Consider the following 115,343-nt stretch of genomic DNA (forward strand, 5'->3'; position numbering starts at 1 on the left):
TGCTTCTTGTCGTACTGGTCCGCCACTCCACCGTCCGACCAGAGCAGGGACGAGTTGTGGACGGTCTCACCGTCGTCGCTCTCGGTGATGACGCCCGACACGAGGGGGGCGTCGTAGCCACGGGAGATCGCGTCGAAGACGTACTGGCCGGTGGCGTCGCGGGTGGGATCACGGTCGCTGCCTCCCTCGGGCCAGACGATCATGTCGAGGGAGCGCTGGTCCTCCGGCAGCCGTGCGAGCTGGGCCTGCAGGTCGCTCATCGCGAGGACCTGGGCGTTGGTCAGGTCGCCGTACTGCCGGTCGGCGAAGTAGCCGGCGTCGCCGTCGCCCTGGACGGCGGCGATGGTGGCGGTGCCCGAGGAGTGCGTCGGCCAGTGCGGCACCGCGAGGGCGGCGACCACGACCGTGGCAGCGGCGAGCACGCGGGTCGAACCCCGGACGGTCGTCTGCAGGGCGAGCTGGATCAGTGCGGCGACGATCGCCACCATGAGGAACGACAGCCCCGAGATGCCGAGCCAGGCGACGAGACCGGCGAACGGGCTCTCGGACTGGCTGAGGGCCACGCGACCCCAGGCGAAGCCGCCGTAGGGCCAGTTGCCGGCGACGAACTCACGGAGCGTCCAGAGCCCCCCGACGACGACGGGCAGGAGGACCGTCCGGCCCAGGGTGCCGGGCCAGATGAGCGGGACCCAGCGGTACGCGAGGGTGATGAGCATCGCCCCGGCGGCGAAGAAGAGCGCCTCGAGGGTCGACAACGCGGCCCAGGGCACGACACCGAGGAAGAGCGTCGCCCACGAGATGTGGATCAGGTAGAAGGACAGGCCCGCCACGAGGCCGACCAGGAAGGAACCGCCGAGCGACCGGCCCCGGAGGGCCACCAGCACGAACCCGATGCCGACGAAGGTCAGCGGCCAGACGTCGCCGTCCGGGAAGCCGCCGTCGAGGACGGCGCCGGCACCGAGGGCGACGATCAGGGCGAGCCAGAGGGGCAGTCGGACGTCGGTCGCTCGGGAAGACACCCCGCGATTCTAGGTGGCGGCGTCTGGGAGGCCGGTCGTCCTCGGCGGACGTCCGGCCTCGTCGGGGAGGAGGGTCAGGGGCCGACCGCGGTGTAGGCCACGATGCCGCGACGGACGGCGTCGAGCGCCTGCCGGGCCGTCGGACCGACCGGCAGGTCCCCCACGACCGACAGCTGGTCGAGCAGGTCGATCGTCTGCTTCGTCCAGCGGACGAAGTCGCCGGCGGCGAGGTCGGCGTCGTCGAGCACCGAATCGAGTGCGGCACCGCGGGCCCAACGGTGCATCGCGAGGGCGAGACCCGGTGCCGGGGGCTGGCTGCCCGGAAGGTGGTGCTCGTGCTCGAGGTCGTCGAGTTCCGCCCAGAGCAGCTGCGTGGCGTCGAGCGCGGCACGGAACTCGCCGCGAGGCAGGAATCGCTCGGAGAGCTGGCCTTCGTCCCGACGGGGCTCGTACACGAGGGTGGCCGCCATGGCCGCCATGGACGGCACGTCGAGCATGTTCCACACACCGAGGCGCAGGCTCTCGGCCACGAGCAGGTCGCGATCGCCGTAGATGCGCCGCAACGTGCGACCGGTCGGGGCGACGGTGACCTCGACGTCCCGCGGGACGCGACCCGCCCCTCCTGCGTTCGTGCCCGTGGGGACGAGGTAGCCGCGGTCGAGCAACACGTCGGTGACCCGGTCGAAGACCTTGGCGACGGCGCCGGTCCGACTGCGGATCTGCGCCGACAGTTGGTCGGTCTGCTTCTTCAGCTTGAACCAGCGCTCGGACCAGCGGGCGTGCTGTTCGCGCTCCGGACAGGCATGGCAGGGGTGCGTCCGCACCTGCCGACGCAGTTCGCCGATGCGACGCTGACGCTTGTCGCGCTCGGCCCGCGACTGCGAGTCGGCCCGGGCCGCCCCCTGCTTCTCGAGGTCGCCGACCTCGCGACGCAGCATCGTGTACTCGCCGAAGTCACCCAGGTGGCACGCCATCGACGCGGCGTAGCCGTCGAGTGACTGCTGCTGCGATCGCACCTTGCGGGCCAGGTCGACGACCGAGCGGTCGGCCTGGAACTGTGCGAACGACGTCTCGAGCACCTCGCGGGTGCGGGATCGCCCGAACTGCTCGATGAGGTTGACGGCCATGTTGTACGTCGGCCGGAAGCTGCTGTTCATCGGGTAGGTGCGCCGCGAGGCCAACGAGGCGACGGCCTGCGGGTCGAGACCCTGCTGCCACTGGATGAGCGAGTGGCCCTCGACGTCGATGCCCCGGCGACCGGCACGACCGGTCAACTGGGTGTACTCGCCGGGCGTGATGGGCACCCGAGCCTCGCCGTTGAACTTCTCGAGCTTCTCGAGCACGACCGTGCGGGCCGGCATGTTGATGCCGAGCGCCAGCGTCTCGGTCGCGAACACGACCTTGACGAGCTTCTTCTGGAAGAGCTCTTCGACGACTTCCTTGAAGGCCGGCAACAGGCCGGCGTGGTGGGCCGCCACACCTCGCTCGAGCCCGTCGAGCCACCGCCAGTAGCCGAGGACCGCGAGGTCTTCGTCGCGCAGGGTGCGACAACGGGCCTCGACGATCTCGCGGATCTCACGACGCTGGTCGGCGGTCGTGAGACGGATGCCCGACCTCAGCACCTGGGACACGGCCTGGTCGCAGCCGACCCGGCTGAAGACGAAGAAGATGGCGGGGAGCAGGTTCTGGTCGTCGAGCATCTCGACGATCTTCCAGCGGTCGAGGCGACCGGGACCGCCCTGCGTCGGAGGTACGACGTGGCCCCGGGGGCCGGTCCGACCCACCGAGTGGCCGTCTCGACGACCACCGCTCCGCCCGCCGCGTCGACCGAGCGAGGTCGCGCGCAGGAGCTCGGGGTTGACCCGGTTCGTCGCGGCCTGCCCCGAGGAGTCGAAGAGGTCCAGGAACTTGCCCCCGACCAGGACGTGTTGGTCGAGGGGCACGGGACGGTCCTCGGAGACGATGACCTCGGTGCTCCCCCGGACCGTCTGGAGCCAGTCGCCGAATTCTTCGGCGTTCGACACCGTGGCGCTCAACGAGATGAGCCGCACGTCGAGCGGCAGGTGAATGATGACTTCTTCCCAGACCGCGCCGCGGAACCGGTCGGCCAGGAAGTGGACCTCGTCGAGGACGACGTACCGCAGGTCGGTCAGCATCTCGGACCCGGCGTAGATCATGTTGCGGAGCACCTCGGTCGTCATCACGACGATGCGCGCCCGGGAGTTCACGTTCGTGTCACCGGTGAGCAGCCCGACCTCGGACGCTCCGTACTCGGCCACGAGTTCTTGGAACTTCTGGTTGCTCAGTGCCTTCATGGGTGCGGTGTAGAACACCTTGGCCCGCGGGTCCTGCATGGCGAGGTGGATCGCGTACTCGGCCACCAGGGTCTTGCCGGCGCCGGTCGGTGCCGCGACGAGGACGCTGTCGCCCGCTTCGAGGGCGGCGCACGCGGCGAGCTGGAACGGGTCAAGGGCGAAGCCGAGACGGGACCGGAAGGCCTGGAGCTTGGGGGTCTTGTCTCGCGTCTTCGCCGCGGCGAAGCGTTCCGCGGGACTGAGGTCGGGGCTCACCGGGTCACCCCGCCGCGAGTTCGGCGTCGAGCGCGGCTGCCCGCTTCGCGACCCGGCGGTCGTGCAGCCAGGCGACGCCGGCGGCGAGGAAGAACAGCACGATCATGGGGATGGCCAGGAGGAACATCGAGAAGATGTCGGCCGACGGGGTCGCGATCGCGGTGAACAGGACGATGACGAGGATGGCCACCCGCCAGCCCTTGACGATGGCGGCGGCCGAGACGACGCCCACGAAGTTCAACAGCACCAGGAACACCGGCATGACGAAGGCGATGCCCACGGCGAGCACCAGCTTGAGGACGAAGTCGTAGTAGACCTTCGACTCGATGATCGTCGCGTCCTGGGTGTCGACGAAGCCGGTCATGACCTCGACGATGTGGGGCAGCACGTACCATCCCGCCAGGCAGCCGCCCAGGAAGAGCGGGATGGCGGTGCCGATGAAGCCGACGGCGTAGAGCTTCTCTTTGCGCACGAGGGCGGGAACGATGAAGGCCCAGACCTGGTACAGCCAGACGGGACTCGAGATGACGACGCCGACGGTGACCGCGATCTGGAGCTTGAGGTCGAAGGCGCCCGTGATGTTCGAGTAGTTGAGGGTGGTCTCACCCGTGCGTGCCGCCGCGATCGCCTCGACCGGCGACCTCAGGGCGTCGAGGACGAAGGGCGCGAGGAACCAACCGGCGACAGCAGCCAGGATGAGGGCCAGGGCGGAGATGAAGAGTCGCTTGCGCAACTCGAGCAGGTGTTGCCCGAGGGACATCTTGCCGTCACGGCCTCGGCTGCGGCCCGTGCCCCTCCCCTGGGTGCTGTCGCCACGAGTCGTCGTCGTGGCCACGCGTCAGGACTTCGGCGGGACGTCGCGGTTCGGCGACGGGTACGAGTCGTCGACGCGTCGTGCGGTCGGACCGTCGGTGTACCGGGCGGACGAGTCGTCCGGACGACGGACGGGACGGTCGTCGAGGTCGTCGTCGACGGCCGACTCCTTCTTGTCGCTGTTGACCTCGTTCTTGAAGATGCGCATCGACTGGGCGATGCTCTTCGCGAGGGCCGGGAGCTTCGGCGCACCGAAGAGCAACAGGACGATCGCCAGGATGATGATCAGGTGCCAGCCTGAGAGCGCGTTTCCGAACATGATGGGGTCTCCTTGCGGGGCAGGGTGACGTCCACTCTACCGTGCGGCCTCGTCTGCGGCAGGCACGGCGCAGGCGATGCACAGGGCGTGCCGCAGCCGGACGTTCAGGGAGTGACGGACGGGTCGACGTCGTAACGCTCGATCGCCCGACGCGCCCAGTCGGCGACGGCAGAGCGCGCCGACTCCGGCCCGACGACCTCGGGGTGACCCGGGAGTCCCGCCACGAGCCGACAGAGCGTGCCGAGTCGGTTGACGCGCAACCGGAGGCGCACGCGGTCGTGCGGGAGGGGTTCGGGTTCGTCGGGACCGTAGTCCGCGAGGAGCGGCGCCGCGGCGGCGTCGAGGTCGAGCACCACGACCAGGTCGTCCGGAGACCCCTCGAACAGCGTCTCGGGCAGGGTGACGTCGTCGGCCCGGTGAGCGATCGGAGTCGCGGTGAGCGCCGGGGAGGCGATCCGGTCGAGTCGGAACGTCCGGGGCGCCTCGCGCAGGTGGTCCCAGGCCCTGAGATACCAGTCGGCGTCGACCGACTCGACCCGCAGCGGGTCCACCCGCCGTCGTTCCGCGACCCCCCGGGTGCCGCGATAGTCGAACTCGAGCTGGACGCCCGCCTCGACCGCCCGGCCGACGAGCCCCAGGACCTCGTTCGTCTCGGACTGGTCGACGGCCACCTGGCTCGGTTCGCTGGACGCCCCACGCGACAGCTTGCTCATCAGTGTGGCGATGGCCGCGCGGTCCGCGTTCTCGGGCAGCGACGAGAGGTACTGCAGGCCCGCGATGAGGGCGGCCGCTTCGCGAGCGGAGAACCGTGGCGAGTCGTCGATGGCGACGAGGTTGGTCAGCACGATGACGTCGTTCTGCTCGAAGTCGTCCCACGCGATGTCGAAGAGGTCGCCGTGCTGGTACTGCGTCGTCTCGCCAGGGACGCCCGAGACGGCGATCAGCTCGACCGCACGCCGGATCTCGCCCACGCTCACGCCGAAGTGCGCGGCCGCCTCGGCCACGCTGACTCGCTCGTGGTCCATGAGCCACGGGACGAGCGACAGCAGGAAGGCGAGCTTGTCGGCCGCGTGGAGGGCACCGCGGGGCTCAGCCACGGGCACCCCCGTCGACCGGGCCGGTGGTGTGGGCGGCGAGCACGGCCTCGAGGCGGGTGCGCACCAGGGCACGGAGTCCGTCGGGTTCGACGACGGTGACCTCGGGACCGAAGGAGGCCAGCTCGTCGGCGAGCAGGTTGTCGTCGGTCCAGTGGACGAGGAGCGTGTCGGGATCGAGACGGGTCGTGCCACGGCGCTTGCCGAGTCGGGTCTCGGCGTCGGACAGGGGCTCGACGCGGACGGTCGCGGTGCGATCGCGCCAGACCTGCTCGAGGTCGGCCAGCGCGCGCTCGGCCGTGGCGTCGTCGGGTCTCGTGTACGGGGTGGTGGTCAGCTGGACGGGGCCGACGACACGGGACAGGAGGAAGGTCTTGAGCGCCCCCGTGCCGACCTCGACCGCCGACACCAGCCACCGGCCCTGGTGCTGGACCAGGGCTGCCGGGGCGACCTCGCGCCGGCGGGCGGACTCGTCACCGGGCTTCAGGTAGTCGAACCGGACGACGACGCCCCGGTCGAGCGCCGTCCGCAGTGGCTCGAAGGCCGCGTCGCGGGAACGGAGCCGAGGGGCGTACTCGAGCTCGGGCACGCTCGCCGCGCCGCCGAGCGAGCGCAACTTGAGGAGTGCCCGTCGGGACTCGTGGGAGAGCGACCCCTCGCGCCACACCATCGCCGCCAAGGTGAGGAGGGCGGTCTCCTCGGACGAGAACGAGATGTCCTCGGGCAGTTCGTACGCGCCCCGCGGGATGCGATAGCGGAGGGCCTGGTTGTTGCCTGCCGCCGCGGGATCGTCGATCGTCTCGAGGGGGACGCCCAGTTCGCGGATGTCGTCCTTGTCCCGCTCGAACTGCCGCTCGAGCGCGGCGTTGTCACCCGAGCGCGAGTACCTCTGGCGGTACCCCTGGACGGTCGACAGGATCTCGGTCTTGCTCAACCCGGAGTCCGTCGCGAGCAGGGCCAACACGAGGCTGAACAGTCGCTCTTCGACGGGGACGCGGGGGGTGCGGGCAGTGGGCACGGCGACCGGCTCAGCAGGGCCGGGTCATCGGATCGCCCCGAGCACGTCGAACACGTACACGTAGGCGGAGCCACCGCTGTCGGACGTCGCGGGGAGCACGACCATGACCTGCGAGCCGACCTGCTGGCCCACCAGGGCCGACCGGATGTCGTCGGGGATCTGCTCGTCGCCGAGGTCGACCGGCGTCGCCGAGCCGCCGTTGGTCCAGGTCGACCCCGCGACCGTGGACGGCTGGCTCCAGGTGACGGCCGTGAACTGCACCACGGCGGAGTCGTCGGCGGTCAACGTCGGACCGTGCCCCTTGCGGACGAGGTGCACGACCTCGTCGGTGGGGGCGTCACCCGCGGGGATCGTGATGCCGGGTGCACCGTCGGGGGCGGTGACCACCGCGGGCAGGCCGTCCGCGCCGAGCTGGAGGGCCCCGTCGGCCTTCGCGAGGAACGCCCGCTTGACGTCGACGACGGCGACGTAGGCGGCGTCGGGATCGTCGTTCGGGGTCGTCGCGGCGCCGTTGATCGATGCCGAGAGGTCGCTGGCCTTGACGGCGACCGCGACGCGCGAACCCACCGTGGAGCACTCCAACGCGTCGACGAGCGGGGCGAGCGTCTGCCCGCCCACCGTCAACGGGACGTTCGTCGAGCCGTCGTAGCCGCTGTCCTCGAGTTCCTGGCCCGTGCTGCCGTCGAACAGGGTGTAGTCGATGACGACCGGGGTGCCGTCGACGAGTCGTTGACCGTCGCCCTCGATGAGCGTCGAGACTTCGGTCTTCTTGGTCACGATCGGCGTCGGCACGTCGACGTCGGGCTTCGTGCCGAAGTCGCCGGTCGCGGTGACGACCGAGGCGGCGTCACCCGTGGGAGGGCAGCCGGCGGAGCCGGGGCCGGCCGTGCTCGAGCAGGCCGTCATCGAGGCGAGCAGGCCGACCGTCACGACGAGGGCGGGGATCTTGCGCACGGGGACTCATTTCGTGGAGGCGACCGGGGGGTCGGGTGGGGCGACCGGTCGGGTCGTTCGGATGCGGGGACAGCTTAGCGGGGGTGGTCGGAGCCCTCGACGATGCTCAGGCCGGGGTGGAACCGGTCGACGTGCCGTCGGCGCCGGCTCCGTCGGTGGTGCCGTCGACGGCCTCGGTCGCCGCGATCGCGGCCTCGGCCGCCGTCCGGGCCTGGCGTGCCGTCTTGCGCAGCTTCTTGTCGCTGGCCGACCGCTCGCCGAGTGCGCCGGGCGTCCAGGCCTCGACGTCGGCATCGCTGTAGTCGGACTTGGAGGGGCGTCGTTTGAGCTGCGGGAGCACCGCTCCCGGTGCCAGCCGGCGGGCGGTGAGGAGGAAGCCGGTGTGCCCGATCATGCGGTGGTCGGGGCGGACGGCGAGGCCCTCGACGTGCCAGCCGCGGACGAGCGTCTCGGACGCGTCGGGCTCGGTGAAGGCCTCGGAGGCGCGCAGGGCCTCGGCCGTGCGCGAGAGCTGTGTCGCGGTGGCGACGTAGCAGATCACCAGACCGCCCGGCTTGAGGGCGTCGGCCGTGACGTCGACGTTCTCCCACGGCGCGAGCATGTCGAGCACGACCCGGTCGACCGTCCCGTCGGGCATCGCCGCGGGCAACTCGTCGGCCAGGTCGCCGACCGTGACCGTCCAGTTCTCGGGCTCGGCACCGAAGAAGCTCGCGACGTTGCCCTCGGCGACGTCGGCGAACTCCTGTCGGCGCTCGAAGGACGCCAGGCGACCCTCGGGGCCGACGGCCCGCAGCAGCCAGAGCGACAGCGCACCCGAACCCACGCCCGCCTCGACGACCGTCGCGCCGGGGAAGATGTCGGCGAACGCCACGATCTGGGCGGCGTCCTTCGGGTAGACGATGGCCGCGCCCCGGGGCATGGACATCACGAAGTCGCTCAGCAGCGGACGGAGGGCGAGGTACTCGTCGCCCGTCGTGCTGGGGACGACGGACCCGTCGGGCAACCCGACGACGTCGTCGTGCGCGATCATGCCGCGGTGCGTGTGGAACACGGCGCCCGGGGTCAGCACGATGGTGTTCATCTTGCCCTTGGGGCCCGTGAGCTGGACCTTGTCGCCTTCGACGAAGGGGCCGGACTGGCGGCGGAACGCGGTCATGCGAGGGTGCTGCTTTCGATCGGGTCGCACCCCGAGGGGTGCAGGAGGCGCGGCGTGCGCACCGGGGTCAGGAGTCGGAGGTCGCCCGGTCGCGGACGGCACGGCCGGCCCGGTGCAACGCGCGGAGGTCGTCGACCGTGGTGCCGACGAGGGTGTCGCGGCGGATGTAGGGGCCGTCGTCGGCGAGCGGTGCGTGGTGCTCGACGCCGATCGCGACGGTGCCGGCGGCGACGGCCGAGGCCAGGCCGGGCGTGCTGTCCTCGATGGCGATGCAGTCGGCGGGGTCGACGCCCAGCAGGGCGGCGCCCCGGAGGTAGGCCTCGGGGTGCGGCTTGGCGTGCTCGACGTCGTCGCCGGCGACGATCGCGTCGAAGGCCTCGAACTCGATGGCGTCGACCATGAACTGGGCCATGCGGCGGATGGACATGGTGACCAGGGCGGTCGGGACGCCTTCTCGGCGGAGCTCGGCGAGGAGTTCCTTCGCCCCGGGACGCCACGGGATCTCGACCGCGGCGCGCTCGAGGACCGCGGTGGTCAGGCGGTCGATGATCTCGTCCTCGGTCAGGTCGACCCCGTGGGACTGCAGGACCCGGGCGGACTGCCACAGGCCGCTCCCGATCATGGCGTCGCCGTCCTCGCGGCTCCAGGTGCCGCCGAACGACTCGACCAGTTCGACCTGGCAGAGGAACCAGTACGGTTCGGTGTCGACGAGGGTTCCGTCCATGTCCCACAGGACGGCGGCAGGCAGGGTTTCGGTCACGGCGGACGAGTCTACCGGGCCTGGTCGACGTGGCCTCCCGGCCCGCGCCTCCTGGTGGCGGTCACGGTCTATCGTGGAGGGTCAAGCGCCGGACGCCCTTCCGGCACGGTGAGGACTCAGGTTGACGAACACGTCGGATTTCGCTGCGGGACGCCTGCTGGTGGTCGCCTTCGAGGGCTGGAACGACGCCGGCGAGGCCGCCAGCGGCGTCGCGCGCAGCCTGGTCGAGACCCTCTCGCTCGAACCGGTGGCCGAACTCGACGGCGAACGGTACATCGACTACCAGTTCAACCGCCCGCAGGTGGGGCTCGACGACGACGGGGTGCGAACCCTCGTGTGGCCGCGCATCCAGCTGCACGCGGCCGCCGACGCCGCGACGGTCCTCCCCCGCGACCCGTCGTCGCCCACCACCGAGGTGCTCGTGCTGCTCGGTGCCGAACCGTCGCGGAGCTGGCGCGGTTTCGCCGCCGAGATCGTCGACCTGATCGACGTGCACGACGTCACGGGCGTGGTGTTCCTCGGAGCCATGCTCGCCGACGTCCCCCACACGCGGCCCATCTCGGTCTTCGTCAGCAGCGAGAACGAGGCCGTCCGCGACGAGTACACCCTCGAGCGCAGCACCTACGAGGGGCCGGTGGGCATCTTGTCGGTCCTCGCCGACGCCGTCGAGGCCGCGGGCGTGCCGACCCTGTCGATCTGGGCCTCCGTCCCCCACTACGTCCACAACGCCCCGTCGCCCAAGGCGACGCTCGCGCTCATCGAGAAGCTCGACGAGCTCTCGGGCGTGACGATCCCCCGCGGCGAGCTCGCCGCCGAGTCGACGGCCTGGGAGTCCGGCATCGACGCCCTCGCCGCCGACGACGAGGACATGGCGGGTTACATCGAGCAGCTCGAGCAGGCCCGCGACACGGTGGACAGCCCCGAGGCGAGCGGTGAGGCCATCGCGCAGGAGTTCGAACGGTACCTCCGTCGGCGCGACGGCAAGGGCGGAGACGGACGACCGGACGACCCGCGGTACCCCCCGGTCCCTTGACCGGTCCGCCGGTGCCCGTCAGGAGGGGCGGGGTGGGGCCCGGTACGACGGCCCCGGTCAGGTGGCGGGCCCGCCCGGGACCGCGACGCCGTTCTCGTAGGCGAACACCACGGCCGCCGTCCGGTCGCGGAGGCCGAGCTTGCCGAGCACGTTGGAGACGTGCGTCTTGACCGTGGCCTCGCCCAGGAACAGCCGGCGGGCGATCTCGGCGTTGGAGGCCCCCGAGGCCAACCGGTCGAGCACCTCGCGTTCGCGTTCGGTGAGGGTCGCCAGTGCGGGGCTGGGGACGACGACGCGCGTCGTCGCGGGGTCGCCCACGGCGCGTTCGACCACGGCACGGGTGAGTTGGGGCGAGAGCAGGGCGTCTCCGCGGTGGACGACGGCGATCGCGTCGATCAGGTCCTCGGGCGTGGCCGTCTTGAGCAGGAAGCCGCTCGCCCCCGCCTGCAGGGCCCGGAAGACGTAGTCGTCCCGGCCGAAGGTCGTCAGGACGAGGACCGCCGGGCCGCCCCCGGGTGACTGCGCGAGGATGCGACGCGTGGCCTCGAGCCCGTCGAGGACGGGCATCTCGATGTCCATGACGACGACGTCGGGGCGGAGCCGCCGGACGAGGTCGACGGCCTCGAGCCCGTCGCAGGCCTCGCCGACGACGCGGACGTCGGGTGCGGTGTCGAGGATGATGCGGAAACCCGTGCGGACGAGGTCCTGGTCGTCGACGAGCAGGACGGAGACGGGGGCGGTCGTGTCGGTCATGGTCTCTCGGTGGGGTCGGCGGCGGTGACGTGGTCGAGGGGGCGGGCGTCGGTGCAGGCGTTCACGGGCAGGACCGCGCACACCCGGTAGCCCCCGCGCGGGCGGGGGCCGAGCTGGAGCTCGCCCCCGTGCAGGTCGACCCTCTCGCGCATGCCCCGCTGGCCCAGTCCGGGGCCGGTCACCGTCGATCCCTGCGGGATTCCCGCGCCGGGATAGGGCGTGGGGCCGGGACGACCGTCGTCGACGACCTCGACCTCGATCGTCCGGTCGCCGTAGCGGAGGTGCACCTCGGCGAGGGAGGCGTTGCCGTGCTTGAGGGTGTTGGTCAGGGCCTCCTGGGTGATGCGGTACAGGGTGACCCCGATGCTCTCGGGGACGTCGCGGGCGTCGCCGTGCACCGAGAACCGGACCTCGAGGCCCAGGGCTCGCGTGTCGGCCATCAGTTCGGGCAGGGCGCCGAGGCCCGAGGGGCCGGACCCGGCCTCGCCGTCTCGCGACCGCAGGACGGACAGCAGGCGGTCGAGCTCGTCGATGGTCGTCCGCGCCGTGCCCTCGACGGCCGAGAGGGCGCCTCGTGCGATGTCGGGCCGGTCGAGCGTCCGCCGGGCGGCGCCCGCCTGGATGCCGATGACGGCGACGTGGTGGGCGACCACGTCGTGCAGCTCACGGGCGAGGCGGGTGCGTTCTTCGTTGATGGCCCGATCGGCGACGAGCTCGTGGGCGGCGCGAAGCTCGACCCCCGTGCGTTCGAGGGCGTGGAGCCGGGTGGCCGACACGCGGGCCGCCCGGCCGAACGCGATGGCCGTGACGAGGACGATGCCGTTCGACACGAGCGTGTAGGCGATCGTGGCGAGGGTCACGGGGTCGGGTGCCTCGGCGTCGGACACGTAGACGGAGTGCAGCCACACGCCGAGCCAGACGAACATGACCGCGGTCACGACGACGCTGACGACGAGCGCACGGCCGCGCCGGGCGGCCCAGGCGTTCGCGGTGAAGATGACCACGAACTCGACGATCGACGGGGTGAGGGTGTCGGGGTAGCCCCTCAGTTGGGCGGCCAGGAACACGGCCGACACGACGACGAGGACGGCCACGGGACGCTGCCGTCGGAAGGCGAGCGGGGCGCAGAGGCCCAGGAGCCACAGCACGCTCTCGAGGGTCGAGGGCGAACCCGCCCCGTCGGCGTCCTCGACGATGACGGCGCTGAGCCAGAGCGTGACGAGGCCGAGCGCCGCGGTGAGGGCGGTGATCCAGAGGTCGACGCGGGTGTCGCGTCGGGTGAGCGGCCGGCGGGCGTCGCCCGGCGTCGCGGCCGGGGTCGGGGCGGTCGTCGACGTCTCCACGCCGACCATCGTAGGGCAGACGGGCGTGCTGATTGAGGAAGACTCATGCATGCGCATGGAGAACGGGATGGACGACCCGTTTCGTCCGGGTGTCGGGGCGGACCGATCGCCTCGGCGCCCTCGGCGCCGTTCAGGCGCGCAGGTCGATGCCCAACAGCGCCTGCACGGCGTCGACGTCGACCTCGGACGGGGCCGTTCCTCGGGCCACGACGGCGTCGACGGCGTCGAGGGCCGAGGGCGTGTCGAGGTCGTCCGCCAGCGACGAGCGCAGGCCGACGACCAACGGGGTGGGGGCCGGGACCGGCACCGCGCCTCCTGCTCTCGTGGCGGCCCAGGCGAGCCAGCGCTCGAGCCGTCGTTCGGCGGTGACGAGGTCGGCGTCGAACCACTCCCAGTCGGAGCGGTAGTGGTGCGCCAGGAGGGCGAGCCGGACGGCGCGGGGGTCGCGGCCCGCGGCGACGAGCTCGCTGACCTTCACGAGGTTGCCGAGCGACTTGCTCATCTTCTCGCCCTGGTAGCCGACCATCCCGGTGTGCGTGTGGTGGACGGCGTAGGGGCGGCCGGTGAGGGCCGTGCCGTGCGCCGTGCTCATCTCGTGGTGCGGGAACACCAGGTCGCTCCCGCCGCCGTTGACGGTGACGGGCACGTCGAGGTGCTGCTGGGCGATGACGGTGCACTCGATGTGCCAACCGGGTCGGCCGGCGCCCACGGTGGTGGGCCACGACGGCTCGTCGTCGCGGGCCGCGCGCCAGAGCAGCGGGTCGAGGGGGTCGCGCTTGCCGGCGCGATCGGGGTCGCCGCCGCGCTCGGCGAAGAACCGGGCCATCGTCTCGGCGTCGTAGTGACTCTCGAGCCCCAGGTGCCAGTCGGTGTCGCGTTCGGCGGCCCGGACGTCGAAGTACAGGTCGTCGCCGGCGGTCGAGGCATCGGTGGGCACGGGGTACGCGAGACCCCGGTCGAGGAGGCGCGCCACGGCGTCGGCGACGTCGGTCACCACCTCGGTCACCGCGACGTAGTGCGTCGGCGGCACCACGGCCAGGTGCTGCATGTCGCTGCGGAAGAGGTCGGTCTGGCCGTCCGCGAGCTCTCGCCAGTCGACGCCGGTGGCCGTCGCCCGCTCGAGCAGCGGGTCGTCGACGTCGGTCGTGTTCTGCGCGTAGACCACCTCGACCCCGGCGTCGCGCCAGACGCGCAGCAGGGTGTCGAAGGCCAGGTAGGTCGACGCGTGACCCAGGTGGGTGGCGTCGTACGGCGTGATGCCGCACACGTAGAGACCGGCCCGCGACCCGTCGACCTCGGTCGGGTGCACCGTGCCGGTCGACGTGTCGTGGAGCGCCGGGAGGTCTCCCAGGCCCGGGAGGCGCGGGACGTCGGGTTCTGCCCAGGACCTCATGCGGCCACCACGCCCGTGCCGAGCAGGACGAGCAGGACGACGCCGAGCACGATGCGGTAGGCCACGAACGGGGCGAAGCTGCGGCGCGAGATGTAGTTCATGAAGAACGCGATGACGACGAAGCCGACGACGAACGCGACGACCGTGGCGGCCAGGGTCTCGCCCAGCGAGTAGGGCCCGGGGTCGCTGAAGCTCTGGACGAGTTCGTAGAGACCGCTGCCGAAGACGGCGGGCACGGCGAGCAGGAACGAGAACCGGGCGGCGGCGGGGCGCGTGTAGCCGAGTGCGAGTGCCGTGGTCGTCGTGGCACCCGACCGCGAGACGCCGGGGAAGAGCGCCAGCACCTGGGCGACGCCGACGGCGATGCCGTGGCCGTAGCGCATGTCCTCGAAGCGCTCGGTCTTCTTGCCGAGACGATCGGCCAGTCCGAGAAGGACGCCGAACACGATCAGGACGATCGCCACGATCCAGAGCGAGCGGAACACCGTGCGGATGTACTCCTGCGCGACGTACCCCACGAGCACGATCGGGACGGTGCCGATGATGACGAGCCAGCCCATGCGGACGTCGGGGTCGGTGCGGGGGATCTTGCCGGTCACGCCCGCGAACCAGCGCGAGACGATGCGGGTGATGTCGCGCCGGAAGTAGATGACGACCGCGAGCTCGGTGCCGAGCTGCGTGATCGCCGTGAAGGTGGCGCCCGGGTCGAACTCGGCCACCGCCCCGGGATCGCTGAAGAACAGGCCGACGAGCCGCAGGTGGGCGCTCGACGAGACGGGGAGGAACTCCGTGAGGCCCTGGACGAGGCCGAGCAGGAGTGCCTGGAGGAGATGCTCCACGCGGGTGACCCTTCTGGTGCGGGGGTTGCTAGTACGTCGACAACAAGTCCCGCAGGACGCGACTGCCAAAGGATAGTGCGTCGAGCGGGACCCGTTCGTCGACGCCGTGGAACATGGCCGGGAAGTCCATGCCCTCGTCGAGCCGGAGCGGGGCGAAGCCGTACCCGGCGATGCCGAGCAGGCTGAGGGCCTTGTTGTCGGTGCCGCCCGAGAGCAGGTAGGGCAGGACGGGTGCCCCCGGGTCGTGCCGGTCGAGGGTGGCGGTGATGGCGTCCACCAGGGGCCCCGAGAAGGGCGTCTCGAGCCCTATGTCGGTGTGCATCGTCTCGATCTCGACGTCGTCGCCGATCAGGGCCTGGACCTCGGCGAGCACCGCCGCCTCCTGCCCCGGCATGCACCGGATGTCGACCAGGGCCTCGGCCGTGTCGGGCACGACGTTGTGCTTGTAGCCCGCCGTCAGCATCGTGGGGTTGGTCGTCGTGCGCAGCGAGCCGCGGATGAAGCCCTTGGCGGTGCCGGTGCGCAGGACCAGTTCGTCGGGTGCGACCTCGTGCACGTCGACGTCGAGGATGCGGGCCACCTCGCCCAGCAGGGCGGTCGTCGTGTCCGTCAGCACGATCGGCCACTGCTGGCGGCCGAGGACGGCCACCGCCTCGGCCAGGCGCGTCACGGCGTTCGCCTCGATCATCTGCGAGCCGTGGCCGGCGGTGCCCCGAGCCCTGAGCTTGATCCAGATCAGGGCCTTCTCGCCCGTCTGCAGCAGGTACGAGCGTCGACCGTCGATGAAGGTCGAGTAGCCACCGACCTCGCTGATCGCCTCGGTGGCGCCGTCGAACAACCCGGGGTGTTCCTTCACCAGGAAGTGCGAGCCGAGGACTCCCCCGGCCTCCTCGTCGGCGAGGAAGCCCAGCACGAGGTCGCGGGCCGGTCGTTCGCCCGCCCGCAGGATGTCGCCGACGGCCGTCAGCATCATGGCGTCCATGTTCTTCATGTCGACGGCGCCGCGCCCCCAGAGCATGCCGTCGCGGACGACGCCGCCGAACGGGTCGACCGACCAGTTCGCGGGGTCGGCGGGCACGACGTCGAGGTGGCCGTGCACCACCAGTCCGGGCTTCGCCGGCTCGGCACCCTCGACCCGGGCGATCACGCTGACCCGGCCGGGTTCGGACTCGAACAGCTGCGGCTCGAGGCCGAGGTCGCGGAGGGCCGCCTCGACGTACTCGGCGGCTTCCGCCTCGCCGTTCGACCGCCCACCGCCGTAGTTCGACGTGTCGAACCGGATGAGGTCGCGGGCGATGCGGGCCGTCTCGTCGAGCTCGGGCTCGGTCGGGCCGGTGCTCGTGGGGGTCGTCGTCATGCGCCCCACGCTACCTGCCGCGCCGCTCACGCCGACGGACGTGGCCGTGGTCACGAGGGCCCTCCGAGCCGTGCTAATCTTTCGTGTCGGCTTCGGTCGGCACCATCCAGTCCGGGTGGCGGAAATGGCAGACGCGCTAGCTTGAGGTGCTAGTGCCCGTATAGGGCGTGGGGGTTCAAGTCCCCCCTCGGACACTCGAAACAGTCTCTCTCGAGAGGCGTTTCGCCAGATCTGTGTTGAGACAGATGCTTGTTCGCAAGCGACGGAAGGCCCGCACACCCCGGTGTGCGGGCCTTCCTTGGTTCTCCGGCCTTCGTCGGTCGTCAGACCGCGCTGCCGGGGTTGCCGCTGGCGACGATCGAGCCGTTGATGCCCTGCGGGAAGAACCCGCCCTTGTCGATCTGGTTCGGCGTCAGGTACACGACGTTGAGCACGCGCTCGGCGGTCCGTCCGTAGACGATGGCGTTGGCGTCGGTCGGCACGAGGTTCTGGACGCCACCGAGGGTCAGGCCCTGGTCGTCGTCCGTCGACCCGTCGAGGGAGTCGCGGGCGTCCGAGATCTTCGTCGCGGGCACCTGCAGTCCCTTGGCGTTCAGCGTGGTGCGGATGATGCCCGCGTGGTACGCCTCGACCGCGAGGATGCCGGCGGCCGCGCCGAGGTAGGTCTTGTTGTAGATCAGGGGCGCGGCGCCCTTGTAGGCGGTCACGCCGACGTCCTCGAAGATGAACGCCCCGAGCAGGAAGTTCTCCTCCGAGGCGAACGGGTCGAAGATCTGGCCCGGTGTGATGACCCCCGCCGCGAGGGCCGCCGCCGTGAAGCTGCTCTGCAGGTCGATCGCCGGTCGCGACACCTTCGCGCCGCCGAGTGCCGACCGCAAGAAGGAGACGTGCGCCTTCTCGTCCGCCGCGATCTCCTGCGCGATGCGCTTGACGATCGTGGTCTTGAACGGCACGGGTGCGCCGCCGACGACGCCGCCCTGGGGGTCGATGCCCGTGATCTGGTCGGCGGGCAGCCCCGAGCCGGTGACGGCCCGGAGGTAGAACTCCGCCTCGAGGTACTCGAGGTTGAGTGCGAAGTTGAGGATCGTCGCATCACTGATCACCTCGTCGGAGGGCGACACGGCGGCCGCGGACTGGGCGGGCAGCGTCGCGGCGACCGCGGCGAGCCCCGTGCCGAGGCCGGTGACGCCGGCGGCGGCGAGCAGCCGTCGTCGATCGATCGGGGTCTCGGCGCTCCGGGAGATGGCACTGCTGATGAAGCGTGTGTCGAACATCGTCGTTCCTTCGGGTGTGTTCGTGCAGCGAGGTGTGCCGTCGGTGCGCGCTCCCAGATGACGGCACCGGCGACGTCGGGGTCGGGTGACCCGTTCGGGGGACAAGCTAGCCCCCTCGCCTCCCGTCCGGTAGCCCCCGCCTCCCCTGGTCGTCCCCGGCGCCCGTAGGGTCGGGTCATGTCGCTCTCGATGGCCGCCACGCGTGCTCTTCTGCGCCTCCGGCTCCGCCTCCGCCCCCGCTCGACCGAGTCCGAGGACTCGCTCGTCCGCTCGGTCGCCCGTCAGGGCTCCGCCGCGCCGGTCACGCGAGCGGTGCACCGCGTCGCGACCGTCGAGGAGGCGCGGGTCGGTGGTGAGCGCGTCGTCACGCTCCGTCCGCGTCGAGCCCCGAGCGGCGTCCACGTGGTCTACCTGCACGGCGGTGCCTACGTGCACCCCGTCCTGGCCACGCACTGGAACCTGCTCGCGGGTCTCGTCCGCGCCTCCGGGGCCGTCGTCACGGTGCCCCTCTACGGTCTCGCCCCGGCCCACGACGTGGACGACGCGCTGCCGCTGCTGGACGCCGTCCTCGCGGACGTGCGCCGCGCCTCCCCGTCCCGCGTCGTCGTGGCCGGCGACTCGGCGGGCGGGGCGCTCGCCCTCGTCGCGGCCATGCGGGGACGCGACGCCGGCCGACCGGCACCCGACGCGCTCGTGCTCTTCTCGCCGTGGGTGGACGCCCTGCTCGACTCCCCCGCGATCGACGAGGTCGCACCGCTCGACCCGATGCTCGCCCGCGACGGTCTCGTCGCCGCGGGTCGGTGGTGGGCCGGCGACCGTGATCCGGCCGACCCCGTCGTCAGCCCGGTGCGCGGCGACCTCTCGGGTCTCCCGCCCGTGTTCGCCTACGCCGGCGATCGCGACCTGCTGACGCCCGACGTGAAGCGGCTGGCCGCGGGCGTGACCGCGGCGGGTGGACGCGTCGAGCTGCGGCTGTACCGCGGTGCCTTCCACGACTTCGTCGGCGCGCCCTGGACCCCGGAGGCGCGGAGGGCGCTCCGACACGCCGCCTCGGTGATCCGTGGGGACGCGTCGATCGCGGGCCGGACCGCGCCGCCCCGCGCGTAGGCTCGCAGTCGGCGCGGGCGTCGGTGCCCCGCCTCCACGACGAGAGGTGCCACACATGGAGTACGCACGACTGGGCACGAGCGGCCTGACCGTCTCGGCGGTGACCCTGGGGTGCATGAGCTACGGCGTGCCCGACCGCGGGACGCACGAGTGGAGCCTGCCCGAGGACGAGAGCCGCCCGTTCATCTCGCGGGCGCTCGAGCTCGGCATCACGACCTTCGACACCGCCGACGTCTACTCGGACGGCACCAGCGAGGAGATCGTCGGACGGGCACTGCGGGACTTCGCGACCCGCGAGGAGGTCGTCCTGGCGACCAAGGTGCACGGCCGGATGCGTCCCGGTCCGAACGGGGCCGGGCTCAGCCGGGGGCACGTCATGAGCGCGATCGACGACAGCCTGCGCCGGCTCGGCACCGACTACGTCGACCTGTACCAGATCCACCGCTTCGACCCCGAGGTGCCCGTGGAGGAGACGATGGAGGCGCTCCACGACGTCGTCAAGGCCGGCAAGGCCCGCTACATCGGCGCCTCGAGCATGTGGGCCTGGCAGTTCGCCTCGATGCAGCACGCGGCCGACCTCGGGGGCTGGACGCGTTTCGTCTCGATGCAGGACCAGTACAGCCTGATCCAACGCGAGGAAGAACGCGAGATGCTCCCCTATTGCCTGGACCAGGGGGTCGGCGTGCTGCCCTGGTCGCCCCTGGCCCGCGGGAAGCTGACCCGGGACTGGGACGCCACCACGGCCCGGACCGAGACCGACCGCTTCGGTCAGACGCTCTACAAGCAGCGCGAGGACGGTGACCGCCTCGTGGCACAGGCCGTCGCCGACGTCGCGGAGGCGCGGGGCGTGCCTCGCGCACAGGTCGCGTTGGCCTGGGTGCGGCAGCAGGACGCGGTCACGTCCCCCATCGTCGGCGCCACGAAGATGCAGCACCTCGACGACGCCGTGGCCTCGGTCGACCTGTGGCTCACCGACGACGAGCTCGACGCGCTGGAGTCGCCCTACGTGACCCGCGAGAACGAGGGGTTCTGACGACACGGTCCCGCCCGGTCGACCGGCACCACGTCGGTCTAGGGTGAGCCGCACGGGCGGCGACGACGCCGACCGACCTCGACGAAGGGCAGCACCCATGGGCAGCGACGCCAACCACCACGAGCACGACCGGCCGAGCACCGGCGGACCCACCTCGGGCGAGGACGGCTCGTACGTCGACGACGACCTCGACGGCGGCGCCCGCACGCGCGGGCCGCACGACGGCGAGGCCGACGGCACCTACACCGAAGAGGCCGGCACGAGCGAGGGCGACGGGTCGTACGTCGACGCGCAGGTCCCGGACGAGCCGGCCGCCGACGGCGGTCCCCACGACGGCGAACCGGACGGGTCGTTCACGCAGAGCGACCTCGACGGCGGTCGCTGACCCCACCGGCCGACGCGTGGCCGTGCCCGGCCCGGCCCCCGAGGGGTGCCGGGCCGTTCGGCGTGTGGCGTTCCGGCAGGCTGCCCCGGGGGTACGGTCGTCTGAGGGAGGAACACATACATGACCAAGCGAATCGTAATTCTCGGCGGCGGTTCCGCCGGGCTCACCACTGCACTCGAACTGCAGAAGCGACACCCACCCCAGGCGGCGAGCATCACCCTCGTCGACCAGGCCCCGTACTTCACCTACCAGCCGTTCTTGCCCGAGGTCGCCGGTGGCCACATCGCCGCGCGCGACGTCACCGTGCCGCTGCGCAAGACGCTCAAGCGCACGAAGGTCGTCGAGGCGTCGGTCACCGGGCTCGACAGCGAGGCCAAGAAGGTCACCGTCACGAGTGCGGACGGCGAGTCCAGCGACATCGCCTACGACCAGTTGGTCGTCGCCCTCGGCGCCGTCACCCGGACCTTCCCGACCCCGGGCCTGGCCGAGAACGGCGTGGGCTTCAAGAGCGTCGAAGAGGCTCAGTACGTCCGTGACCGCATCCTCGGCAACATCGCCGAGGCGGCGAGCGTCAAGGACCCGGCCGTCCGCCGCAAGCTCCTCACCGTCGTCTTCGTCGGTGGCGGCTACACCGGCGTCGAGGCCCTCGCCGAACTGTCCGACGCCGCGAACTCCGCCGTCGACACGTTCCCGAACCTGTCGCGCGACGAACTGCGCTTCGTGCTCGTCGAGGCCCTGGACCGCGTCGCCCCCGAGGTCGGTCCCGAGCTCTCGAAGTGGACCCTGGGCCAGTTGCGCGGTCGAGGCATCGACATCCGCCTCAAGACGACGATGCCCTCGTGCGTCGACGGCGACGTCGTGCTGAGCGACGGCGAGACCATCCCCGCCGGCACGATCGTCTGGACGGCCGGCGTCAAGCCGAACCCGGTGCTGGGCGACATGGGCCTCCCCCTCGGCCCGAAGGGGCACGTGAACGTCAGCGCGACCCTGCAGGTCCAGACCGAGGACGGCCAGAAGCTCGACGGCGTCTGGGCCCTCGGCGACGGCGCGCAGGTCCCCGACCTGCTGGCCGAGAAGCAGCCGGCGTACTACCCGCCGAACGCGCAGAACGCCGTGCGCCAGGCGGTCACCGTGGCCGACAACGTCATCGCGACCCTGTCGGGCGAGCCCGTCAAGGAGTACCGCCACGAGTCGCTCGGCACCGTGGCGAGCTACGGCATCGGCAAGGGCGCGGCCAGCATGTTCGGCCTCCAGCTGAAGAACGTGCCGGCCTGGATGGCCCACCGCGGCTACCACCTGTACGCGATGCCGACGCTGAACCGGAAGTTCCGCATCCTGTCGGGATGGGTGACGAACTTCGTCGGCGGCCGCGACACGACCCCGCTGGTGGGTCTCGGCGACCCGCGCGCGGGATTCCTCAAGGTGACGCCGAAGGTCGACGCGAAGAAGTAGTCGCGACCGACCTCGAGAAGGAGGCGCGTCCCGGGTGACCGGGGCGCGCCTCCTTCGTCGTCGGTGCGGTGGAACGGCCCGGGGCCCGGCTCAGGCCGTGGTGAGGCGCCGCACGGCCTCGCGCACGATCTCGCGTTGCAGGGCGGGGTCGAGCACCACGCCCGGATGCGCCTCGCCGAGACCGGGCAGGTTCTGCCAGGCGCAGGCGAGCGACATGACGAGGGCGAAGATGTCGTCGCTGCTCCAGGACACCGTCACGGCGGGGTCGCCGCGAAGGCGGTCGAGCTGCGACAGGGCGGCGTCCTGGACCGAGCGCAGGGTGGGCACCGAGGCCTCCCAGTCGTGCTCGCCCTCGAGCCGGGCCCAGGCGAGCAGCCGGTTGTGGTCGGGGTGGGCCTGCATGTGGTCGAAGACGGCGAGGGCGAACTCCTCGACGCTCGCGGCCGGGCGGGACGCGGCCTCGCCCATGGTCTCGAAGGTGCCGTTCAGGACGGTCGTGAAGAGCGACCTCTTGTCACCGAAGTTCGCGTAGAGGCGCTCCTTGCTGCAGCCGGCCTCGGCTGCGATGCGGTCGACGCGCGCCCCGGCCAACCCGTGTCGCGAGAACTCGGCGGTCGCGGCCTCGAGGATGGCTCGACGGGTCTCGGCGGCACCGGTTCGCATCGGATCACCGTAGCCGACTTATGAACCAACCAACTAGTAGGTAGGGTAGTTCGTCGTCCCCCAGAGAAACAGGTACCGCAGTGACCACCGTCGCCCCCGCCCCCACCGAGACGCGTTCGTCGCGCCGTTGGTGGGTGCTCGTCATCGTCGCCCTCGCGCAACTCGTCGTCGTCCTCGACGGCACCATCGTCAACATCGCCCTGCCCGACGCCCAGGCCGACCTCGGCCTCAGCGACGAGAACCGCCAGTGGGTCGTGACGGCCTACGCGCTCGCCTTCGGCGCGCTGCTGCTGCTCGGCGGTCGGATCGCCGACTTCTGGGGCCGCAAGCGCACCTTCATCGTCGGGATGGTCGGCTTCGGAGCCGCCTCCGCGTTCGGCGGGCTCGTGCAGACCGGTGGTGAGCTGATCCTCGCCCGCGGCCTGCAGGGCGTGTTCGCGGCCCTGCTCGCCCCCGCGGCCCTGGCCGTGCTCACCACCACCTTCGCGTCGGGTCGCGACCGGAACACCGCCTTCGCCGTCTTCGGCGCCATCTCGGGCGCCGGCGCGGCCGTCGGGCTCGTGCTCGGCGGCGTGCTGACCGAGTTCGTCAGCTGGCGCTGGTGCCTGCTCGTCAACGTGCCGATCGTGCTCGTCGCCATCGTCGCCGCCGCCTTCGTCGTGAGCGAGAGCCGGGCCGAGGGGCGGAACCGCCTCGACGTCGTCGGCACGATCGTCGTCGCGGCCGGCCTCGCCAGCCTCGTCTACGGCTTCACCCGGGCCGAGGACGGCTGGGACTCGGCCGTCGTCATCGGCTTCATCGCCCTGGGGGCCGGTCTGCTCGCCCTGTTCGTCGTCGTCGAGCGACGGAGCGACCACCCGCTGCTGCCGATGCGCGTGCTCGCCGACCGCGTCCGTGGCGGAGCATTCCTGGTGCAGTTGATCGTCGGGAGCGTCATGATCGGCGCCCTGCTCTACCTGACCTTCCACCTGCAGATCGTTCTGGGCTTCGGCCCGCTCGAGGCGGGGCTCGCCAGCCTGCCGATGACGCTGGTCATCATGGTCTGCGCCCCCCTGCTGACGAAGGCGCTGCCGATCGTCGGCCCTCGCCCGATGATGATCGTCGGGCCGCTCGTCGCGGGGGCAGGGCTGCTCTGGCTCGCCACGCAGATCACGGCCGACGGCTCGTACGCCGTCCAGGTGCTGCCGGCCCTGCTCGTCATGGGCGTCGGCCTCGCCGGCGTCTTCGTGCCCATGCAGAACCTGGCGCTCAGCCGGGTCGCCCCGCACGACGCCGGTGCCGCCAGCGCGACCTCGAACGCCATGATGCAGATCGGCGGATCGATCGGTCTCGCCGTCTTCACGAACCTCTACGCCGGGGCCGTCGCGTCCTCGACGTCGACGGTGGGCGGGCCGCTCGGCCCGCTGGTCGACGGCTACTCGGTGGCCTTCCTCGCCGCCGCGGTCGCCATGCTGCTCGCCGCGCCGATCTCGTTCTTCCTCATCCGCGGCCGCAAGGAGGACCTGCTGCCCACCGAGGCGCCCGTGCACCTCGGCTGATCAGGCCGGGGTCGGCGTGCCGGTGGCGGTCCGGGGCAGGCGGATCGCCGCCCCGGCCGCCACGGCCAGCAGGACGGCCGCGACGCCGAACGCCGCGGGGTACGAGACCGTGTCGACGAGCAGGCCCGCGACGAGCGGCCCGGCGATCGCCCCCACGTCCGAGCACATCGAGAAGATCGCGACGGGACGACCACCGCGGGCGCCCGCGGCGTCGCCGACGAGTGCCGCGGGCGCGGTGCCCATGAACGCCGTCGCCACGCCGTAGACGCAGAGCAGGGCGCCGAGGGTCCAGACGTCCGGGGCGAGGGACACCGCGAACAGGGTCACGGCCGCCACCGCGAACGCGCCGATCACGGCCGGTCGACGGCCGACCGTGTCGACGAAGCGCGCAGCCGGTGCCAGCGCGAGGGTCTGGGCCACCGCCGACACGGCGAAGAGCAACCCCGTCCAGGCCGTCGGTCCGCGCAGGACCTCCACCACCAGGACGGGGACGAGGGCGCTGCGCACCCCCAGCGACGACCAACCTTGTGCGAAGTTGGCCACGCACGCGGTCCGGAACCGCACGTCGCGCAGCACGACCCCGAGGGGCACCGGAGGCGCGGTGACGGTCGTCGAGGAGTGCTGCGGGGCCCGGCGCAGGAGCACGACGCCGACCAGGCCGGCCACGGCGAGCGTGCCCGCGTAGAAGAAGAACGGCGCCGTCAACGAGATGGTCGCGAGCAGCCCGCCGAGGGCAGGACCCGCCATGCCGCCGACGAGGAACCCGCCCTGGTAGAAGCCGACGGCCCGGGCCCGGAGCGACGGGTCGGTCGCGCCGAGCAGCAACGTCATCGCCGCGATGCTGAACATGGCCGAGCCGATGCCACCCGCCCCCCGGAGCAGGAGGAGCTGCGGATAGGTCTGGGCGAGCCCGGCGAGTCCGCTCGACAGCGCCACGATGCCGATGCCCACCGAGAGCACGACCCGCTCGCCCATCAGGTCGATGAGTCGACCCACGAACGGGCTCGCCACGAGGCGCATGAGGGCGAAGGCCGAGAGGACGGCACCCACCAGGGCGTGGTCGACGCCGAAGCTGCGGGCGTAGACCGGCAGGACCGGGACGACCACCCCGAAGCCGACCATGACGAAGAAGGCGATCACGCCGAGGACGTAGACGTCGCGGGTGAGACGGGGGCGGTCGACGTCGGTGACGTGGCTGCGGAACGGGAGCACCGACACAGGCTACGGGGCGCGGAGTGTGACCTCGTGTGTCGGCGAGGACGACAGCACGGGCCCGGGTCGTGATGATGGCCTCATGACTCGACGAATCCGGTTCAACGCCTTCGACATGAACTGCGTGGGGCACCAGTCCCCCGGTCTCTGGCGGCACCCCGACGACCGCTCGGCCGACTACACGAAGCTGAGCTACTGGACCTCCCTCGCGCGCCTCCTCGAGAAGGGCGTCTTCGACGGGCTCTTCATCGCCGACGTGCTCGGCACGTACGACGTCTACGGCGGCAACCACGACGCGGCGTTGCGCAACGGCACCCAGACCCCGGTCGGCGACCCGGTGCTGCTCGTCTCGGCCATGGCCGCCGCGACCGAGCACCTGGGCTTCGGCATCACCGCCGGCACGGCCTACGAGCACCCCTACCCGTTCGCCCGGCGCATGTCGACGCTCGACCACCTGACGGAGGGGCGGATCGGCTGGAACGTCGTCACCGGCTACCTGCCGAGCGCCGCCCGCAACATGGGGGCCGACGACCAGCTCGACCACGACACCCGGTACGACCAGGCCGACGAGTACCTCGAGGTCCTGTACAAGCTGTGGGAGGGGTCGTGGGAGGACGACGCGGTCGTCCGCGACCGTGAGTCCGGCGTCTTCACCGACCCGGCGAAGGTGCACGAGGTCGGGCACGACGGCACCTACTACAAGGTGCCCGGCATCCACATCGCCGAGCCCAGCCCTCAGCGCACCCCCGTGATCTACCAGGCGGGTGCCTCGCCGCGGGGCATCCGCTTCGCCGCCGGCAACGCCGAGTCGATCTTCGTGGCGGCCCCGACCAAGGAACGCCTGGCCGCGACGGTCGGCAAGATCCGGGACGCGCTCGAGGCCGCGGGCCGCGACCGCTACTCGGCGCGCATCTACACGTTGCTGACCATCATCACCGACGCCACCCCCGAGGCCGCCCGGGCCAAGCACGACGAGTACCGGCGATACGCCTCGCACGAGGGCGCCCTGACGCTCATGTCGGGGTGGATGGGCGTCGACCTCTCGACCTACTCGCTCGACGACCCCGTGGGTGACGTCGAGAGCAACGCCATCCAGTCGGCCCTCGCGAACTTCCAGGCGCAGGCGGGTGACACGGGCGCGGAGTGGACGATCCGCGACATCGCCGAGGCGGCCGGGATCGGCGGTCTCGGGCCCCGCATCGTCGGGTCCGGCGAGGAGATCGCCGACCAGCTCCAGGAGTGGGTCGACGAGACCGACGTCGACGGGTTCAACCTCGCCTACGCCATCACTCCGGGCACGTTCGAGGACGTCGTCGAGCACGTGATCCCCGTGCTCCAGGCCCGGGGCGTCTATCCCACCGAGTACGAACCGGGCACGCTGCGGCAGAAGCTGTTCGGGCGCGGAGACCGGTTGCCGGACGAGCACCACGGGGCGCGGTACAAGATCTCGACCGGAGCCCGCGTCGGCTGACGGAGGCCCTGCGGGGCGAGGATCTGAGGATCGTTACAACGGCGTGTCGACGAAAGCCGACACGCCGTTCCCATCGGGGATTTCGTTCGTCGGATTTGATAACGGCAGGCGACTCTAAGGCTCCCGGACGGGTGGTCGGCGACATGACGCGGCGTGGGGGCCGTGGTTAGTGTGGACGCCGGTCGCCTCTCGGGGAAGCGACGATTCGGACTGATGGTCGTTGCTCAGAGGAGATGGTCTGCTTGGCGTGGGATTTCGTGGTGGACCGGTGGAGCCAGATCTGGTTCGCCTCATGGCAGCACTTCTCCCTCGTGGTGCAGTGCCTCGTCCTGGCGGTCGTCGTCTCGGTCGGCCTCGCCGCCCTGGTGCACCGCAACCCGACTCTCTACGCGCTGGCCAACGGGGTGTCGGCCGTGGGGCTGACCCTTCCGTCGTTCGCGCTGGTCGGCCTGCTCATCCCCTTCGCGGGGTTCGGCGTGGCGCCGTCGGTCATCGTCGTCACGTTCTTCGCCGCACTGCCGATCCTGCGGAACGCCGTCGTCGGCCTGCACGAGGTCGACGGTTCGCTCGTCGAGTCGGCTCGCGGCATCGGCATGGGGCGCTTCCGGACCCTGGCGACCGTCCAGATGCCCCTCGCCTGGCCGATCATCCTCACCGGCGTGCGCGTCAGCGCGCAGATGGTGATGGGCATCGCCGCGGTCGCGGCGTACGCGCTCGGCCCGGGCCTCGGCGGCTTCATCTTCTCGGGCCTGTCCCGACTGGGCGGCGCGAACGCGCTCGCCTCCGTGGTCACGGGCGTGGTGGGCGTGGTCCTCCTCGCCCTCGTCCTCGACCTCATCCTCGTCGGCCTCGGCCGCCTGACCATTTCGAGAGGCATCCGTGTCCAGAACTGACCCCACCCGCGCCTCCTCGTCCCCCTCGGACGAGGTCTCGGGCCGCAGCATCACCCTCGACCAGGTCACCAAGCGGTACCCCGGCCAGGCCGAGCCGGCCGTCGACGGCATCACGCTCGAGATCCCGGCCGGCAAGATCGTCATGCTCGTCGGACCGTCGGGGTGCGGCAAGACCACGACCCTGAAGATGATCAACCGGCTGATCGAGCCCACCGAGGGGCGGATCGTCCTGGACGGCGACGACGTCACCTCGATCGACGGCGACGAGTTGCGCCGCCGCATCGGCTACGTGATCCAGGCCGGTGGATTGTTCCCGCACATGACCGTCGGGGCGAACATCGCCATCGTGCCGAAGATGCTCGGTTGGTCGAAGGAGCGCATCGCCGCCCGCGTCGACGAGCTGCTCGAACTCGTGTCGCTCGATCCGGCCACGTACCGCGACCGCTACCCGCGTGAGCTCTCGGGTGGTCAGCAGCAGCGCGTCGGCGTCGCGCGGGCACTGGCGGCGGACCCGCCCGTGTTGCTCATGGACGAGCCCTTCGGGGCCGTCGACCCCATCACCCGCCAGCGCCTGCAGGACGAGCTGATCAACATCCAGCACGAGCTGCAGAAGACCATCGTCATCGTCACCCACGACTTCGACGAGGCCGTGAAGCTCGGCGACTGGATCGTCATCTTCTCCGAGGGCGCGCACATCGTGCAGTACGACACCCCGGAGCGCATCCTCGCCGAGCCGGCGAACGAGTTCGTCGAGAACTTCATCGGGTCGGGGGCCGGCCTCAAGCAGCTGACGCTGACGCGCGTCCGTGACGTCGACCTCGCCGAGGCCATCGTCGCCCGAGCGGGCGAATCGGCCGCCGACGTCCTCGCCCGGGTCGAGGCGGCCGGCCACGGCCACGCGGTCGTCGTCGACGACCGGGAACGCCCCGTCTCGTGGCCCTCGCGCCGCCAGCTCGGCCGTCTCGACGTGCTGGGCTCGTCACCCGACGCCGACCTGCCGGTCATCGGCAGCGGCGCCACCCTCAACGACGCCCTGGACACGATGCTCGTCTCGAGTGCGGGTGCGGCCCTGGTCACCGGTCGACGCGACGCCTTCATCGGCGTCATCACGGTCGAGGTCGTCATGGAGGCCATCACGCGGGCGCGCGCGTCGGCCGCCGAGGCCCACCACGACGCTCCGGTGGGCACCAACACGGGCTCGTTCGACGTCGTGCCGGGAGCCCCCGTCGACGAGAAGGACGCGGCGTGACCGCCTCGGTCGCCCCGGCCTCGGTCGACGGACGCTCGTCCGGCCGGCGGGGGCCCCGCCCGGCGTGGCTCGGACTGCTCGTGCAACCCGTGGCCGTGTTCGCCGTGTTCGCGGCATTCGTCGTGTGGCTGACCACGGCCGACCTGACGACGGCCGAACGGACCACCCTCAACCCCTCCGACCTGCTGGCCTACACGGGCGAGCACCTGGCGTTGACCTTCGTCTCCGCGGCGATCGTCCTCGTCCTCGCCATCCCCCTCGGCGTGCTGCTCACCCGGCGGCCGTTCGTGCGCATCAGCGGTCCCGTCCTGCTCCTCGCGAACTTCGGCCAGGCCGCGCCGGCCATCGGACTCATCGTGCTGCTCGCGTTCTGGCTCGGCTTCACGTTCTGGGCTGCTGTCGTCGCCCTCGTGCTCTACGCGGCGCTTCCGGTGCTGCGCAACACCATGATCGGACTGCAGAGCGTCGACGCCCGCCTCGTCGAGGCCGGTCGGGGCATGGGGATGAGTGCGTCGTCCGTCCTGCTGAAGGTCGAGCTGCCGCTGGCCGTCCCCGTGATGCTCTCCGGCATCCGTACGGCCCTCGTGCTGCTCGTGGGGTCGGCGGCCCTCGCCACGTTCATCGGTGCCGGCGGCCTGGGGCTGCTGATCACCACCGGGGTCAACCTGTTCCTGCCGCGGGTCCTCGTCTCCGGGGCCCTGCTCATCGCCCTGCTCGCCCTCTTGATCGACTGGCTGGGCCGTGTGGTCGAGTACGTCGCCCGTCCGAAGGGACTCCGCGCATGACCGTCTCCCGCCTCCCCCGACGACTGCGTCGCGCCTCCTCGTCCCTCGCCGTGGTCGGCGCCGCGACGCTCGCCCTGACCGGGTGCGGCCTGCAGCCGGCGACGGCGTTCGTGCCCGCCGTGGCGCCCGGCTCGATCCGAGCCGTCGAGGGGTTGCCCGACGACGCGGCGATCACCGTGACGGCGAAGAACTTCACCGAGCAGTTGATCCTCGGGAAGATCGCCGTGCTCGCCGCGCAGGCCGCGGGCTTCGAGGTCACCGACATGACGAACGTGCCGGGGTCGGTGGCGGTGCGACAGCTGATGCTCGACGGGACGGCCGACATGACCTACGAGTACACCGGCACCGCCTGGCTGACCTACCTCGCCGAGGCGGAGGGCATCCCCGACCAGCAGGAGCAGTACGAGGCCGTCCGCGACGCGGACGCCGACAACGGCCTGACCTGGCTCGAGCCCGCGCCCCTCAACAACACCTACGCCATGGCGGTCCGGGCCGAGGCCGTTCCCGAGCTCGGCGACATCACGTCGCTCTCCCAGATCGCCGACCTGCCGGTCGAGCAGCGCACCTTCTGCGTCGAGGCCGAGTTCAACTCGAGGGCCGACGGGTTCGCCCCCATGCTCGCGGCGTACGGGCTCGAACTCGGCGCCGCCGACGGTGTGCCGACGAGCAACGTGAGCATCCTGGACACGGGCACGGTCTACACCGCGACCGACCGGGGCAGCTGCAACTTCGGCGAGGTCTTCACGACGGACGGCCGGATCGACTCGCTCGACCTCGCCGTGCTGGAGGACGACCAGGGCTTCTTCCCCGCCTACAACGCGGCACCCGTCCTCTCGACGGCCACCCTCGAGGAGTACCCGCAGCTGGCCGAGGTGTACGACGAGATCTCGCCGGCCCTCACGGACACCGAGATGCGACGACTCAACCTGGCGGTCGACGTCGAGGGCGAAGAGCCCGCCGACGTGGCCTTCGACTGGATGGTCGAGCAAGGATTCGTCACCCGTCCGTGACACGCGGACGAGGGTGATTGTGACGGGTGATGCGCCCCCCGGCCGAAGGGCCGGGGGGCGCTGTCCGTCTGTACCCCACCTGCGCTGCAGACACCAGGGGCGACGAGAGATGAACGACACCTGTCGGGGTGATGAACGGCACGGACGGCGGCGTGTCGACCCTCGGTCCGGACGTCGTGTCACCGGCCTGAACAGGCCTTTTGCGTGTCTCACGCCGCAGGCCACCCTCCGCCTGGAACGGGACGCGCCGTGGCCGCGCTTTTCACGGCTTCTTGTCACCCCCGCACGGGTGACATCGCGGGGTCCGAGGGTCACCCGTTCGGGTGTCGGCAACAGGGGGGACACGATCGCCCCCGAACGGGGGGTCTTGTTAGACTCCTATGGCGGGTGCCCCCCGAACTAGAGTCACAGCATCCTCCTGGTCGACCCGAAATCGCCAGGAACCGAGAAACCCGACCCTCTCCACCGGGAGCATCTGCTCCCGTCACCGCACCGACCCGAATCGTGCGTCGAGCAGACCCGCTGCCCGGCGCGCCCGTCGCCGCCCGGCCGACGTCGCGCACCATCGTGACGTCCGTGCTCCGGCGCGACGCCTGGGCGGTCGATCGAACCCGAACCTCGATCGACCGCCCGCCACCGCCCCCGTCGTCACCACGGACGTGGGCGTGCCGTCGCCTACCCGAACCCGAGACCCGATGTCCAGCACGCAGAGCGAACTCCGCTCACTCCTGGTCGGACCGTCGTCACCCCGACGGATCGATCCCCCGTTCGACCTGACCGAGTCGGACGGCCCCCTCGCGGCGCCCGCCGCGACGCACGACGCCGAGTCCGGCGCCGCCTGGGCTCGCCGCTACCGGCGCCGGCTCCGCCTCGTCGACACGGCCGTCCTGACCCTGAGCATCGTCGGTGCCGTCGTGGTGGACGCCGCGAGGGCCATCGCCGCCGGTCGGGGCTCGGACGCGTCCACCCTGATCGAGTCGGTGGGTTCTCCCGTGCTCCCCGTCGTCGTCGGGCTGGTCTGGACCTTCTGCCTCACGCTGCACCGCACCCGCGACCTCGCGGTCGTCGGCAGCGGCGTCGTCGAGTACAAGCGCCTCCTCACGGCGAGCGTCTGGGCCTTCGCCGTCGTGGCGATCGGGTTCGCCTCGGTCGGCCACATCGGCGGCGAGGGCTACTTCCTGGTGGCGCTGCCCGTCGGCGGTGCCGGCCTGGTCGTCGGCCGGTGGACCATGCGGCGCTGGCTCGAACGCCAGCGGGCCAAGGGCCACTACCTGTCGAGAGCCGTCATCGTGGGATCGCGCGACGACATCGCCGACGTCGTCCGTCGCATCGACAAGACGAGCGGTGCCGTGTACGACGTCGTCGGGGCGGCCGTCCCGGACGCCGACCCGAGGGGCATCGTGGTCGGAGGCCGCACCGTCCCCGTGGTGGCGGACCTCGACGGCGTCCCGCGTGCGGTCTGGCGCCTGGGCGCCGAGAGCGTGATCGTCGCCGGCGAACCGGGTCGTGGCCGGGAGTACCTGCGCGACCTCGGATGGTCGCTCGAAGGACGAGCGACGGAGCTCGTCATCGCCTCGCGACTGACGAACGTCGCCGGGCCCCGCATCCACTACCGCCCGGTCGAGGGTCTCCCCCTCATGCACGTCGAGCTGCCGCAGTTCGACGGCCCGCGACACGCCCTCAAGCGTCTGTCCGACCTCGCACTGGCGTCCGCCGCGCTCGTCGTCCTCGCGCCGGTGTTCGCCGTCGTCGCCCTCGCGGTGCGGCTCGACGGTCCCGGCCCGGTGCTGTTCCGTCAGCGCAGGGTCGGCCGTGACGGGCGCACCTTCGAGATGCTGAAGTTCCGCTCCATGGTCGTCGACGCCGAGAGTCGGCTCGCCGGCCTCGCGCAGGCGGACGAGGGAGCCGGCCTGCTCTTCAAGATGAAGTCCGACCCGCGGGTCACCCGCGTGGGTGCCGTCCTCCGTCGGTGGTCGCTCGACGAGCTGCCCCAACTGTGGAACATCGTCCGAGGCGACATGAGCGTCGTCGGGCCCCGGCCGCCCCTCCCTCGCGAGGTCGAGGGGTACGAGGACCACGTCCACCGACGCCTGTACATCAAGCCCGGACTCACGGGCATGTGGCAGGTGAACGGACGCAGCGACCTCAGCTGGGAGGAGAGCGTCCGCCTCGACCTCTACTACGTCGAGAACTGGTCGCTGACGGTCGACTTCGTCATCATGTGGCGCACCGTCCGGGTCCTCTTCGAGCACCGGGGAGCGTATTGACCCCCACCAGCAGCATCCGAGACCACCGCGGGCCGTTCACGGGCCCGGACCACGCTCACGACGACAGGGGAGAGAGCATGTCCGTCGACATCAGGCACTACCGGGACCGCGAGTCCGCACCGGCGACGACCACCGCACCGATCCTGCGGGAGGACGCCCGGACGGGCGTCGACCTGCCCGAACTCCCCCGCCGCCGGAGGGGATCGCGGCGCAGCCGGGTGCTGCTGGTGCACTCGTCCGACGAGATGTACGGCTCGGACCGGATCGTCCTCGAGGTGGTCGGTGAGCTCGCCGCCCGCGACGACCTCGACGTGACGGTCTGGCTGCCCTCCGACGTGTCCGTCGGGCCCCTGGGGCCGAGGCTGCGCGAGCTCGGGGCGCGCGTCGAGCGCACGCCCCTCCCGATCCTGCGCCGGACCCGGCTCGGACCGCTCGGACTCGTCCGCCTGGCCCGCGACGCGGCGCGCACGGCGCTGAGACTGTCCGGGCGCCACTTCGACCTCGTCTACTGCGCCACGAGCGCCTGCCTGATCGTCGCGCCCGTCGCCCGGGCCATGGGCGTCCGCCGCGTCGTGGGGCACCTGCAGGAGCCCTGGAGCGACGGGGACCGTCGAGGCCTCCGTCCCCTGGCCCGCGCCTGCACCTCGTTGGTCGCCGTGTCGCGGTCGGTGCTCGACTCGTCCGGCCTCTCGGAGGACTCGCGCGCCGTCGTGGTCCACAACGGCGTGTCGGACCGCTCGATCGCCGTCACCGACCGTGCCGAGGGTCGCGCGCCCCAGTACGTGGTCGCGAGTCGCTGGAACGGCCACAAGGGCCACGCGACGCTCCTGACGGCCTGGAACGCGGCAGGCTGCCCCGGGCAGCTCGTCATCCTGGGCGGCCCGCCGGCCGTCGGCTCCTCCGTCGACGTGCCCGGTCTGGTCGCGGCGATCGTCTCGCGACCCGAGACGGTCACCGTCGTGGGAGAGGTCGACGACGCGTCGCCCTACCTCCGCGACGCCGACGCGGTCATCCTGCCGACCGACACCCTCGAGGGCTTCGGACTCGTCACGCTCGAGGCGTTCAGCCAGGGGCGTCCCGTCATCGCCAGCCGCTCCGGCGGCCCGGAAGAAGTCGTCGACGAGGGGCACACGGGCTGGCTCTTCGACCGTCGCGACGTCGACGGCCTGACCGAGATCCTGGCGTCGATGGACGTCTCCACCCTGGCCGTCGCCGGGCGCCACGCCCGCGAGGCCTACCTCCAGCGGTTCACACCGGAACGCATGCGTCGCCGGATCGGCGCGGTGGTCACCCGCGAGCTGCACACGGCCGACGTCGACTCCCTGGCGGTGGCCTCGTGACCGACGCCCCCACGACCACCGAGGCGACCTCGGCCCGGCCCGCCGTGCCCCGCGCCGTGCGTCCCGCCCTCGCCGCGCTCGCGTCCGCCCAGAAGCCGTCCACGGGTGCGCCCGCCTATTCGCGCTTCGTCAACCGCCGACTCGGTCGATGGGCCGCCGCGGTGGCCTACACCGTGGGTGCCACTCCGAACCAGGTCACGGCGCTCAGCGCCGCGTGCACCTTCGCCGGCATCGCGGTCCTCGCCTTCGCGCCGTCCGGCATCGGGACGGCCCTGGCCGTCGTCCTGCTGCTCGTCGTGGGTTACGCCCTCGACTCGGCCGACGGACAGGTCGCGCGCCTCCGGGGCGGCGGCAGCCCCGCGGGCGAGTGGCTCGACCACGTCATCGACGCGACCAAGATCGCGGTGCTGCACCTGGCGGTCTTCGCGTCGTGGCTCCGTGAACCGGAGGGTCGCGAAGCCCTGCTGGCCGCGCCGCTCGTCTACCAGGTCGTGGCGACGGTGGCGTTCTTCGCCATCGTCCTGACCGATCAGCTCCGCCGGGCGGAGGCGGCCCGGACCGGCGTCGCCGCGCCCGTCGGACGTCGCACGGGACTGCTCTACTCGCTGGCGGTAGTCCCGACGGACTACGGCCTGATGTGCCTCGCGTTCGTCCTGCTGGCCTGGCCGCCGGCGTTCACGGTGGTCTACCTGGCGCTCCTCGTCGCGAACGCCGGCTACCTCGTCCTCGCCCTGCCGAAGTGGTTCCGCGAGCTGAGGTCCCTGACTCCCCCGTCGATCGGTTCGAGGTCGTGAGCCACGAGGTCGCCCCGGTCCGTCGGGCCGTCTCGGGGGGTCTCGGTCGGGCCGTCTCGCGCCATGCCGCGCTCATCGGCGTGGCGGCGCTCCTCGGGGTGGCCGCGGGCGTCGGCGCATCGCAGCTCGCTCCGGCCGACTGGCGCGCCGAGGCGACGCTCCTCGTCCGGGTCGAGTCCCCGGGCTCGGGCCTCGCGGCCCGCGGTCAGTTCGCCCAGCAGCGCGTGGCGTCCTACGCCGAGCTCGGCACGAGCCCGGAAGTCCTCGGACCGGTCGCGGCCGACCTCGGCCTGCCCGTCGACGAGCTCGCCGAGCGGGTCTCGGTGGTCAACCCGGACGGCACTGCGGTCCTCCGCGTGCAGACGACGGCCGGAACGCCCGACGGGGCCGCCTCGCTCGCCGACGACGTCGCCGAGAGCCTGTCGGCGGTCGTGGATCGCGCCGAATCGGACGCCGGGTCGGACGGTCAGACCGTCGCGCTCGACCTCACCTCCCCCGCGGCCGTCCCGACGACGCCCGACGAGCCGGGCCTCGCGCTGACGGTCCTCTCGGGTCTCCTCGCCGGCCTGGCGGTCGGTCTCGCCGGCGCGCTCGTCCTGGCCCGTGCCCGGCCCACGGTCGACACGGTCGACGACGTGCGCCGCATCACGGGGCTGCCGGTCGTGGGACAGCTCCCGGGGGCCCTCCGGCAGGGCGACGACCCGGTGACCGGAGCCTCGTCCGCCCGGACCCGCACGGCCCTGCGCGAGGTCGTGCAGAACACGAGGGCCCTCCGGGGTGGCTCGCTGCCCGCCACGCTCCTGCTGGCCCGGACGGACTCGGTCCGCGAGGCGGTCGGCGTCGACGGCGGCCTCGCGCGCGCCGTCGTCGAGCTCGGCGCCACGTGCGCCCTGGTCCAGTCCGACTTCGACACCCGCACGCTGTCCCGTCCCTCGACGGTGCCCGTGGGCGCCGTGCCCGAGGAGGTCGAGGCCGATCGGCACGGCTACGACCGCGTGCCGGTGTCCGACGGGGTCGTCGCGTCGTCCCGTCACCTGGTCCGTTCGGGAACCCACGCCTTCTTCGCCGCCCTGCGCGAGGACTACGACGTCTCCGTCGTCCAGGCCTCCAGCGACTCGCACCCGCTCGCGCTGCGCAGCGTGACCGACGAGGTGGACGGCGTGCTGCTGGTCGTCCGGTCCGGGGTCACGACTGTCGAGTCCCTCCGGAGCCTGAGCGCCGAGCTCGTCAGCCTGGACGTGCAACCCGTGGGCGTCGTGCTGACCGGGGTGCCCCCGTGGCGCCGGGTCCTGGTGCGTGCCACCTGGCTCGACGACGACGTCCGTCACCCCGTCGAGGAACCCGCGCCCTCGTTCAGCATCGCCGACCTCGTGGACCACGCGGGCGCCGCCCGCCCGCTGCAGGATCTCCCCCGCCTCCGACGCCGGCCCGGTGCCCTGTCGTGAGCACCTCCGAGCACCACCCCGACGAGAGGACCACACCCGTGGACGTCATCCCCACCCCCGCCACCGGCCTCGCCCTCGACCCCGTCGACGGCGGGAGCGGACGAGGAGGCGCGGGCCGGGTCGGCTACGCGGCCGGCGCCTTCGACCTGTTCCACATCGGCCACCTGAACCTGCTGCGGCACGCGTCCGCGCAGTGCGACCACCTCATCGCCGGCGTCGTGTCCGACGAGATGTTGCAGGTGACCAAGGGCATCTCCCCCGTCGTCCCGCTCGCCGAACGGCTCGAGATCGTCCGCCACATCGACGTCGTGGACGGCGTCCACGCCGAGACCGTGCCCGACAAGATGGACGTCTGGCGCGAGCTCCGCTTCGACGTCTTCTTCAAGGGCGACGACTGGCGGGGCACCGAGAAGGGCCTCCGGCTCGAGCGAGAGTTCGGGGCGGTCGGGGTCGAGGTCGTCTACTTCCCGTACACCATGAGCACGTCCAGCACGGTGCTCCGCAGGGCGCTCCGGGCACTGTCCGGGGCGCCGGGCCAGGGCGGCGAGACGGTCGCCGTCGGCGACTCCGTGCGACTCCAGGGCTGATCGGTCCTCCCCAGCCCCGCGTCGATCCTCGTCGATCGATGCGGCTGGGGAGAACCGTCCGGGAGCGGTGGCGGCCCGAGATGCTCGACCCATGACACTCACCTCGGTCCTCGACACCACCCTCGACCGCCCTCCCGCCGACCCGGTCGCAGCCTTCGCCACGTCCGATCCCGGATGCGTCCCCGATCCGCACGCCCCCGTCCAGGACGTCGACGACCTCGTCCGCCACGTCGAGGCCATCGTCCCGTCGGCGGTGCGTCGCCAGCTCTGGACGTTGTTCTTCGACGACGACGACGTCCCCCTCCCCCTCATGGTGCCCCTCGAGGGCATCCCCGAGGTGCCCGACACCGCCGCCCTCGACCACTACGGCGATGCCCTGGCCGCCGTCGCCACCGAGTTCGGCGCCACGACCGTGGCGTTCGTCCTCGAGAGGGTCGGCGCCGCGTCGCCCCGTCCCTCGGACCGCCGGTGGGGTGACGGCCTCCGGGCGCTCGGGCGAGGACGGCCCTTCGAAGTCCGACCGGTGCTGCTGTGCGGCGACGAGGGTGTCTCGGCGCTCGTCCCGAGCGGGGGCACCAGGGTGCGCCCGGCCCCGAACGGCCTCCCTCAGGCGTCCTCGAGGCCCGTCCGCCTGGTCGACATCGTCCGCCTGCCCTGACCCCGCTCGCGGTCGACGAGTCTCCACCAGGCGGTCTCGGCGAGCTCGGGGGACGTGTAGACGCCCAGGCGGGCCGGCTCGGCGTCGGTCGGGCTCCACCGGCTCAGTCGGTAGCCGCCGCCGAAGCGCTCGACGACCGCCTCGGGTGCCCCCTCGGGGTCGGCGCGCACGGTCCACCGGTCGGGGACGTTCTCGTCGAGCATCGGTCGATCGTACCCGGGTCAGGCGCGCTGGCCGAGGCGGCCGCGCAACACGTCGATTCGCTTCTGGATCTGTTCGGTGCTGGCCTGAGCGACGGACGGGCCCCCGCTGATGCGCCTGAGGTCTGCGTGGATCAGCCCGTGCGGTTCGTTCGAGTGCCGCGACCAGATCGACACGAGCCGGCTGAGCTCTTGCCGCTGCTCTTTGATGGTCTGGTAGAGGGGTCGGGCCTCGTCGACCGGAGCGGTCGTGGGCAACCCGGTCTTCGGAGCCCGTCGTGCCTGGGTGGCCTGCCGCTGCCGCAGCAGGTCGCGGACCTGGTCGGGCTCGAGCAGACCGGGGATGCCGATGAAGTCGAGTTCTTCGAGGCTGCCGATCTCGCCTCCGGTGCCGAACTCGCCGCCGTCGTAGAGCACCCGGTCGAACGAGGCCTGCGAGTCCAGGGCCTCGAACGGTTGCTGCTCGAGGAGGCTCGACGCCTTCTCGTCGCGGTTGGCCGCGGCCATCATGTCTTCTTCGGGGGCGAACAGGCCGTCGTCGGCGTCGGTGGGTCGGTCGAGCGCGTGGTCGCGCTGCAGTTCGAGCTGGTTGGCCAGGGCCATCAGGCTGGGCACGCTCGGCAGGAAGATCGACGCGGTCTCGCCCCGTCGGCGGGCTCGGACGAACCGTCCCACGACCTGGGCGAAGAAGAGCGGCGTCGAAGCCGAGGTGGCGTACACGCCGACGGCGAGACGCGGGACGTCGACGCCCTCGGAGACCATCCGGACCGCGACCATCCAGCGGCTGTCGCCGTCGGAGAAGGCCTGGATGCGGTCGGAGGCGGCCTTCTCGTCGCTCAGGACGACGGTGGGGCGTTCACCCGTTAGCTTCTGCAACACGGCTGCGTACTGCCGAGCCGCGGTGTGGTCGGTGGCGATGACGAGACCCCCCGCGTCGGGCACGCCCCGGCGCACCTCGGTGAGGCGCTTTTCGGCCGCCGAGAGCACGGCCGGAATCCAGTCGCCCTGCGGCGACAGCGCCGTACGCCAGGCCTGGGCCGTGATGTCTTTCGTCACGGCTTCGCCGAGGGACGCGCTCATCTCGTCGCCCATCCGGGTGCGCCAGCGCATCTGGCCGGCGTACGCCATGAAGAGGACGGGTCGCACCACCCCGTCGGCGAGGGCACGGCCGTAGCCGTAGGAGTAGTCGGCCCTCGAGGTGCGGATGCCGTGCTCGTCCGGGGCGTACTGCACGAACGGGATCGGAGCCGTGTCGGACCGGAACGGGGTGCCCGTCAGCGAGAGACGGCGGGTGGCCCCGGTGTAGGCCTCCCGGATGCCGTCGCCCCAACTGAGCGCGTCGCCGCCGTGGTGCACCTCGTCGAGGATCACGAGGGTGCGACCGGCCGTCGTGATGGCCTTGTGCACCTCGGGTTTCATGCCGACCTGGGCGTAGGTGACGGCGATGCCGTGGTAGTGCCGTCCGAAGGTGCCGTCGGCGTTCTTGAACATCGGATCGAGGCGGAGGTTGACCCGGTCGGCGGCGTCGGCCCACTGGCGCTTCAGGTGCTCGGTGGGGGCGACGACCACGACGCGGTCGACCTCGCCGCGGGACAGGAGTTCGGTGGCGAGGCGGAGGGCGAACGTCGTCTTGCCGGCGCCCGGTGTGGCCGCCGCGAGGAAGTCCCTCGGCATCGTCGAGAAGTAGAGCTCGAGGGCGTCGGCCTGCCACGCGCGCAACTTGCTGGCGGTGCCCCAGGCGGCCCGCTCGGGGAACGCGGGCGAGAGGTGTTCGGCGGCCGAGTTGCCTGCCGAGACGCCGACGTCGAGAGGGTCGGACGAGAGGCCGTCGAGGTGCTGCTCACCCCCGGCGGGGTCGGATGCGTTGGCGGTGCTCACTCGAACCGAGTTTACCCTCGACCGGCGTCGTCGACGGACGCGGCACCCGCATCTCGACCGGAGGTGCCGGGTCGACGCCGCGAGGTGCCGAGCAGCGAGGCCGGCGTCAGCATGGCCGAGCCGAACTTGGCCCGGAGGGCGTCCATGGTCGACTCCGCCTCGCGCCAGTCGGCGTCGTCGTCCCACAGGCCGAGCGAGTCACCGCCCGTCCCCTCGCTGAGCTGCTCGACGCGCACGCCGACGAGCCGGATTCGTTCGTGCTGCTTGCCCGTGGTCTCGTAGAGGGACACGACCTCGTCGTAGATTCGTCGCCCGAGGTCGGTCGGGTCGGCGAGCGTCCGGGACCGCGTGATCGTCACGAAGTCGGTCGTCCGCAACTTGAGCACGACGGTGCGACCGCTCACGCCCGCGGCCCGCAGACGGGTGCCGACCTTGTCGCTCAGGCGGAGGAGTTCACGTCGGACGACGACGGGGTCGACGACGTCGGTGCCGAACGTGTTCTCGTTGCCGACGCTCTTCTCGGCCGTCTCGGTGTGGACGCTGCGGGGATCGCGACCCCACGCCAGGTCGTGCAGCTTCGCGCCCGCGGCTGGCCCGACCGCATGGACGAGCATGTCGAGAGGGGCCGAGGCGACGTCGCCGACCGTTCGGAGGCCGCGGTCGAGCAGCACCTGTTCGGTCTTGCCGCCCACGCCCCAGAGCGCGCTGATCGGCCGCGGGTGCAAGAAGGCCAGGGTGTGGCGGTGCGGTACGAGCAGGAGCCCGTCGGGCTTGGCGACGCTCGACGCGAGTTTGGCGACGAACTTGGTCGACGCGGCCCCGATGCTGCAGTGCAGCCCGGTCTCGGCATGGACCCGACGACGCAGTGCCGTGGCGATCTCGAACGGCGAACCCATCAGGCGGATCGACCCGCTGACGTCGAGGAACGCCTCGTCGATGCCGAGGCGTTCGACCAGCGGCGTGACGTCGTCGAACATCGACATGACTCGTGAGGACCAGTGCTGGTACTTCTCGAAGTGCGGTTCGAGCACGACGGCCTGCGGGCAGCGACGCAACGCGATCGCCATGGGCATCGCCGAGTTGACGCCGTACTTGCGGGCCTCGTAGGTGGCGGCCGTGACGACCGACCGGTCGGAGCGGTGCCCGATGACCACGGGTCGGCCCCGGAGCTCGGGGTGGTCGAGCAACTCGACGGACGCGAAGAAGGCGTCCATGTCGACGTGGAAGATCGGCGCGGTCGCGTCGTCGGTCGGCACCGTCGTGACGATCCGCCCGCTGCCGTCTTGTTTGCTCACCGGAGCATCCTCACACGCGCCACCGACATCGTCGTCGCCCGGGGCGCGGCCCCCGATGCGGCCGCGTGCGTCGACCCGTCAGGAACCCGGCCCGAGGAGCGCCGCCGCGATCGTCGCGTGCGCCGAGTCGGTGTTCGACGGGTGGAAGCGTCCGGCGAGGACGTCCCGTTGCAGACGCCCGAGCTCCGAGGACGACCGGTACGAGGACCCCCCGGCCACCGTGACCGCCTGCTCGACCACGGCGCGGGCCGTCCCGGTGGCGCGCGTCTTGAGCCCGACGACGAGCCGCGGCCAGTCGGCCCCGTGGTCGACGAGTTCGTCGACGTCGCGGGCCACCCGGTCGACCTGCGGCTCGAGTCCGTCGACCGCCAGTCCGGCGTCGGCGACGCGCCAGCGGACGACGGGGTCGAGCGCCCTCGCCGCTCCCCCGGCACGCCGCGAGGTCGTCCCGAGTGCCGACTCGACGGCGAGCTCGAGGGCCCGGCGGGCGATGCCCCGGTACACGGCGGCCACGGTCGTCTCGAAGACGGCGAAGACCGCGAAGACGAACGGGTCGGCGCTCGGGCCGACGGGCAGTCGACGGACGATGCGTGAGGCGGGCACCTCGACCCCGGTCAGCCGGGTCGTGTGGCTCTGCGTCGCGCGCATGCCGATGGTGTCCCAGTCCTCGAGCGAGGCGTGGCCCGGCTGCTCGCGGTGGACGAACCCGTGGACGAGGGCCGGCGCCTCCGGGTCGGAGTCGTCCCGGCCGAAGACGCCGAGGCGCGTCCAGACCGGCGAGAGCGACGTGGAGACCTTGGTGCCGGTGAACCGGTAGCCGCCGTCGCCCGTGGGGCCGGCCGAGGTCACCGAGTCGGACAGGACGAGGTCGTTGCCGGGCTCGCTCACCCCGAAGGCGAAGACCTCGTCGTGCGCGGCGTCCTCGAGGACGAGGTCGAGCGAGTCGTCGCCCCGGGCGTGCAGCACGGCCGCGCACCCGGTCCAGACCAGGTGCATGTTGACCGCCAGCGCGGTGGCCGGGGCCGCCGCCGCGAGGCGTGACTGCAGGGACGCGACCTGCTCGAGTCCGAGACCCGCGCCTCCTCGGTGCTCCGGGACGAACGCCCTCAGGTAGCCGCGCTCGCGCAGTTCGGCGAGGTCCTCGTGGGGGAACGTGTTCTCGCGGTCGTGGTCGGCGGCCCGCCCCCGGAAGCGCTCGAGCAGCTCGTCGGGCAGCAGCTCGCCGGGCGACCAGGAGGCGCGGGTCGGGTCGGACGGAGGGGCGGGCTTCGGTGCGGGCACGCGTCGAGAGTAGTTTGGTGGCATGAGTCAGCAACACCCGTGGTCCCGTTACGTCGCCCTCGGCGACTCGTTCACCGAGGGGATCGGCGACCCCGAGGAGCGCTCCCCCGGGGGGCACCGGGGCTGGGCCGACCGCGTCGCCGAGGTGCTGGGCTCCTCGACCGAGGACTTCGCCTACGCCAACCTCGCCGTCCGGGGCCGCCTGCTGAAGCAGATCATCGACGAGCAGTCCGAGGCCGCGCTCGCCCTGCGGCCCGACCTCATCTCGGTCTCGGCCGGGGGCAACGACATCATCCGTCCCGGCACCGACCCCGACGAGGTCGCCGCGGGCTTCGAGGGACTGGTCGCACGACTGCGGTCCGACGGTGCCACGGTCGTGGTCTTCACCGGGCCCGACATCGGCCTCACCCCGGTCCTCGGTCGTCTCCGCGGAAAGGTCGCGATCTACAACGAGCACGTCCACGCCATCGCGCTGCGACACGACGCGGTGGTCGCGGACATGTGGGCGTTGCGTCAGCTCGTCGACCCACGGATGTGGGCGCCCGACCGGTTGCACTTCAGTCCCCTCGGCCACCACACGATCGCGCGGATGGTCCTGCAGGCCCTCGCGGTCGAGAACGACCTCGCGCCCTACGAGCCCGAGCCGCTCGAGCGTCGCCCCTGGCGCAACGCACGGGCCGACGACATGGGCTGGGCCCGCGAGTACCTCGTGCCCTGGGTGGTACGGCGCATCCGGCACCAGTCGTCGGGCGACCTGGTCCGGGCCAAGCGACCGGACGCCGTCACCGTGGTCCACCGCACCGACGACTGACGCTCGGGTCAGAACACCTCGTCGGGATGCGTCAAGCGCCACCAGGCGCCCGGCTCGCCGATGCCCGCGTCGAGTTCGAGGGGCACGACGTGCCGTTCTCCGTCGACGGTGAAGGTGACGTCGCCCACGCGCGTCCCGACCGGGGCCGCGCCCACGTCGTCGGTCTCGACCGACGCCTGCACGGTCTCGTCGCCCCAGACGAGGACGGTGGCGTCCTCCGCGGCCACCGCTCGGGCCTCGTCGCCCCAGGGCAGTTCGTAGTCGGCGAAGGCGTCGCCGCGGCTGGTCAGCGTGATGGTCCGGAAGCCCTCCGCGACGCTCGCGAGCAGGGCCTGCACGTCGCGGTCCAGCTGGTCGTGGTCGACGCCGCCGAGCATGGCGCCCACGACCGTGACCCGTCGCCCGCCGATCGTGTAGTCCGCCGCGAACAGCAGGCAGGCGCCGGCCTCGTCGAGCGTCCCCGTCTTGATGCCGACGACGCCGTCCAGCCCGAGCAGTTCGTTGCTGTTGCTGATCTCGCCGATGCCGGGCACGGACGTCGTCGCCGTGCCGACCGTGCGGGCGACGTCGGGGTCGGCCAGGGCCAGTCGGCCGAGTGCGATCAGGTCGGTCGAGGTGCTCGTGTTCTGCGGCGACAACCCGGTGGGTTCGACGAGCGTGGTCGACGAGAGGCCGTGGCCGTCGAGCCAGGACCGCGCCGCGTCGACGAAGGCCTGGTCGCTGCCGAACGCCCACCGGGCCAGCACCTCGGCGTAGTTGTTGGCGGACTCGATCAGCATGACCTCGAGCACCTGCCGCTCGGTGAGGACCTGCCCGGCCGCCATCGGTGCCACCTTGCCGTTCCGTGCGCGGTACGCGTCGACCAGGGCCGCCTCGGCCGGGCCGAAGGTGAGGGACGGGCCGTCACCGCCGTCGAGGGGTTTCTCGTCGAGGACGACGAGGGCCGTGACCACCTTGCTGATGCTCGCGATCGGACGGGGTCGTTCGTCGCCGCTCGTCGTCAGGCTGTCGTCCCAGCCGATCGCCTCGACCGCCGTCGCGCCGTAGGCGGGGAAGGTCAGGTCGGGAGCCTCCTCGGCCGGTGCGGCGTACGAGGCGACGTCCGCCGCGGCGGGCGCCAGCGGGCTGAGCAGTGCCAGGGGGACGTAGCCGCCGACCGCGACGACCAGGGCGAGCAGCGCGACCACGCCCACGCGCCTCCGGACCACGCCGGGTCGACGACGCCCGTCGACTCCGGTCACGCGACCGGTCACGCGACCGCCGCCGACCCGTCCGCCGGCAGACGCAGGGCCCAGAGGGCCACGGCCGAGGCGGCGGCCACGTTGAGGCTGTCGACGCCGTGCAGCATCGGGATGGTCACCACCGTGTCGGCGGCCCGCAGGGCGGCCCGGCTGAGCCCGTCGCCCTCGGTGCCGAGCAGCAGGGCGACGCGGTCCGGAGGCGCGGCCGCGTAGGCGTCGAGGGTCACCGCGTCGTCGCTCAGCGCCAGGGCGGCCACCTCGAACCCCGCCTCGCGGAGCAGCCCGGCACCGGCCGGCCACTCGGGGAGGCGCGTCCACGGGACCTGCAGCACGGTGCCCATGCTGACGCGGACGCTGCGCCGGTAGAGCGGGTCGGCGCAGCGCGGGGTGATCAGGACGGCGTCCGCCCCCAGACCGGCGACGGCCCGGAAGATCGCGCCCACGTTCGTGTGGTCGACGATGTCCTCGAGCACGACGACGCGCCGCGCGCCGTCGAGCACCGACTCGACCGTCGGCAGCTCGGGACGGTGCATGGCGGCGAGGGCCCCCCGATGCAGGTGGTAGCCGGTCAGCGTCTCGAGCAGGGCCGCGTCGCCGACGAAGATCTCGCCCTCGTGGTCGGCCACGAGGGGTTCGATGTCGGGCAACCACCGATCGGTCATCAGCACCGACCGGGGCACGTGGCCCGCCCGCAGCGCCCGCTCGATGACCTTGGTCGACTCGGCGATGTAGAGGCCGCCCTCCGGCTCGGACACGCGCCGCAGGGCGACGTCGGTGAGCCGGTTGTAGTCGGCGAGTGCCTCGTGGTCGAGGTCGGTGATGCGGGTGACGTGCACGGTGCTCCACGGGGGACGGCCCCGGCGGACGGGCGACCGCTGGAATCGAATCGGAGGGGGACGCGTTTAGGCTAGCGTCACCGCACCCGAAGGAGCCCCACCCGTGTCGAACGCCCCCGCGGCCCCCACCGACGAGCAGGCCCTCGAGGCCGCGGTCGAGGCCCTCCGCGGGCGCCGCGTGGCCGTGCTCACCGGGGCGGGGGTCAGCACCGACTCGGGCATCCCCGACTACCGGGGCGAGGGCGCTCCGCCCCGCAACCCCATGACCTTCCAGCAGTTCCTCTCGAGCGAGAGCTACCGCAAGCGCTACTGGGCCGGCAGCCACCTCGGCTGGAAGTCCTTCCGTGCCGCCGGGCCCAACGAGGGGCACCGGGCGCTGGCCCGGCTCGAGGCCGCCGGCGTCACGAACGGCGTCATCACCCAGAACGTCGACAACCTGCACGTCCGCGCCGGGTCGCGCCGGGTCGTCGACCTGCACGGCACCGTCGACCGCGTCGTCTGCCTCACCTGCGGGCAGGCGTTCGCCCGCGACATGGTGGCGGCCCGCCTCGCCGCCGAGAACCCCTGGATCGACGAGCCCGACCAGGTGCGGCTCGCCCCGGACGGCGACGTCGAGGTGCACGACATCGACGCGTTCGTCGTGCCGACCTGCACGGTGTGCGGCGGCCTGCTCAAACCCGACGTCGTGTTCTTCGGCGAGTTCGTGCCCACCGAGCGGTTCGCCGAGGCGCGCTCGATGGTCGTCGGCGCCGAGGCGCTGCTCGTCGCCGGCTCCTCGCTCGTCGTCAACAGCGGCATCCGCCTGCTCGACCAAGCGACGCGCCGGAAGCTGCCCGTGGTCGTCCTGAACCGCGGCGTCACCAAGGGCGACTCGCGGGCCACGGTTAAGCTGGACGCCGGCACGTCGGAGACCCTGGCGGCCCTGGCCGAGCACCTGGGCGCCTGACCCCCGGGCCGTGCCCACCGGAGGAACGATGACGCTCTTGTACCTGGTCCGCCACGGCGAGACCGACTGGAACCGCGCCCGACGCATCCAGGGCTCCACCGACATCCCCCTGAACGACCTCGGTCGGTCGCAGGCCCGAGAGACCGGCGACCTGCTCGCCCGGCGTCGGTTCGACGCCGTCGTCGCCAGCCCTCTGTCGCGCGCGGCCGAGACCGGGTCCATCATCGCCGAGCGCCTGGGCCTGGGCGCGCCCGAGCTCGTCCCCGAGGTCGCCGAGCGTCGCTACGGCGACGCCGAGGGGCTGACCGGCGAGCAGGTCGAGGCACGGTTCCCCCACGGCACCCCGGTGCCCGGTCGTGAGAGCCGCGGGGCCCTCGTCGCACGGGTGCTGCCCGCCCTCGCCGCGATCGCGGCGAGGCACGGCGCCGGCTCGTCCGTGGTCGTCGCGACGCACGGCGCGGTCATCAGGGCGGTCGTGAACCACGTCTCCCCCGACACCGACGCGCACCTGGGAGTGCCCATCCGCAACGGGTCCGTCCACTCGTTCGAGTTCACGGGCGACGCCCTGACGCTGCGGGAGTTCGACGACCCGATCGAGGTCGAGTCCGAACGTGCCGGCACCTACTCGTTCGAGTACCAGAACCCGCTCGAGCGCGACGCGGCCGAACCGGCCTGAGCCGCCGGCCCCGGCCGCCGACGGGTCAGCGTCCCGGGCGCCGGTGGGTCAGCGTCCCGGGCGTCGACGCCGGTGACCGCCCGCTGCGGCGACGTCGGCCAGCAGGCGCAGCAGCACGTCGGCCGAGTCACGCCAGCTGAACCGGGCGGCCTGCTCGACCGACGCGGCCGAGCGCGCCTCCCACTCGCCCTCGAGTCGTCGGACGGCGGCGGCGATCGACGCGGGCGACGACGGGTCGAAGTAGAGCGCCGCGTCTCCGCCGATCTCGCGGAAGATCGGGATGTCGCTGACCACGGCCGGCGTGCCGAGGGCCATGCCCTCGACGAGCGGGATGCCGAAGCCCTCGGCGCGCGAGGCCGTCACGACGGCCGTCGCCCCCAGCAGGGTCTCGCGGTACTCGTCGTCGCTCGCCCCGTCGTGGAAGACCAACGACCCGGCGGGTGCCAGGGCCGTCAAGGAGGCGCGCTCGGCCCCGGACACCCGGCTCATCAGGTGCAGTCGGTACCCGTCGAGCAACGGCAGTGCCCTGGCCAGCGCGGCCACGTTCTTGTACGGCATGAACGACCCCATGTAGACGAGGTCGCGGCTCGCCGGCGCGGTGCGGGGCTCGACGGGGTCGACCGGGTCGGCCGCGTTGTACACCACCGTCACGGGACGCCGGGTCAGGCGGTGGCGACGCATCTCGTCCCGCGTCGTGCGGCTCACGGTGACGACGGCGTCGGCCCGGTTCAGGAGCACCCGCTGCGGCCACCAGGCCAGGTGGTACAGCCGCCAGAGCAGCTTGATCGGCCAGGCGAACTCGGGTGGCGGCGTGCGGTTCGTGTAGTAGATCAGGTCGTGCAGGGTCAGGACGAGCGGGTACCGGCGTCCGGCGGAACCCATGGTCTGCATGGGCGACCAGACGACGTCGGGGCGCAGCGCGTTCACCTGCCGGGCCACGAGCGGCTCGAGGACGCTCGTGGGCGCGCTGACGAGCAGGTGTGGTGCGTCGGGCAACGCGTGGAGCTGGCGGGGGTCGCTGACCAGCATCGTCACCTCGTGGCGCTCGGCCAGCGCCGACACCACGCCGGCGCTGAAGCGGCTGATGCCGTCGTGGCGTCCGACGCGGACGTAGCGGCAGTCGACGACGATCTTCATCGGACGAAGGCCTCGATCGCGGCGGCGGCCTGGCGCGGCTTCTCGTAGTGGATCAGGTGGCCCACGCCCTCGATCACGTCGAGCGTGGCGTCGGGGAAGAGCGCCTGCAGTCGGTGCTGGGCGGGCAGGGCGGTGATGTCGTCGCGGTCGGCGGCGACGAGCAGGGTGGGCACGCTGATGCGGGCGGCGTACGTGCTCACGTCGCTCGAGACCGATGCGCGGAACGCGTCGAGCACCACGCGACGGTCCGAGAACCGCGAGAAGAAGCTGTCGTGCTGGTCGTGGATCCACCGGCGCAGGGCCCGGTCGTGGGTCTTGACCATGGCGAGGCTGGTGAACCTCGTCACGGCCGCGTTCTGCAGCACCTGCTGGCCGGCACGTTCGGGCAGGGCCGCGCCGGCCCAGTAGTAGAAGACGGCCAGACGCGTGACCACGCCGCGAGGGCCCTGCAGGGCGGGGGCGGCGATCGGGTTGACCAGGATCAACCGGGAGGCGCGGAGCCCGTCGGCCACCGCGGCCGACGTGACGATCGAGCCGAACGAGTGCCCCAGCACCACGACGTCGTCACCGAGCGAGAGGGTCGCCACGAACGCGGTCAGCCAGCGCGCGTACGCCGCGACGCTGTGCTCGCCGTCGAGCGGGGTCGACTCGCCGAAGCCCGGCAGGTCGGGCATGACCACCCTCACGTGGTCGAGGTGCGCCACGACCGGTTCGAGACCGTGGTGGTCGCCCCGGAAGCCGTGCACCGCGACGACGGTGACCCGCGCCTCCTGCCCCTCGGGCGGCTCGTACGTCCAGTAGCGGGTGAGGCTGCCGGCGACCTCGACGGCGTCGTCGCGCACCGGTCGGGCGTCGAGGCGGGCACGGTAGGGCGACTTCACGCGCGGGGGTCGGACGATCACGAGCCCGAGTCTACGAGCGACGCGCTGGTCGGAGTGCGCGTCCCGGGGCGCGCGCCCGTAGGGTGGGCGGGTGAGCTTCACTGCCCCGATCCAGCAGCCCGGACTGACCCTCGACCCCAACTGGCACCGCCGTGCGGTGTTCTACGAGGTGATGGTGCGGTCGTTCGTCGACAGCAACGGGGACGGGGCGGGCGACCTCCAGGGTCTGCTCACCCGCCTCGACTACCTGCAGTGGCTCGGCGTCGACGCCCTCTGGCTGCCGCCGTTCTTCCAGTCGCCCCTGCGCGACGGCGGGTACGACATCCAGGACTACAAGGCGATCCTGCCCGAGTTCGGCACACTCGACGAGTTCCGCGACCTGGTCACGAAGTCGCACGAGCGCAACATGCGCATCGTCATCGACATGGTGCTGAACCACACCAGCGACCAGCACGAGTGGTTCCAGCAGAGCCGCGAAGACCCCGAGGGCCCCTACGGCGACTTCTACGTCTGGCGCGACACCGACGACGAGTACTCGAACATCCGCGTCATCTTCGTCGACACCGAAGAGTCGAACTGGACGTTCGACCCGGTGCGTCGTCAGTTCTTCTTCCACCGCTTCTTCTCGCACCAGCCCGACCTCAACTTCGAGAACCCCGCCGTCCAGGAAGCGGTCTTCGACGTCGTCCGTCACTGGCTGGCGATGGGCGTCGACGGGCTCCGCCTCGACGCGATCCCGTACCTGTTCGAGACCGAAGAGGGCAACGGCGAGGGCGAACCGGCCACGCACGAGTTCATCAAGCGTCTGCGCGCCATGGTCGACGAGGAGTTCCCGGGTCGCGTGCTCATCGCCGAGGCGAACCAGTGGCCCGCCGAGACGGCGGCGTTCTTCGGCACCGAGGACGAGCCGGAGTGCCACATGGCCTTCGACTTCCCGGTCATGCCCCGCATCTTCTACTCGCTGCGCGCCCAGAGCGCCGACGAGCTCAAGCGCATCCTCTCCGAGACGACCGAGGTGCCCCCGGGCGCGGCCTGGGCCGTCTTCCTCCGCAACCACGACGAGCTCACCCTCGAGATGGTCAGCGAGGAGTACCGGCAGGCGATGTACGGCTGGTACGCGTACGACCCCCGCATGCGCTCGAACATCGGCATCCGTCGTCGCCTCGCTCCTCTGCTCGACAACTCGCGCGCCGAACTCGAACTCGTCCACGCGCTGCTCTTCTCGCTGCCCGGCAGTCCGTTCCTGTACTACGGCGACGAGATCGGCATGGGCGACAACATCTGGCTGCCGGACCGCGACTCGTCCCGCACGCCGATGCAGTGGACGCCCGACCGCAACGCCGGCTTCTCGACCGCCGACCCGGGCAAGCTCTTCCTGCCCGTCGTCCAGTCGCTCGTCTACAACTACAACCTGGTCAACGTCGAGAGCCAGCTGGCGCAGTCGCGGTCGCTGCTGCACTGGGTCCGCAACGTCATCCACGTGCGCAAGGCCCACCCGACCTTCGGCCTCGGCACCCTCGAGGTGCTCGAGACGAACCAGGAGTCCGTCCTGTCGTTCGTCCGGTCCTACGAGGGGGCCGGCACGCAGTTCGGCGACTCGGCCGAGGACATCCTCTGCGTCTTCTCGTTCGGTCACAACCCGACCTCGGTCGACATCGTGGCCCCGCAGTTCGCCGGGCGCACGTTGGTCGACCTCTTCGGCGGAGCGCAGTTCCCCTCATTCGACGACGAGGGCAAGGTCACCCTGACCCTCGGCACGCAGGCGTTCTTCTGGCTGCACGTCGGCGACGTGCCCGTGGCGGCGGCACCCGCTGTCGGTGGCGCCTCCTAAGCTCACAGGGTGACTGACACCGACACGACCGGCACCGCCCCCGACCTCGCGGCCGTGGGCGAGCCGCCGGCCGCCTGGTGGCAGGCCCTCGGCGTCTTCGACCTCGAGACGACGGGCATCGACGTCGAGACGGCCCGGATCGTCACCGCGCACGTCGGCCTGATCGACGCCACCGGTGCGACGGTCGCACACGGCGAGTGGTTGGCCGATCCGGGCGTCGAGATCCCCGAGCAGGCCAGCGCCGTCCACGGCATCTCGACCGAGCGGGCCCGAGCCGAGGGGCGACCGGCCGCCGAGGTCGTGGCCGAGATCGTCGCGGCCATCCGTGCCGTCTTCGCCCGCGGCGTGCCGTTGGTCGTCTACAACGCGCCCTACGACCTCACGCTGCTCGATCGTGAGGCCCGCCGCCACGGTGTCGAACCTCTCGGCGAGGTGGGCGAGATCGGCTGCGTCGTCGATCCGCTCGTCATCGACAAGGCCGTCGACACCTACCGCAAGGGCAAACGCACCCTCGAGGCCGCCGCGGCCGTCTACGGCGTCTCGCTCGACGACGCCCACGACGCCGGGGCCGACGCGATCGCCGCCGGCCGTGTCGCCCAGGCGATGGCCAAGCGGTATCCCGATCGCCTCGACGTGCCCGTGACCGAGTTGCACGACCTCCAGGTCGGGTGGTGCTCGACCCAGGCCGAGAGCTTCCAGCAGTACATGCGCCGTGCGAAAGACCCCACCTTCACCGCTCACGGTGACTGGCCGCACCGCCCACTGCCGTTCGCCTGAGTACAAACGCTCCACTGCGCCTCCTGGGCTCGCCCGCTCCTCCGTCTCCTGGGCTCGCCCGCGCCTCCTGCGCCGCGGTGTCACACGACGTGCACCTTCTCGGTCGGGCACCCTCACCCGGGCGCACGAGAAAGGCGGCCCACCGAAGTGGGCCGCCTCTTTCGGGCGTGTGGGCTGTGGCCTACTTGCCGAAGTTCTTGTAGCGCGAGTTGAACTTCTCGACGCGACCGGCCGAGTCGAGGATGCGCTGCTTGCCCGTGTAGAACGGGTGCGACTCGGACGAGATCTCGACGTCGATGACCGGGTAGGTCTCACCGTCGAGCTCGATGGTCTTGTCGCTGGTCGTCGTGGAGCGCGTGAGGAACGTGGCGCCCGACGCGAGGTCCCGGAAGACGATCTGCTTGTACTCGGGGTGGATGTCGGTCTTCATGATTGTCCTAGGTCTAGCGAACGAGTGATGATGGTGAGTTCAGGAGGCGCGTGCAGCATCGCTGCGGGCCAGCTGTCAACGATACCAGACCGACGGCCCGGATCGTAGGAGGCGCGGTTCAGCCCGCGGCGCGGGCCGAGTACCGGCCCCCGTCGGACTCGACCCGCAGTTCGACGCCGAACGTGGCGCCGAGGGTCTCGGCCGTGATGACCTCGTCGAGGGGGCCGGCGGCCACGACGGAGCCGTGGTCGAGCAGCAGGGCGTGCGTGAATCCCTTGGGGATCTCCTCGACGTGGTGGGTCACCATGACGATGGCCGGAGCGCCCTCGGACGAGGCGTAGCCCGAGAGCATCTGAAGCAGCTCTTCGCGGGCGCCGAGGTCGAGGCTCGCGGCCGGCTCGTCGAGCAGCAGCAACTCGGGGTCGGTCATGACCGAGCGGGCGATCTGGACGCGCTTCTGCTCGCCGTCGCTCAGCTCGCCGAAGGTACGGTCCGAGAGGTGGTCGAGCTTCCACTCGTCGAGAACGCGGTGCGCCCGACGGACGTCGACGCCCTCGTACTCTTCGTTCCAGCGCCCGGTGACCGAGTAGGCGGCCGTCAGGACGACGTCGACGACCTTCTCCTTCGCCGGGATGCGCCGGGCGATGGCCGTCGAGGCGAAGCCGATGCGTGGCCGCAGGTCGAACAGGTCGACGGAGCCGAGGTCGGAGCCGAGGATGCTGGCCTCGCCCGAGGACGGGTGGCTCTGCGCGGCGGCGACCTGCAGCAGGCTCGTCTTGCCGGCACCGTTCGGGCCGAGCACGACCCAGCGCTCGTCGGAGTCGACCGTCCAGGTCAGTTTGTCGACGACGGCTGTGCCGCCTCGGACGATCGAGACATCGGTGAGCTGCAGGACGGTAGGCATGGTCCTCAGCCTAGTTGAGCAGGCCCTCGTAGATCCCCAGCGTCTGCTCGGCGATGCGCGCCCACGAGAACTCTTCTTCGGCCCTCATGCGGCCGGCTCGTCCCATGAGGCGGGCGAGTGCCGGGTCGGAGACGACCTCGGTGAGGGTGGCCGCCAGGTCGGCCACGAAGCGGTCGGGGTCGACCGGGGTGCCGGTGCCGTCCTGCACCTGGTCGAGGGGCACGATCCGGCCCGTCAGACCGTCCGCGACGACCTCGGGGATGCCGCCCGTGTCGGACCCGACGACGGGGACGCCACAGGCCATCGCCTCGAGGTTGACGATGCCGAGGGGTTCGTACACCGAGGGGCAGACGAAGGTGGTGGCGGCGCTCAGCACCGCACTGAGCTGGTGACGGGGCAGCACGGTGTCGATCCACACGACACCGGTGCGCTCCTCTTGCAACTCTCGGACGAGACCCGTGACCTCGGCCATGATCTCGGGGGTGTCCGGCGCGCCGGCGCAGAGCACGAGCTGCACGTCGGCCGGCAGCAGCTTGGCCGCGCGCAGCAGGTACGGCAGGCCCTTCTGGCGGGTGATGCGACCGACGAAGACGACGGAGGGGCGGTCGGGATCGATGCCCAGGCTGCGGACCAGCTCGGCGTCGTCGACGCGCTTCCAGCCCTCGAGGTCGATCCCGTTGTACACGACCTGGACCTTCGACTCGTCGATCGACGGGTAGGAGCGCAGGATGTCGCGGCGCATCCCGTCGCTGACCGCGATGACGCGGTCGGCGGTCTCGTAGGCCTGACGCTCGATCCAGCTCGAGACGCGGTAACCGCCTCCGAGCTGTTCGGCCTTCCAGGGTCGGAGCGGTTCGAGGCTGTGGGCCGTCAGGACGTGCGGGACCCCGTGCAGCATCTGGGCCAACTGGCCGGCCGCGTTCGCGTACCAGGTGTGGCTATGGACGACGTCGGCTCCGGCCACGTCCTGGGCCATGCTGACGTCCACGCCGAGGGTGCGCAGCGTGGCGTTGGCCTGGTCGAGCTGGGGCAGGTCGGGGTACCCGGTCGTGTCGGGTTCGGGGTCGACCTCGCCGAAGGCACGGACCTGCACCTCGACGCCCTGACGCAGGGCCTTGACGAGTTCGACGACGTGGACGCCCGCTCCCCCGTAGACGTTGGGCGGGTATTCCTTGGTGATGACATCGACTCGCACGTGGTTCACCGTAGTCGTGCGACCGCGAATCGTGCCATTCTGGCCCCATGGCATCAAAGAAGATCTTCGGCATCGTCCTGGCTGGTGGCGAGGGCAAACGCCTGATGCCGCTGACCGCCGACCGCGCGAAACCCGCTGTCCCGTTCGGTGGCAACTACCGTCTCATCGACTTCGCCCTGTCGAACCTGATCAACTCGGGTCTCCGGCAGATCGTCGTCCTGACCCAGTACAAGTCGCACAGCCTCGACCGCCACGTGTCGCAGACCTGGAGCATCGAGGGCCTGCTGGGTGCCTACGTCGCCTCGGTCCCGGCCCAGCAGCGGCTCGGCAAGCGATGGTTCGCCGGCAGCGCAGACGCGATCCTGCAGAGCCTGAACCTCCTGCGTGACGAGAAGCCCGACATCGTCGTCGTGGTGGGTGCCGACCACGTCTACCGCATGGACTTCTCGCAGATGATCGAGGCGCACATCGCCTCGGGCGCCGGGGTCACCGTCGCCGCCATCCGTCAGCCCATCTCGCTGGCCGACCAGTTCGGCGTGATCGAGGTCGACTCGGACGACCCGACCCGCATCGGCCGGTTCCTCGAGAAGCCGACCGACGCCACGGGCCTGCCGGACTCCCCCGACGAGATCCTCGCGTCGATGGGCAACTACGTCTTCGATGCGGACGTCCTGATCGACGCCGTGCTGCGCGACGGTGAGAAGCCCGACTCCAACCACGACATGGGCGGGGACATCGTCCCCGACTTCGTCTCCCGGGGCGACGCGGCGGTGTACGACCTCAACCGCAACGAGGTGCCCGGGTCGACCGAGCGCGACCGCTACTACTGGCGCGACGTCGGCACCATCGACTCGTTCTACGACGCGCACCGCGACCTGATCTCGGCCCTGCCGATCTTCAACCTCTACAACACCGACTGGCCGATCTTCAGCCAGCAGCTCAACTCGCCCCCCGCGAAGTTCGTCCGCGACGGCCACGGCAACCTCGGCACGACGATCGACTCGATCGTGTCGCTCGGTTCGTTGCTCTCGGGAGCGCACGTGGAGCGCAGCGTCCTGGGGCCATGGTGCACCCTCGACAGCGGCTCGCGGGTCGTCGACTCGGTGGTCTTCGAGCGGGCCCACGTCGGCCCGAACGCCGTCGTCAACCGGGCGATCCTCGACAAGGACGTCGTCATCGCGGCCGGCGCCTCCGTCGGCGTCGATCCCGAGGCCGACCGGGCCCGCGGGTTCACCGTCACGCCCTCCGGCATCACGGTGGTCGGCAAGGGCGTCCGGGTCGACCAGTAGACGCCCGGAGTCACACGAGCGGCGCGGTGCGTCGGCGGCCCTAGGCTGTCGGCGTGCCGCGTTTCCTCATCGTCCTCGACGTCGACTCCACCCTCATCGAGGACGAGGTCATCGAACTCCTCGCCGACGCCGCCGGCACCCGGGCACACGTCGAGGACGTGACCTCCCGGGCCATGGCCGGCGAGCTGGACTTCGCCGCGAGTCTCGCCGAGCGCGTCGCGACCCTCGAGGGTCTGCCCGAGTCGGTCCTCGCCGAGGTCCGAGCGCACCTCACGCCGACCCGCGGCGTCCGTGAACTCGTCGACGGCGTCCATGCCGCCGACGGTCTGGTGGGCGTCGTGTCCGGTGGGTTCCACGAGACCCTCGACCCGCTCGCGGACGACCTGGGGCTCGACTTCCGCCGGGCCAACCGCCTCGAGCTCCGAGGGGGCAGGCTGACCGGACGGGTCTCCGGTCCCGTGATCGACGCGCACGCCAAGGCCGCCGCTCTTCGCGGATGGGCCGAGGAGGCGCGGGTCGACCTCGCGCACACCGTCGCGGTCGGCGACGGGGCCAACGACCTCGAGATGATGGCCGTGGCAGGGCTCTCGGTGGCGTTCAACGCCAAGCCGCGGGTCCGGGAGCGCGCCGACGTGGTCGTCGGGACGAACGACCTGTCCCAGGTGCTGCCCCTGCTCGGGCTCCGGGGCTGAGCCACCGGACGAGGCGGGCGCCCGTCGGTGGTCGACCCGCGCCTCCTGCCCGGTGGGCCTAGTGGCCCATGCCGAGGCCGCCGTCGACGGGGATCACGGCACCCGAGATGTAGGCGGCGTCGTCGCCCGCGAGCCACGTGATCGTCTTCGCGACCTCGGCCGTCGTGCCGTACCGGCCGGCGGGGATGCTCTTCTTGTACTCGGCCTGCTGTGCCTCGGGGAGGACGGCGGTCATGTCGGTCTCGACGAAGCCGGGGGCCACCACGTTGGCGGTGATGCCGCGGGCACCGAGCTCGCGGGTCAGGGAGCGGGCGAAGCCGACGAGGCCCGCCTTCGAGGCCGCGTAGTTGGCCTGGCCCGGTCCGCCGTAGAGGCCGACCACGCTCGACACGAGGACGATGCGCCCGAACCGGGCCTTGAGCATGCCCTTGGACGCCCGCTTCACGACGCGGAAGGCCCCGCCGAGGTTGGTGTCGACGACCGAGGTGAAGTCGTCCTCGGTCATGCGCATGAGCAGACCGTCCTTCGTGATGCCGGCGTTGGCCACGACGACCTCGACCGGGCCGAGCTCGGCCTCGACGGTGCTGAAGGCCGCGTCGATCGAGGCGGCGTCGGTGACGTCGGCGACGACGGTCAGCGTGCCCTCGGGGCCCTGACCGCTCCGGGCGGTGACGGCGACGCGGTGTCCCTGGGCGACGAACTCCTCCGCGATGGCGAAGCCGATGCCTCGGTTGCCGCCGGTGACGAGGACGGTGCGGGGCGTGGTCATGGGTGGTCTCCTCGGGGGCGATCTCGACGGCCACCGCTCGGTGCGGCGGACTCACGGCGAACCTGTGATCGGCAGGCCGCCGACCAGCCTACTGTCGGACCCGGGTCTTAGGATCGAGGCGGTCCCCCGGACGTCTGGTCCCCGAGATCGATCCGGCACCCGTCCGTGGTGCGTCCACCCTCCTCCCGACATCGAGGTGTGCCCCGTGAAGGCCTCGAACACGATCACGTCCCTGCCCCCCTCCCCCACCGACGACCGGCACTCCCGCATGGTCAAGTACCTGGTGGCGATGGGCATCAGGTTGGTCTGCATCGCCCTCTGCTTCGTCTTCCCCCTCGGGTGGTGGACGTTGTTGCCCGTCATCGGTGCCGTCGTCATCCCGTACATCGCCGTGGTGTTCGCCAACGTCGGTCACGAGTCCGGCGACGCGGTCGAGAGCCCCGGCGGCATCGAGCTGTACCGCGAGCCCCAGGCGCCGTTCCGACCGACGGTGGTCGACGGCGACGCCGGTCCTGCGGGCCCCGCAGCCCCGTCCGACGACGATCCCGGCGAGCCCGACCACGATCGGCCCACCGTCTGATGCTCGGTCTCGATCCCGTCGGCGTCCAGTGCTCTCGCGCCTCCTGTCGAGCCGAGGCACGGCATAATGTCCACTGGCGCAACCCCAAGATCCACGGCATCGACCGGGTCAAGGTGTGGTCGGCATGCGACGAGCACGTCGACTTCCTGCGCGAGTTCCTCGCGGCACGTGACTTCCCGGTCGTCGTGACGGGGGTGTCAGAGGTCGTCGAACAGGTCGGAACGGAGGCGCGGTGACGAACATCCGCTTCGCCCTCTCACGCAGATGGCTGGGCTACCTCGCCGTCGCCGTCGCGTTCGCGATCATCTGCGTGTTCCTCGCGCACTGGCAGTGGTCCCGACACGACGAGAAGCTCGCGGTCGTGCACCAGCTCGAGCAGACCTACGACGCCGACCCGGTCCCCCTCCACCAGGCCCTGCCCGAACTGTCGTCCTACGACGCGGCCCAGGAGTGGCAACCGGTCGAGATGACGGGGCGCTACCTCACCGACGACGAGTTGCTGGTCCGCAACCGTCCGCTCAACGGCCAACCCGGCTTCGAGGTCCTCGTCCCGTTCCGCACCACCCAGGGCGACGTCTTCGTGGTGGACCGCGGTTGGGTACCCACCGGCAACGCCCAGGACTCCCCCGACGTCGTGCCCGCGCCTCCTCCGGGCGACGTCACCGTGGTCGCACGCCTGAAGCCGGGCGAGCCGGCACTGGGCGACCGCACGGGCGTCCCCGGGACGAACCAGATCGCGACCATCCAACTCAGCGAGGTCGAATCGCGAGTCGGGCAGCCCGTCTACTCGAGCGCCTACGGTCTGGTCGTCAGCGAGAGCCCCGCGCCGGCCACGGCACCCGTGCCGTCCACGAAGCCCGAGATCGACACCGGTCTGAACCTGTCGTACTTCGTCCAGTGGCTCATGTTCGCGGTCGGTGCCTTCGGGTTCCTGTTCTACGTGTTCCGCCAGGAGTACCGCAACCAGAACGCGGACGACGACGAACTCGTCGAACGCGAGGCAGAACGCCAGCGCCGTCGTGACGCCCGACCCCGCCACGACAACGACGTCGAGGACGAGATCCTGGACGGCGCTCACCGCTGACCGGACCGCCGGCCGGGACCGGGTGGACCGGGGCCCCACGGCACCCAGGGCCGGGAGCCTGGGGCCTGGGGCTTGGGCCGGTGCCCGGGTCAGGCCAGGTTGATCAGGTCGGAGTAGTCCGGGGTCCAGTGGTCCTCGGTGCCTTCGGGCATGATCAGCACGCGCTCGGGGTTCAGGGCCTCGACGGCGCCCTCGTCGTGGCTCACGAGGACAACGGCACCCTCGTAGTTGCTCAGGGCGTCGAGGATCTCGAGTCGGCTCGCGGGGTCGAGGTTGTTGGTGGGCTCGTCGAGCAGCAGGACGTTCGCCCCCGAGACGACGATCATGGCCAGCGCCAGGCGGGTCTTCTCGCCCCCGGACAGCACGCCGGCCGGCTTCGCCGAGTCGTCGCCCGTGAAGAGGAACGAGCCCAACACGCGTCGCGCCTCCATCTCGGTGATGTTCGGAGAGGAGGACACCATGTTCTCGAGGACGCTGCGCTTGACGTCGATCGTCTCGTGCTCCTGGGCGTAGTAGCCGACCCGCAGCCCGTGGCCCGGCTCGAGCTGCCCGGTGTCGGGAGCGTCGACCCCGGCGAGGATGCGGAGCAGGGTCGTCTTGCCTGCACCGTTCAGGCCCAGGATGACGACCTTCGAGCCGCGGTCGATGGCGAGGTCCACGGCCGTGAAGATCTCGAGGGAACCGTAGCTCTTCGAGAGGTTCGAGGCCATCAGCGGCGTCTTGCCACACGCGACCGGCGTCGGGAAGCGCAGCTTCGCCACGCGGTCGACCGCGCGGACCTCGTCCAGTCCCGAGAGGAGCTTCTCGGCCCGAGCCACCATCTGGTGGGCCGCAGCGGCCTTCGACGCCTTGGCGCCGAACCGGGCCGCCTGCTTCTGCAGGGCCGAGGCCTGCTTCTCGGCGTTCGAGCGCTCTTTCTTGCGGCGCTCCTCGTCGGCGGCGCGCTGTCGCTGGTAGTTCCGCCAACCCATGTTGTAGACGTCGATCGCCTGTCGATTGGCGTCCAGGTAGAAGACGCGGTTGACGACCTCCTCGACGAGTTCGATGTCGTGGCTGATCACGATGACGCCGCCCTGGTAGGTCTTCAGGTACTCGCGCAGCCAGACGACCGAATCGGCGTCGAGGTGGTTCGTCGGCTCGTCGAGGATCATCGTGTCGGCGGCCGAGAAGAGGATGCGGGCCAGTTCGATGCGCCGGCGCTGGCCACCCGACAACGTCGACAGGGGCTGGTCGAGGATGCGGTCGGGCAGGCTGAGGTTGCTCGCGATGGAGGCCGCCTCGGCCTCGGCCGCGTACCCGCCGAGCGCGTTGAACTGGTCGTCGAGGTCGCCGTAGCGCTTCATGGCGCGGGCGGCGACGGCGGGGTCGGGGTCGCCCATGGCCAGGGTCGCTTCCTGGATGCCGAGCAGCAACTGGCCTAGACCTCGGGCGTCGAGGATGCGCGTCCGGGCGAGGTCCTCGGGGTTGCCGCTGCGGGGGTCCTGCGGCAGGTAGCCGATCTCGCCGGAGCGTTCGATCTTGCCGCCCGTCGGGAGGGTCTCGCCGGCCAGCGTCTTGGTCATGGTCGTCTTGCCGGCGCCGTTGCGGCCGACGAGGCCGATCTTGTCGCCCCGGTCGACCCGGAACGAGACGTCGGCCATGAGGAGGCGCGCGCCGACGCGGATCTCGAGATCGTGCACGGAGAGCACAGCAGATGTCCAATCGATTGGTGAGGAGTCCACAACGGGGCCCGGAAGGGGGCCGCCCATAAGATGGGGACGTCGTGTGGAGAGGGTCGCAGCACTGCGCTGCCGACCAGCCGCTCGGCCGATCAACCTACCCATTCTAGGAGTCCCCATGACGAACACTGCCGCATCGACCTCTCGGCCGGTCCTCGCCGACCGTCTGGTGGCCCGGGGCGCCGCCGCCGACGTGGCCCTCGTCCTCGGTGGAGTCGCCGTCGTCTCGGCGCTCGCGCAGGTCCAGGTGCCGCTCTGGCCGGTGCCCGTCACGGGACAGACGCTCGGCGTCATGCTCGTCGGCGCCTCCCTCGGGGCCCGTCGAGGGGCGCTGTCGTTGGCCACCTACCTCGTGCTGGGAGTCGCCGGCCTGCCGATCTTCGCCGAGTTCTCGGGCGGTCCCCTCAGCGTCCTCAAGCCGAGCTTCGGCTTCGTCATCGGATTCGTCGTGGCGGCTGCCGTCATCGGCTGGCTCTCCGAGCGCGAGTGGGACAAGAAATGGTGGCGTTCTGCCGCCGCGTTCTTCCTCGCGAGCCTGATCCCCTTCGCCGTGGGCCTCCCCTACCTGGCCGTCGTGCTCGGATCGCTGGGCCTGCCGAACGACCTGCCGAGCGTCCTCGCCGCCGGTCTGTACCCGTTCATCGTGGGCGGGATCGCCAAGTGGCTGATCGCGGCGGCGGCCCTGCCCCTCGCCTGGCGTGCTCTGAAGCGCATCGGCGACTAGCCGCCTCCCGCTCCCTCGGCGTGCTCGGCGAGGGACGCGACGACGAAGCCCCGCCCCTCTCGGAGGGGCGGGGCTTCGTCGTGTCGTCGTCGGGCGACTCTCAGATGGAGAACCCGATGGCTCGCATCATGTCGCGTCCGTCGTCCGTGATGCGGTCGGGGCCCCACGGCGGCATCCACACCCAGTTGATGCGGAACGCGTCCACGACCCCGTCGAGGGCGTTGGCCGTGTCACCCTCGATGACGTCCGTCAACGGGCAGCCTGCACTCGTGAGCGTCATGCTGATGATGAGGGCGTTCTCGTGCTCTTCGTCCATCGCCAGGTCGTAGATGAGACCGAGGTCGACGATGTTGACGCCCAGCTCGGGGTCGACGACCTCTTTCAGGGCCTCGATGGTCTGGTCGAACTTCTCGGGGCTGAGTGCGACGGCCATGGTCAGACCGCCGAGGTCGCGGCGGCCTCGGCGGCGGCGGCCGTCACGTACCGGTCGTAGCCCTCGTTCTCGAGACGGTCGGCCAGCTCGGGGCCGCCCTCGTCGGCGACGTGGCCGTCGACGAAGACGTGGACGAAGTCGGGCTTGATGTAACGGAGGATGCGCGTGTAGTGCGTGATGAGCAACAGACCGAGGCCGGTGTTGGCCTTCGCGCGGTTGACACCCTCGGACACGATCTTGAGGGCGTCGACGTCCAGACCGGAGTCGGTCTCGTCGAGGACGGCGAACTTCGGCTTAAGCAGTTCGAGTTGCATGATCTCGTGGCGCTTCTTCTCGCCACCCGAGAAACCCTCGTTGACGTTGCGCTCGGCGAAGGCCGAGTCCATCTTGAGGGCGGTCATCGACTCGCGGAGGTCCTTGATCCAGCCGCGGATCGCGGGGGCCTCTCCGTCCAGGGCCGTCTTGGCCGTCCGGAGGAAGTTCGAGACCGTGACTCCGGGGATCTCGACGGGGTACTGCATGGCGAGGAAGAGGCCCGCCTTGGCACGCTCGTCGACGCTCATCTCGAGCACCTCGCGACCGTCGAGCAGGATCGATCCGCCGTCGACGTTGTAGCGGGGGTGGCCGGCGATCGTGTAGGCGAGCGTCGACTTGCCCGAGCCGTTGGGGCCCATGACGGCGTGGATCTCGCCCTCGTTGATGGTGAGGTCGACGCCCTTGAGGATGGGCTTGGGGCCGGCGTCGGTGTCGATGCTGACCTTGAGGTCACGGATCTCGAGAGTGGACATGCGTTCTGTTCCTTTACTGTGCGGCGCCGGTGGAGGTCGAGGTGGTGTCGACGTACACCTCGCCGTCGATGACGGAGACCGAGAAGACCGGTACGGGTTCGTAGGCGGGCAGCGTGAGCGGCTTGCCGGTGGTGAGCTCGAACTTCGAGCCGTGGGCCCAGCATTCGAGGGTGTCGTCCTCGACGAAGCCCTCGGAGAGCGAGATGTCGCCGTGGGTGCAGGTGTCGCCGATGGCGTGGATCGTACCGGCGCTGTCCTTCACGACGGCGATCGCGACGCCGTCGACGACGACGCGGTGGGCCTGGGAGGGGCTGACGTCGTCGACGCCGCAGACCTTCGTCGCCATCAGGCGATCGTCTCGGTCGAGGTCGCCTCGCCCGCGGCCAGTTCGACCTCGATGGCGTCCACGAGGCGGGCCTGCAGGTCGGCGTCCCCGATCTTCTGGATGACCTCGACGAGGAATCCGAGGACGACGAGGCGACGCGCCTCGTGCTCGGAGATGCCGCGCGACTGGAGGTAGAAGAGGTGCTCGTCGTCGAAGCGACCCGTCGCGCTGGCGTGACCGGCGCCTTCGATGTCGCCGGTCTCGATCTCGAGGTTCGGGATCGAGTCGGCGCGCGTGCCTTCGCTCAGCACCAGGTTGCGGTTCTGCTCGTAGCTGTCGGTGCCGGGAGCCGTCCGACCGATCAGGACGTCGCCGATCCACACCGTGCGGGCACCGGCGCCCTGCAGGGCGCCCTTGTAGTTCACCCGGCTCCGCGTCTTGGGGGCGTCGTGGTTCACGTACACCTGCTGTTCGAGGTGCTGACCGGCGTCCGCGAAGTACACGCCGTAGAGCTCGGCGTCCGCGCCCTGCTCGGCCAGGTGGGCCGACGGGTTGACCCGGACGACCGAGCCGCCCAGGCTGACGACGAAGTGCTTCAGCTGGGCGTCGCGCCCGATCCGGGCGTGGTGGCTCGCGAGGTGCACGGCGTCGTCGTCCCACTCCTGGAGGGTGACGACGGTGAGGTGCGCGCCCTCGTCCACGACGATCTCGACGTTCTCGACCAGCTGGGCCGATCCGGTGTTGCGGAGGACGACCATGGACTGGCTGTTGGCCTTGGCGTGGATCAGCGTGTGACCCGCCCGTGGTGCACGGTCGAGTCCCGAGCGGCCGATGGTGATGGCCGACGGTTCGTCGCCGTCGAGGGACACGACGAGCACCTTCTCGACGCTCGACCACGCGTTGGCGGCGGCCTTGTCCTCGGGAGTGCCCGCCATGCCGACACGGGAGTCGGACCGGTCGACCCATTCGACGGTCGCGCCGGGCGTCTCGCGGGCCAGGTAGGCGTAGGGCGAGCCGTCGAGGTCTCCGTCGATCAACGGACGGAGGCGCGACACCGGACTGAGCTTCCAGTCCACCTCGCGACCGGTCACGTCGGGGAACGCCGTGGGATCGACCGAGGTGAACCGCTCGGAACGCGTCTGGACGGGCACGAGGCCCCAGCCGCCGTCACTGTGGGCACCCGCGCCGTGCTGGACGCCCGGCGTGGTGGTGGACTCTGGTGTGGTGGTGGGTGCTGCGGCGGACATCTAGCCGACTGATCCTTCCATGCTCATCTCGATGAGCTTGTTGAGTTCGAGCGCGTACTCCATCGGGAGTTCGCGGGCGATGGGCTCGATGAAGCCACGGACGATCATGGCCATGGCCTCGTCTTCGGCCATGCCGCGTGACATGAGGTAGAAGAGCTGCTCTTCGCTGACCCGCGACACCGTCGCCTCGTGACCGAGCTGGACGTCGTCGACGCGGATGTCGATCGCGGGGTAGGTGTCGGAACGAGAGATCGTGTCGACGAGCAGGGCGTCACAGCGGACCGTGTTGGCCGCGTGGTGGGCGGCCTCGTCGACTCGCACCTCGCCACGGTAACCCGCGCGACCGCCGCCTCGCGCGATCGACTTCGACACGATGGACGACGTCGTGTAAGGCGCCATGTGGATCATCTTCGCGCCGGCGTCCTGGTGCTGACCGGGGCCCGCGAAGGCCACGGACAGGGTCTCGCCCTTGGCGTGCTCACCGACCAGGTAGATGGACGGGTACTTCATCGTCACCTTCGAGCCGATGTTGCCGTCGATCCACTCCATGGTGGCGCCCTCGTGCGCGATCGCCCGCTTGGTGACCAGGTTGTACACGTTGTTCGACCAGTTCTGGATCGTCGTGTACCGCACTCGGGCGTTCTTCTTCACGATGATCTCGACCACGGCCGAGTGCAGGGAGTCCGACTTGTAGATCGGGGCCGTGCAGCCCTCGATGTAGTGGACGTAGCTGCCCTCGTCGGCGATGATCAGCGTCCGCTCGAACTGACCCATGTTCTCGGTGTTGATGCGGAAGTACGCCTGGAGCGGGATCTCGACGTGGACGCCCTTGGGCACGTACACGAACGAGCCGCCCGACCACACGGCGGTGTTCAGCGCCGCGAACTTGTTGTCACCGGCCGGGATGACCGTGCCGAAGTACTCCTGGAAGAGTTCGGGGTGCTCGCGCAGCGCGGTGTCGGTGTCCATGAAGATGACACCCTGCTGCTCGAGGTCCTCACGGATCTGGTGGTAGACCACCTCGGACTCGTACTGGGCGGCGACGCCGGCGACGAGGCGGTTGCGCTCGGCCTCGGGGATGCCGAGCTTCTCGTAGGTGTTCTTGATGTCGTCGGGCAGCTCGTCCCAGGTCGTCGCCTGCTTCTCGGTCGACCGGACGAAGTACTTGATGTTGTCGAAGTCGATGCCCGACAGGTCGGCACCCCACGTCGGCATGGGCTTGCGCTCGAAGAGCGTCAGGCCCTTGAGCCTGTTCTTGAGCATCCACTCGGGTTCGCTCTTCAAGTTCGAGATGTCGGTGACGACCTCGGGTGACACCCCACGGCGCGCCGAGGCGCCCGCGGTGTCGGAGTCGGACCAGCCGAACTCGTACTGCCCCAGGCTCTCGAGCTCGGGTCGATCGATCAACACGTCTGACATGACTACCTCTTTCTCTGCCGGACCGAACACGGGTCGGCCGAACGGCATTCCCCGGGTGGTGGAGCGGCCCAGCTGCTCGCCCTGCGAGTCGAACACGTCGGCTGCCGCCGCTCCGTCCGCCGACGCTCGACATGATCGAGACGTCAGGTGGCGTTGCTTAGACTGTTGATGAAGGCCGCGTCCCGCTTCTGCGGATCTCACGTCCTTCGGATGTCTCCGTCGACACCCTGCCGGGTCGTGTTCCTGAACCCGTTGATTCTACAGGGCCGACCGCCGAAAGTGACGAAAGGCAGCAAGTCGTGAGCAACGCACAGGTGGGCGCCACCGGAGTCCTGACCCGAGCCTGGTCGTGGCTCCCCACGACCGTCGATCGCCGGGTCCGTTTCGTCGCGTGGGCGTCGTTCGTCTGCCAGGTGCTGCTGATCGGCACGGGAGGTGCGGTGCGGCTCACGGGATCGGGGCTCGGCTGCCCCACCTGGCCACGCTGCACCGCCGACTCCTTCGTCAGCACGCCCGAGATGGGCATCCACGGGGTCATCGAGTTCGGCAACCGCCTCCTGACCTTCGTGCTCACGCTCGTCGTCATCCTCGCCTTCCTCTTCGTGCTGCGGATGCGGAAGGTCCGCCGCGACTTCTTCTGGCTCACCCTCGTCCAGGGCCTGAGCATCCCCTTCCAGGCCGTGCTCGGGGGGATCACCGTCCTCACCGGTCTGAACCCGTACATCGTCGGGGCACACTTCGTCGTCTCGATCGTCCTCGTCGCCCTCACCACCACCCTGCTCTGGCGCGTGTACCGCGGGCCCCGTGGGCACCACGCCGCCACTCCGCGTGGTTATGCGCGACTCGTCCACGTGACGGCCGCCGTGGTCGGCGTCACCGTGATCGTCGGCGTCCTGACGACCGGCTCCGGCCCGCACGCCGGCGATGCGGCGACCCCCCGCAACGGCCTCGACCCGGCGATCATGGACCACGTCCACAGCTGGCCGGCCTACGCGACCCTCGCTCTCACCCTGGCGGTCCTCGCCTGGACCCTCCAGGCGGGCCTCCCCCGTCGGTTCCCCGTGGCCCTGCTGGGCGTCGAACTCGTCCAGATCGCCGTCGGCATCACCCAGGCGCGCTCCGGACTGCCGCCCCTGCTCGTGGGGAGTCACATGGTCCTGGCCGCGCTGCTGGTGGCCGCGACGACCGCCGTGGTGCTGTCGCTGCGCAACGACCAGGCTCCCGACGAGGTCGAGCCGATCGTCGAGGCGGCCGCCGCCCGCGTCTGACCCGGGCGACCGGGGGTCTAGCCCCGGCGCATGACGGTGTCGACGTCGTCCTGCTCGACGACGACGAAGCCCGTCCGCTCGTAGAGCGACACGGCTCGGCTTCCCGTGAGCACGTCGAGGGTGACCGACCCCGTGGTGACCGAGTCGATCGCCTGCGAGAGGAGGGTCGTCCCGATCCCGTGACCCCGCGCCTCCTCGACCAGGTAGAAGTGACGGAGCCAGGTCGTGTCGCCGTCCGGGTGAAGCGCGATGCAGCCGAGGAGGCGCTGGTCGCCTTCGACGACTCGTGTCTCGTCGGCCACGTACTCGCGGACGAATCGAGCCCGGTGGCGGGCCGGGTTCCAGATGCCGAGCCTCTCGAACTCGGGTCGCAGCACCACGAGCTTGAGAGCGGTCAGCTGTTCGAGGTCGTCCGGGCGCGCCGGACGGACGGTCCAGTCGGACGGCCTCACGGGATCAGAACGGCAGCAGGGGGTCGACCCCGACGGCGACGAACAGGAGCGTGAGGTACGTGATGGAGCTGTGGAAGACGCGCATCGGACGGACCTCGGCGACGTGCTGGATGGCCCGGCTGTAGAGCCGATGCGACTCCCAGACGAACCAGGCCCCGCTCGCGAGTGCCACGACGGTGTAGAGCACGCCCATGCCGGCGACGGGGACGAGGATCAGGGAGCAGACCACGGTGGCCCAGGCGTAGAGGATCACCTGCAGGCCGACGATCGACCGGCCGCGCACCACGGCGAGCATGGGGACGTCGGCCGCGGCGTAGTCGTCGCGGTACTTCATCGACAGTGGCCAGTAGTGCGGCGGCGTCCAGAGGAAGATGACCATGAAGAGAATGACGGCCGACCAGGACAGGTCGTTCGTGACGGCGGCCCAGCCGATGAGCACCGGCATGCACCCGGCGATGCCGCCCCACACGATGTTCTGCGGCGTGCGGCGCTTCAGCCAGAGCGTGTACACGACGACGTAGAAGAGGATCGCCCCGAGCGACAGCGCCGCCGAGAGCAGGTTGACCGTCAGGCCGAGCCAGACGATCGACGCGACGCCGACCACGTACGAGAAGATCAACGCCTCGCGGTCGCTGACCTCGCCGGTCACGAGCGGTCGACCCTGCGTCCGCTTCATGATGCGGTCGATGTCGCGGTCGATGTAGCAGTTGAAGGCCGAGGCCGAGCCGGCGCTCAGCGCCCCACCGATCAGCGTCGCGGCGACGAGCCACAGGTTGGGGATGCCCCCCTGGGCCAGGAACATCGTCGGCGCCGTGGTGACGAGCAGGAGCTCCATCACGCGGGGCTTCGTGAGGGCGACGTACGCCCGAGCCTTGCGACGGAAGCCCCGGGGTGACGTGTCGGGGCGGATGTCAACGGCTGCGGTCATGAGTCCTCTAACGAGACGAACGGTTTGCCCAAGGAGTCTAGGCGATGAACGTCGACGCTGACGGCGAACCCTCGGCCGATGCGGACGGGCGAAGGGGGTTCGTCCCTATACTTACAGGTGCTTGCCAGTCGTACGCCCTCTCGGTCCCGAATCACCGGACGAACCGTCCCGATCTCCGCCCCGGCGTGTGTGCGACCCAGCCGACGACGTCTCGGCAGGCGCACGTCAGCGCGGGAGCGAATCGACCCCGCGCAGTTCGCATCAAGAAGGGTCAACTTCCAGTGGCAGATCTGCAATGGGAATCCATTGACAACAAAGCAGTAGACACGGTCCGCGTCCTCGCGGCCGACGCGGTCGAGAAGGTCGGCAACGGTCACCCCGGCACCGCGATGAGCCTGGCGCCCGCCGCGTACCTGCTCTTCCAGAAGGTCATGCGTCGTGACCCGAGCGACAGCACCTGGATCGGTCGCGACCGGTTCATCCTGTCCGTCGGCCACAGCTCGCTGACGCAGTACATCCAGTTCTACCTGGGCGGCTACGGTCTCGAGCTCGACGACCTCGAGGCCCTGCGCACCTGGGGCTCGAAGACCCCCGGCCACCCCGAGTACGGCCACACGGACGGCATCGAGATCACCACCGGTCCGCTGGGCCAGGGCTTCGCCAGCTCGGTGGGCTTCGCCTACGCCGCCCGTTTCGAGCGCGGCCTGTTCGACCCCGACGCCGCCCCCGGCACGAGCCCCTTCGACCACTTCGTGTACGTCATCGCCGGTGACGGCGACATGCAAGAGGGCGTCACGAGCGAGGCCGCGTCGCTGGCCGGGCACCAGAAGCTCGGCAACCTCGTCGCCATCTACGACTCGAACCAGATCTCGATCGAGGACGACACCAACATCGCCTTCACCGAGGACGTCCACAAGCGCTTCGAGTCCTACGACTGGGACGTCCAGGTCGTCGACTGGAAGAAGACCGGCGAGTACGTCGAGGACGTCGCCGAGCTGCACGACGCCATCGAGAAGGCCAAGGCCGTCACCGACAAGCCCTCCCTGATCATCCTCAAGACGATCATCGGCTGGCCCTCGCCCAAGAAGCAGAACTCCGGCAAGATCCACGGTTCGGCCCTCGGCGCCGACGAGGTCGCCGGCCTCAAGTCGGTCCTCGGGTTCGACCCCGAGAAGTCCTTCGACGTCGACCCCGCCGTCCTCGAGCACACCCGCAAGGCCGTCGAGCGCGGTCAGGCCCAGCACGCCGAGTGGGACGAGAAGCTCGCCGCCTGGGCGTCGGCCAACCCCGACAAGAAGGTCATGCTCGACCGCATCCTCGCGAACGAGCTGCCCGAGGGCGTCGAAGAAGCGCTCCCCGTCTTCGAGGCCGGCAAGGACGTCTCCACCCGCGCCGCCTCCGGCAAGGTCATCAACGCCCTCGCCGGCGTGGTCCCCGAGCTCTGGGGCGGGTCGGCCGACCTGGCCGAGTCGAACCTGACGACGATCACGGGCTCGAAGTCGTTCGTCCCCACCGAGTGGTCGACCGACGAATGGAGCGGAGACCCCTACGGTCGCGTTCTGCACTTCGGCATCCGCGAGCACGCGATGGGCGCCATCCTCAACGGCATCACGCTGCACGGCAACACGCGCCCGTTCGGTGGCACGTTCCTGATCTTCAGCGACTACATGCGCCCGGCGGTCCGCCTCGCGGCACTGATGAAGTCCCCGGCGATCTACGTCTGGACCCACGACTCCGTGGCCCTGGGCGAGGACGGTCCGACGCACCAGCCGATCGAGCAGCTCGCGTCGCTCCGCGCGATCCCCGACCTCGACGTCGTGCGTCCCGCCGACGCCAACGAGACGGCCTGGGCCTGGGCGACGATCCTCGAGCGCCACCACGGCCCCGCCGGCATCGCGCTCAGCCGTCAGAACCTGCCCGTCTTCGAGCGCGGCACCGGTGACGCCGAGGGTGACACCTTCGCGTCGGCGAAGAACGTGGCGAAGGGCGCCTACGTCCTGGCCGAGGCACCGGGCGGAACGCCCGACGTGATCTTCGTCGCCACGGGTTCCGAGGTGCAGATCGCCGTCGACGCCCGTGAGGTCCTGCGCGGCGAGGGCATCAACGCCCGCGTCGTCTCGGCACCGAGCATCGAGTGGTTCGACGAGCAGAGCGACGAGTACAAGGAGGCGGTCCTCCCGGCCGCCGTCAAGGCCCGCGTCTCGATCGAGGCCGGTGTGGCCATGCCGTGGCGCGGCATCGTCGGTGACGCCGGTCGCAGCGTGTCGATCGAGCACTTCGGTGCTTCGGCCGACTACAAGACGCTGTTCAAGCAGTTCGGCATGACGACCGAAGCCGCCGTCGCCGCCGCCAAGGACTCGATCGCCGCTCTCTGAGCGACGACGAAGGAAAGAGAAGAACACCATGACCGATTCCAACACCGCACAGCTGTCCGCCGCAGGCGTCAGCATCTGGCTCGACGACCTCTCGCGTGAGCGCATCAACGCGGGCGGCCTCCAGAAGCTGATCGCCGAGCGCAACGTCGTCGGCGTCACCACCAACCCCACGATCTTCGCGTCGGCTCTCGCCAAGGGCGAGGCCTACGACGACCAGGTCGCCCTGCTCGCGAAGACCGGTGTCAGCGTCACGGACGCCGTCTTCGAGATCACGACCGACGACGTCACCCGCGCCTGCGACATCTTCCGCGAGCTCTACGACACGACGGACGGCTTCGACGGCCGCGTGTCGATCGAGGTCGAGCCCGGTCTCGCGCACGACGCGCAGGGCACCATCGACCAGGCGGTCAAGCTCGCCGCCAAGGTCGGTCGCCCCAACGCCCTGATCAAGATCCCCGCGACCGTCGAGGGCCTCGAGGCCATCACCGCCGTCATCGCCCAGGGCATCAGCGTCAACGTGACCCTGATCTTCAGCCTCGAGCGCTACCGCGCCGTCATCAACGCGTACCTCACGGGTCTCGAGCAGGCCAAGGCCGCCGGCATCGACATCACCGAGATCCACTCCGTCGCCTCGTTCTTCGTGTCGCGCGTCGACACCGAGATCGACAAGCGTCTCGACGCGGTCGGGACCGACGAGGCCAAGGCCCTGAAGGGCAAGGCCGGCGTGGCCAACGCCCAGCTCGCCTACGAGGTCTACCAGCAGGCCTTCGACACCGAGCGGGCCAAGGGCCTCCTCGCCGCCGGTGCCAACAAGCAGCGTCCCCTCTGGGCTTCCACCGGTGTCAAGGACCCCGCCGTCCTCGACACCACGTACGTGGTCGAGCTCGTCGCCCAGGACGTCGTCAACACGATGCCCGAGAAGACGCTCGAGGCGACCTTCGACCACGGTGACGTCCGTGGCGACACGATCAGCGCCTCCTACGCCTCGGCCAACGAGACCATGGACGCGATCGCGGCGCAGGGCGTCTCGTACGACGACGTGACCGAGGCCCTCGAGAAAGAGGGCGTCGAGAAGTTCGTCGTCTCGTGGAACGAACTGCTCGACACGGTCACCGCTGCCCTCGAGGCCGCCAAGCCCGCCGGGGAGTCCAAGTGACCATCACCATCGCTGCCAGCGGCGACGCCGCACAGGCGGTCGAGACGGTCGTCCCGCAGCTCGTGAGTGACCTCGTCGCCTCGGGCATTACGGCTCAGAACCCCACCCTGTGGGGCCCTGACGCCGAGGACGAGTCCGCCAAGCGTCTCGGCTGGACCGAGGCCGTCGTGGTCTCGACTCCGCTGCTCGACGAGATCGACTCGCTCCGGGACGAGCTCGCCGCCAAGGGTGTCGACCACGTCGTCCTCGCGGGCATGGGTGGATCGTCGCTCGCGCCCGAGGTCATCACCCGCACCTACGGCGTCGAGCTCACCGTGCTCGACGCCACGGAGCCCGGTCAGGTCCTCACGGCCCTCGCCGACCGTCTCGAGCGCACCGTGCTCGTGGTCTCGTCGAAGTCGGGTTCCACCGTCGAGACCGCCAGCCAGCGCAAGACCTTCGAGAAGGCGTTCACCGACGCCGGCATCGACCCCGTCGAGCGCATCGTCGTGGTCACCGATCCCGGATCGCCCCTCGACGGGCAGGCCCGTGAGGCCGGTTACCGCGTCTTCAACGCCGACCCCAACATCGGCGGGCGCTACTCGGCCCTGTCGGCGTTCGGCCTCGTGCCGTCCGGCCTGGCCGGCGCCGACATCCGCGAGCTGCTCGCCGAGGCCGACGCCGTCACGGTCGAGCTGGCCCAGGACCGCGCCGACAACCCGGGTCTCGTGTTGGGTGCCGTCCTGGCAGGCACCTCGCCCCTGCGCGACAAGATCGCCATCGTCGCCGACGGCACCCACATCGTGGGGTTCCCGGACTGGGCCGAACAGCTCATCGCCGAGTCGACCGGCAAGCAGGGTCGCGGCCTGCTCCCCGTCGTCATCGGCACCTCCGCCCCCGAGATCACGGCGGGGCTGCACGACGTGCAGGTCGTCCGTCTCGTGGCGAACGCCGACGAGACCCGTGAGGTCGCGCCCGGCGAGGTCGAGATCTCGGGTTCGCTCGGTGGCCAGATCATGGTCTGGGAGTACGCCGTCGCCGTGGCCGGGCGTCTGCTCGACATCAACCCGTTCGACCAGCCCGACGTCGAGTCGGCCAAGGTCGCGACGCGGGCGTTGCTCGACGACCGTCCCGAGCCCACTCCCCCGGCCTTCACGGCCGAGGGTGTCGAGGTCCGCGAGGTCGGGGGAATCGAGCTGGGCGACTCTCTCGAGTCCGCCGTGGCCGCGCTCCTCTCGCACCTGAGCGATGACGGCTACGTCTCGATCCAGGCCTACGTCGACCGCGTGGCGAACCCGCAGCTCGAAGAGGTCCGCGACCTCCTCGCGATGCGCACGCAGCGTCCCGTCACCTTCGGATGGGGTCCGCGCTTCTTGCACTCGACGGGTCAATACCACAAGGGTGGGCCGGCCAACGGGGTGTTCCTGCAGATCACGCAGGTCCCCGCGACCGACCTCGAGATCCCGGACAGCCCGTTCACGTTCGGGCAGCTCGTGCAGGCCCAGGCCGCCGGTGACGCCAAGGTCCTGGCCGAGCACGGTCGTCCCGTGCTCACGCTGACGGTGACCGACGTGGCGGCCGCGCTGCCGGTCATCACCGCCGCACTCCGCTGAGCCGAATGGGCCGGCGTCCCCAGGGGCGCCGGCCCTTTCGCCTTGCCACCGGTGTTCCCGGCCGTCTCCGCCCGTCCCGACCGGAACACCTTCGAACCACAGAACGGAACATCATGTCACCGGTGCCGATCACGCCGGAGTCCAACCCGCTCCGGTTGCCCTCCGACCGACGTCTCAACCGCATCGCGGGGCCCAGCGGTCTCATCATCTTCGGTGTGACGGGTGATCTCTCCCGCAAGAAGCTCATGCCTGCCGTGTACGACCTGGCCAACCGTGGTCTGTTGCCCCCCGGGTTCGCGCTCGTCGGCTTCGCCCGTCGTGAATTCGAGGGCCAGGACTTCGAACAGGTCGTGTACCAGGCCGTCAAGGAGCACGCTCGCACGCCGTTCGACGAAGACGTCTGGCGTCAACTCAAAGAAGGCTTCCGTTTCGTCCAGGGGGTCTTCGACGACGCCGACGCGTTCGCTCGACTCAAGGACACCATCGAAGAGCTCGACCGTGAGCGCGGCACGATGGGCAACCACGCCTTCTACCTCTCGATCCCGCCCAAGGCGTTCCCCATGGTCACCGAGCAGCTGCGCAACTCCGGCCTCGCCGAGGAGAAGGACGGTGCGTGGAGACGCGTCGTCATCGAGAAGCCCTTCGGCAGCGACCTCACCACGGCCCGCGAGCTCAACGCCGTCGTCGAGACCGTCTTCGAGCCCGACAGCGTGTTCCGAATCGACCACTACCTCGGCAAAGAGACGGTGCAGAACCTCCTCACGCTGCGGTTCGCCAACCAGATGTACGAACCCCTCTGGAACTCCAACTACGTCGACCACGTGCAGATCACCATGGCCGAGGACATCGGCGTCGGCGGCCGCGCCGGTTACTACGACGGCATCGGCGCCGCTCGTGACGTCATCCAGAACCACCTCCTCCAGCTCCTCGCCCTGACGGCGATGGAAGAGCCGGTCACCTTCGCCGCCCGCGACCTCAGGGCCGAGAAGGAGAAGATCCTCTCGGCCGTCCGCCTCCCCACCGACCTCGCCGCGGGAACCGCGCGGGGTCAGTACGCCGGGGGGTGGCAGGGCGGAGAGAAGGTGCTCGGCTTCCTGGACGAAGAAGGCATGAATCCCGAGAGCACGACGGAGACGTTCGCCGCCATCAAGCTCGAGATCGCGACCCGGCGGTGGGCGGGAGTCCCCTTCTACCTCCGGGCCGGAAAGCGTCTCGGCCGTCGCGTGACCGAGATCGCCGTCGTCTTCAAGCAGGTGCCCGAGAACATCTTCGGCACGCAGACGTCGCTGGGGCAGAACGCCCTCGTGATCCGGGTCCAGCCCGACGAGGGAGTGACCCTGCGCTTCGGGTCCAAGGTGCCCGGGATCGGCACGCAGGTCCGTGACGTCACGATGGACTTCGGATACGGGCACGCCTTCACCGAGGCGAGCCCGGAGGCCTACGAGCGTCTCATCCTCGACGTTCTCCTGGGCGACCCGCCCCTGTTCCCCCGGCACGAGGAGGTCGAGCTCTCCTGGAAGATCCTCGACCCGATCGAGGAGTTCTGGGCGACTCAGGGTCAGCCCGAACAGTACCGACCCGGCACGTGGGGACCCGCCTCTGCCGACGAACTCATGGCCCGTGACGGCCGTACCTGGAGGCGTCCGTGATCGTCGACCTGCCCGACAGCACCATCAGCCGCGTCCAGAAGACGCTGGTCAAGATCAGGGAAGAAGGAGGCGCGGTCGCGCTGGGCCGAGTCCTCACCCTGATCATCTCCACCCGTCTCGGTGACGAGGAGGAAGCCATCGAGGCCGCGAACGACGCCTCGCGAGAGCACCCCATGAGGGTCATCGTCGTCTCCACGTCGACCGACCTCGATCTCGACGAGGTCGACGGGCGACTGGACGCGCAGATCCGGGTCGGCGGCGACGCCGGTGCCAGCGAGGTCATCCTGCTCCGGGCCTACGGAGAGACCGCGAGCGACGAGGAGGGGCTCGTGACCGGGCTCCTGCTGCCCGACGCTCCCGTCGTCGCCTGGTGGCCGAAGACCGCTCCCGCCGTCGTCTCCGAGTCTCCCCTGGGGCGCATCGCGCAACGGCGGATCACGGACGCGGCGAGCCAGTCCAATCCACGCCAGTCGATCATCGACCTCGCCCGGAGCTACGCTCCCGGCGACACCGACTTCGCCTGGACCCGGCTCACCCTCTGGCGGGCGCAACTGGCTGCCGTGCTCGACCAGCCGCCTTACGAATCCGTCACCGAGGTCGCTGTCTCCGGCGCACCCGATTCTCCGTCGACGTTGCTCCTGGCCGCCTGGTTGCGTCTGCAGCTCCAGGTACCCGTCGACGGTGAGCTGACGACCCGGGCGACGGGATCGAGCGGCATCCACGGTGTCCAACTGGTCCGCGCCTCCGGGGCCATCGTCCTCGAACGCTCCCTGGACGACGTGGCGACGCTCACCCAACCGGGTCAACCCACGCACGACCTCGCGCTGCCACGCCGCTCGCTGCGCGACTGCCTGGCCGAGGAACTCCGTAGACTCGACCCCGACGACCTGTTCGGGAACGTCGTGAGACACGGGGTCGGCCAACTGAGCGAACCCGTCCAGAGCAACTAGAGCAGATAGAGAACCGTGACGAACGAACGCCGGGTGCTGGTCCACCCCGACAAAGAATCGCTGGGTGCCTCCGTGGCCGCCCGCTTCATCACCAAGATCATCGACGTGCTCGAAGAGCAGAACTACGCGTCGGTCGTCGTCAGCGGCGGCTCGGTGAGCACGCTCGTGCTGGCGGCCATCAACGCGTCGCCGGCTCGTGACAGCGTCGACTGGTCGAAGGTCTCGATCTGGTGGGCCGACGAGCGCTGGGTCCCCGCAGGGGACGCGGACCGAAACGACACCCAGGCCGGCATCGACCTGCTCGACCACATCGGGTTGCTGCCCGAGAACGTCCACCGATTCGGTGCGGTCGGCGACTTCGACGACGTCGAGGCGGCCGCCGACGCTTACCGGAACGAGTTGCTGCAGCACGCACAGGCCGACGACGCGGCCCCCCGCTTCGACATCACGCTCCTCGGGGTCGGTCCCGACGGTCACGTCGCCTCGTTGTTCCCGGACAAGGCACAGATCCGTCAGCTCGAGCCGACCGTGCTCACGATCGACGACTCCCCCAAGCCCCCGCCCGTACGCCTCACGTTGAGCCTGCCGGTCATCAACAACTCCCAGCGCGTCTGGATGATCCTCGCCGGAGCCGAGAAGGCTTCGTCGCTGGGGCTCGCCCTGGCGGGTGCCGGCGCAGACCAGGTGCCGGTGGCAGGGGTCAAGGGACGCAAGCGGACGGTCTTCTTCGTCGACCAGGACGCGGCGGCTGAGGTCCCCGAGAACTTGATCGCCTCCACCTACTGAGTCCCGCCGCGGGCGCACCGACGCCGGCATGACGAAGGGCCCCGCAGCTCACGGCTGCGGGGCCCTTCTTCATGATTGGTGTGGAGACACCGGGAGGCGCGATCGGCTGGGTCAGGCCTTGCCGCGTCGGACTCGCAGCTGCTGAAGAGCCTCTTCGAGCAACTGCTCGGCTTCTTCTTCGGTCCGTCGCTCTTTGACGTACGCGAGGTGCGTCTTGTACGGCTCGAGCTTCGCGACCGTCGGCGGGTTCGCCTTGTCGCGCCCTGCCGGCAATCCACTCGAGGGTGAGTCGACGGTCTCGGGGATCTCTTCGTCGGGCACGTTGGCCGCGAAGTGACGGACGACCTCGTTGCCGAGGGCATCCCAGTACGAGATGGTGATCCGCTCGGCGTGGAAGCCGCGATCTTGCTCACCCATGGGACCTGCGCCGACGCGCGAGCCGCGAATTGCGCTACCGCCAGAGGCCATCAGCTGACCGCCGCGAACTTGGTGATGAGGCCCAGGACCACGATGCAGGTGATCCAGACGAGACCCAGGAAGACCGTGATGCGGTTGAGGTTGCGCTCGGCGACGCCGGACGCCCCGAGGTTGCTCGTGACGCCACCGCCGAACATGTCGGAGAGACCGCCACCACGGCCGCGGTGGAGCAGGATGAGGAGGGTCAACAGGAGGCTCGTGATGCCGAGCAACACCTGCAGGATGACCTGGAGAATTTCCACGTAGGACCTTTCGATGCGGTGAGACCGCTGAACAGTATAACCGCGAGAGGCCGTCGCCCCGGCAGGCCGAGTCGGAGGGGCGCCGACGGGCGACGCACCCGGCCCGTCAGACGCCGACGTGCGCCTGGAAGCGGACGATGTTGGCGAACTCGGACACGTCGAGGCTCGCCCCACCGACGAGGGCTCCGTCGACGTTGGGCTCTCGCATGAACGATGCGATGTTCGTGGACTTGACCGAGCCGCCGTAGAGGACGCGGGTGGTGGCCGCGGCGTCCGGACCGACGATCTCGACCAGGGCCGCCCGCAGGGCCGCGCAGACCTGCTCGGCCTGCTCGGCCGTGGCAGCCTGCCCGGAACCGATGGCCCAGACGGGCTCGTAAGCCACGACGATCTCGGCGGAGGTCGGCACCTGGGCGAGCGCCGCGCGGAGCTGGGCGACCGGCACCGCGCTGGGGCCGTGCTGCTCGAGATCGTCGGCCGTCTCACCGACGCAGACGACGGGGACGAGGCCCGAGCGGTGCGCGGCGGCGACCTTCGTCGCCACGACCTCGTCGTCCTCGGCGTGGAGCGTCCGACGCTCCGAGTGACCGACCAGGACGTAGCGCACGTCGAGCTTGGCGAGGAACTGCCCCGAGATCTCGCCCGTGTAGGCACCCGAGTCGTGAGCGGACAGGTCTTGGGCACCGAGAGCCAACTCGAGCTTGTCGGCGTCGAGCAGCGTCTGCACGCTTCGGAGGTCGGTGAACGGCGGGAACACCGCGGTCTCGACCGCGTCGAAGTCGTGCTTGGCGTCCTTGAGCGACCATGCGAGCTTCTGGACGAACGCGATCGCCTGCAGGTGATCGAGGTTCATCTTCCAGTTGCCGGCGATGAGGGGCGTGCGTGTGGTCACCATCCGAGGACCTCCAGTCCGGGGAGTCGTTTGCCCTCGAGGAACTCGAGGCTGGCTCCACCGCCGGTGGAGATGTGGCCGAACTGGTCGTCGGAGAACCCCAGGGCACGAACGGCCGCGGCCGAGTCGCCGCCGCCCACGACCCCGAGACCGGAGACCCGGGTCAACGCGTCGGCGACCTTCTGGGTGCCGTGTGCGAAGGCGGGGAACTCGAAGACTCCCATCGGACCGTTCCAGAAGACCGTGGACGACGTCTGGACGGTCTCCGCGAAGCGCGCGGCCGTCTCGGGGCCGATGTCCAGGCCCAGGGCCTCGGAGCCCAGAGTAGAGGATTCGATGCCGTCCGAGGCGACCACCGTGTGCTCGGCGTCGGCGCTGAAGGACGAGGCGACCACCACGTCGACGGGGAGCACGAGGTTGACGCCCCGGCGCGCGGCCTCGTCGACGTAGCCGCGGACCCGGTCGAGCTGGTCCTTCTCGAGCAGGCTCTTGCCGACGGGGAGTCCCTGGGCGGCGAGGAACGTGAAGAGCATCCCTCCACCGATGAGCAGGTTGTCGACCCGGGGAAGGAGGTGCTCGATGACGCCGAGCTTGTCGGAGACCTTCGAGCCGCCGAGGACGACGCTGTAGGGGCGCGTGGGGTTCTCGGTCAGCTTGTCGAGGACCTCGAGTTCGCGCGAGATGAGCGTCCCGGCCGCACTCGGGAGGAGCGCGGGCAATTCGTACACACTCGCCTGCTTGCGGTGCACGACCCCGAAGCCGTCGGAGACGAAGACATCACCGAGCTCGGCCAGGCGTGCGGCGAACTCCCGACGCTCGGACTCGTCCTTCGACGTCTCGGCAGCGTTGAAGCGGAGGTTCTCGAGGACGACGATCTGGCCGTCGGTGAGGTCGTCCACTGCTGCGGCGGTCTCGTCACCCACGGTGTGCGCGGCGAAGCCGACGCTCTTCCCGAGGAGTTCGCTGAGGCGTTGGGCGACCGGTCGGAGGCTGTACTCGGGCTTGGCCTCGCCGTCAGGGCGGCCGAGGTGCGAGATGACGACGACCCTGGCCCCCTGGTTGATCAGCAGGTCGAGGGTCTCGAGGGAGGCACGGATGCGTCCGTCGTCGGTGATCTCGCCGTCCTTCAGAGGGACGTTGAGGTCGCATCTGACGATGACGCGTCTGCCCGACAGGGGACCGAGGGAATAGAGGGTGCGCAGGCTCATGGGTTCGTTTCGGGTTCGGAGGACGGTGCCCCGGCCCGTGAGGGCCGGGGCACCGAGGTCGGACTAGAGGCGGTCGGCCACGTACTTCGTCAGGTCGACGAGACGGTTCGAGTAGCCCCACTCGTTGTCGTACCACGAGGTGATCTTGACGAGGTTGCCGATGACCTTGGTCAGGCCCGAGTCGTAGATCGACGAGTGCGGGTCGGTCGTGATGTCGGTCGACACCAGAGGGTCTTCGGAGTAGGCCAGGATGCCCTTGAGCTCACCCTCGGCGGCGGCCTTGTAGGCGGCGTTGATCTGCTCGACCGTCACCGGCGTGCTGGTCTCGAGGGTCACGTCGGTGATCGAGCCGGTGGGCACGGGCACTCGCAGGGCGTAACCGTCGAGCTTGCCGGCGAGCTCGGGGATCACGAGGCCGATGGCCTTGGCGGCGCCGGTCGACGTCGGGACGATGTTGAGCGCGGCGGCACGGGCACGGCGGGGGTCCTTGTGCGGACCGTCCTGCAGGTTCTGGTCGGCCGTGTACGCGTGGACCGTCGTCATGAGACCGCGTTCGACGCCGAAGTTGTCCAGGAACACCTTCATCAGGGGGGCCAGGCTGTTCGTCGTGCAGGACGCGTTCGAGATGATGTGGTGGTTGGCGGGGTCGTAGATGCCCTCGTTCACACCCAGCACGATGGTGGCGTCGTCACCGGTGGCCGGAGCCGAGATGAGGACCTTCTTCGCGCCGGCGGTGATGTGCTTGCGTGCGTCCTCGGCCTTCGTGAAGAAACCGGTCGACTCGACGACGATGTCGACGCCCAGCTCGCCCCAGGGCAGGTTGGCGGGGTCGCGCTCGGCCAGGACCTTGATCGGCTTGCCGTCGACGACGATCGAGTCGCCGTCCAGCTCGACGGTCGCGTCGAGACGTCCCGTGATCGAGTCGAACTTGAGGAGGTGCGCGAGGGCGGCGTTGTCGGTCAGGTCGTTGACGGCGACGATCTCGATGTCGGTTCCCTTGGCGAGCGCCGCGCGGAAGTAGTTACGGCCGATGCGACCGAAGCCGTTGATGCCGATCTTGACGGTCAATGAAACTCCTGATGATCAGGCGTCGTGGGGACGCGTGGAGGGTGTGGGCGACCAGGCCCGTGGCGACGCCCGAACTCTCGATGACCTCGGGTCGGACACCGCTTACGACAGTAGCAGCAGCCCTCCGGACTTCGTCCTCCGGTGACGTCGTGAGAACCCTCCGCCGCCCCTCAGTCGAGGTCGAGGTCGTGCGGCAGGTTGGCGTCCGTACCCGGCAACCCCAGGTCGCCGGCCTTCTTGTCGGCCATGGCGAGCAGGCGACGGATCCGACCCGCGACGGCGTCCTTGGTCATCGGGGGGTCGGCGTGGTGGCCGAGTTCGTCCAGGCTGGCGTCGCGATGGGCAAGTCGCAGCTCGCCCGCGTACTTGAGGTGCTCGGGGATGTCGTCGCCGAGCAGTTCCATCGCCCGGTCGACGCGGGCGCACGCGGCCACGGCGGCCTGGGCCGACCGTCGCAGGTTGGCGTCGTCGAAGTTGACGAGTCGGTTCGCCGTCGCGCGCACCTCGCGGCGCTGGCGCATCTCTTCCCAGTCGGTGACGCTCTTCTCGGCGCCCATCACCTTGAGCATGGTGCCGATGGCCTCGCCGTCGCGGATGATGACCCGGTGCACTCCGCGGACCTCTCGGGCCTTCGCCGCGACGCCCAGTCGGCCGGCGGCCCCGACGAGCGCCATGGCGGTCTCGTTGCCGGGGCACACGACCTCGAGCGAGGCGGACCGACCGGGATCGGTCAACGAGCCCTGCGCGAGGAACGCCCCTCGCCAAATGGCGGCGAGATCGTCGCGCGAGCCGGTCGTGAGCCGGTTCGGCAGGCCACGGACGGGTCGTCGGCGGGCGTCCATGAGCCCGGTCTGACGGGCCAGCGTCTCACCGGCCTCGTGGACCCGGACGAGGAACCCGGGGGTGCGGCGTGAGCCGGAAGGAGCCGTCATCGCGACGTCGCTCCTGGCTCCGTACAGCTCGGCCAGGTCCTTCCGGACCCGTCGGGCGATGAGCGCGGAATCGAGTTCCGCCTCGACGGCGATCCGACCGGAGATGAGGTGCAGTCCCCCGGCGAAACGGAGGACGGTGGCGAGCTCAGCGGCCCGGATCGTCGTCCTGCTCACCTCGACGCGGGCGAGTTCTTCTTTGACGTCGGCAGTCTGGGCCACTCCGGTTGTTCCTTTTCGTCAGGTCGAGGTGTCGTCGGTACACGGGCGTGCTGAAGCACCTCGGTGGGTCATTCTCGGCCGAGGTCGCGGTGTTTCACGCTGACGGCCACGCCGGGGAGTCCACGCAGACGCGCCGCCAGTTCACCCACGAGGGTGACCGATCGATGTTTGCCCCCGGTGCAGCCAATGGCGATCGTAGCGTGTCTCTTGTTCTCACGCTGATAGCCCGACAAGACGGGGACGAGCGAAGCGGCGAAGGCGTCGACGAACTCCCGGGCCCCGTCCTGCTGCATGACGTACGACGTGACCGGCTCGTCGAGCCCGGACTGCTTCCGGAGCGCGGGCACCCAGAACGGGTTGGGGAGGAACCTCGCGTCGCCCACCATGTCGGCGTCGGTGGGCAGGCCGTACTTGAACCCGAAACTGAGGACAGTCACCTGGACCCCGGCGCGGTCGGACTCGGCGAACTTCTCGGAGATCGTCGTGGCCAACTGGTGGATGTTGAGTTCCGACGTGTCGATGATCACGTCGCTCGTCTCGCGGAGCTCTTCCATGCGCGCACGCTCGGCGAGGATGCCGTCGAGCAAGGTGCCGTCACCCTGCAACGGGTGCGGTCGCCGGACCTGCTCGAAACGCCGGACCAGCGCCGCGTCGGTCGCGTCGAGGAACAGCACCCGCACCTTGCTGGGCATGCTCGCCCGCAAGGTACGCACGGCCTCTTGGGCCTCACTGAAGAGGCGTCCCCCGCGGACGTCGACCACGGCAGCGATCTTGGGGAGCGAGTCCCCCGCACGTTCGGCCAGGTCGAGCAGCGGTCGCAACATCTGCGCCGGCAGGTTGTCGACCACGTACCAGTCGAGGTCCTCCAGGGCGTTGCCGACGGTCGACCGCCCGGCGCCGGACATCCCCGTCACGATCAGGACCTCTTGCTGTTCGCTGACGTCGCTCATGTCGGTGGTGTCCTCCGGGTCGGCGTGCGGTGCATCGAGTCTAGGCGGGGCTCGTGGGGGGCACGACGTCGGCGGCCGCCACGTCGTCGGCCGCCACGTCCTCGGCCCCGCGCAGCCGCTCGACGACTGCGGCGGCGAGCGTCGGGCCGATGCCGCGGATGGCCGAGATGTCCGCTGCCTCGGCGTCCTTCAAACGCTTGACCGAGCCGAAGTGCTTCAGGAGCACGGCCACCCGGGAGGGCCCCAACCCCGGGATCTCCGCGAGCTGCGTCGAGATGTCGCGCTTGCGACGCTGCCGCTGGTGCGTGATCGCGAAACGGTGGGCCTCGTCGCGGATGCGTTGGATGAGGAACAGCGCGTCGCTGTTGCGAGGGAGGATGACCGGGAAGTCGTCGTCGGGCAGCCAGATCTCCTCGAGCCGTTTCGCGATCCCGCAGAGCGCGATGTCCGTGACGCCGGCGTCGTCGAGTGCTCGTCGGGCCGCCGCCACCTGGGGTTGTCCGCCGTCGACGATGAGGAGGTTGGGGCGGTAGGCGAACCGTTTGCGTTGCTCACCCACCTCCTCGACGGGAGCGAGTTCGTCGTCGAGGCGAGAGAGACGGCGGCTGAGCGTCTGGTAGATCGACTCGGTGTCGTCGGTCGACCGGGGGATGTTGAAACGCCGGTACTGGTCCTTCCGCGGCAGGCCGTCCTCGAAGACCACCATCGAGGCGACGATGTTCGTGCCCGAGAGGTGGGACACGTCGTAGCACTCCATGCGCAAGGGCGCGTCGCTCATGCCGAGGGCCTCCTGGATGTCGGCCAGGGCGGTCGACCGGGTGGCGAAGTCGGCGCTGCGACGGGTCTTGTAGAGCATGAGCGACTGCTGCGCGTTGAGGGTCGCCGTCTGCATCAGGTTGGCCTTCTCGCCGCGCTGTGCCGTGTGGATCTGGACCCGTCCCCGACCGCGGAGGGTGCTGAGCACGCTCTCGAGGGCGTCGTTGTCGTCCGGCGTCTCGGTCACGACGATCTCGCGGGGAAGCTCGGCGCCGGCGGTGTAGATGCCCTGCAGGACCTGCTCGACGAGGTCGCCGGTCGAGATGTCGATCTCTTTGTCGACGACCCAGCCGCGGGAGCCACGGATGCGACCGCCCCTCACCGTGAAGAGCTGGACGGCGGCCGCCAGCTCGTCCTCGGCGAGGGCGTAGAGGTCGAGATCGACGTTGTCGCGGAGGACGACCGCCGACTTGTCGAGCACGGCCTCGAGGGCCTGGACCTGGTCGCGGTACGTGGCCGCGTCCTCGAAGCGCTGCTCCATGGCGGCCGTCTTCATGGAGCGCTGCAGGTCGGCGATCACCCTCTTGTCGTAGCTGCCCATGAACTTGACGAACTCGTCGACGATCGCCCGGTGCTCGTCGATCGACACCTTGTGCGAACACGGCCCCCCACAACGACCGATCTGCCCCGGGAAGCAGGGCTTGCCCGTCTGCATGGCCTTCTTGTAGCTGCTGTCGGAACAGGTCCTGATCGGGAAGACCTTGATCATCAGGTCGATGGTGTCGTGGACGGCCCAGATCTTCGGGTACGGCCCGAAGTACTTGGCCCCCTTGATGCGCGGGTTGCGCGTGACCATCACCCGAGGTGCCTCGTCGGCCAGGGTGACGGCCATGAACGGATAGGTCTTGTCGTCGCGGAACTTGACGTTGAAGGGCGGGTCGAACTCTTTGATCCACGTGTACTCGAGCTGGAGGGCCTCGATGTCGCTGCCCACCACGGTCCATTCGACGGATCGAGCGGTGAGGACCATTCGTCGGGTGCGTTCGTGCAGCGACGGAAGCGGTGCGAAGTAGTTGCTCAGCCGGGCCCGGAGGTTCTTGGCCTTGCCGACGTACAGCACCCTCCCCCGCTCGTCACGCCAGCGGTAGACGCCGGGGTCGGTGGGGATCTCGCCCGCTTTCGGACGCCAGGAGACGGTGTTGCTCATCGTGCTTCGACGGCCTCCCGGCGTCGCGTCGACGTGGCCTTCTTCTTCTGCACCCGGGGCACGGTGTGACCCGACTCGAGGATCTCCTTCAGGAAGACGCCCGTGTGGCTCTCGGGCACGGTCGCGAGGTGCTCGGGGGTTCCGGTGGCGATGACGGTGCCGCCACCCGCACCTCCTTCCGGGCCCATGTCGATCAGCCAGTCGGCGGACTTGATGACGTCGAGGTTGTGTTCGATCGTGATGACGGTGTTGCCCTTCTCGACCAGACCGTTCAGCACGAGGAGGAGCTTGCGGACGTCCTCGAAGTGCAGGCCGGTCGTCGGTTCGTCGAGCACGTAGACGCTGCGCCCGTTGGAGCGCTTCTGCAGCTCGGTCGCGAGCTTGACGCGCTGGGCTTCGCCCCCGCTCAGCGTGGTGGCACTCTGGCCGAGTCGCACGTAGCCCAGGCCGACGTCGACCAGCGTCGACATGAACCGGGAGATCGCCGAGATGGGGGCGAAGAACTCGGCGGCCTCGCTGATCGGCATCTCGAGGACCTCGGAGATGTTCTTGCCCTTGTACCGCACCGCCAGGGTGTCGCGGTTGTACCGCGCACCACCGCACACCTCGCAGGCGACGTAGACGTCGGGAAGGAAGTTCATCTCGATCTTGATCGTGCCGTCACCTGCGCAGTTCTCGCAGCGGCCGCCCTTGACGTTGAAGCTGAACCGGCCAGGCAGGTAGCCGCGGGCCTTCGCGTCGGTCGTCTCGGCGAAGAGGGTGCGGATGCGATCGAAGACACCCGTGTAGGTCGCCGGGTTCGAGCGCGGGGTGCGACCGATCGGCGCCTGGTCGACGTGGACGACCTTGTCCAGGGCGTCGAGGCCCGTGACCCTCGTGTGCTTGCCGGGGATCTGACGGGCTCCGTTGAGCTGGTTGGCCAGGACCTTGTACAGGATGTCGTTGACGAGCGAGGATTTGCCCGAGCCGCTGACGCCCGTCACCGCGACGAAGGTGCCCAACGGGAAGTCGACGGTGACGTCGCGCAGGTTGTTGGCCTTGGCGCCCACGACCGAGATCATGCGCTTCTTGTCGACGGGGCGACGGCTGGTCGGGGTCTCGATGGAGCGCCGCCCGGCGAGGTAGTCGCCGGTGTACGAGTCGGTGTTGGCGACGAGGTCCTCGTAACTGCCCGAGTGAACGACCGTGCCGCCGTTGACGCCGGCACCCGGGCCGATGTCGACGACCCAGTCGGCCGTCTTGATGGTGTCTTCATCGTGTTCGACGACGATCAACGTGTTGCCGAGGTTCTTGAGTTTGACCAGCGTGTCGATGAGTCGGCGGTTGTCACGCTGGTGGAGGCCGATGCTCGGCTCGTCGAGGACGTAGAGGACTCCGGTGAGACCCGACCCGATCTGGGTCGCGAGGCGGATGCGCTGGGCTTCTCCACCGGAGAGGGACCCCGCGGCGCGGGCCAGGGAGAGGTACGTGAGACCCACTTCGAGCAGGAACTCGAGTCTGACGCGGATCTCACGCAGCACCTGGGCCGCGATGCGCGCCTCACGGGTCGTGAGGGTGAGGCTGTTCATGAACCCGAACGCGTCGGCGAGGCTGAGTTCGGACACGCTCGCGATGTCGTGCCCGTCGACCAGGACGGCGAGGACCTCGGGCTTGAGCCGCTTGCCCTTGCAGACGACGCACGGGATCTCGCGGAGGTAGGACGCGTAGCGCTGGCGTTGCGTGTCGGTCTCGGCCTCGGCGTACTTGCGCTCGATGTAGGGCATGACGCCCTCGAAGCCCGTCGAGTAGGTCATCTCTCGGCCGAAGCGGTTGCGCCACTTCACGGTGACCTCGAAGTCGTTGCCCTGCAGGACGGCCTGTCGGACCTTCTCGGGCAGCTCGTGCCAGGGCGTCTTGAGGCTGAAGCCCAGATCGCCGGCCAGGCCCTCGAGGAGCTTCTGGAAGTAGTTGTAGAGCCCCTTGCCGGATTGGGTCCAAGGAAGGATGACGCCGTCGGCGAGGCTGAGCTCGGGGTCGCCGAGCAGCAGGTCGGAATCGACCGACATCTTCGTGCCGAGACCGGAGCACTCGGGGCAGGCGCCGAAGGGGGCGTTGAACGAGAACGTGCGGGGTTCGATCTCGGTGAGCTGGACCGGGTGGTTGTTCGGGCACGAGAGCTTCTCGGAGAACGTCCGGTACTTGCCGGCCTCGCCCTCGTCGGTGTCGACGAAGTCGATCGTGACCAGGCCGTCCGTCAGGCGCAGGGCGGTCTCGAGCGAGTCGGTCAGTCGGGTCAGCGCCTGGTCGGAGGCGACGAGGCGATCGACCACGACCGAGATGTCGTGCTTGATCTGCTTCTTCAGCTTGGGCGGCGAACTGAGCTGGATCTGCTCACCGTCGACGATGGCCCGGGAGTACCCCGTGGACGCGAGCTCGGCGAACAGGTCGACGAACTCGCCCTTCTTCTGCGAGACCACGGGGCTCAGCACCTGGTACCGGACGCCCGACTCGAGGGTCATGAGCTGGTCGGCGATCTGCTGCACGCTCTGCTTGCTGATCTTCTCGCCGCAGACGGCGCAGTGCGGAACGCCGATGCGTGCCCAGAGGAGCCGCATGTAGTCGTAGATCTCGGTGATCGTGCCGACCGTGGACCGCGGGTTGCGGTTCGTGGACTTCTGGTCGATGGAGACGGCCGGGCTCAGGCCCTCGATGAAATCGACGTCGGGACGGTCGACCTGACCCAGGAACTGCCGCGCGTAGGCCGACAGGGACTCGACGTACCGACGTTGCCCCTCGGCGAAGATCGTGTCGAACGCCAGGGACGATTTGCCCGAGCCGGACAACCCGGTGAAGACGACCAACGAGTCACGTGGGATCTCGAGGTCGACGTTGTTCAGGTTGTGCACTCGGGCACCCCGGACGCTCAGCGTGGAGGAACCTTCTACAGGTGAGATGGACACTCTTACCATTCTGTCGATGTGGACGACACTCGTCGTCGTGGCGGGCGGGCCCGCGGGAGGTGCAGCCGGCGGCGCGGGGTCAGGGGGCCGGGGACGAGACGGTCGGTTGGACGCCCGTCAGGCCGGCGGACACCTGCCACAGACGCGATGCCACCGACTCGTCACGGCTGTGACGTTTCGCGGGCACGCGGGCCGGAGCGCCGGTCAACTGGAACCATCCGGCCGGACCCCAGTATTCCCCGCCGTGGACGTCTTCGCCCACGAGGGCGTGGACGAGAGGCTCTGCTCCGACCTCCTTGCCCTGGGAGAAGACGTGCATCATCGAGGTGAGGACGGCGGGAGGGCGGCGGGGCTCGACGACGGGCGGGCGCGGGTCGCTGAGCGAGTCCCACGAGAACCCCGGGTGGGCGACGACGCTGGAGACCGAGGATCCGGCGGCCCGGAGGCGACGGTCGAGGTCGAAGCCGAAGGTCATGACCGCGAGCTTGGAACGTGCGTAGGCGACCGCGCCGGAGTAGCTCGAGACCATCATGGGATCGTCCAGGTCGAGTCGCACCCACCGATGGCTGATGCTTCCGAGGTGCACGACTCGAGCCCGCCCTGCCGACTCGAGGGCCGGCATGAGGTGCGAGACCAGGGCGAAGTGGCCGAGATGATTGGTGCCGAACTGGAGCTCGAACCCGTCGGTCGTCGTCTGACGCCGACGGGAGCCGACGACGCCGGCGTTGGCCAGGAGGCCGTCGACCGGTCCGCCGGCGGCGATGGCGGATGCACCCGTGCGGACCGACGCGAGGTCGGCCAGGTCGAGGGCGACCGTGTCGACGTCCGCCCCGGGCACGCGGCTGCGGAGGAGATCGGCGGCCCGCACGGCCCTCTCGGCGTCGCGGGCCGCGAGGACGACCTGGTGACCGGCCGCGACGAGCCGCTCGGCGGAGTAATAGCCGAGCCCTGCGGTCGCACCCGTGACGACGACGCGTCGACGATCACCGGGCATGACCGGCCGCCTCCATCTGTCGCAGATCTTTCTTCAGGTCGGCGACCTCGTCGCGGAGCCGACCGGCCAACTCGAACTTGAGCTCGGCCGAGGCCTGCAGCATCTGCTCGTTGAGGTCGGCGATGATCGCTTCGAGGCCGTTCGCGGCGCTGGCGGCCTTGCCCTCGCGGCGGAGGTTCGGCGTGGGGGCGCGCTTGCCACCCTGGCGATCCGCGAGGAGGCGTGCGGTGTCGGCACCTTCTCGGGCCAGGACCTCGGTGATGTCGGCGATCTTCTTGCGGAGCGGTTGGGGGTCGATGCCTCGCTCGAGGTTGTAGGCGACCTGCTTCTCTCGACGACGATCGGTCTCTTCGAGCGCCTGTTTCATCGAGTCGGTCATCACGTCGGCGTACATGTGGACCTGACCCGAGACGTTTCGTGCCGCACGGCCGATTGTCTGGATGAGTGACGTGGACGAACGGAGGAAGCCCTCTTTGTCGGCGTCGAGGATCGCGACGAGCGACACCTCGGGGAGGTCGAGGCCCTCACGGAGCAAGTTGATGCCGACGAGCACGTCGTAGACGCCCTGCCGCAGTTCGGTGAGCAGTTCGACCCGCCGGAGCGTGTCGACGTCGGAGTGCAGGTAGCGGACTCGCACTCCGGCCTCGGTGAGGAAGTCGGTGAGTTCTTCGGCCATCTTCTTGGTCAGGGTGGTGACCAGGACACGTTCATCGATCTCGACCCGTGTGCGGATCTCTTCGAGCAGGTCGTCGATCTGGCCCGCGGACGGCTTGACCACGATCTCGGGATCGATGAGCCCGGTGGGTCGGATGATCTGCTCGACGACGCTGTCGGTGATGCCCAGCTCGTACTTGCCGGGCGTCGCCGAGAGGTAGACCTTCTGGCCGACCCGGTCGAGGAACTCCTCGAACTTGAGGGGTCTGTTGTCGAGGGCGCTGGGAAGCCGGAAGCCGTGGTCGACGAGGGTGCGCTTGCGCGAGGCGTCGCCTTCGTACATGGCGCCGATCTGGGGCACGGTGACGTGCGACTCGTCGATCACCACGAGCAGGTCGTCCGGGAAGTAGTCGAGCAGGCAGTGGGGTGCCTCGCCGGGCGACCGACCGTCGATGTGCGCGGAGTAGTTCTCGATGCCGTTGCAGAAGCCGATCTGTTCCATCATCTCGAGGTCGAAGGTCGTGCGCATGCGCAGGCGCTGGGACTCGAGGAGCTTTCCCTGCTTGTCGAGCTCGTCGAGGCGGGTGGCGAGTTCGTCCTTGATGGTGCCGATGGCGCGGTGCATGACATCTGTGCCCGCGACGTAGTGCGAACCGGGGAAGACCGAGACGGCGTCCATCGTCTTGACGACGTCGCCCGTAAGCGGATGGAGGGCGTACAGCGCCTCCACCTCGTCGCCGAACATCTCGATGCGGATGGCCAGTTCTTCGTACATCGGGATGATCTCGATCGTGTCTCCCCTCACGCGGAAGTTGCCACGGGAGAAGTCGATGTCGTTCCGCTGGTACTGCATCGAGACGAACCGCCGGATGAGCGTCTCGCGATCGATCCGCATGCCGACCTGGAGGGCGATCATGGCCTCCATGTAGCCCTCGGGGGTGCCGAGCCCGTAGATGCAGGAGACCGTCGAGACGACGATGACGTCGCGTCGGCTCAGCAGCGAGTTCGTCGTCGAGTGCCGCAACCGCTCGACCTCGGCGTTCACCGAGCTGTCCTTCTCGATGAAGGTGTCGGTCTGCGGGACGTAGGCCTCGGGCTGGTAGTAGTCGTAGTACGAGACGAAGTACTCGACGGCGTTGTTCGGGAAGAGCGATCGGAACTCGTTCGCCAACTGGGCCGCGAGCGTCTTGTTGTGGGCGAGCACGAGCGTGGGCCGTTGCACCTGCTCGACGAGCCAGGCGGTGGTCGCCGACTTGCCCGTTCCGGTGGCGCCGAGCAGGACGACGTCGGTCTCGCCGGCGTTGATGCGCCCCGCCAGTTCGGCGATGGCGGCCGGCTGGTCGCCACTGGGTTCGAATTCGCTGATGACTTCGAACGGGCGCACACTGCGGGTCGGTTCCATGGATTCCAGCTTAGGAGGGACCACCGACACTCGTGTCGTGGGAGGCCGCCTGCTTCGCCGCTGACAGCGAACGCAGACGGTCGTAGAGGTCGTCCGCCTGTTCCAGCGTGCTCTCGAGCGAACCGGAGGAGTCGACGACGAGGTCCGCCACGGCGAGCCGCGTCCGGTCGTCCGCCTGCGCGTCCACGCGACGCCGCGCCTCCTCGTCGTCCATCCCGCGGAGCTCGACGAGTCGCCTCAGGCGGACCTCGCGCGGGGCGTGCACGACGACGACCACGTCGAAGCCGTCGGTCCCCCGCGATTCGACGAGCAAGGGCACGTCGTAGACGACGACGCGACCCGCGTCGTCCGCGACGGCGTCGGACATGCGCCGGACCGAGAGCTCGTGCACGGCCGGGTGGGTGATCCCTTCGAGGTCACGGCGTGCAGCGGCATCGGCGAAGACGATCGCCCCCAGGGCGGCTCGGTCGAGGGAACCGTCGGGCTGCAGGACGTCGGACCCGAAGCGGGCGACGACGGCCTCGAGTCCGGCGGATCCGGGCTCGACCACCTCGCGGGCGAGGGCGTCGGCGTCGATGTGCGCCGCGCCTCGTTCGGCGAGTCGACGGGCCACGACCGATTTGCCGGCAGCGATGCCACCGGTCAATCCACAGACGAACACGACGTCGAGACTACGCCGGAAACGCCGGAAGGCGGCTCCCCCGAGGGGGAACCGCCTTCTGGTCGAGACCGGAGGGACTCAGTTGTTGTTCGACAGCTTCTCGCGCAGAGCGGCGAGCGACTCGTCGTCGGCGAGGGTGCCGGCGCCCGAAGCGGACTCGGCCGAGAAGGACGAACCCGTGGGAGCGTCGAACGTCGTCTCTTCGACGAGCGAGGCAGCGACCTGCTTCTTGTGGGCTTCCCAGCGCGCCTGGGCGGCAGCGTAGTCCTGCTCCCACTTCTCGCGCTGCGAGTCGAAGCCCTCGCGCCACTCGTTCGTCTCGGGGTCGAAGCCCTCGGGGTACTTGTAGTTGCCCTGGTCGTCGTACTCGGTGAGCATGCCGTAGAGCGCCGGGTCGAACTCGGTGCCCTCGGGGTCGACGCCCTCGTTGGCCTGCTTGAGGCTCAGCGAGATGCGACGGCGGTCGAGGTCGATGTCGATGACCTTGACGAACACCTCGTCGCCGACGGCGACGACCTGCTCGGCCAGCTCGACGTGCTTCGCCGACAGCTCGGAGATGTGCACGAGGCCCTCGATGCCGTCGGCCACGCGGACGAACGCACCGAAGGGGACGAGCTTGGTGACCTTGCCCGGAGCGACCTGACCGATCGCGTGCGTGCGGGCGAACACCTGCCACGGGTCTTCCTGGGTGGCCTTGAGCGAGAGCGACACGCGCTCACGGTCGAGGTCGACCTCGAGGATCTCGACGGTGACCTCCTGGCCCACCTCGACGACCTCGCTGGCGTGCTCGATGTGCTTCCAGCTGAGCTCCGAGACGTGCACGAGGCCGTCCACGCCGCCCAGGTCGACGAACGCACCGAAGTTGACGATCGACGAGACGACGCCCTTGCGGACCTGGCCCTTGTGGAGGTTGTTGAGGAAGGTCGTGCGGCTCTCGGACTGCGTCTGCTCGAGCAGGGCACGGCGCGACAGGACCACGTTGTTGCGGTTCTTGTCGAGCTCGAGGATCTTGGCCTCGATCTCCTGGCCCAGGTAGGGGGTGAGGTCGCGGACGCGGCGCAGCTCGATGAGCGATGCGGGGAGGAAGCCACGGAGGCCGATGTCGACGATGAGGCCACCCTTGACGACCTCGATGACCGTACCGGTGACGACGCCGTCGGCGTCCTTGATCTTCTCCACGTCGCCCCAGGCACGCTCGTACTGAGCGCGCTTCTTGGACAGGATCAGACGGCCTTCTTTGTCTTCCTTCTGGAGGACGAGGGCCTCGACCGTGTCGCCGACCTCGACGACCTCGGTGGGGTCGACGTCGTGCTTGATCGAGAGTTCGCGCGAGGGGATGACGCCCTCGGTCTTGTAGCCGACGTCGAGGAGGACCTCGTCGCGGTCGATCTTCACGACGGTGCCCTCGATGAGGTCGCCGTCGTTGAAGAACTTCAGGGTCTTCTCGACCGCGGCCAGGAAGTCATCAGCGGATCCGATGTCGTTGATGGCGACCTGCTTGGGTGCCTTGGTCGTTACGGTTGTCATGTAGTTAGTGCTCCAGTACGGGCATGAATCGGGCCGTGCTCGTCCCTCGAACGGTGTTCGGGAGGGTGTGTCGAACGCGGCGTGCGGAAATGTCGACGCAGATAGCGCTCGGTAATCTTAGCGCGGCGCCGCAGGTGTGGGCAACGGCGTGTCGCGGGTCGCGCCGACTCACGCGAGCAGTGCCCGCCTGAGCGTGTCGAGCCCGACCCCGCCCAGCTGAAGGGCGTCGCGGTGGAAGGCCTTGATGTCGAAGGTGGCGCCGTCTCGACGGGCGCGTTCGGCACGGAGGTCTTCCCAGATGCGCTGACCGACCTTGTACGACGGCGCCTGCCCCGGCCAGCCGAGGTACCGGTCGACCTCGAAGCGCACGAACTCGGTGTCCATGTTGACGTTGTCCGACATGAAGGCGAAGGCATTCGTCGCGTCCCACCGCCCGCCACCGCCGGGGAACGGCTTGCCGAGGTGGACCCCGATGTCGAGCACCACACGCGCGGCACGCATGCGCTGACCGTCGAGCATGCCCAGCCGGTCGCCCGGGTCGCCGAGCCAACCGAGCTCGTCCATCAGCCGTTCCGCGTACAGGGCCCAGCCCTCGGCGTGCCCCGAGGTGCCGGCCAGCTGGCGACGCCACGTGTTGAGCGTGGCCCGGTTGTGGACGGCCTGACCGAGCTGGAGGTGGTGGCCGGGGACCCCCTCGTGGAAGACCGTCGTCGTCTCGCGCCACGTGCCGAAACGGGTGACCCCCTCGGGCACGGACCACCACATGCGGCCCGGACGCGAGAAGTCGTCGCTGGGGCTCGTGTAGTAGATGCCGCCGTCCTTGGTCGGTGCGATGCGGCACTCGAGCCGGCGGACCGGCTCGGGGATGTCGAACTGGTCCCGACCCAGCTCGGCGACCGCGCGGTCGCTGAGCTCCTGCATCCAGGCGCGGAGTGCGTCGGTGCCGTCGAGCTGGCGTGCGGGATCGGCATCGAGCAGCTCGATGGCCCGGGAGACCGACGCCCCGGGTTCGATCCACCGGGCGACCTCTTCTTGTTCGGCCGTCATCCTGGCGAGCTCGTCGATCCCCCACTCGTAGGTCTCGTCGAGGTCGACCGTCGCTCCGAGGAACCGTCGCGAGTGCAGGGCGTAGGCGTCGCGCCCGACGGCGTCGTCGGCCGTCGCCGCGGGGAGCAACTCGTCGAGCAGGAAGCGTCGGAGGTCGACGTAGGCCTCCGCCGCCGACGAGGCGCCCGACGAGAGGTCCCGGCCGAGCGCCGTTCCGGGTTCGGTGCCGTCACCGAGCCGGGCGTCCCGCACGAACTCGGCGAAGAAGCCGTCGTCGGCACCGATGCGGGCACACTGCTCGGCCACCTTCTCGACCTGGCGCCGGGCGGGGGTGACTCCCCCGGCGATGCCCGCGCGCAACGTCTCGACGTACTGGTCGACGGCGGTCCGTACCCGGCCGAGGCGGGTCGCGACGTCGACCCAGTCGCGCTCGGAGGCGGTGGGCATGAGGTCGAACACGTCGCGGATGCCCTGGGCGGGTGACGCGATCACGTTGAGGTCGCGCAACTCGAGGCGCTGTTCGGCGTAGAGCAGCTCGAGCTCGAGCTCGCTCGTCAGGTCGTCCCGGGTGACCCGGTCGACGTCGTCCACGGGGGTGGTGGCCCGCAGTTCGGCCAGCGTGGCCCGGACGGCCTCGACGCGTCGGGCATGACCGTCGGGCGAGTAGTCGCCGTACTCGCCCGTCCGGCCCTCACGGCCGATCCAGGTCGCGGTCGTGGGGTCGAGCTCGCAGAGGGTGTCCACCCAGCGTTCGGCGACCCCGTCGACGGGGGTGGGCGTGCGAGGGGTCGGCGTCGTCGCGGCATCGGTCATGCCGACGAGCCTAGTGACGCAGGAGGCGCGGTGCAGGGGGCCCGCACCGCGCCTCCTCGGCTCCCACGACGAACGGGACGCCCGCCGACTCTCGTCGGCGGGCGTCCCGTTCTGGTGTCGGTGCCTACTCTTTGTCGAGGTCGGTCGCCAGGAGCGCGACGAGTTCGTCGAGGGCGGCCTCGGCGTTGTCGCCCTCGGTCGCGACGACGACCTCTTCACCGTGGCCGATGCCCAGCGAGAGCACGCCGAGGATGCTGGCGGCGTTGACGCTCTTGCCGGCCGCGGAGGTCAGCGTGACCTTGGCGCCGGTCTTGCCGGCGGCCTGGCTGAACAACGAGGCGGGGCGGGCGTGCAGCCCGACGCTCGAGGCGATGGTGACGGAACGTTCTGGCATGTCTTCTCCTCTGGAGGGGGTGGGGATCAGTCGTCGTCGTCGGTCGACGCGAGCAACTCGTAGACCTCGGCGGTCGTGGTCGACCCGCGCAGGGCGGCGGCCTTGTCGGGGTCCATCAGGATGCTGGCGAGCTGGCTGAGGATGGCGATGTGGCCGTTGCCCTTGGCGGCGATGCCGACCGTGACCGAGACCTCGTTGCCGTCCCAGTCGACCGGGGTCGGGAACCGCAGCACGACGAGGGCGTCCTCTTTGACCGAGTCCTTGCCGGCGAGGGTGCCGTGCGGGATCGCCACACCCTCGCCGACGTAGGTGGACACCGAGTTCTCGCGCTCGAACATGGCGTCGACGTACGACTCGTCGATCGCACCCGCGTCGATCAGGGCACGACCCGTCTTGCGGATGGCCTCGTCACGCGAGGCGGCGACCTCGTCGAGTCGGATGGACGACTCCGCGAGGAGCGCCGAGAGCTCGGGTGCCTGCTGGTCGGTCATCGTCAGACCTCGACCGTCGAGCCGTCCTGGATCGCCTTGACGACCTTGGCGACGTTGGGGTCTCCCATGAACAGCTGGAACGGCACGACGGGCACGTTCGGCACGACGCCGCGGGCGCGCTCGGCGAGGTTGTTCTGGGTGACGACGACGTCGGCGTCCGACGGGATCGACGCGACGGGCGAGTGCTCGACGGTGACACCGCTCTTCTTCAGCTGCTTCTTGAGCGTGGACGCCAGCATGACGCTGCTGCCCATGCCCGCGTCGCACGCGACGATGAGTTTCTTGATGCTGGAACCGTCGAGGGTTGCCATGACCTTCTCCTTGTGTGGTGGTGGTGCTGACTGGTGGTGCGGGCGGGCTAGGCGGTGGGTGCCGCGGTGCCCTTGCTGGTGGCCTTGTTGGCCGCGGTGGCGGCCTGGGCGTCGGCGAGAGCCTGCTCCTGTGCGGCGGAGTCCTCGGCACGGGCCTCGCGGTTCTCCTTGCGACCGAAGCCCATGAGGAGGGACGAGACGACGAACGAGACGGCCGCCGAGAGCAGGATACCCAGGTAGATCGGGAGAAGGTCCCCGCGGGCGGCGACGAGCGTGTAGGCGATGATGCTGCCGGGCGAGGCAGGGCCGACGAGGCCGACGTTGAACAGGGCGAAGGTCGCGATGCCGGTCGCTCCACCGAGGACGGCGGCGACGAGCAGGATCGGCTTCATCAGCACGTACGGGAAGTAGATCTCGTGGATGCCACCGAAGAAGTGCACGATGATCGCGGCCGGGGCCGAGGGGCGGATGGCGCGCGGACCGAAGAAGAGGTACGCGAGGAGGATGCCGAGACCCGGGCCGGGGTTCGACTCGAGCATGAAGAGGATCGACTTGCCGGCCTCCTGCACCTGCGTGCCACCGAGGGGGGTGAGGATGCCCTGGTTGATGGCGTTGTTGAGGAACAGGACCTTGGCCGGCTCGATGATGATCGACGCCAGGGGCAGCAGGCCACGATCGACGAGGAAGCCGACGGCGCCGCCGAAGACGTTCGTGATCGCGGTGGTGACCGGGGCCAGGCCGAAGAAGGCGAGCACGCCCATGGCGCCACCGATGATGCCGAGCGAGAAGTTGTTGACGAGCATCTCGAAGCCGGACTTGATGCGGCCGTCGACGAGCTTGTCGAACTGCTTGAGGACCCAGGCGGCCAGCGGGCCGACGATCATCGCGCCGAGGAACTGCGGCACGTCGGTCGCGACGATGACGCCCATGACGGCGACGGCGCCGATGACGGCACCGCGCTGACCGTGGACCATGCGACCACCCGTGTAGGCGATCAGGATCGGCAGCAGGTACTTGATGATGGGACCGACGAGGCCGGGCCACGGGGTGCCGTCGGACATCTCGCCGAAGCCGCCGAGCTGGGGCACCGGCGTCCAACCGGTCTGGATGAACAGGGCCGTGATGAGGCCCCAGGCGATGAAGGCGCCGATGTTCGGCATGATCATGCCGGCCAGGAAGCCACCGAAGCGCTGGACGCGCGCTCGGGCTCCCGTACCGGTGACGGTGGGGGTGAATTCGGACATGGTGACGACTTCTCCTTGTTTCTCTCAGCGACGAGAGGGGTGTGGGGTGATGGAGGTGGTGCGAGGTGCTGCGGTGCGTCGGGAGGGAACGAGGGGGGCCGGTCGGGGTCGCGTCATGCGATCACGACCCGGGGTCCGGCCTGTTCGACGTCGTCGGCCAGCTCGGCGTCCACGCCGGAGTCGGTGATGACGGTGTCGACGTCGGTGAGCGGCGCGACCTTGGCGAAGTCCTCGCGACCGAACTTGGTGTGGTCCGCGAGGACGACGGTGCGTCGTGACGCGGCGATGAGCGCGCGCTTGACCCGCGCCTCCGCCAGGTCGGGGGTGCTGATGCCGCGCTCCACCGAGACGCCGTTCGTCCCGATGAAGGCGACGTCGGCGAAGACGTCGGCGATCTGGGCCCGCGTCCAGTCCCCCACCGCGGAGTACGTGCGGGTGCGGATGAGGCCGCCGAGCAGGTGGAGGGTGACGTTCGGTCGGCTGATCAGGATGGTGGCGACGGCGAGCGAGTGGGTGACCACGGTCAGCTCGCGGTCGAGGGGCAGGAGTTCGGCCAGACGGATGGTCGAGGTGCCGGCGTCGACGATGATCGAGCCGCCGTCGGGCAGCTCGTCGAGGGCGGCCCGGGCGATGCGCTCCTTCTCGGACGCGGCCGTTCCCTCCCGGTCGACCACGGGAGGCTCGATGCCGAGGCGCTCGACGGCGATGGCGCCTCCGTGGACGCGGCGGAGGACGCCCCGGCGCTCGAGGGCGGTCAGGTCGCGGCGCACGGTCTCGGGCGCGACCGAGAGCTCTCGTGCGAGACCGGCCACCTCGACTCGGCCCCGGGACAGGGCCGTGTCGAGGATCTGCTGGTGACGCTCCGGTGCGTACATGGGAGACCTCGTCGTCGGACTGCACGGCCGCCTCGGGGGCTGACCGGTGGTGCGGAAGTGCGGAAGGAGTTCAACTGTTGTTGATCTGCGCTTATATAAGTCCGTTTGTGTGGCCCGGTCAAGTCTGTACCGCGTGTCGTGTCCGTTTGTGCCCGAGTGGGGCGTCGATTGGCTGCCCGATGGGCAACCGATGCCCGATGAACGGGCAGCACGTGCCCGAGCGGGGCCGCTCGGGCCGGTCGTAGGACCCCGGGGGCAGGAGGCGCGCGCAGAAGGGCAGGACGGACCGTCTCGGCGACGTACGACGTGCTACGTGCTACGTGCTACGTGCTACGTGCTACGTGCGACGTCGCCGAGACGGACCTCGGGTCCGTGGCCGTTCGGCGCCGCGGCGCCCGGGGCTCAGTGGGCCGCTGCGTCCCAACTCTCGCCGAGGCCGACGCTGACGTCGAGCGGCACGCGCAGGTCGGCCGCCCCGCTCATGCGCCGACGCACGATCTCGCGCACGTCGTCGACCTCGCCCGGTGCGACCTCGACGATGAGTTCGTCGTGCACCTGCAGCAGCACGCGCGACCCCATCTCTCGCTCGTCGAGTTCGGATCGGACACCGAGCATCGCGATCTTCATGATGTCGGCGGCCGAGCCCTGGATCGGGGCGTTCAGGGCGGCCCGCTCGGCGTTCTCGCGCAGGACGCGGTTCGGGGACTTGAGGTCGGCGAAGGGGCGGCGCCGACCGTAGATGGTCTCGGTGTAGCCGTCTTCGCGCGCCTGCTCGACGACGTTGCGGAGGTACTCCCGTACGGCACCGAACCGGGCGAAGTAGTCGGTCATGAGCTGGCGTGCCTCGGCGGTCTCGATGCGCAGCTGCTTCGACAGGCCGAAGGCGCTGAGCCCGTAGGCGAGGCCGTAGGACATGGCCTTGACCTTCGTGCGCATGGCCGGGCTGACGTCGGCGGGTTCGACCCCGAAGATGCGGGCACCGACGAACCGGTGCAGGTCTTCGCCCTCGTTGAACGCCTGGATCAGCCCCTCGTCGCCCGAGAGGTGCGCCATGATGCGCATCTCGATCTGCGAGTAGTCGGCCGTGAGGAGCGTCTCGTAATCGGGACCGTGCACGAACGCGGCGCGGATCTCGCGACCGACGGCGGCCTTGACCGGGATGTTCTGGAGGTTGGGGTCGACGGACGAGATGCGCCCGGTCGTCGTGCCCGTCTGGTCGTACGTCGTGTGGATGCGCGCGTCGTCGGCGATCGACTTCTCGAGGGTCTCGATGATCTGGCGCAGCTTCGTCGCGTCACGGTGCTTCAGGAGCAGGTCGAGGAAGGGGTGCGGGTGCTTCTCCTGCAGATCGGCCAGGGAGGCGGCGTCGGTCGAGAAGCCCGTCTTGGTCGCTCGGGTCTTGGGCATCTGGAGTTGCTCGAACAGCACCTCTTGCAGCTGCTTGGGTGAGCCGAGGTTGACCTCGCGTCCGATCTCGGCGAACGCCGCCGCGGCCAGTTCGCCGGCCTGTTCACCCAGACGGAGCGAGAGCGCCTTGAGCGTGTCGCGGTCGGCGGCGACACCGGTGAGTTCCATGTCTCCGAGCACCGGCACCAGGGGCAGCTCGATCTCGGTGAGCACCCGACGGGAGCCCTCGTCGAGGGCGGCAACCAACGACTCGGACAATCGGAGGACGTACCAGGCCTCGGAGGCCACGTTGACGTCGTCGTCCGCCGACACGAGCTGGTTGGGATCGCCGACGGGCAGCGTTTCTCCCAGTTGCTCGTAGACGAGGTCGGACAGGGCGAACGAGGTGCGGCCCGGGCGCAGCAGCCAGGCGGCGATCCGCGGGTCGCCGGCGATGCCCGTCAGCGTGAGGCCGGCCCGCGACAGCGCCTTGTAGGCGCGCTTCGCGTCGTGGACCACCTTGGGCGTGGCGTCGTCGAGCCAGGCTTCGAGGGCCACGTAGTCGCCGCGACCCGCGGCCCAGGGCACGTACGCCGACTCGTCGAGGGACGAGATGCCGAGCCCGACGATGCCGTCCGTGCCGTACTCGACCGTGAGGCCGACGGGCTTCTCGGGGTCGGACGCGTGCTTCTTCAGCCAGAAGGCCAGTTCTTCGTCGATGAGGGTCCGGACGACGGGGAGGCCTTCGGGGGCCGCCGTCACCGCTGTCTCACCCGCGTTCGCGGCGGAGGGTTCGGTCGATCCCGACAGGGCCAGGACGCGCTCGAGCAGGGTGCGGAACTGCAGTTTGTCGAAGAGCTCTCGGACGGCCGCCTCGTCGATCGCCCGGCGCTCGAGGTCACCCGGCCCCACCGGGAGCTCGACGTCGGTCACCAGCCGGTTGAGCCGGCGGTTGCGGATGGCGTTCTCTTTCTGCTCGCGGAGCTTCTGCCCGACGACGCCCTTGATCTCGTCCGCGCGAGCGATGATCTCGTCGAGACCCCCGTAGAGGTTGATCCACTTGACGGCGGTCTTCTCCCCCACCTTGTCGATGCCGATGAGGTTGTCGCTCGTCTCGCCGACGAGAGCGGCGACCTCGGGGTACTGGTGGGGTTCGATGCCGTATCGCTCGAAGACCTTGTCGCGGTCGTACCGGGTGAGTTCGCTCACGCCGCGGGCCGAGGGATAGAGGAGGGTGACGTCGTCGTTGACCATCTGGATGGCGTCGCGATCGCCGGAGACCACCAGGACCCGGTACCCGTCGTCACGACCGCGGCTCGCCAGGGTCGCGAGGATGTCGTCGGCCTCGAAGTCCTCTTTGGTGATCGTGGTGATGCCCATGGCGTGCAACGCCTCTTGGAGAAGCGGTATCTGGCCCACGAACTCGGGCGGGGTCTCGGACCGCGTGCCCTTGTACTCGGGGTACTCGCGGGTGCGGAAGGAGAAGCGAGAGATGTCGAAGGCGACGGCCAGGTGCGTCGGTTTCTCGGCCTTGAGCAGGCTGAGCAGCATCGAGATGAAGCCGTGGATGGCGTTGGTGTGCTGACCTTCGCGGTTCACGAAACTGTCGACCGGGAGGGCGTAGAAGGCCCGGAACGCCAGGGAATGGCCGTCGATGACCAGGAGGGTAGGCTTCGTGTCGTCCGTCACCACGTCAGCCTAGCGGGCACCCCCGACACCGTCGCCGGGCGCCCCGGTCCGATCCACCGGAGAACCATGAGCACTCCGTCCGCCGTCCCGAACGACGCCGAGAGGACCGTCTCGTCGGACGCGTCCCTGAGCGACGCCGCCGCCGAGTTGTTCCGCCGACGGGGTGTCGGTGCCCTGGCCGAGAAGATGGGCATCGTGATCGACGAGATGAGCGCCGAGCGTGCCGTGGGTCGGATGCCCGTCGACGGAAACACCCAGCCCGTCGGCATCCTGCACGGCGGCGCACACGTCGTCCTGGCCGAGACCCTCGGGTCGGTGGCGGCCAACGTGCACGCGGGAGCCGGACGCGTCGCGATGGGCATCGAACTGAACGCGAGCCACAGCCGGTCGGCGGCGACCGGATGGGTGACGGGCACCTGCACGGCCCTTCATCTCGGTTCCACCCTCACGACGCATCAGGTCGTCATGACCGACGATCGCGGTCGTCTGTTGTCGACGGTCCGCATCACGAACTTCCTCACGGACGCCCGCGACCGGTAGGCCGACGAAAGAAGGCCCACCCCGATCGTCGGGGTGGGCCTTCTCTCGTCGCGGACGACTACTTCTTGGCGCTCAACTGTTCGATGATCGCCTGGGCCACGTCGTGCATCGTCAGGCGGCGGTCCATGGACGCCTTCTGGATCCATCGGAAGGCCTCGGGTTCGGTGAGCCCCATCTTCTCGTTGAGGAGCCCCTTCGCCCGGTCGACGAGCTTGCGGGTCTCGAAGCGCTCGACCAGGTCGGCGACCTCGGCCTCGAGGGTGATGATCTGTGCGTACCGCGAGAGGGCGATCTCGATCGCGGGCAGCAGGTCGTTGGGGGTGAAGGGTTTCACGACGTAGGCGAGGGCGCCTGCCTCGCTCGCCCGCTCGACGAGCTCCTTCTGGCTGAACGCGGTCAGGAGGACGACCGGCGCGATGTGCGCCTTCGAGAGCCGCTCGGCGGCGGAGATGCCGTCCAGTTGGGGCATCTTGACGTCCATGATGACGAGGTCGGGGCGCAACTCGGTGGCGAGGGCGACGGCGGTCTCGCCGTCCCCGGCCTCTCCCACCACCTCGAAACCGTTGTCGCGGAGGATCTCGACGATGTCGAGGCGGATGAGGGACTCATCTTCGGCCACGACGACGCGACGGGGTGCTGCTGGGGTTGCTTCCTGGTCACTCACGACGTGAAGCCTACGGTATTGTCGACCTGGTTGTTGTGCGCCGGATTGGCGGAATGGCAGACGCGGAGCACTCAAAATGCTCTGTCCGTGAGGGCGTGTGGGTTCGAGTCCCACATCCGGCACCAGCCCCGGCGCGAAGCCGACCGACGAGATGTGGCTCTCCTTGCCTCGTCCGGTCATCGGGCCGACACGCCGACACGAGTTCTGCTCAGAGGGTGTGTTCGTGGGCATCCGTGCACTACGCTGATGGAACTGGTTGTTGTGTTACGCATTTGTATCTCGCGACGTGCCGAAGGCCTCCTCTCACCGAGAGGGGTTCCGACGGTGGCGTCGTTCTCAGAGGGAGCGGACAAAAAGGCACCGCGACGAGCGATCTCGAAATCGAGATCGACAACTCTGATTGAAGGAACAAGAAAAATGGCAACAGGCACCGTTAAGTGGTTCAACTCCGAAAAGGGCTTCGGCTTCATCACCCCCGACGACGGAACCACTGACGTCTTCGCGCACTTCTCCGCGATCGCCGGCGACGGCTACCGCAACCTGGAAGAGAACCAGAAGGTCGAGTTCGACACGGCTCAGGGCAACAAGGGCCTCCAGGCCGAGAACATCCGCGTCATCTGACTCGGTGGCGTCCTCGTGACGCCGTCAGTCGGCGGGCTCGCCCGCCACTGAACCGAAAGCCCCGATCCGCTCCGGCGGGTCGGGGCTTTCTCCGTTCCCGTCTCGGGTGGGAGGGTCGGCCATCTCACGGCAGGGGAAAGCCGAGGAGGCGCGCCACCGGCTCGTAGTCCCGGCTCGCAGTCCGGTAGGCGCTCTCCCATTCGGCGATCCGTGCTCCGGCCTGCCTCGGGTCGGTGAACCGGTCGTCTTCGCCGCCACCGGCGACGAGTGCTTCCCGCGCCTCGCGGTATCGGCTGGTCAAGGTCGCCCAGAGGACCAGTTCGTCCCCGGTGGAGTCCTCGGGCGCCGCCCGGGCGACGTCCCACGGCACCTCGACGGCAGGCAGAGGTCCTTCCGGTGGACTCGGCGCCGCGGTCCCACGAGCCTGGTCACCCGCACCCTCCTGGAAGATCGTCCGGGTGCCGATCGCCAGCACGGCCCCGACCGCAGCGCCGAGGACGAAGATCAGCGAGAGGGCCCAGAGGCCGTCGACCCGCCACACCGTCGCCGCCACTCCCCCGAGGAACGAGCCGCCCACGAGGGCACCGAGAGTTGCCCACCGGCCCACCCCCGCGCCTCCTCGGCTGGTCTCTCGGATCTCGGGGCCGAGGCTGCGACGAGTCTCGACCACACCGTGACCGCTCCAGGACGGCACCACGTACAAGCGGGCCTCGAACTCGAAGCACGAGGGATGACGGGCGTCCACGGACATGCCGTGAGCGTACGCCCCGCCGACACGACGAAGCCGGGACGATCCGAGGGGATCGCCCCGGCTTCGCCAGGGGTGTCGCGGTGCGTCAGGGCTGCGACGCGTAGGCCGGAGCGGCCTCCCCGTGGGCGTCACCCACGCGGTGCACCCGGAGATCGTTCGTCGAGCCCGCGATCCCGGGAGGGGACCCGGCGATCACGATGACCTTGTCGCCCGATTCGGCGAGGTCGTTGCCGAGCAGGATGTCGTCCACCTGCGCGAACATGGCGTCGGTGTGCGTGACGGTCTCGACCAGGTAGGACTGGACGCCCCAGCTGATCGCCATGCGGCGTCGGATCGCCTCGTTGGGTGTGAAGGCCAGGATGGGGATCGAGTGACGCAGGCGCGACATGCGACGCACCGAGTCACCCGATTCGGTGAAGACGCAGAGGAACTTCGCCTGGACGAAGTCGGCGACGTCGGCCGCTGCCAGGGTGATGGCGCCGCCCTGCGTGCGCGGACGCGTGCCGAGCGGAGGGATGCGCTCGAGCCCGTGCTCTTCGGTGGAGGCCACGATGCGCGCCATGGTCTGCACCGTGATGACCGGGTACTCGCCGACGCTCGTCTCGCCCGAGAGCATGACCGCGTCGGTGCCGTCGAGGACGGCGTTGGCGACGTCCGAGGTCTCGGCGCGGGTCGGGATCGGGCTCGAGATCATGGACTCGAGCATCTGGGTGGCGACGATGACCGGCTTCGCCATGCGACGCGAGAGCTCGACCGCGTGCTTCTGCACGATGGGCACGGCCTCGAGGGGCAACTCGACGCCCAGGTCGCCACGGGCGACCATGATGCCGTCGAACGCGTCGATGATGGCCTCGAGGTTGTCGACGGCCTGGGGCTTCTCGATCTTCGCGTAGACGGGGACCTTGCGGCCCTCTTCGGCCATGATCTCGTGCACGCGCACGACGTCGTCCGCGTCGCGCACGAACGACAGGGCGATCAGGTCGGCGCCGAGTCGGAGACCCCAGCGGAGGTCGGCCTCGTCCTTGTCGGAGAGGGCGGGCACGTTGACCGCCACGCCGGGGAGGTTGATGCCCTTGTTGTTCGACACCGTGCCGGCGACGACGACCTCGGTCGTGACGACGGTGCCGTCGGTCTCGAGGACGCGGAGCTTGACGCGGCCGTCGTCGATCAGGAGCGGGTCTCCCGCCGTGACGTCGTCGGGGAGGCCCTTGAACGTTGTGCCGCAGATCTCCTTGGAACCCAGGATGTCGTCCGTGGTGATCTTGAACACGTCGCCGACCTCGAGGTCGTGCGGACCGTCGGCGAACTTGCCGAGGCGGATCTTGGGGCCCTGCAGGTCGACGAGGACCGCGACGGCGCGGCCCGAGTCGGCCGACGCCTGGCGGACGTTCGCATAGACGCCTTCGTGGACGTCGTAGCTGCCGTGGCTGAGGTTCATGCGGGCGACGTCGACGCCGGCGTCGATGATCGCCCGGATGTCGTCGTAGCTCGACGTCGCCGGCCCGAGGGTGGCGACGATCTTTGCGCGTCTCATGTGTTCCGTTCGTGTGGGGGGAAAGGGGGTGGGACGACTACAGCCCGACTCCCACCCTATTCCCGTCGGATGGCCGGATCAGACCGAGATGGACCGATCGGTGGGCTTCACCGGGAAGGGCAGCACGGTCTGGCCCTCGAGGTAGGCGTCGACGGCGGAGGCCGTGGCGCGGCCCTCGGCGATCGCCCAGACGATGAGCGACTGCCCGCGCCCGGCGTCACCGGTCACGAAGACGCCTGGTTCGCCCGTCTCGTAGGTGGCACCGCGCTCGAGGGAGCCGCCACCGTCGAAGGTGAGCCGCAGCTGCTCCTCGATGGTGTCGCGCTCGGGTCCGGTGAAGCCGAGCGCGAGCAGGACGAGGTCGGCGGGGACCTCGCGCTCGGTGCCCGCCTTGGGGACCCGTCGACCGTCGACGTACTCGGTCTCGGCGACGCGGATGGCCCGCACCTCGCCGACCTCGTTGGTCAGGAACTCGACCGTCGACGCGAGGTAGACCCGCTCGCCGCCTTCTTCGTGGGCGCTCGACACCTCGAACAGCGTGGGGAACATCGGCCACGGCTGTGCCTCGGGGCGTTCTTCCGGGGGCTGCTGGCCGATCGCGAGGTTGGTCACCGAGAGGGCACCCTGCCGGTGGGCGGTACCGATGCAGTCCGCACCGGTGTCGCCGCCGCCCAGCACGACGACGTGCTTGCCCTCGGCCGTGATCTGGTCGGCCACCGTGTCGCCCGCTCCGGCCCTGTTCTGCTGCACGAGGTAGTCCATGGCGAAGTGGATGCCGGACAGGTCGCGTCCCGGGATCGGCAGATCACGGGGAACCGTCGCGCCCGTCGCGACGACCACGGCGTCGTAGCGGGCCCGGAGGTCGTCCCAGGCGATGTCCCGACCGATCTCGACCCGGGCGCGGAAACGCGTGCCCTCGGCCTGCATCTGGGCGATGCGCTGCTCGATCTGCTTCTTCTCCATCTTGAAGTCGGGGATGCCGTAACGCAGCAGGCCACCGATGCGGTCCTCGCGCTCGTAGACGGCGACCGTGTGGCCGGCACGCGTGAGCTGCTGGGCGGCGGCCAGCCCGGCGGGGCCGGAACCGACGACGGCGACCGTCTTGCCCGTCAGGCGCTCGGGCGGGTGCGGGGTGACCCATCCGTTGGCGAACGCCTGGTCGATGATCGAGACCTCGACCTGCTTGATCGTCACCGGGGGCTGGTTGATGCCCAGGACGCAGGAGGACTCGCACGGCGCGGGGCAGAGACGACCGGTGAACTCCGGGAAGTTGTTGGTCGCGTGCAGGCGCTCGACGGCCTGACGGCCCTCTCCACGCCACATGAGGTCGTTCCACTCGGGGATCAGGTTGCCGAGCGGGCAGCCCTGGTGGCAGAACGGGACGCCGCAGTCCATGCAACGGCCCGCCTGACGTCGGAGCTCGCCGCTCTCCTGCTGCTCGTAGACCTCTTTCCAGTCCATGAGCCGGACCGACACGGGTCGGCGCTTGGGCAGCTCGCGGGTCTGCGTCTTCAGGAAGCCTTTGGGGTCAGCCACCGGTCACCTCCAGGATTCTCTTCCATGCTTCGTCGCCATCGGGGTCGAGACCCTCGTCGACGGCCGTCTGCCGGGTGGCGAGGACGGCGGCGTAGTCGCGGGGCAGCACCTTCACGAACTCGGCCACCGTGGCGTCGAGGTCGTCGAGCATGTGCTCCGCCACGGGTGACCCGGTCTCGGCGAGGTGCCGGCGCAACAGGTCGGTCAGGATCTCGACGTCGGCGCTGCCGAGGGGGTGGAGTTCGAGTTCACCCGAAGCGAGCGCCTCGGCGTTGACCCGTTCGGGCTTGAGCCGGTGCACGTAGGCCGTCCCTCCGGACATGCCTGCTCCGAGGTTGCGGCCCGTGTCGCCGAGGATGACGGCGAGACCGCCCGTCATGTACTCGAGCGCGTGGTCGCCCACGCCCTCCGCGACCGCGCTGGCCCCCGAGTTGCGGACCAGGAAGCGCTCCCCCACGATGCCCCGCAGGAACATGCTGCCCTGGGTCGCGCCGTAGCCGATGACGTTGCCGGCGATGACGTTCTCCTCGGCGGCGAAGGCGCTGCCGCGGGGCGGACGCACCACGACGTTGCCGCCGGAGAGGCCCTTGCCCACGTAGTCGTTGCTGTCGCCCTCGAGGCGCAGGGTGATGCCGGCGGGCAGGAACGCACCGAGCGACTGACCGGCCGAACCACTGAGGTTGATCTCGATGCTGCCGTCGGGCAGGCCGTGCTCACCGTGTCGCAGGGTGACCTCGTGCCCGAGCATGGTGCCGACCGCCCGCTCGGTGTTGCGGATCGGGAGCGTGATCTCGACGTGCCCACCGTTCTCGAGCACGTCGGCACTGCGCTCGATCAGCTGCACGTCGAAGTGCTCGTCGAGGCCGTGGTCCTGCGAGGTGCGGTTGCGTCGGGGCTCGTCGTCGGAGAACGTCGGACCGACCAGCACCGGGGCGAGGTCGAGACCCGAGGCCTTCCAGTGGTCGACGGCGCGGTCGACGTCGAGGACGTCCGTCCGGCCGATGGCCTCGTCGAGACTGCGGAAGCCCAGCGCGGCGAGGTACTCGCGCACCTCCTGCGCCAGGAACTCGAAGAAGTTGACGACGAACTCCGGCTTGCCGGAGAAGCGGGCACGGAGCTCGGGGTTCTGGGTAGCGACACCGACCGGGCAGGTGTCGAGGTGGCAGACCCTCATCATGATGCAGCCCTCGACGATCAACGGCGCCGTGGCGAAGCCGAACTCCTCGCCGCCGAGCAGGGCGGCGATGAGGACGTCGCGGCCGGTCTTCATCTGACCGTCGACCTGGACGACGACACGCTCGCGCATCCCGTTCAGCATGAGGGTCTGCTGGGTCTCGGCCAGGCCGATCTCCCAGGGCGTGCCCGCGTGCTTGAGCGAGTTCAACGGGCTCGCGCCGGTGCCCCCGTCGTGGCCGGACACGAGCACGACGTCGGCCAGGGCCTTCGTGACCCCTGCCGCGACCGCGCCGATGCCGGACTGGCTCACGAGCTTGACGTGGACGCGGGCCTTGGGGTTGGCGCGCTTGACGTCGAAGATCAGCTGCTTGAGGTCCTCGATCGAGTAGATGTCGTGGTGCGGCGGCGGCGAGATGAGACCGACGCCGGCCGTCGCGTGACGCGTTCGTGCCACCCAGGGGTAGACCTTCGTCGGCGGGAGCTGACCGCCCTCGCCCGGCTTGGCGCCCTGGGCCATCTTGAGCTGGATGTCGGTGGCGTGCGTGAGGTACATGCTGGTGACCCCGAAGCGCCCGGAGGCCACCTGTTTCACGGCGCTGCGGCGCTCGGGGTCGAGGAGGCGGTCGACGTCCTCTCCGCCCTCGCCGGTGTTGGATTTGCCGCCGAGGCGGTTCATCGCGATGGCGAGGGTCTCGTGCGCCTCCTGCGAGATCGAGCCGTAGCTCATCGCCCCCGTCGAGAACCGCTTCACGATCGACTCGATGGGCTCGACCTCGTCGAGCGGGACGGCCGGGCGGACGCCGTGCTTGAGCCGGAACAGCCCGCGCAGCGTCATCAGCTGCTCGGCCTGGTCGTCGACGAGCTTGGTGTACTCGCGGAAGATGTCGTAGCGGCGGGTGCGCGTGGCGTGCTGCAGCCGGAACACGGTGTCGGGGTTGAAGAGGTGCCGGGGACCCTCGCGGCGCCACTGGTACTCGCCGCCCGTGGCCAGCCGCTCGTGCGCGATGACGGAGCCGTCGCTGGGGTAAGCGCTCGTGTGTCGCTGCTTGTTCTCGGCCGCGATGACGTCGATCCCCACGCCTCCGAGCATCGACGAGGTACCGGTGAAGTACGTGTCGACGAACTCCTGGCTGAGGCCCACGGCCTCGAACGCCTGCGCCGCGGCGTAGCTCGACACCGTCGAGATGCCCATCTTCGACATGATCTTGAGCACGCCCTTGCCGAGAGCCTTGATCAGGTTGTGCACGGCGTCCTCGGGGCTCAGCCCGGTGATCATCCCGGCCCTCACGAGGTTCTCGCAGGTCTCCATCGCGAGGTACGGGTTGACCGCGGACGCGCCGTAGCCGATCAGCGTGGCCACGTGGTGCACCTCGCGCACGTCACCGGCCTCGACGATCAGGCCGACCTTCATGCGGTTCTCGGTGCGGATCAGGTGGTGGTGCACCGCGGCGATCATGAGCAGCGACGGCACCGGGGCGAAGTCGGCGTTCGAGTCGCGGTCGGAGAGGACGATGAACTCCGCACCGGCCTCGATCGCGTCGTCCACCTCGTTGCACATGGCGGCGATGCGCTTCTCGAGTGCCCGCGGGCCCTTGTCGGCGCGGTACAGCCCGCGGATGGTCGACGTCTTGCGGGAGCCGGGGCTCGGGTCGATGTGCTGGATCTTGGCGAGCTCGTCGTTGTCGATGACGGGGAAGTCCAGGATCACCTGGCGGGCGTGCTCGGGGGTCGCGGCGAGCAGGTTGCGCTCGGGACCGAGACCCAGCTTGAGCGACGTGACCACCGACTCGCGGATGGAGTCGAGCGGAGGGTTCGTCACCTGGGCGAACTGCTGCGTGAAGTAGTCGAACAGGAGGCGCGGGCGCTCGGACAGGACGGCGATCGGCGTGTCGCTTCCCATGGCGCCCAGGGGCTCCGCCCCGGTCTTCGCCATGGGCGTCAACAGGATGCGGACCTCTTCTTCGGTGTACCCGAAGGTGCGCTGACGGCGGGTGACCGACGCCGGGGTGTGCACGATGTGCTCGCGTTCGGGCAGCTCCGAGAGGTGGATGCGCCCCTCGGCGAGCCACTCGCCGTAGGGCGCGGCCGTGGCGAGGTCGCGTTTGATCTCGTCGTCCTCGATGATGCGGCCGGCCTCGGTGTCGACCAGGAACATCTTGCCGGGGCGGAGCCGTCCCTTGCGGACCACCTTGGCGGGGTCGACGTCGATGACGCCGATCTCGCTCGCGAGGACCACGAGGCCGTCGTCGGTGACGAGGTAGCGGCCCGGCCGCAGGCCGTTGCGGTCGAGGGTGGCGCCGACGTGCGTGCCGTCGGTGAACGTGATGGCCGCGGGGCCGTCCCACGCCTCCATGAGCATCGAGTGGTACTCGTAGAAGTCGCGCAGGGTGGGGTCGATGTCGACCTGGTTCTCCCACGCCTCGGGGACCATCATCATGACCGCGTGCGGCAGGGACCGGCCGGTCAGGCTGAGCAACTCGACGACCTCGTCGAACGACGCCGAGTCGCTCGCCCCGGGGCTGACGATGGGGAGGATGGGCTTCAGGTCGCCGATGAGCTCGTTCTCGAGCTGGGACTGCCGGGCACGCATCCAGTTGCGGTTGCCCCGGACCGTGTTGATCTCGCCGTTGTGGGCGATCATGCGGAACGGCTGTGCCAGCGGCCACGACGGGAACGTGTTCGTCGAGTAGCGCGAGTGCACGATCGCGAGTTTCGAGGCGAAGCGCTCGTCGCTCAGGTCGGGGTAGAACGGCTCGAGCTGAAGTGTGGTGACCATGCCCTTGTAGACCATGGTCCGGCTGCCCAGAGAGGTGAAGTAGGCCGAGAGTTTGCGCTCGGCACGCTTGCGCAGCCGGAACGCCTGGCGGTCGAGCGCGACGCCGGCGAGCGGGACGCCGTCGGCGTCGTGGTGCCTGCTGGCGACGAAGAGCTGCTCGAAGGCGGGCATCGCGTTGCGCGCCAACGTGCCGAGTTCTTCGGGGCGCACGGGGACCTCGCGCCAGCCGAGGACGTCGAAGTGCTCGAGGTCGGCGATGCGCTCGATGCCCGTCTTCAGCTCGGAGCGCTCCTGCTCGTCGAGGGGCAGGTAGGCGATGCCCACCGCGTACTGGCCGGCCGGCGGCAGGTCGAAGTCGACCTCGTGGCGCAGGAACTCGTCGGGCACCTGGCAGAGGATGCCCGCACCGTCCCCGGTGCCGGCGTCGGAACCCACGGCACCTCGGTGCTCGAGGTTCCGGAGGGCCCGCAGGGCGGTGTCGACGATGTCGTGACCGGGGGTTCCACGGAGGGTCGCCACCATGGCGAGGCCACAGGCGTCCTTCTCGTTGCGCGGGTCGTAGAGGCCGCTGGCCTCGGGGACCGTGCTGAACTGCTGGTGTGCTGGCGTGAGAGCCATGGAATCCGTCCTCACGAAGAGATCCGACAGGGGGCGGGACGACGTCGGCCCGAGGTGCCTGACGGGGCCGGCTTCTGTGGGCGGCCCCGACTCGGCGGGAGAGGTCGGCTCGTGGCGACCGTGGGCGTGCACGCCGGCGGGAGGGGCCGACTGCGCTCGATCTTACGAGGCGCGGGTGCGTGCACGGGACCGTGTCGCGGGCGGATCGTTCGCACCGGGATGGGGTGGAGGGGATCGGGCGCCACGACGGTGGGGCGCCGGGCCCGCGGTCGTCGTGGAGTGGACGACCTAGGGACGCGGTGAGCGATCGGTGTTGTCGTCCGATGCTCCGACGGTGACCAACTCGGGTTCGTCGTTCTCCGTGTACGTGCCGTCAGAGTCTACAGCAGCCGCCCGCTCGCTCGGCGCACGGCCGGGCACGTAGGGGCCGGGGACCGTGCCGGTGTGGCGGCGGGAGGCGAGGACGAAGAGGACGATCCCGAGGACGATGGCGAAGAAGCTCATCCAGACGTTGGTGCGGATGCCGAAGAAGAGCAGGCTGGGATCGGTGCGGATCGACTCGAACCAGGCCCGTCCGATGCCGTACCAGACCAGGTAGAAGGCCAACGACCGACCCCACTGCATGGGGGCCTTCTTCTCGAGGAGCACGAGGATCGCGACGCCGGCGAGCATCCAGACGATCTCGTAGAGGAAGGTCGGGTGGAAGAGCGTGCCCTCGGGCAGGCCGGTGGGGTAGGCGGCGTTCGTGGACTCGATCTCGAGGCCCCAGGGCAGGTCGGTCGGCATGCCGAAGAGCTCGTGGTTGAACCAGTTGCCGAGGCGTCCGAAGGCCTGCGCGACGAGCAGGCCGGGGGCGAGGGCGTCGGCGAAGACCGTGAACCGGAGACCGGTGAAGCGGCAACCGAGCCAGACGCCGACGGCACCCAACAGCAGGGCGCCGTAGATGGCGAGGCCGCCCTCCCACACGAAGAGGACGTGGATGTACTGGTCGGGCGAGGAGAAGTAGTCCGCCGGGTGGGTGATGACGTGGAACAGGCGTCCCCCCGCGATGCCGAACACCACGGCCCAGATGGCCACGTCGATGACGATGCCCTTCTCCGCCCCCTGCCGGTTCAGACGGTGGTTCGTGATGACCACCGCTGCGACGATGCCGACGAGGATGCAGATCGCGTAGGCGTGGATCCGCAGCGAGCCGGGCAACGACGCCCCGAAGGTCGAGTTCAACCAGGCGGTGACGTCGAAGTACTGCCAGGCGGCCGACGGGCTCGGGATGCTCAAGGGAACGAACACGGGCGTGATGCCTTTCGGAGGGGGTGCGGAGCGTCGGTCACCCGACGGGTGACGACTCTAGCGCGAGGGCGTCGGACCCGAGGGGGTCAGGAGGCGGAGGGGGCCGCGCCGGACGACAGGTCGGCGGAGACCTCGGCGAGGCGTTCGACCCCGCCGTCGGCGAGGGCACGGACGAAGGCCGAACCGATGATGGCACCGTCGGCGTAGTCGAGCACCTCGCGGACCTGCTGGGCCGTAGAGATGCCGAGACCGACGCAGGCGTTCTCGACGCCCACCTCGCGGAGTCGGGCGACGAGGGTGCTCGCCGCCGCGTCGACGTCGGTTCGGGCTCCTGTGATGCCCATCGTCGAGACGGTGTAGACGAAGCCGCGACTACTGGCCACGGCCTGCCGGAGGCGCGAGTCGCTGGACGACGGAGCGGCCAGGAACACCCGGTCGAGGTCGGCGGCCTCGGCCGCGGACATCCACGCGTCGGCCTCGTCGGGGATGAGGTCGGGGGTGATGAGCCCGGCACCGCCCGCGGCCGCGAGGTCGTCGGCGAACCGCTGGACGCCGTACTGCTCGACCGGGTTCCAGTAGGTCATCGGGATGACCGGGGCGTCGACGCGGGAGGTGATCTCACGGATCGCCGTGAAGACGTCGCGCACGCGGAACCCCTCGGCCAGGGACCGCTGTGTGGCTGCCTGGATGACCGGGCCGTCCATCACGGGGTCGGAGTACGGGATGCCGAGTTCGATGACGTCGATGCCGTTCTCGGCCATCGCCACCGCGGCCTCGATGCTGGTGTCGAGATCGGGGAACCCGACCGGCAGGTATCCGACGACGGCGCCGCTCCCGGCGTCTCGCCGGGCCCGGATCGCGTCGCCGACCTTGCTCGTCCCGGCGGGGACTGCGGCGGTCACAGCTGCTGTGCCTTCTCGTCGAGGACGCCGAAGTACCGGCTCGCGGTCGAGACGTCCTTGTCGCCACGGCCGCTGAGCGAGACCAGGATCGTCCAGTCGGGGTGCTCCAGACCGAGCTTGATCGTGCCCGCCAGGGCGTGTGCCGACTCGATCGCGGGCATGATGCCCTCGGTCTGCGAGAGCAGTCGGAAGGCCTGCATCGCCTCGTCGTCGGTGATCGGCTGGTACTCGGCCCGGCCCGACTCGGACAACCAGGCGTGCTCCGGGCCGACGCTCGGGTAGTCGAGGCCCGCGGAGATGGAGTGGCTCTCGAGCGTCTGACCGTCTTCGTCCTGCATGAGGTACGACTTGGTGCCCTGGAGGTTGCCGATGCGGCCGAGGGTGATCGACGCCGCGTGACGGCCCGTCTCGACGCCGTCCCCGCCGGCCTCGAAGCCGAACAACCACACCGAGGGGTCGTCGAGGAACGCGTGGAAGATGCCCATGGCGTTCGAGCCGCCGCCGACGCAGGCCGTCACGGCGTCGGGCAGTGCTCCGGTCAGGTCGAGGACCTGCTGGCGGGCCTCTTCGCCGATGATCTTGTGGAAGTCGCGCACCATGGCCGGGAACGGGTGCGGACCGGCGACCGTGCCCAGCACGTAGTGCGTGGTGTCGACGCTGGAGACCCAGTCGCGCATGGCGTCGTTGATGGCGTCCTTGAGGGTGCGGGAGCCCGTCGTGACCGAGACGACTTCGGCTCCGAGCAGGCGCATCCGCGCGACGTTGAGCGCCTGGCGCTCGGTGTCGACCTGCCCCATGTACACGACGCACTCCATGCCGAAGAGGGCGGCGGCGGTGGCCGTCGCGACGCCGTGCTGACCGGCTCCGGTCTCGGCGATCAGGCGAGTCTTGCCGAGCTTTCGGGCCAGCAGCGCCTGTCCGAGCACGTTGTTGATCTTGTGGGACCCCGTGTGGTTGAGGTCTTCACGCTTGAGGATGATGCGGGCACCACCGGCGTGCTGGGCGAACCTCGGAACCTCGGTGATGATCGACGGCCGGCCCGTGTAGGTGGCGTGGAGAGCCGTCAGCTCGGCGGCGAACTCGGGGTCGACGGCCGCGGCCTTGTAGGCCGCGTCGAGCTCGTCGAGGGCGGCCACCAGGGACTCGGGGACGAAGCGACCCCCGAACGAACCGAAATACGGACCTGTCTCGTCGCGCAGTGCCATGGTCAGACCTCCAGGAAGCGGGTGATGGCGTCGGCGGGGTCGCCGTGGGTCACGAGGGCTTCGCCCACGAGCACGACGTCGGCACCGGAGCGACGGTAGTGGGCGACGTCGTCGGGCGACGAGACCGCCGACTCGGCGACGCGGGTGACGCCCGTCGGGATCGAGTGCGACAGGCGACCGAAGAGGTCCCTGTCGAGTTCGAAGGTCGTGAGGTCGCGGGCGTTGACGCCGAGGACGGTGGCACCGGCGTCGAGGCCGCGCGACACCTCGTCGGCGGAGTGCGCCTCGATGAGTGCGGTCATGCCCAGTTGCCTCACGAGGTCGTGCAATTCGAGGAGGCGAGGCTGTTCGAGCCCGGCGACGATCAGCAGCACGAGATCGGCACCGGCCGCCCGGGCCTCGAACACCTGGTACGGGTCGGCGATGAAGTCCTTGCGGAGGACGGGCACGTCGACTGCGGTGCGAACGGCCTCGAGGTCGGCGAGGGAGCCCTTGAACTTCCGGCCCTCGGTGAGGACGCTGATCGCGCTCGCTCCCCCGGCCGCGTAGGAGCGGGCCAGAGACGCCGGGTCGGCGATGGTCGAGAGGTGGCCCCGTGACGGGCTGGCGCGCTTCACCTCGGCGATGACCTTGACACGGTCGCCGGGGGCGAGGGCGGTGCGGGCGTCGAGTGCGGGCTCACGAGAGAGCGCCGCTGCCTCGACGGCGGCGAACGGGAGGGACTCGCGGCGTGCTGCGGCGTCGGCCACGGCACCCGCGTAGAGGTCGTCGAGCACCTAGTTGTGGGCCTTCGGCACGTAGCGGTGACCACCGACGCCGTAACCGGCCTTCTTGAGCACGAGACCGACGATCAGTCCGACGACGACCAGGCCGGCCGACGCCCAGACGATCCACGGGACGTCGAGGAAGAAGGCCAGCGTGCCGATGGCGAAGCCGACCAGCATGATGACGACGGCGGTCCAGGCGGCGGGCGAGTTGCCGTGCCCGAGGTCGTCGGCCGTCTCGGTGTCGCGGCCCTTCGAGCCGGAGTCGACCTTCGCGGGGGCGTTCGCGAGGGGCGCGTCGCCACCGGACGGGGTGCTCGTCGTGTTCGTGCTCACAGTGCTCCTTGGATCAGGTCGGTACGAGGGCTGAGTCTACCGGGTACGACCCGGCTCGGTGGGGCCCGACCCGCCCCCGTCGAGGTGCGCCGGGTCGTCGGTGGGATCGTCGCCGCCCGACAGCG

Annotated in this window: 104 protein-coding genes, 2 tRNA genes and 1 pseudogene (2 of these 107 only partly in view); 39 read left to right on the plus strand and 68 right to left on the minus strand. The window is 70.1% G+C overall.

Annotated features, from left to right (window positions below):
* The 9 genes from lnt to QRN23_RS09705 all read right to left on the minus strand — a co-directional run.
* Positions 1-1,019 carry the 5' portion of an apolipoprotein N-acyltransferase gene (gene lnt / locus QRN23_RS09665; RefSeq protein ID WP_082460215.1) on the minus strand. The gene continues 610 nt to the left of window position 1, outside the view, so the window shows 1,019 of its 1,629 coding nt (coding positions 1-1,019); it begins with the start codon at positions 1,017-1,019; its stop codon lies off the left edge, out of view.
* A 74-nt stretch (positions 1,020-1,093) separates the two neighbouring features.
* Positions 1,094-3,589 carry a DEAD/DEAH box helicase gene (locus tag QRN23_RS09670; protein WP_056045084.1) on the minus strand — a complete coding sequence of 832 codons (2,496 nt, stop codon included), beginning with the start codon at positions 3,587-3,589 and terminating at the stop codon, positions 1,094-1,096.
* Between the two features lie 4 nt (positions 3,590-3,593).
* Entirely contained in the window at positions 3,594-4,349 is a 756-nt protein-coding gene (gene tatC, locus QRN23_RS09675) for a twin-arginine translocase subunit TatC (protein WP_056047397.1), read from the minus strand.
* Positions 4,350-4,427: 78 nt separating this feature from the next.
* Complete coding sequence (tatA, locus tag QRN23_RS09680; protein ID WP_159826684.1) at positions 4,428-4,721, minus strand: twin-arginine translocase TatA/TatE family subunit; 294 nt, start codon at positions 4,719-4,721, stop codon at positions 4,428-4,430.
* A 104-nt stretch (positions 4,722-4,825) separates the two neighbouring features.
* Positions 4,826-5,818 carry a helix-turn-helix transcriptional regulator gene (locus tag QRN23_RS09685; protein WP_056047399.1) on the minus strand — a complete coding sequence of 331 codons (993 nt, stop codon included), beginning with the start codon at positions 5,816-5,818 and terminating at the stop codon, positions 4,826-4,828.
* Positions 5,811-6,833 carry a helix-turn-helix transcriptional regulator gene (locus QRN23_RS09690; protein ID WP_159826680.1) on the minus strand — a complete coding sequence of 341 codons (1,023 nt, stop codon included), beginning with the start codon at positions 6,831-6,833 and terminating at the stop codon, positions 5,811-5,813. Before QRN23_RS09690 ends, QRN23_RS09685 begins: the two co-directional genes overlap by 8 nt.
* Before the next feature lie 24 nt (positions 6,834-6,857).
* Positions 6,858-7,787 (minus strand): FKBP-type peptidyl-prolyl cis-trans isomerase, encoded by a 930-nt coding sequence (locus tag QRN23_RS09695; protein ID WP_285063423.1) that lies wholly within the window; start codon positions 7,785-7,787, stop codon positions 6,858-6,860.
* 106 nt (positions 7,788-7,893) lie between these two features.
* Positions 7,894-8,943, minus strand: coding sequence for a tRNA (adenine-N1)-methyltransferase (locus QRN23_RS09700; protein ID WP_056045090.1), 1,050 nt, complete (start codon positions 8,941-8,943; stop codon positions 7,894-7,896).
* Between the two features lie 67 nt (positions 8,944-9,010).
* On the minus strand, positions 9,011-9,703 hold the full coding sequence (locus QRN23_RS09705; protein WP_285063426.1) for an HAD family hydrolase: 693 nt from the start codon (positions 9,701-9,703) through the stop codon (positions 9,011-9,013).
* A 121-nt stretch (positions 9,704-9,824) separates the two neighbouring features.
* Here QRN23_RS09705 and QRN23_RS09710 point away from each other — a divergent pair, with 121 nt between their 5' ends.
* A complete protein-coding gene (locus tag QRN23_RS09710; RefSeq protein WP_056045092.1) occupies positions 9,825-10,736 on the plus strand; it encodes a proteasome assembly chaperone family protein in 912 nt (303 codons plus the stop codon).
* Between the two features lie 57 nt (positions 10,737-10,793).
* Here the strand turns inward: QRN23_RS09710 and QRN23_RS09715 are convergent, their stop codons facing one another.
* From QRN23_RS09715 to QRN23_RS09735, 5 genes are all read right to left on the minus strand, one after another.
* Positions 10,794-11,489, minus strand: a complete 696-nt coding sequence (locus tag QRN23_RS09715; protein ID WP_285063427.1) for a response regulator — start codon at positions 11,487-11,489, stop codon at positions 10,794-10,796.
* A complete protein-coding gene (locus tag QRN23_RS09720) occupies positions 11,486-12,832 on the minus strand; it encodes a sensor histidine kinase (protein ID WP_285063428.1) in 1,347 nt (448 codons plus the stop codon). The genes QRN23_RS09715 and QRN23_RS09720 overlap by 4 nt, the downstream gene beginning before the upstream one ends.
* A gap of 130 nt (positions 12,833-12,962) precedes the next feature.
* The gene (gene mshC, locus QRN23_RS09725) at positions 12,963-14,225 is read right to left on the minus strand and encodes a cysteine--1-D-myo-inosityl 2-amino-2-deoxy-alpha-D-glucopyranoside ligase (protein ID WP_285063430.1); all 1,263 of its coding nucleotides are present in this window, start codon (positions 14,223-14,225) and stop codon (positions 12,963-12,965) included.
* Entirely contained in the window at positions 14,222-15,064 is an 843-nt protein-coding gene (locus tag QRN23_RS09730; RefSeq protein ID WP_173150835.1) for an undecaprenyl-diphosphate phosphatase, read from the minus strand. Before QRN23_RS09730 ends, mshC begins: the two co-directional genes overlap by 4 nt.
* Positions 15,065-15,092: 28 nt before the next feature.
* Complete coding sequence (locus QRN23_RS09735) at positions 15,093-16,421, minus strand: M20/M25/M40 family metallo-hydrolase (RefSeq protein ID WP_285063431.1); 1,329 nt, start codon at positions 16,419-16,421, stop codon at positions 15,093-15,095.
* Between the two features lie 109 nt (positions 16,422-16,530).
* On the opposite strand from QRN23_RS09735, the gene QRN23_RS09740 reads away from it, so the two are divergent.
* A tRNA-Leu gene (locus QRN23_RS09740) sits at positions 16,531-16,615 on the plus strand.
* A 129-nt stretch (positions 16,616-16,744) separates the two neighbouring features.
* On the opposite strand, the gene QRN23_RS09745 is transcribed toward QRN23_RS09740, so the two are convergent.
* Positions 16,745-17,695 carry a ferritin-like domain-containing protein gene (locus QRN23_RS09745; protein ID WP_285063433.1) on the minus strand — a complete coding sequence of 317 codons (951 nt, stop codon included), beginning with the start codon at positions 17,693-17,695 and terminating at the stop codon, positions 16,745-16,747.
* A 177-nt stretch (positions 17,696-17,872) separates the two neighbouring features.
* Here QRN23_RS09745 and QRN23_RS09750 point away from each other — a divergent pair, with 177 nt between their 5' ends.
* The 4 genes from QRN23_RS09750 to QRN23_RS09765 all read left to right on the plus strand — a co-directional run bounded on the left by QRN23_RS09750 (position 17,873) and on the right by QRN23_RS09765 (position 21,672).
* The gene (locus tag QRN23_RS09750; RefSeq protein ID WP_285063434.1) at positions 17,873-18,802 is read left to right on the plus strand and encodes an alpha/beta hydrolase fold domain-containing protein; all 930 of its coding nucleotides are present in this window, start codon (positions 17,873-17,875) and stop codon (positions 18,800-18,802) included.
* A gap of 55 nt (positions 18,803-18,857) precedes the next feature.
* Positions 18,858-19,835: an aldo/keto reductase gene (locus QRN23_RS09755; RefSeq protein WP_285063435.1), complete on the plus strand. Its 978-nt coding sequence runs from the start codon at positions 18,858-18,860 to the stop codon at positions 19,833-19,835.
* A 97-nt stretch (positions 19,836-19,932) separates the two neighbouring features.
* On the plus strand, positions 19,933-20,220 hold the full coding sequence (locus QRN23_RS09760; protein WP_043594967.1) for a hypothetical protein: 288 nt from the start codon (positions 19,933-19,935) through the stop codon (positions 20,218-20,220).
* Between the two features lie 120 nt (positions 20,221-20,340).
* A complete protein-coding gene (locus QRN23_RS09765) occupies positions 20,341-21,672 on the plus strand; it encodes an NAD(P)/FAD-dependent oxidoreductase (protein ID WP_123570054.1) in 1,332 nt (443 codons plus the stop codon).
* Between the two features lie 90 nt (positions 21,673-21,762).
* Here the strand turns inward: QRN23_RS09765 and QRN23_RS09770 are convergent, their stop codons facing one another.
* Positions 21,763-22,335, minus strand: coding sequence for a TetR/AcrR family transcriptional regulator (locus QRN23_RS09770; RefSeq protein WP_285063437.1), 573 nt, complete (start codon positions 22,333-22,335; stop codon positions 21,763-21,765).
* An 80-nt stretch (positions 22,336-22,415) separates the two neighbouring features.
* Here QRN23_RS09770 and QRN23_RS09775 point away from each other — a divergent pair, with 80 nt between their 5' ends.
* A complete protein-coding gene (locus tag QRN23_RS09775) occupies positions 22,416-23,873 on the plus strand; it encodes an MFS transporter (RefSeq protein ID WP_285063438.1) in 1,458 nt (485 codons plus the stop codon).
* Here the strand turns inward: QRN23_RS09775 and QRN23_RS09780 are convergent, their stop codons facing one another.
* Positions 23,874-25,085: an MFS transporter gene (locus QRN23_RS09780; RefSeq protein ID WP_285063440.1), complete on the minus strand. Its 1,212-nt coding sequence runs from the start codon at positions 25,083-25,085 to the stop codon at positions 23,874-23,876. It abuts the gene before it with no gap.
* 82 nt (positions 25,086-25,167) lie between these two features.
* Between QRN23_RS09780 and QRN23_RS09785 the strand changes: the two genes are divergently transcribed.
* The 11 genes from QRN23_RS09785 (at position 25,168) to QRN23_RS09835 (ending at position 37,584) form a co-directional block, all read left to right on the plus strand.
* Positions 25,168-26,556: an LLM class flavin-dependent oxidoreductase gene (locus tag QRN23_RS09785; RefSeq protein WP_285063441.1), complete on the plus strand. Its 1,389-nt coding sequence runs from the start codon at positions 25,168-25,170 to the stop codon at positions 26,554-26,556.
* A gap of 242 nt (positions 26,557-26,798) precedes the next feature.
* The gene (locus QRN23_RS09790; RefSeq protein WP_285063443.1) at positions 26,799-27,449 is read left to right on the plus strand and encodes an ABC transporter permease; all 651 of its coding nucleotides are present in this window, start codon (positions 26,799-26,801) and stop codon (positions 27,447-27,449) included.
* Positions 27,436-28,698: an ABC transporter ATP-binding protein gene (locus tag QRN23_RS09795; RefSeq protein WP_285063445.1), complete on the plus strand. Its 1,263-nt coding sequence runs from the start codon at positions 27,436-27,438 to the stop codon at positions 28,696-28,698. Before QRN23_RS09790 ends, QRN23_RS09795 begins: the two co-directional genes overlap by 14 nt.
* Before the next feature lie 74 nt (positions 28,699-28,772).
* On the plus strand, positions 28,773-29,483 hold the full coding sequence (locus QRN23_RS09800) for an ABC transporter permease (protein ID WP_207114016.1): 711 nt from the start codon (positions 28,773-28,775) through the stop codon (positions 29,481-29,483).
* Positions 29,480-30,493, plus strand: coding sequence for a glycine betaine ABC transporter substrate-binding protein (locus tag QRN23_RS09805; protein ID WP_123570057.1), 1,014 nt, complete (start codon positions 29,480-29,482; stop codon positions 30,491-30,493). Before QRN23_RS09800 ends, QRN23_RS09805 begins: the two co-directional genes overlap by 4 nt.
* A gap of 695 nt (positions 30,494-31,188) precedes the next feature.
* Positions 31,189-32,760: a sugar transferase gene (locus tag QRN23_RS09810; RefSeq protein WP_056045139.1), complete on the plus strand. Its 1,572-nt coding sequence runs from the start codon at positions 31,189-31,191 to the stop codon at positions 32,758-32,760.
* A gap of 77 nt (positions 32,761-32,837) precedes the next feature.
* The gene (locus QRN23_RS09815) at positions 32,838-34,100 is read left to right on the plus strand and encodes a glycosyltransferase family 4 protein (protein WP_285063447.1); all 1,263 of its coding nucleotides are present in this window, start codon (positions 32,838-32,840) and stop codon (positions 34,098-34,100) included.
* The gene (locus QRN23_RS09820) at positions 34,097-34,894 is read left to right on the plus strand and encodes a CDP-alcohol phosphatidyltransferase family protein (RefSeq protein ID WP_285063449.1); all 798 of its coding nucleotides are present in this window, start codon (positions 34,097-34,099) and stop codon (positions 34,892-34,894) included. The genes QRN23_RS09815 and QRN23_RS09820 overlap by 4 nt, the downstream gene beginning before the upstream one ends.
* Positions 34,891-36,339, plus strand: coding sequence for a hypothetical protein (locus QRN23_RS09825; protein WP_285063451.1), 1,449 nt, complete (start codon positions 34,891-34,893; stop codon positions 36,337-36,339). Before QRN23_RS09820 ends, QRN23_RS09825 begins: the two co-directional genes overlap by 4 nt.
* A gap of 146 nt (positions 36,340-36,485) precedes the next feature.
* On the plus strand, positions 36,486-36,926 hold the full coding sequence (locus tag QRN23_RS09830; RefSeq protein WP_056047412.1) for an FAD synthase family protein: 441 nt from the start codon (positions 36,486-36,488) through the stop codon (positions 36,924-36,926).
* Positions 36,927-37,017: 91 nt separating this feature from the next.
* A complete protein-coding gene (locus QRN23_RS09835) occupies positions 37,018-37,584 on the plus strand; it encodes a hypothetical protein (RefSeq protein ID WP_192123665.1) in 567 nt (188 codons plus the stop codon).
* Here the strand turns inward: QRN23_RS09835 and QRN23_RS09840 are convergent.
* The 4 genes from QRN23_RS09840 to QRN23_RS09855 all read right to left on the minus strand — a co-directional run bounded on the left by QRN23_RS09840 (position 37,533) and on the right by QRN23_RS09855 (position 42,238).
* Positions 37,533-37,787 (minus strand): hypothetical protein, encoded by a 255-nt coding sequence (locus tag QRN23_RS09840; protein ID WP_056045153.1) that lies wholly within the window; start codon positions 37,785-37,787, stop codon positions 37,533-37,535. The genes QRN23_RS09835 and QRN23_RS09840 overlap by 52 nt on opposite strands.
* Positions 37,788-37,805: 18 nt before the next feature.
* Positions 37,806-39,662 (minus strand): DEAD/DEAH box helicase, encoded by a 1,857-nt coding sequence (locus QRN23_RS09845; RefSeq protein ID WP_285063455.1) that lies wholly within the window; start codon positions 39,660-39,662, stop codon positions 37,806-37,808.
* An 11-nt stretch (positions 39,663-39,673) separates the two neighbouring features.
* Positions 39,674-40,957 (minus strand): DNA polymerase IV, encoded by a 1,284-nt coding sequence (gene dinB, locus QRN23_RS09850; protein WP_159826622.1) that lies wholly within the window; start codon positions 40,955-40,957, stop codon positions 39,674-39,676.
* A gap of 78 nt (positions 40,958-41,035) precedes the next feature.
* Positions 41,036-42,238 carry an acyl-CoA dehydrogenase family protein gene (locus QRN23_RS09855; RefSeq protein ID WP_285063457.1) on the minus strand — a complete coding sequence of 401 codons (1,203 nt, stop codon included), beginning with the start codon at positions 42,236-42,238 and terminating at the stop codon, positions 41,036-41,038.
* A 22-nt stretch (positions 42,239-42,260) separates the two neighbouring features.
* Here QRN23_RS09855 and QRN23_RS09860 point away from each other — a divergent pair, with 22 nt between their 5' ends.
* On the plus strand, positions 42,261-43,049 hold the full coding sequence (locus QRN23_RS09860) for an SGNH/GDSL hydrolase family protein (RefSeq protein WP_056045163.1): 789 nt from the start codon (positions 42,261-42,263) through the stop codon (positions 43,047-43,049).
* Positions 43,050-43,057: 8 nt separating this feature from the next.
* On the opposite strand, the gene QRN23_RS09865 is transcribed toward QRN23_RS09860, so the two are convergent.
* Both QRN23_RS09865 and QRN23_RS09870 read right to left on the minus strand, forming a co-directional pair.
* Positions 43,058-44,290, minus strand: a complete 1,233-nt coding sequence (locus tag QRN23_RS09865) for a D-alanyl-D-alanine carboxypeptidase family protein (RefSeq protein WP_158612832.1) — start codon at positions 44,288-44,290, stop codon at positions 43,058-43,060.
* An 8-nt stretch (positions 44,291-44,298) separates the two neighbouring features.
* Positions 44,299-45,126, minus strand: a complete 828-nt coding sequence (locus QRN23_RS09870) for a TrmH family RNA methyltransferase (protein ID WP_123570062.1) — start codon at positions 45,124-45,126, stop codon at positions 44,299-44,301.
* Between the two features lie 103 nt (positions 45,127-45,229).
* On the opposite strand from QRN23_RS09870, the gene QRN23_RS09875 reads away from it, so the two are divergent.
* Complete coding sequence (locus QRN23_RS09875) at positions 45,230-46,072, plus strand: NAD-dependent protein deacetylase (protein WP_056045171.1); 843 nt, start codon at positions 45,230-45,232, stop codon at positions 46,070-46,072.
* A 28-nt stretch (positions 46,073-46,100) separates the two neighbouring features.
* The gene (locus tag QRN23_RS09880) at positions 46,101-46,748 is read left to right on the plus strand and encodes a histidine phosphatase family protein (protein ID WP_192123659.1); all 648 of its coding nucleotides are present in this window, start codon (positions 46,101-46,103) and stop codon (positions 46,746-46,748) included.
* A 48-nt stretch (positions 46,749-46,796) separates the two neighbouring features.
* Here QRN23_RS09880 and QRN23_RS09885 read toward each other — a convergent pair whose 3' ends face one another.
* Both QRN23_RS09885 and QRN23_RS09890 read right to left on the minus strand, forming a co-directional pair.
* Positions 46,797-47,885, minus strand: coding sequence for a glycosyltransferase family 4 protein (locus QRN23_RS09885; protein WP_200412179.1), 1,089 nt, complete (start codon positions 47,883-47,885; stop codon positions 46,797-46,799).
* A complete protein-coding gene (locus tag QRN23_RS09890; RefSeq protein WP_233568320.1) occupies positions 47,882-48,787 on the minus strand; it encodes an alpha/beta fold hydrolase in 906 nt (301 codons plus the stop codon). Before QRN23_RS09890 ends, QRN23_RS09885 begins: the two co-directional genes overlap by 4 nt.
* A gap of 70 nt (positions 48,788-48,857) precedes the next feature.
* Between QRN23_RS09890 and treS the strand changes: the two genes are divergently transcribed.
* Together treS and QRN23_RS09900 are read left to right on the plus strand one after the other, a co-directional pair.
* A complete protein-coding gene (gene treS, locus QRN23_RS09895) occupies positions 48,858-50,597 on the plus strand; it encodes a maltose alpha-D-glucosyltransferase (protein ID WP_056045180.1) in 1,740 nt (579 codons plus the stop codon).
* Between the two features lie 54 nt (positions 50,598-50,651).
* On the plus strand, positions 50,652-51,374 hold the full coding sequence (locus QRN23_RS09900; RefSeq protein ID WP_052505248.1) for a 3'-5' exonuclease: 723 nt from the start codon (positions 50,652-50,654) through the stop codon (positions 51,372-51,374).
* A 181-nt stretch (positions 51,375-51,555) separates the two neighbouring features.
* Here the strand turns inward: QRN23_RS09900 and QRN23_RS09905 are convergent, their stop codons facing one another.
* From QRN23_RS09905 to glgA, 3 genes are all read right to left on the minus strand, one after another.
* Positions 51,556-51,804: a type B 50S ribosomal protein L31 gene (locus tag QRN23_RS09905; protein ID WP_043594989.1), complete on the minus strand. Its 249-nt coding sequence runs from the start codon at positions 51,802-51,804 to the stop codon at positions 51,556-51,558.
* 118 nt (positions 51,805-51,922) lie between these two features.
* Positions 51,923-52,708 (minus strand): ABC transporter ATP-binding protein, encoded by a 786-nt coding sequence (locus QRN23_RS09910; protein ID WP_056045184.1) that lies wholly within the window; start codon positions 52,706-52,708, stop codon positions 51,923-51,925.
* A gap of 10 nt (positions 52,709-52,718) precedes the next feature.
* Positions 52,719-53,903, minus strand: coding sequence for a glycogen synthase (gene glgA / locus QRN23_RS09915; protein ID WP_159826610.1), 1,185 nt, complete (start codon positions 53,901-53,903; stop codon positions 52,719-52,721).
* 47 nt (positions 53,904-53,950) lie between these two features.
* Here glgA and QRN23_RS09920 point away from each other — a divergent pair, with 47 nt between their 5' ends.
* Together QRN23_RS09920 and serB are read left to right on the plus strand one after the other, a co-directional pair.
* Positions 53,951-55,192 carry a glucose-1-phosphate adenylyltransferase gene (locus QRN23_RS09920; protein WP_054146106.1) on the plus strand — a complete coding sequence of 414 codons (1,242 nt, stop codon included), beginning with the start codon at positions 53,951-53,953 and terminating at the stop codon, positions 55,190-55,192.
* A gap of 53 nt (positions 55,193-55,245) precedes the next feature.
* The gene (gene serB / locus QRN23_RS09925) at positions 55,246-55,884 is read left to right on the plus strand and encodes a phosphoserine phosphatase SerB (RefSeq protein WP_056045188.1); all 639 of its coding nucleotides are present in this window, start codon (positions 55,246-55,248) and stop codon (positions 55,882-55,884) included.
* Positions 55,885-55,942: 58 nt separating this feature from the next.
* Here the strand turns inward: serB and fabG are convergent, their stop codons facing one another.
* Positions 55,943-56,653 carry a 3-oxoacyl-ACP reductase FabG gene (gene fabG / locus QRN23_RS09930; protein WP_056045191.1) on the minus strand — a complete coding sequence of 237 codons (711 nt, stop codon included), beginning with the start codon at positions 56,651-56,653 and terminating at the stop codon, positions 55,943-55,945.
* 205 nt (positions 56,654-56,858) lie between these two features.
* Between fabG and QRN23_RS09935 the strand changes: the two genes are divergently transcribed.
* Genes QRN23_RS09935 through QRN23_RS09945 form a run of 3 tightly spaced genes read left to right on the plus strand, consistent with a single transcriptional unit; the run spans position 56,859 to position 58,317 of the window.
* On the plus strand, positions 56,859-57,233 hold the full coding sequence (locus QRN23_RS09935) for a DUF3099 domain-containing protein (protein ID WP_267658038.1): 375 nt from the start codon (positions 56,859-56,861) through the stop codon (positions 57,231-57,233).
* A complete protein-coding gene (locus QRN23_RS09940) occupies positions 57,233-57,469 on the plus strand; it encodes a hypothetical protein (RefSeq protein ID WP_056045199.1) in 237 nt (78 codons plus the stop codon). The genes QRN23_RS09935 and QRN23_RS09940 overlap by 1 nt, the downstream gene beginning before the upstream one ends.
* Positions 57,466-58,317, plus strand: a complete 852-nt coding sequence (locus QRN23_RS09945; RefSeq protein WP_267658039.1) for an SURF1 family cytochrome oxidase biogenesis protein — start codon at positions 57,466-57,468, stop codon at positions 58,315-58,317. The genes QRN23_RS09940 and QRN23_RS09945 overlap by 4 nt, the downstream gene beginning before the upstream one ends.
* An 89-nt stretch (positions 58,318-58,406) precedes the next feature.
* Here the strand turns inward: QRN23_RS09945 and QRN23_RS09950 are convergent, their stop codons facing one another.
* Positions 58,407-60,005 (minus strand): ABC-F family ATP-binding cassette domain-containing protein, encoded by a 1,599-nt coding sequence (locus QRN23_RS09950; protein WP_056045204.1) that lies wholly within the window; start codon positions 60,003-60,005, stop codon positions 58,407-58,409.
* A gap of 148 nt (positions 60,006-60,153) precedes the next feature.
* On the opposite strand from QRN23_RS09950, the gene QRN23_RS09955 reads away from it, so the two are divergent.
* Positions 60,154-60,759 (plus strand): biotin transporter BioY, encoded by a 606-nt coding sequence (locus QRN23_RS09955; RefSeq protein WP_056045207.1) that lies wholly within the window; start codon positions 60,154-60,156, stop codon positions 60,757-60,759.
* Positions 60,760-60,859: 100 nt separating this feature from the next.
* On the opposite strand, the gene QRN23_RS09960 is transcribed toward QRN23_RS09955, so the two are convergent.
* Genes QRN23_RS09960 through sufB form a run of 5 tightly spaced genes read right to left on the minus strand, consistent with a single transcriptional unit; the run spans position 60,860 to position 64,971 of the window.
* Positions 60,860-61,192 (minus strand): metal-sulfur cluster assembly factor, encoded by a 333-nt coding sequence (locus QRN23_RS09960; RefSeq protein ID WP_043594998.1) that lies wholly within the window; start codon positions 61,190-61,192, stop codon positions 60,860-60,862.
* Positions 61,193-61,194: 2 nt separating this feature from the next.
* Positions 61,195-61,980 carry a Fe-S cluster assembly ATPase SufC gene (gene sufC / locus QRN23_RS09965; protein WP_056045210.1) on the minus strand — a complete coding sequence of 262 codons (786 nt, stop codon included), beginning with the start codon at positions 61,978-61,980 and terminating at the stop codon, positions 61,195-61,197.
* 13 nt (positions 61,981-61,993) lie between these two features.
* Positions 61,994-62,326 (minus strand): non-heme iron oxygenase ferredoxin subunit, encoded by a 333-nt coding sequence (locus QRN23_RS09970; RefSeq protein WP_082059966.1) that lies wholly within the window; start codon positions 62,324-62,326, stop codon positions 61,994-61,996.
* Positions 62,326-63,552 (minus strand): Fe-S cluster assembly protein SufD, encoded by a 1,227-nt coding sequence (sufD, locus tag QRN23_RS09975; RefSeq protein ID WP_285063478.1) that lies wholly within the window; start codon positions 63,550-63,552, stop codon positions 62,326-62,328. Before sufD ends, QRN23_RS09970 begins: the two co-directional genes overlap by 1 nt.
* Positions 63,553-64,971, minus strand: coding sequence for a Fe-S cluster assembly protein SufB (gene sufB, locus QRN23_RS09980; RefSeq protein ID WP_056047429.1), 1,419 nt, complete (start codon positions 64,969-64,971; stop codon positions 63,553-63,555).
* Between the two features lie 299 nt (positions 64,972-65,270).
* On the opposite strand from sufB, the gene QRN23_RS09985 reads away from it, so the two are divergent.
* A complete protein-coding gene (locus tag QRN23_RS09985; RefSeq protein ID WP_267658044.1) occupies positions 65,271-66,239 on the plus strand; it encodes a COX15/CtaA family protein in 969 nt (322 codons plus the stop codon).
* 17 nt (positions 66,240-66,256) lie between these two features.
* Here QRN23_RS09985 and QRN23_RS09990 read toward each other — a convergent pair whose 3' ends face one another.
* Together QRN23_RS09990 and QRN23_RS09995 are read right to left on the minus strand one after the other, a co-directional pair.
* Positions 66,257-66,691, minus strand: coding sequence for a GNAT family N-acetyltransferase (locus tag QRN23_RS09990; RefSeq protein WP_267658046.1), 435 nt, complete (start codon positions 66,689-66,691; stop codon positions 66,257-66,259).
* Positions 66,692-66,695: 4 nt separating this feature from the next.
* Positions 66,696-67,619 carry a heme o synthase gene (locus QRN23_RS09995; protein WP_123570072.1) on the minus strand — a complete coding sequence of 308 codons (924 nt, stop codon included), beginning with the start codon at positions 67,617-67,619 and terminating at the stop codon, positions 66,696-66,698.
* A gap of 281 nt (positions 67,620-67,900) precedes the next feature.
* Between QRN23_RS09995 and tkt the strand changes: the two genes are divergently transcribed.
* The 6 genes from tkt (at position 67,901) to pgl (ending at position 76,127) form a co-directional block, all read left to right on the plus strand.
* Positions 67,901-69,994, plus strand: a complete 2,094-nt coding sequence (gene tkt / locus QRN23_RS10000) for a transketolase (RefSeq protein WP_285063483.1) — start codon at positions 67,901-67,903, stop codon at positions 69,992-69,994.
* A gap of 28 nt (positions 69,995-70,022) precedes the next feature.
* Positions 70,023-71,150: a transaldolase gene (tal, locus tag QRN23_RS10005; protein WP_056045222.1), complete on the plus strand. Its 1,128-nt coding sequence runs from the start codon at positions 70,023-70,025 to the stop codon at positions 71,148-71,150.
* Positions 71,147-72,742: a phosphoglucose isomerase-related protein gene (locus tag QRN23_RS10010; protein WP_056045225.1), complete on the plus strand. Its 1,596-nt coding sequence runs from the start codon at positions 71,147-71,149 to the stop codon at positions 72,740-72,742. Before tal ends, QRN23_RS10010 begins: the two co-directional genes overlap by 4 nt.
* A gap of 113 nt (positions 72,743-72,855) precedes the next feature.
* On the plus strand, positions 72,856-74,391 hold the full coding sequence (zwf, locus tag QRN23_RS10015; RefSeq protein ID WP_285063484.1) for a glucose-6-phosphate dehydrogenase: 1,536 nt from the start codon (positions 72,856-72,858) through the stop codon (positions 74,389-74,391).
* Positions 74,388-75,341: a glucose-6-phosphate dehydrogenase assembly protein OpcA gene (locus QRN23_RS10020; RefSeq protein WP_159826592.1), complete on the plus strand. Its 954-nt coding sequence runs from the start codon at positions 74,388-74,390 to the stop codon at positions 75,339-75,341. The genes zwf and QRN23_RS10020 overlap by 4 nt, the downstream gene beginning before the upstream one ends.
* Positions 75,342-75,356: 15 nt before the next feature.
* A complete protein-coding gene (pgl, locus tag QRN23_RS10025) occupies positions 75,357-76,127 on the plus strand; it encodes a 6-phosphogluconolactonase (RefSeq protein WP_056045234.1) in 771 nt (256 codons plus the stop codon).
* Positions 76,128-76,238: 111 nt separating this feature from the next.
* Here pgl and QRN23_RS10030 read toward each other — a convergent pair whose 3' ends face one another.
* The 20 genes from QRN23_RS10030 to polA form a co-directional block, all read right to left on the minus strand.
* Complete coding sequence (locus tag QRN23_RS10030) at positions 76,239-76,595, minus strand: RNA polymerase-binding protein RbpA (RefSeq protein ID WP_043595011.1); 357 nt, start codon at positions 76,593-76,595, stop codon at positions 76,239-76,241.
* Positions 76,595-76,846, minus strand: a complete 252-nt coding sequence (gene secG, locus QRN23_RS10035) for a preprotein translocase subunit SecG (protein ID WP_043595012.1) — start codon at positions 76,844-76,846, stop codon at positions 76,595-76,597. The genes QRN23_RS10030 and secG overlap by 1 nt, the downstream gene beginning before the upstream one ends.
* Before the next feature lie 106 nt (positions 76,847-76,952).
* Complete coding sequence (gene tpiA, locus QRN23_RS10040; protein WP_123570077.1) at positions 76,953-77,741, minus strand: triose-phosphate isomerase; 789 nt, start codon at positions 77,739-77,741, stop codon at positions 76,953-76,955.
* Positions 77,735-78,946, minus strand: a complete 1,212-nt coding sequence (locus QRN23_RS10045; RefSeq protein WP_285063485.1) for a phosphoglycerate kinase — start codon at positions 78,944-78,946, stop codon at positions 77,735-77,737. The genes tpiA and QRN23_RS10045 overlap by 7 nt, the downstream gene beginning before the upstream one ends.
* Positions 78,947-79,009: 63 nt before the next feature.
* The gene (gap, locus tag QRN23_RS10050; RefSeq protein WP_043595015.1) at positions 79,010-80,014 is read right to left on the minus strand and encodes a type I glyceraldehyde-3-phosphate dehydrogenase; all 1,005 of its coding nucleotides are present in this window, start codon (positions 80,012-80,014) and stop codon (positions 79,010-79,012) included.
* Positions 80,015-80,184: 170 nt separating this feature from the next.
* A complete protein-coding gene (whiA, locus tag QRN23_RS10055) occupies positions 80,185-81,165 on the minus strand; it encodes a DNA-binding protein WhiA (protein ID WP_159826586.1) in 981 nt (326 codons plus the stop codon).
* Positions 81,166-81,233: 68 nt separating this feature from the next.
* A complete protein-coding gene (gene rapZ, locus QRN23_RS10060; protein ID WP_285063486.1) occupies positions 81,234-82,115 on the minus strand; it encodes an RNase adapter RapZ in 882 nt (293 codons plus the stop codon).
* A gap of 40 nt (positions 82,116-82,155) precedes the next feature.
* Positions 82,156-84,078, minus strand: a complete 1,923-nt coding sequence (gene uvrC / locus QRN23_RS10065) for an excinuclease ABC subunit UvrC (RefSeq protein ID WP_285063487.1) — start codon at positions 84,076-84,078, stop codon at positions 82,156-82,158.
* The gene (gene uvrA, locus QRN23_RS10070) at positions 84,075-87,026 is read right to left on the minus strand and encodes an excinuclease ABC subunit UvrA (protein WP_285063488.1); all 2,952 of its coding nucleotides are present in this window, start codon (positions 87,024-87,026) and stop codon (positions 84,075-84,077) included. The genes uvrC and uvrA overlap by 4 nt, the downstream gene beginning before the upstream one ends.
* Before the next feature lie 70 nt (positions 87,027-87,096).
* On the minus strand, positions 87,097-88,011 hold the full coding sequence (locus tag QRN23_RS10075) for an SDR family NAD(P)-dependent oxidoreductase (protein ID WP_173150858.1): 915 nt from the start codon (positions 88,009-88,011) through the stop codon (positions 87,097-87,099).
* On the minus strand, positions 88,001-90,067 hold the full coding sequence (uvrB, locus tag QRN23_RS10080; protein ID WP_043592809.1) for an excinuclease ABC subunit UvrB: 2,067 nt from the start codon (positions 90,065-90,067) through the stop codon (positions 88,001-88,003). The genes QRN23_RS10075 and uvrB overlap by 11 nt, the downstream gene beginning before the upstream one ends.
* A 10-nt stretch (positions 90,068-90,077) precedes the next feature.
* Complete coding sequence (gene coaE, locus QRN23_RS10085) at positions 90,078-90,728, minus strand: dephospho-CoA kinase (protein ID WP_056045251.1); 651 nt, start codon at positions 90,726-90,728, stop codon at positions 90,078-90,080.
* A 78-nt stretch (positions 90,729-90,806) separates the two neighbouring features.
* On the minus strand, positions 90,807-92,255 hold the full coding sequence (gene rpsA, locus QRN23_RS10090) for a 30S ribosomal protein S1 (RefSeq protein ID WP_043592805.1): 1,449 nt from the start codon (positions 92,253-92,255) through the stop codon (positions 90,807-90,809).
* A 168-nt stretch (positions 92,256-92,423) separates the two neighbouring features.
* A complete protein-coding gene (locus QRN23_RS10095) occupies positions 92,424-94,115 on the minus strand; it encodes a DUF885 domain-containing protein (protein WP_285063489.1) in 1,692 nt (563 codons plus the stop codon).
* 124 nt (positions 94,116-94,239) lie between these two features.
* Entirely contained in the window at positions 94,240-94,509 is a 270-nt protein-coding gene (locus QRN23_RS10100) for an HPr family phosphocarrier protein (protein ID WP_043592801.1), read from the minus strand.
* Positions 94,510-94,535: 26 nt separating this feature from the next.
* Positions 94,536-95,000: a PTS mannitol transporter subunit IIA gene (locus QRN23_RS10105; protein ID WP_056045258.1), complete on the minus strand. Its 465-nt coding sequence runs from the start codon at positions 94,998-95,000 to the stop codon at positions 94,536-94,538.
* 2 nt (positions 95,001-95,002) lie between these two features.
* Positions 95,003-95,311, minus strand: a complete 309-nt coding sequence (locus QRN23_RS10110; protein WP_054146078.1) for a PTS lactose transporter subunit IIB — start codon at positions 95,309-95,311, stop codon at positions 95,003-95,005.
* A 47-nt stretch (positions 95,312-95,358) separates the two neighbouring features.
* Entirely contained in the window at positions 95,359-96,555 is a 1,197-nt protein-coding gene (locus tag QRN23_RS10115) for a PTS transporter subunit EIIC (RefSeq protein WP_056045261.1), read from the minus strand.
* Between the two features lie 113 nt (positions 96,556-96,668).
* On the minus strand, positions 96,669-97,430 hold the full coding sequence (locus tag QRN23_RS10120; RefSeq protein WP_056045263.1) for a DeoR/GlpR family DNA-binding transcription regulator: 762 nt from the start codon (positions 97,428-97,430) through the stop codon (positions 96,669-96,671).
* Positions 97,431-97,832: 402 nt separating this feature from the next.
* A complete protein-coding gene (gene polA, locus QRN23_RS10125; RefSeq protein ID WP_285063490.1) occupies positions 97,833-100,505 on the minus strand; it encodes a DNA polymerase I in 2,673 nt (890 codons plus the stop codon).
* A gap of 186 nt (positions 100,506-100,691) precedes the next feature.
* On the opposite strand from polA, the gene QRN23_RS10130 reads away from it, so the two are divergent.
* Positions 100,692-101,045 carry a PaaI family thioesterase gene (locus QRN23_RS10130; protein WP_249408402.1) on the plus strand — a complete coding sequence of 118 codons (354 nt, stop codon included), beginning with the start codon at positions 100,692-100,694 and terminating at the stop codon, positions 101,043-101,045.
* A 58-nt stretch (positions 101,046-101,103) separates the two neighbouring features.
* On the opposite strand, the gene QRN23_RS10135 is transcribed toward QRN23_RS10130, so the two are convergent.
* On the minus strand, positions 101,104-101,709 hold the full coding sequence (locus tag QRN23_RS10135; protein WP_043592796.1) for an ANTAR domain-containing response regulator: 606 nt from the start codon (positions 101,707-101,709) through the stop codon (positions 101,104-101,106).
* A 39-nt stretch (positions 101,710-101,748) separates the two neighbouring features.
* Here QRN23_RS10135 and QRN23_RS10140 point away from each other — a divergent pair.
* Together QRN23_RS10140 and QRN23_RS10145 are read left to right on the plus strand one after the other, a co-directional pair.
* A tRNA-Leu gene (locus tag QRN23_RS10140) sits at positions 101,749-101,834 on the plus strand.
* A 292-nt stretch (positions 101,835-102,126) separates the two neighbouring features.
* Positions 102,127-102,330, plus strand: a complete 204-nt coding sequence (locus QRN23_RS10145) for a cold-shock protein (RefSeq protein ID WP_043592793.1) — start codon at positions 102,127-102,129, stop codon at positions 102,328-102,330.
* A gap of 124 nt (positions 102,331-102,454) precedes the next feature.
* On the opposite strand, the gene QRN23_RS10150 is transcribed toward QRN23_RS10145, so the two are convergent.
* The 10 genes and pseudogenes from QRN23_RS10150 to QRN23_RS10195 form a co-directional block, all read right to left on the minus strand.
* Positions 102,455-103,081 (minus strand): hypothetical protein, encoded by a 627-nt coding sequence (locus QRN23_RS10150; protein ID WP_285063491.1) that lies wholly within the window; start codon positions 103,079-103,081, stop codon positions 102,455-102,457.
* Between the two features lie 85 nt (positions 103,082-103,166).
* Positions 103,167-104,615 (minus strand): pyruvate kinase, encoded by a 1,449-nt coding sequence (gene pyk, locus QRN23_RS10155; RefSeq protein WP_056045267.1) that lies wholly within the window; start codon positions 104,613-104,615, stop codon positions 103,167-103,169.
* Positions 104,616-104,693: 78 nt separating this feature from the next.
* Positions 104,694-106,151 (minus strand): glutamate synthase subunit beta, encoded by a 1,458-nt coding sequence (locus tag QRN23_RS10160; RefSeq protein WP_123570084.1) that lies wholly within the window; start codon positions 106,149-106,151, stop codon positions 104,694-104,696.
* The gene (gene gltB / locus QRN23_RS10165; protein ID WP_285063492.1) at positions 106,144-110,721 is read right to left on the minus strand and encodes a glutamate synthase large subunit; all 4,578 of its coding nucleotides are present in this window, start codon (positions 110,719-110,721) and stop codon (positions 106,144-106,146) included. Before gltB ends, QRN23_RS10160 begins: the two co-directional genes overlap by 8 nt.
* A gap of 288 nt (positions 110,722-111,009) precedes the next feature.
* Positions 111,010-112,011 (minus strand): prolipoprotein diacylglyceryl transferase, encoded by a 1,002-nt coding sequence (lgt, locus tag QRN23_RS10170; RefSeq protein WP_233568323.1) that lies wholly within the window; start codon positions 112,009-112,011, stop codon positions 111,010-111,012.
* A gap of 86 nt (positions 112,012-112,097) precedes the next feature.
* Positions 112,098-112,913, minus strand: coding sequence for a tryptophan synthase subunit alpha (trpA, locus tag QRN23_RS10175; protein ID WP_056045280.1), 816 nt, complete (start codon positions 112,911-112,913; stop codon positions 112,098-112,100).
* Positions 112,910-114,118, minus strand: a complete 1,209-nt coding sequence (trpB, locus tag QRN23_RS10180; protein WP_285063493.1) for a tryptophan synthase subunit beta — start codon at positions 114,116-114,118, stop codon at positions 112,910-112,912. The genes trpA and trpB overlap by 4 nt, the downstream gene beginning before the upstream one ends.
* Before the next feature lie 2 nt (positions 114,119-114,120).
* Positions 114,121-114,894 (minus strand): indole-3-glycerol phosphate synthase TrpC, encoded by a 774-nt coding sequence (gene trpC, locus QRN23_RS10185; protein ID WP_123570085.1) that lies wholly within the window; start codon positions 114,892-114,894, stop codon positions 114,121-114,123.
* Positions 114,895-115,110: pseudogene (locus QRN23_RS10190) on the minus strand (DUF6704 family protein); the annotation flags it as partial.
* A gap of 144 nt (positions 115,111-115,254) precedes the next feature.
* On the minus strand, positions 115,255-115,343 hold the 3' portion of the coding sequence (locus QRN23_RS10195; RefSeq protein ID WP_123570086.1) for a Trp biosynthesis-associated membrane protein. 556 nt of this gene lie beyond the right edge of the window; 89 of the gene's 645 nt are visible here — the last part of the coding sequence; its start codon lies beyond the right edge, outside the window; it ends in the stop codon at positions 115,255-115,257.

Source organism: Frigoribacterium sp. ME-P-080 (assembly GCF_030209595.1).
GTDB lineage: Bacteria > Actinomycetota > Actinomycetes > Actinomycetales > Microbacteriaceae > Frigoribacterium.

What these genes read in the sequence shown, in the direction of transcription:
- tatC (WP_056047397.1), bottom strand. Translation starts at nt 4,349, where the DNA reads ATGTCCCTCGGGCAACACCTGCTCGAGTTGCGCAAGCGACTCTTCATC.
- tatA (WP_159826684.1), bottom strand. Translation starts at nt 4,721, where the DNA reads ATGTTCGGAAACGCGCTCTCAGGCTGGCACCTGATCATCATCCTGGCG.
- QRN23_RS09700 (WP_056045090.1), bottom strand. Translation starts at nt 8,943, where the DNA reads ATGACCGCGTTCCGCCGCCAGTCCGGCCCCTTCGTCGAAGGCGACAAG.
- QRN23_RS09715 (WP_285063427.1), bottom strand. Translation starts at nt 11,489, where the DNA reads ATGACCGACACGACCGCCCCCGTCTCCGTCCTGCTCGTCGACGACCAG.
- mshC (WP_285063430.1), bottom strand. Translation starts at nt 14,225, where the DNA reads ATGAGGTCCTGGGCAGAACCCGACGTCCCGCGCCTCCCGGGCCTGGGA.
- QRN23_RS09735 (WP_285063431.1), bottom strand. Translation starts at nt 16,421, where the DNA reads ATGACGACGACCCCCACGAGCACCGGCCCGACCGAGCCCGAGCTCGAC.
- QRN23_RS09745 (WP_285063433.1), bottom strand. Translation starts at nt 17,695, where the DNA reads ATGTTCGACACACGCTTCATCAGCAGTGCCATCTCCCGGAGCGCCGAG.
- QRN23_RS09750 (WP_285063434.1), top strand. Translation starts at nt 17,873, where the DNA reads ATGTCGCTCTCGATGGCCGCCACGCGTGCTCTTCTGCGCCTCCGGCTC.
- QRN23_RS09755 (WP_285063435.1), top strand. Translation starts at nt 18,858, where the DNA reads ATGGAGTACGCACGACTGGGCACGAGCGGCCTGACCGTCTCGGCGGTG.
- QRN23_RS09760 (WP_043594967.1), top strand. Translation starts at nt 19,933, where the DNA reads ATGGGCAGCGACGCCAACCACCACGAGCACGACCGGCCGAGCACCGGC.
- QRN23_RS09765 (WP_123570054.1), top strand. Translation starts at nt 20,341, where the DNA reads ATGACCAAGCGAATCGTAATTCTCGGCGGCGGTTCCGCCGGGCTCACC.
- QRN23_RS09770 (WP_285063437.1), bottom strand. Translation starts at nt 22,335, where the DNA reads ATGCGAACCGGTGCCGCCGAGACCCGTCGAGCCATCCTCGAGGCCGCG.
- QRN23_RS09785 (WP_285063441.1), top strand. Translation starts at nt 25,168, where the DNA reads ATGACTCGACGAATCCGGTTCAACGCCTTCGACATGAACTGCGTGGGG.
- QRN23_RS09805 (WP_123570057.1), top strand. Translation starts at nt 29,480, where the DNA reads ATGACCGTCTCCCGCCTCCCCCGACGACTGCGTCGCGCCTCCTCGTCC.
- QRN23_RS09810 (WP_056045139.1), top strand. Translation starts at nt 31,189, where the DNA reads ATGTCCAGCACGCAGAGCGAACTCCGCTCACTCCTGGTCGGACCGTCG.
- QRN23_RS09815 (WP_285063447.1), top strand. Translation starts at nt 32,838, where the DNA reads ATGTCCGTCGACATCAGGCACTACCGGGACCGCGAGTCCGCACCGGCG.
- QRN23_RS09835 (WP_192123665.1), top strand. Translation starts at nt 37,018, where the DNA reads ATGACACTCACCTCGGTCCTCGACACCACCCTCGACCGCCCTCCCGCC.
- QRN23_RS09840 (WP_056045153.1), bottom strand. Translation starts at nt 37,787, where the DNA reads ATGCTCGACGAGAACGTCCCCGACCGGTGGACCGTGCGCGCCGACCCC.
- QRN23_RS09860 (WP_056045163.1), top strand. Translation starts at nt 42,261, where the DNA reads ATGAGTCAGCAACACCCGTGGTCCCGTTACGTCGCCCTCGGCGACTCG.
- QRN23_RS09880 (WP_192123659.1), top strand. Translation starts at nt 46,101, where the DNA reads ATGACGCTCTTGTACCTGGTCCGCCACGGCGAGACCGACTGGAACCGC.
- QRN23_RS09885 (WP_200412179.1), bottom strand. Translation starts at nt 47,885, where the DNA reads ATGAAGATCGTCGTCGACTGCCGCTACGTCCGCGTCGGACGCCACGAC.
- QRN23_RS09905 (WP_043594989.1), bottom strand. Translation starts at nt 51,804, where the DNA reads ATGAAGACCGACATCCACCCCGAGTACAAGCAGATCGTCTTCCGGGAC.
- QRN23_RS09910 (WP_056045184.1), bottom strand. Translation starts at nt 52,708, where the DNA reads ATGCCTACCGTCCTGCAGCTCACCGATGTCTCGATCGTCCGAGGCGGC.
- QRN23_RS09920 (WP_054146106.1), top strand. Translation starts at nt 53,951, where the DNA reads ATGGCATCAAAGAAGATCTTCGGCATCGTCCTGGCTGGTGGCGAGGGC.
- fabG (WP_056045191.1), bottom strand. Translation starts at nt 56,653, where the DNA reads ATGACCACGCCCCGCACCGTCCTCGTCACCGGCGGCAACCGAGGCATC.
- QRN23_RS09940 (WP_056045199.1), top strand. Translation starts at nt 57,233, where the DNA reads ATGCTCGGTCTCGATCCCGTCGGCGTCCAGTGCTCTCGCGCCTCCTGT.
- QRN23_RS09955 (WP_056045207.1), top strand. Translation starts at nt 60,154, where the DNA reads ATGACGAACACTGCCGCATCGACCTCTCGGCCGGTCCTCGCCGACCGT.
- QRN23_RS09960 (WP_043594998.1), bottom strand. Translation starts at nt 61,192, where the DNA reads ATGGCCGTCGCACTCAGCCCCGAGAAGTTCGACCAGACCATCGAGGCC.
- sufC (WP_056045210.1), bottom strand. Translation starts at nt 61,980, where the DNA reads ATGTCCACTCTCGAGATCCGTGACCTCAAGGTCAGCATCGACACCGAC.
- QRN23_RS09970 (WP_082059966.1), bottom strand. Translation starts at nt 62,326, where the DNA reads ATGGCGACGAAGGTCTGCGGCGTCGACGACGTCAGCCCCTCCCAGGCC.
- sufD (WP_285063478.1), bottom strand. Translation starts at nt 63,552, where the DNA reads ATGTCCGCCGCAGCACCCACCACCACACCAGAGTCCACCACCACGCCG.
- sufB (WP_056047429.1), bottom strand. Translation starts at nt 64,971, where the DNA reads ATGTCAGACGTGTTGATCGATCGACCCGAGCTCGAGAGCCTGGGGCAG.
- QRN23_RS09995 (WP_123570072.1), bottom strand. Translation starts at nt 67,619, where the DNA reads ATGACCGCAGCCGTTGACATCCGCCCCGACACGTCACCCCGGGGCTTC.
- tal (WP_056045222.1), top strand. Translation starts at nt 70,023, where the DNA reads ATGACCGATTCCAACACCGCACAGCTGTCCGCCGCAGGCGTCAGCATC.
- zwf (WP_285063484.1), top strand. Translation starts at nt 72,856, where the DNA reads ATGTCACCGGTGCCGATCACGCCGGAGTCCAACCCGCTCCGGTTGCCC.
- QRN23_RS10030 (WP_043595011.1), bottom strand. Translation starts at nt 76,595, where the DNA reads ATGGCCTCTGGCGGTAGCGCAATTCGCGGCTCGCGCGTCGGCGCAGGT.
- tpiA (WP_123570077.1), bottom strand. Translation starts at nt 77,741, where the DNA reads ATGGTGACCACACGCACGCCCCTCATCGCCGGCAACTGGAAGATGAAC.
- QRN23_RS10045 (WP_285063485.1), bottom strand. Translation starts at nt 78,946, where the DNA reads ATGAGCCTGCGCACCCTCTATTCCCTCGGTCCCCTGTCGGGCAGACGC.
- rapZ (WP_285063486.1), bottom strand. Translation starts at nt 82,115, where the DNA reads ATGAGCGACGTCAGCGAACAGCAAGAGGTCCTGATCGTGACGGGGATG.
- uvrC (WP_285063487.1), bottom strand. Translation starts at nt 84,078, where the DNA reads ATGAGCAACACCGTCTCCTGGCGTCCGAAAGCGGGCGAGATCCCCACC.
- uvrA (WP_285063488.1), bottom strand. Translation starts at nt 87,026, where the DNA reads ATGGTAAGAGTGTCCATCTCACCTGTAGAAGGTTCCTCCACGCTGAGC.
- QRN23_RS10075 (WP_173150858.1), bottom strand. Translation starts at nt 88,011, where the DNA reads ATGCCCGGTGATCGTCGACGCGTCGTCGTCACGGGTGCGACCGCAGGG.
- uvrB (WP_043592809.1), bottom strand. Translation starts at nt 90,067, where the DNA reads ATGGAACCGACCCGCAGTGTGCGCCCGTTCGAAGTCATCAGCGAATTC.
- rpsA (WP_043592805.1), bottom strand. Translation starts at nt 92,255, where the DNA reads ATGACAACCGTAACGACCAAGGCACCCAAGCAGGTCGCCATCAACGAC.
- QRN23_RS10095 (WP_285063489.1), bottom strand. Translation starts at nt 94,115, where the DNA reads ATGACCGATGCCGCGACGACGCCGACCCCTCGCACGCCCACCCCCGTC.
- QRN23_RS10100 (WP_043592801.1), bottom strand. Translation starts at nt 94,509, where the DNA reads ATGCCAGAACGTTCCGTCACCATCGCCTCGAGCGTCGGGCTGCACGCC.
- QRN23_RS10105 (WP_056045258.1), bottom strand. Translation starts at nt 95,000, where the DNA reads ATGACCGACCAGCAGGCACCCGAGCTCTCGGCGCTCCTCGCGGAGTCG.
- QRN23_RS10110 (WP_054146078.1), bottom strand. Translation starts at nt 95,311, where the DNA reads ATGGCAACCCTCGACGGTTCCAGCATCAAGAAACTCATCGTCGCGTGC.
- QRN23_RS10115 (WP_056045261.1), bottom strand. Translation starts at nt 96,555, where the DNA reads ATGTCCGAATTCACCCCCACCGTCACCGGTACGGGAGCCCGAGCGCGC.
- QRN23_RS10120 (WP_056045263.1), bottom strand. Translation starts at nt 97,430, where the DNA reads ATGTACGCACCGGAGCGTCACCAGCAGATCCTCGACACGGCCCTGTCC.
- QRN23_RS10130 (WP_249408402.1), top strand. Translation starts at nt 100,692, where the DNA reads ATGGGCATCGTGATCGACGAGATGAGCGCCGAGCGTGCCGTGGGTCGG.
- QRN23_RS10145 (WP_043592793.1), top strand. Translation starts at nt 102,127, where the DNA reads ATGGCAACAGGCACCGTTAAGTGGTTCAACTCCGAAAAGGGCTTCGGC.
- QRN23_RS10150 (WP_285063491.1), bottom strand. Translation starts at nt 103,081, where the DNA reads ATGTCCGTGGACGCCCGTCATCCCTCGTGCTTCGAGTTCGAGGCCCGC.
- pyk (WP_056045267.1), bottom strand. Translation starts at nt 104,615, where the DNA reads ATGAGACGCGCAAAGATCGTCGCCACCCTCGGGCCGGCGACGTCGAGC.
- gltB (WP_285063492.1), bottom strand. Translation starts at nt 110,721, where the DNA reads ATGGCTCTCACGCCAGCACACCAGCAGTTCAGCACGGTCCCCGAGGCC.
- trpB (WP_285063493.1), bottom strand. Translation starts at nt 114,118, where the DNA reads ATGGCACTGCGCGACGAGACAGGTCCGTATTTCGGTTCGTTCGGGGGT.